Genomic DNA, 88,258 nt, shown 5'->3' with positions numbered 1-88,258 from the left:
GCCGACGCTGCAAGCGGGAAACTCTGGTCGGGCTACGCCCTCCCGACGTTCCCCGCTTGCAGCGCAAAGTGGACTACTTTTGCGCCGCCCAATGGCCGACTTTTACTCCGCCGTTGACACTCTGGTCAGTGGCCCTACCTTGGTCTCGCTTCTAGCGACACTCATCAGCCCTGTGACCGTCTTCGTGGGCGTAGCCGGCCTTGCATGGCTTGGAATGGGGCGTGGGTCACGGGTAGTCCGCAGCCAGTTGGCCGCCCGTCTTGGGGTACTTATGGCAGCACAAGGCGCGCAGCGACGAGAAACCGGTCTGGATCAATTCCTCACCGACATGCGCAAGTTGGACCGGGAACCGACCGGTTCTTTCGATTGGATGCCCGCGAAGGATCGCGCAGACATGCGCCAATGCGTTGCCGAGATCACCGGTCGTTTAGCAGGGCCACTTCCGGCACCAGCGGGACGGCCTCCGGAGCCTTGGTCTTCGAAGAAGATGATCACTGATTTCCCGGATGCGGTCGTCACATTGGGTCTGACCGCCGGCGAAATGCTCTGGCATGCCGCAGCGCTCGACCCCAACGTCATGGAAGCAGCCGATTTCTCTCGCTCCGAGGATATCGGCGACCCTATGGCCTTCGCCTGCAATGCCGCTGACTTCATTACTGCGGGTGCTGGATGGTCGCTGCGAGGCTACACGGCCGAGCGACTGGTCATGGACAAGCTGATCGCCGACGGCCACAACGTCCGCCTTGCCGAGGCGAGCAATACACCCGGTCTTGACCTCATCGTCGACGGGATGCCGGTCCAAGTCAAATGCGGGACGGCGCTATCGAACCTGACCGAGCATTTCGAGAAATACCCGGACATCCCGGTGATCGCCAATGCCGCCCTTGCAGAGGAGGCCATGGCAAGCGGCGCGCCATGGGCGCATCTGGTGACGACCCTTCCCGGTTTCGAAATTACCATGATCGAAGAGCAGATCGCAGAGACACTCGGTCATGCTGCCGATCTGGCTGACCCGGACGTTCTGCAATTCGCACTTTCCGTGGGCGTGCTTCGCGGTGGCATTGAGGTCGCCAGGGGAAGAGTCCCTGTCTCCGACCTGCCAGCCTGGCTCATTCTCGATGGCGCCTCGCGCGGCTTGCTCACCTTCGCAGGCGGCAATGCCGGGACGTGGTTCGGCCTGGTTGCGATCGGTCCCGCCGGTGCGCTCATCCTTGGTCCAGCGATCGGCGCCGCCGCTCTCCTAGGGAACAACACCCTGAAGGGTTACGCCGAGAAAATGCTCATGGCAGATTGGAGCTTGGATCTCCAACTAGCCGCAGACGGCCTCCATGGGAGTATCATTAGGGCCTTGGAGCACCGCATCGCCCGGCTGGAAGAAAGAACTGGGGCATTTGCGAGGAATGCGTTGAGATCTGAAGTCGATGCGTGGATGGTGCGGCGGGCTCAGGATGATTTGATCGCCGCCCTGGAAGACCGCGCGAGTCTCATCATGTCTCGCTCGAAGGGTGAGAGCGATGCTATCGGGTTGCTGTTCAGCGCGCGCGATATTACGCCCGCAGACGCTGCTGTCCTGTCACGGATTCATGATGTCGAACAGATAATTGCCCGGAAGCCAGACCTGACGGCTGCCATGATCGAAACGGGGCGCCCCGCCGGCGACCTACTACGATCACGACTGAATAAGCTTTGGTTCAATCGCCGTCCACCTAAGGAACATGAAGGCGATTAGCGGTCAGCTGTAGCGTGAGATAGCCAATTTCTTCCGCATACGGCCCTTAGCTGCCGATTAGCGGACAACAAATGTATGTCCGCTTTGCGCCCCATTCAAGCCGTTCAACAAACCTTCGCGGTTGCCCATGAGCGGACATTGATGCAGCAGCCGGCAAACGCACTGTTCGGTGAGAAGATACTCAAAATGTACGGTCGCTCGCGATGGGATGAGCGTGGAAGCCCTCAAAGATTTCGCCATTCCTTAGGCAAATCGGGCTGGAAGGCATTTCATGATCTGGTAACGGTACGGTTTACGGCGATAGCGCGTTCTGCGTGACGATTTCACCCATAAAGTCGTACTGTATCAGATCGCCGATGGTCCTGTCTTCCCACATCATCCCGCTTCAATTCGTTGTTGCTGGTACTTCCAATGTACGTCGATGCTTCAGGAGGTCCTAGTCAGGCTGGTCAAATTCACGGAGCTTGACCGCGTTGCACTGTCTGCTGGGCATCTGCTTGCGGCGATCGCTCTACCTGTGACCCCTGGCCCAAACTGACCGACCGTTTACAATAACAGGACCCTGCCGCGCGCATGGGACCTGCATTCAAGGGGGTATTTTCCGGTAAGATCAAGGATTCCAAACTGGTTGCATTTTATACGGTCGTCTGCAATCTTCAATCGGAGAAGAATGGGCGGGAGGGGCGAAGTGCAAGAATACGACGATTCTCAGGGCGAGTATGAACCGATCATCAGAGAAATAATTACACTTGAACGATCTTATTTCTTTGAAAAGCGCAACGTAAAGACAGAACGTCAGCGAAAAATGCGTGAAATTATTGAGCGCCACACCGCTGCAAAGGGTAGTGGCGATGATACTTGATGAGATAAGATTGCAAGATTTCCGTTGTTTTTACGGCGAATGCAAGATTGAGTTCTCGACTAACAAGGACAAGAACGTCACACTCATATATGCGGAAAATGGGGTCGGCAAAACGACTTTGCTGAACGCACTCCTTTGGTGCTTCTACGGGGAAACGACGAGCAGGTTCGAAAAGAAGGAAGACATCCTTAACTATGATGCCAAGAAGGAGGGGCGGTCCCTCGCCATGGTTGAGGTACTGTTCGAACACAATGGCAGCCACTATATCGCCAAGCGGTTCTTTCGCGGGGGCAACGCTTCCGATGACGGGCGCACCTTTGTCGTAGCGCGGTTCGACCGGGGCGGCCAGGTCGATATCTCTTCGCCCGATACCTTTATCAATACCGTTATTCCGCGTGATATGGCCGCCCATTTCCTGTTCGACGGCGAGCATGCGGAGGTTTTCCTCGGTGAGAAGAACCGCGCATCGATTCGCGGTGCCGTGAGAGACATCCTAGGATGCTCGCTGATCGAGACGGCCATTGATGACCTGCAGGCAATCTCAAGCCAGTTTCGTAAACAAATCCCATCAACGCCTGCGACGAAGAAAATCGAAGAACTCAACAACCGCATGGACGCCCTCGGTTCGCAGATCGATGCGGCCAGGGAGGAAATCGCTCGTCTTGAAAAATCGCGGCGGCTCACGGAAGAGCAAATAGGCGATATCGACACGAAGCTCCGCAACACCGCAGCAGCGAAGGAATTGCAGCGCAGTCGTGAAAGGCTGACCGAGCAAATGCGGCGTGTTGAAAAGAGACAGAAAGAGGCCTCGGACGAGGTCTATAAGTGGCTTGGCGAGAACGGCCGCTTCATCGTGTCCAAAAAGATCACGGAAGAGACTTTCGACTTCCTGAACGACGAATCCCATCGCGGCCGCATCCCGTCTCCCTATAACGAGGAGTTCGTAAAGGATGTTCTCGAAGCCGAGACCTGTATATGCGGTGCTCATCTGACACCTGGTAGCGAAGCCGCAAAGAAGGTTGCAAAATTGCTCGAACGGGCCGCAAATCAGGTTATGCGCGACCGGATAGCCAAGGTTCGCGGCCGCCTGAGCAGTCTCAAGTCAGAGCGCGCGAAAGCACCTAACAGGTTGGTGCGCGCGAAAGGGCGCCTTGCAGAAGCAAACGAAGAATTTGCAAGCATTGAAGCGCAACTTGGCGAGATTCACGACAAGCTGAAAGGCATCAATTTTGGCGATATTGCCGCGCGCGAGGAACGGCGGGAAGGATTGCGTAAGGAACTTTCCGAAATCGACCGGAGCATAGGCGCCTTTGGCACCGGTATCAGCAATGCTGAACGCGAAAGAGCGCAAATTGATCGCGATATCAATGCGCTTGCACAGCAGGACAACCAAACTGCCATCTACGCCAAGAGGCGCAATCTTTGTGAATCCATAAAGGGCACGTTGGAGCTGCAACTTGTCGAGGAAGAAAACCTTGCCAGGAAGGTGTTGCGCGCGGGCATAAAGAAAATTCTCGAAGCTACGACGCGAAAGGCGCTGAATTTGTGTATGTCGGACGACTACGGCATCAGTTTGGTCAATTCCGATGGAATAACGTTACCCAAATCCAGCGGTGAAAACCAACTTCTCGGATTGGCCTTTACCGCCGCGCTCGTCGAGTTCGCTAAAATCCGAGAAAACGCGCAGGATTACAAGCTGCTGCCCGGAACGATTGCGCCGCTAGTGCTCGACTCACCATTCGGCCAGCTTGACGAATCGTATCGCCACACGACGGCCGAGTTTATCCCCAAAATGTCGCGACAGGTGGTGTTGCTGCTCTCGCGGTCGCAAGGCTCAGAAGAGGTGTTGTCCGCGCTGCAAAACCATATCGGCGCGGAATACCTGCTCGTGCGCCACAATCGTGACCCTATCGGCGAAAGAAAACCGGAAAGCCGGTATTTTAAGGGTGAGGAGTACCGCACTGCTGTGTTCGACTCGGACTATGACGGCACGGAAATCGTAAAGGTGGCAGCAGCATGAGCAGCAGGGCACCGAACATAAATCGAAGCCGGGTCCATGAGGACATGGTCCAGCGCCTAGCTATTACCAAGCTCCCCGGAACCGACAGAACTCTCTTCTCAACGATTCGTGAGCTTTTGTGTTTCGCCGCGCTACTTGGCTATTCGGAGGGGCGCCGATTGCCACTCGATCCCAACACCGGCACAGAAGACGTCTCCTACCAGCAATTTGAAAGAGGGGATGCAGAGGACCTCATCTACCTCATCGCGCTTGCGGAAACGAAAGACCCTGAAATCCTGAAGGATGGCGAGGAAGGCCGCTGTGCGAAAATCTTCGAAGAGTACGCTAACGGCGGCTTTCAAATCGTCCGGGACGCCATGCTACGCAGCGGCGGCGAATATCCAGATCGGGATATTCTGGAGCTACTCAAGAAGAGCGGCTATCTCAATATCGACGAGTCCGAACCTGACATAGAAGGGATCACCTTCTAGATGTTGCGTGATCTGCAATATCAGGGTGTCTACAAGTCCGATCTCGATAACATACTGGAGGACTTCTATTTTCCTGCGCTCTCGGTCGCTAATCATTTTGACCGTGCAGTCGGGTATTTTTCGGCATCGACCATAAGTTACGCCGCCCAGGCTTTGTCGGTCTTTGTCAAGAACGGCGGGCAGATACGTCTGATCCTCGGCGCGTTCTCCGATGCGCAGGACATCGAGGCCATTAAGGAAGGCCACAGGCAGAAAGACATATCGGAGAAGATTGGCGCGGAACTGCTCGGTCACATTGTCAATGTCAGCGACGACCTTTTCCAGAACCGCTTTGAAACGCTGGCGTGGCTAGTGGCGCACGGGAGGCTAGAAGTCAAAATCGCACTTCGCGAGCGCGGCATGTTTCACGACAAGATCGGCATTATTGGTGATACGGCCGGTGACAAACTCGTATTCGCGGGATCGGCCAACGAAAGCACGCATGCGCTGCTGCCGACATTCAACTACGAGTCGATCAATGTTTTTCCAAACTGGCGGCCTGAGCTAGAGGCCTACTACAAACCGCATATCGAGAGCTTCGAGCGGCTTTGGCGCAATGAAAGTCGGGCAACTGCCGTCATCGACATACCGACTGCCGTCAACGAAAAGCTGATCTCGACGGCAAGGTCGCTGACCTATACGCCCGATCCTGAGATCGAGGCTGCGATTGCAGCGCGTGTGCGCGACAGGATCCAAGGTACAACCAGCACGACATCTTCGAAACCGAAAGAGCCTACCACCATCAACGGGCGGCCCTTCAAGATGCTACCGCACCAGATCGCGGCACTTGATGCATGGAAGGCCAAGGGCGATTTTCAGGGAACGTTCGATCTGGCCACCGGCGCCGGCAAGACGATCACCTCCATCCATGCAATCGTGAAGCTGTCAGAGCGTGTTGACGGCCTCGCCTGCGTCATCGCCGTGCCGTATCAGAACCTCGCCGACCAGTGGGGCGATATTCTCTCATCGTTCAATATCTATCCGGTCCGCTGCTATGTTTCGCGGGCGAACTGGCTGGAAAAGCTTCGGAACGTCGTTCACGAGTTAGTTATGGGCAGCCGAAAATTCGCAGCAATCGTCGTTGTGAATCGGACTCTCAAAGGCCCGGAGTTTCAGGAGTGCATCAAGCAGATCAACGGAAATCGCCTTCTATGGATCGGTGATGAGTGCCATCACCACACCTCGAAAGCCTATGAAGGATTTTTGCCCGAGCATGCACGCTTTCGGATTGGCTTGTCTGCGACGCCCGAACACTATCTTGACGAAGAACGCAATGAGCGACTCGCCGACTACTATGGTGAAATCGTATCGCGCTACACACTGAAACAAGCGATCACCGACAAGGTGCTTACGCCTTATATGTACTACCCGCGTCTAGTCGAACTGACGGAAGCCGAGGCAGACGAGTTTGTCGATGTGTCAGAGCAGATCGGGCGCATCATGGCGCGGCAGGACGGCGCGAAAGGTATCGCATCCAATCCACAACTGACCGCCATGCTGATGAGACGGGCAAGATTGGTGGGATCGGCCGCGAACAAAATGGCTGCGCTCGACAAGGCAATCGAAGCCGTCAAGCCGTGTCCGCACACACTCTTCTATTGCGGCGACGGCACGGTCGAATTCGACGAAGAACTCGACAACGAATCCGAATCCGAAAGCGTCGCGCAAGGTCAAAGACAGGTTGAAGCAGTCAGTACGTTACTTCACCGTCGAGGTTGGGATGTGTCGCGCTTTACCTCGCGCGAATCCCGAAAAGAGAGAGACTCCATTCTGGAGAATTTCCGGATCGGCATCATTGACGCGATGGTGGCAATCCGCTGCCTCGACGAGGGCATCGATGTGCCGGCCTGTAGCACGGCCTATATCCTGGCCAGCTCGCGCGATCCGCGCCAGTTCGTCCAGCGCCGCGGCAGGATTTTGCGGCGTTCTCCGGGAAAGGAATTGGCCACGATACACGACTTTGTTGTCGTGCTCCCGCAAGATTACGAGACCGATTCCGAATATGCCAAGCGGCTGATAAAATCGGAGCTTGGGCGCGTGGCAGAATTCTCCTCACTATCCGAGAACAGGTCAGAGGCCTATGAAGTTCTGTCGCCGGCTCTTAGAAATTATGATCTTGAACATATGATATAATAACTGATGATGAAGAGTATTAAAAATCTATTTGAAGCAAAAGCTGCAAGCCCATCCGAAACTGCCATGCTGTACAATGGCGGCATTGGATTTAGAATTCCCGAGTACCAGCGTCAGTATGACTGGTCGCAGGACAACATTAACCGCCTGCTTTGCGATTGCCTGAGCGGGTTTTTCCGGCTTGGGACAAGCCCGAATGCCGACGCATTTACATTCTTGGGCACGTTGATCCTTGTCGAAGAGGGCACAAATGAGCCGGACTTCGCCGGGACGTCGGTTGCTGTCGTAGATGGACAACAGCGACTAACGACTCTGACTCTTCTTGCATGCGCACTGACAGAGAGCATCCGGCAGCATGCCGAGAAGCTCCAAACTTTGCCGTTAGATCAGCAGGTGAAAAGCTGGCTTGAGGCAGAAGTGGATGCGCGCCTCGAAGAGCTGTTCGTCAGCGCGATCGGCCTGCAAAACATCCGCGGTAGAAAGACATTCCCCTTTCCCCGGATCATACGGGCGGAAGACAGCCGTGGCCGTTCGAAAACCACCTCTGAATTTCGCTCTCCGCTTGCCAGGTTTTTGGACGCGTTTTCCGACTACGTCGATCGAGACGATGTCGAATTCGTCCCACCGGCGCTAGGGAGCGGCGTGCACGCAAAAAAGCTCGCGCTAAACTATCAGCACATAAAAGGTCTCGTTGCGGGCTTGAATGATGCCGAATGGTATGAAGATACTGAGTGTGAGCAGGTGTCTATCGATGATGTCGCACGGGAAGGCTATAAAGGCCTGTTTCAGCGGCTCGACGACTTAATCGCTGATATGTCCACGCGGGACAAGGCGCTAGCGCAGGTCGGAAAGACAGAGGACTGCCATCCGTTAGTGAGGACGCTTCTGTTCGGATCTTACTTTTCGAACTGTATTGTCCTAACGCGCGTAAAGACCGCCGATGAGAGCGCTGCTTTTGATATATTCGATGCGCTGAATACGACCGGCGAGCCTTTGACGGCGCTGGAAACCCTCAAGCCACGGGTCATAGCATATGAGAAGGCGCGAAGTGGGTTTAGCGGCTCTGCATCCGAAGCAGCCATCGAGCGGATAACGGCGGCTATAGACAACAAGTACGTCGAAACCTCCAGGAAACAATCCGAAACGAAGGACCTGGTCGTTAGTTTCGCCCTGCTTCTCGATGGCACGAAGCTGCCTGAGAACCTGGCAGCACAGCGAAATTTTCTACGGACAAGATACGACAAGGCGACGGCAATATCGGGACAGCGAGCGGAGAGCTTCGTGGCTTCACTGGCCGATATGGCGGAGTTTAGAAGCTATTACTGGACTCACGAAGGCATTGAAGAACTGGCCCGCTTCCATTCACCGTCGACGCTCGATCAGGCCCAGCTCCTCATGTCGGTAATCAGGGACATGAAGACGAAGTTGGCGTTGCCGATACTAGCGCGGTACTGGCGCGCCGATCTAAAGACGAACGGCGAGGCGGACTTTGTGAACGTCCTCAAGGCGTTAACAGCATTTCTCATGATACGCCGCGCGGCATCAGGCGGGACGTCAGGTATCGATTCTGACTTCCGTGCAATCATGGCGCCTGCGGTAGGCTCGGGATCGAGCAAGAAGTTTGGCCTTTACGCCGGCGTTGATCACGCCAACAAGCTTCTCACCATAGATGAACTGAAAACTGCGTTCAGGACACTGCTATCGAGCGGGAAATACAAGATCACTGGCAAGGACGGATGGGTAGGGCAGGTGGTCGATAACCCGCTCTACCAACAATCCCGCGAACTGGTCCGCTTTATGATGCTCGTAGCGGCGCATCAGGCGGCGCCTTCTACAGCCGGACCAGGTTGCTGGGACAAGGCGGGCATAAAAATCAGCTCCCACACGAACGACTTTCTCAATTTCAAGACGTGGCGCAGCGAGCTATACGAGACCGTCGAGCATGTCGCCCCGGACAGCGATCGCAAGAGCGGCTGGGACAGCGACATATACAAGAACAACATTTTACGTCACTCCATCGGCAATCTATGCCTGCTGCCGAAGAAGGAAAACTCGGCGATCGGCAATGATAGCTGGAGCAAGAAGCGGGCGTTCTATCTCGCTCTGACAGAAACGACGCCGTCCGATCAGCAAAAACGGATCGACGAGGCAACGGCGCTCGGTATCAGTTTTTCAAAGAAGACGGCCGAGCTGCTGAAGAGCGGCGAGCGCCTTTCCCTGCTTGATCCGCTTCGGGACGTCGATAAATGGACCAAGGATGTGATCGAGGCCCGCGGCAAGAATATCGGAAATCTGAACTGGGACTATCTTTGGCCGTGGCTTAATTGACTACTTGTGGCACGCGAGACATGCCTTGGCCTGTCCATAGAGGTCGTCGATGTCGAGCGGATCATCGTCGGGCCGAAGCGGATTGACGATGACTCCGGCCTTCGATCTTCTAACACGCTCGGCGTGATCGGCCTTGATTTGCTTTATGCGCTCCGGCTGTTCCAAGTCGTCAAGTGACTCCCCTTGGCTCCAAGTGAACGGAGACCCGCCGTCGAGCGCGGTCTTCTCATATCGTTTGGCTTCTTCAAATGCTTCGGGATGCTGCTCGCGCAATCTGACCCACTCGATCTTCTGCTGGAAAAAGCAGAACGTGCAGCCGCTGCGCGTGCGCCAGCTATAATATTTCGGAAGCCCTAGCCCCGACGAGTCAAGCAGTTCAAGAACGCCTGCCTTGTCGATACCCGCTTCCTTGAAGGGGAGGCGCACGGTGAGATTCTCGTGCTTTGACGTATAGCCTTCGCGGTACTCCTCGTCACTGCGAATGGCGACGTAGGAGTAAACTTTCGTTCCTTCCGCCAGCATCGGCTTGATCCACATCTCAAACGGGCGGAGCTTGAGCTGCCTCGTGCACCAGCGCGTCTGCGCGGAGGGCAGGAAGGAATTGTACTGCTTGAGCCAGAAATCAAAATCCCTGTCGGGATTTAGCCTTTTAATCGGCTTTCCGAGCGCCCCCTCAAGCCGGCCCAAGAACTCATAGACTTCGGGTAACTCCTTGCCCGTGTCGGTGAAGAAATACTCAACTTCGATTTCGGGATGATAGTGGCGCATATAGACGGCCAATGCCGCGCTGTCGCGCCCCCCGGAAAGTCCGAGTACATGCCTTTCCTGCCCCGTCATTGCGCTACCGCCTTTTCGTGCCCTGTCTTTTCGGTGCCCTCGTCGCGGATGATTTCTGCGGAAATTTCTGCCAATGCGGCCAGGACTACCGATTTCCGTGCGCCTTGTTGCTTCTCCAGGGCCTTTCGTAGATCGGTCACGACCGCCCAGACGCTTTCAAGGTCGGCATCACTAACATCGAACTCGTCAACGAGCGGAGCGGGACGGCCCCCGATACCGACAACGACTGCCATGGCATGACGCTTGTCGGGCCGGCCCTTAACACGCGCAAAGGCCTCCGATTTATTGAAACGCTGGGCGAATTCGGCAAGCCGGACCGATGCCTTGTCCAGATCACTGTCGATCCAGCTCCTAGATGGCTTGCTTACAACAAAGCCCGCCAGGCCTTCGATGTCGGTGATGGTGCCCTGATATTCCGATAGCCGGTTGACGAATGCATTGAGATCAAAGTCGCCGCCAAGGTCCCGGACGTTCTCGGCGCGTGCCCTTAGGTCGGCCAGCGCTTGGGAGGATCTGTTAGGGACTTGAAGTTCGGTGAGTGTGGTGTCCGCCAACCGCTCAAGCATCTGCGGATAGGCCCGCACCATTTCTTCGAGCGCGTCGCGGACGCGGCCGATAATGCGCTCAAAGCCGTCATCAGATTCCAGGTCGTGGCCTGAACCTGCGAGTTGTGGCAGGTCGTTGAAAATGAACTGGTTGGGGTCCCTTGCCCGTTTGAACAAGTCCCGGATTTTTATGGCGTTCGCAGACAGCCGCATGGTTCGTTGCGTCCAGTGCGGCAGGCTTGTGTAGATCGATATTAAGCCACGACCCACATCGATAGGTTCCAGATTTTGAAGACTGTTGGCATCATCAAGGTCTCGGACGATCGTGGCGAGGCCGGACAGCAGGCGCCGTGCGACATCACTGAGATTCATCCAGCGGAGCTGGATATCGCGTGCGTCCTTCGCCAGATAGTCCACATCAAGATCGGTAAAGCGTGCCTGAAAAACACCTTGCCTGTAGAGCGCTACGTCATTGCGGTTTGAAAGGATAAACGAGACCGCCAAGACGGGCATCATGCCGTCCTTGACCCCGAATGGCGCAGAACGCCAAAGGTCGTACACTTCCGCTAGCGATATCGGCCGTTCTTCCCGCTCAAGCAGATAGGCAGATGTAGCGTCCCAAAGAGGGCAGAGCCGCGCCTTGTCTGACTCCGGATGCGGCGGGACAAACCGCCAACCATCCTCGATCTTAGCGTAAAGACCGGAGTCGCTGAGAATGGACTCGAACATGCCGCCTTCGGCAGGGTAGCCGGCAATTCCAAGCCTTTCCTGGCCTTCATTGTCCACCATTCTGCGAAGAAGTGCGTTCTGGCCAGCGACCGCGTTGGTTGAGGGCTTGATACGGTTTAGCAATTCGTTGTTCAGCACCGGGCAAAGCGGATATTGCTTGTCGGCAAGATCAGAGGCGAGGCCGTTCAGCTCGTCCTGCATGAGCGGCTTGGGGCTGTGCTGCTTCTGAAACCATTGCGCGCCGTCAAAGGCACGCTGGAGTTCTTGCTCAAGCTGGGCTTGCAGGCTCACGATCCGAGCGTTGATCTCACGCCGTGCTACAGCGTCTCCTTGCAGCTCGGTGTGGGCGTTTCGGACATGCTCAAGCGCGAGTAGTTCATGGGAGAGGTTGTTGATCGACCATGACCGTGAAGACAGCCCGACGATTATATCGTGCTTTCCCGAAAGTCGCGCTGCGCGTTTGCACAACTCTTTCGCGGCATCTTCGCTCTCGCCAAGGGTAGGTATAGCAAGGAGGAACAGGCCAATCGTGCTTGGCCCCGGTTCAAACTCCGTAGCAGTCCGTATTACATCGGCGAGCGGTGCGATCTCGACATCGAACCAGCGCAGCGCGCCGGTCTCGTGATAGTGGCGCTTTGCCATGACCGGCTGAAGACTCGCCAGAGTACGGAGCTGCTCGAAATCGACGCCATCAATGTCACCAAGAGCGCGGTCCGTCGCGGTTTCGATATCAAAGTCGCTGCCGGCATAGACCGCGTACCCGCCGAGGAATTTGCGGTAGGCGACAAGGGACCAGTTCGATAGCTGTTTGAGCATTGAGCGCAGGTCGGTCTTGGACAGGCGCGGGAACGCTGCCGACAGCAGCTCCTCACTCGCGACAAGGCCGGAACGGTCCTTGAAGAGATCGACAAGTGAAATGACTTTCAGAAGACCAATATGGGATGCGTCCCCGCCGATAGCTTCGCATCGTTCGATTGCCTCTACCGCTATGGACCAGCGGTGACCGTCAGGAGAAGCAAGAATGGAAGGCTCCAGATTAAGCTGGAGGTAGTCCCAAAGGCGGTCCGGCGTATAGAGATCGCGGTCATTCGCGCGCCGGAGAAAGTCCTGGAAGCCATGCGGTTCAGCCGAATTGAGAAAGCCAAAGATACTGCGCTGGTTCTGCCCGAACCGGCGCCTTGAAATCGGCCCAAGCAACGCAGCCGTGATCGGGTGGAGAGGCCAGCAATCGGACAGCGCCGCATCGAGAAATTCCGAAACCCCGGACTTTCGGGACTGGACCTCTTTGGCGACCCTCGCGGCAAGCGCAACGTGGGGCTTCGGCGGGGCTTCTGACGAAATTGCCCGTGAGATAAGATCAATCTGCTCTTCACCGGCAGCGTTCACAACAAGGTCGACAAAGCGGCCCTGAACTTTAGACCACTCGTCCCGGAAATCTCTCGACAGGCGGTTCGCGTATTCTTCAAATGCCTGATGCAAAACCCCGACGACGATCAGGCGCCCTTCGCTGCGCGATGCGGCTTCAGCGAGCTGCTGGAACAGATAGACATCGCCTTCGCCCTGTGAAGCGCCTTCAAGGAGCTTGCCCATCTCGTCGATAAACAGGATTACGCCGCCGCGGCTTTTGTCGGCGGCAGCCTCGACCAAGGTATCGATAATGGATTGTCCGTCCCACGTATTCTTGCGGCGCCCTGGCGCAAGCCCTGCAGAAACCAGCGCCTCTCCGATAACACGGGAGGCATCATCGCGGCGGCCGACCGCAGCTACCGTCTGCCAGCCCTTCTCTCCAGCGCCGAACCTGGTCCGTATTTCGCTTGCGGCAGGCTCCCTGATCCCGGAAAGCGCCAATGCGCGCAAGGTTTTGTCTGCGCCCAACAGGGCGCTTAGCGCCACAGCAAGGCTGGACTTGCCGCTGCCATAGGGGCCAGTCCAGGTGAACGCGCCCTGATTCGTCTCGTCCACGTGCCTTGCCATTGCCGACAGAACATCCACGGACGACTGCGGACAAATAAAACCATCAAGCGACTCCGGCTGGCCAAGGTCTACGTCAATTCGGATGGCGCGCTGGAAACGAGGGGCTATATAGGCCTGCTCGATAAGACTCATTACGCTGCCCTCCTTCGGTCGCGCACGCGGAAGTCAGCGTCCACCAGGCCCAGGGCCGCTTCGACATCCAGTTCCGATGAGCGAATTACTTGTTTCAATCCGGCGGTTTCCGACCACCGCAAAAGACCGTCTGTCGCATCCTCGATCTCCGCAAGCCGGTCTGCGAGGTCGCCTTCATCCAAGGCAAATACACGCCCCGGAGAGCCGGGCGCATGCGCGATTGCTTCAAACGACAAGGTCTTTGAGTTCGCGTATCGCTGCCAAAAATCAATCAGCGCATATGCGAACACGCCATCGCCAAGCGTGGCCTTGGGGCCGCGCACAAACCGAAATCCGTCCTTCTTTCCTGTGGCGCGGACCAGCCCGAGTTCGGTCAGCGGCGATTCAAGGGCGTCTTCATGGGAGAGGTGGGTTGACCCTGCCTTGGCGGCATAGGTGCGCACGAAACACTCGACGTCTCGCTTGACAGTAGCCGGCGATACCCGCGGCCACCCCCTGTCGTTGGCGATCGAAAGCAGCCCTTTGGCCAATGTTTCACGCTCGAAGGTCAGGTGAGAGAAATGGCTGAACGCCCAAAACCATGTCGTCCTGTCCGCGCGCCCGCAAAGCCACCAATGAAGTGTCCACAGCGTCGCCGGCGACTCCATATAGGGGTCAAGCCCGTCCTTCCCGAATAACTTATGCCCGAGCGGCCTGATGCAAACCTGATTGGCGGAAGCATCACCAATGATGCCGCAGGCAGCAGCCCAATAGCGCATCGAAGCGACCATATTTTTGCCGACGCCGAAACGAGCAATAGAGTTAGCATCCGAAAAGATGTTCTTACTTGCGATATCTTTGCCGTCTTCGGTGACAGCATCATATACTTTCTTGAGCCATCCATATCGCAGTGGAAATGTCTCATGGCCGGAAAATAGCGGCTTGTAGTCGTCCTCGAAAAATGGCCCCTTAGACATCGTCCCTCACTGGATGGTTCGTCCAGCTCGACTTTAGCCTCTTTGCCGTGCTACGGTCAAATGGAAAGCTGGAACGACCCGCCAGATTTTCGTTTGCTGCTGAGAATTGGCGCTGATTAACGGTTGTCGCGATTAACTTATTGAAAAGAAATGAAAACTGAACGGACGATCTATTTCGACTATCAAGCCTCGACGCCGGTCGATCCGGTCGTTCTGCAGGAAATGTTGCCGTTTTTTCACGAATCGTTTGCGAATCCGCATGCGGCCAATCACGCAGCTGGATGGGAAGCAGATGCTGCCTTTCGCGAGGCGCAGGACAGGCTGGCGAAACTGATTGGCTGCGATGCGGACGAGATCATCTTTACATCTGGAGCGACAGAGTCAAACAATCTGGCGATACTCGGTTTGCGCGGCAATGTTGCGACGACTAAACGAAATATAATAGTTACGACAAGTATTGAGCATAAGAGCGTCTTAGATCCGTGCCGAGTGATGAAGGAAGAATATGATTCTAAATTTACAATATGCCAGGTCGATCGTTGCGGAAGATTGGATTTAGATCATCTGGAGAGCTTGCTATCCGACCAAGTTATGCTTTTGACGATTGGGGCTGTGAACGGCGAAATCGGGACTATCCAGTATTTTAAAGAGATCTACAGTCTCGCATCGCGCTTTGGCGTCTTGGTCCATCTGGACGGCGCACAGATGCCTTTGGCCAGTGATATGTCCGATGCGTGCCGGCATGCTGATATGATCAGCCTGTCAGGGCACAAGATGTATGGTCCAAAAGGAATTGGTTGCCTTTTCATCCGGCGTGATTTGCAGCGCCAGATCGTACCGCTGGTGTTCGGGGGGGGGCAGCAGAACGGTCTGCGGTCCGGCACCTTGCCGGTCCCTCTTTGTGTTGGAATGGGCGCTGCCGCGGATCTGCTTGGACGCGTGCCGGATGAACGGGCGTCGGTTCGCTCCTTAACCCGGAAACTGTGGCAAGAGCTGCGGAAATTAGGCCATGAGATCGTTTTGAATGGCGCTCCCATTGATGAACGGCATCCGGGCAACATGAATGTACGATTTCCCGGTTTCGAGGCCGAGGAAATACTGAGCGCGCTTCAACCTGATTTGGCCATCTCGACAGGTTCAGCGTGTACATCCGGTACCATGGAACCCTCCCACGTATTGCGCGGCATCGGTCTGACCGAAGACCAGGCGCGATCTGCACTGCGGTTTAGTTTAGGGCGCCTGACCACCGAGGACGAAATTGCGCGAGCGGCGGAACTTGTCGATAAGACGCTAAAGCGCCTTGAGTTCGCGGGTTTGAAGCAAAACGCCTGAGGCGTCCTCCCTCTGAGCGTCCCTCGATCTTGGTCTTTCCTGCCTGAGCGCTTCTGGACGCTGGAGCTAAGGGTGCAGCCGTTCGACAAGGGGCCGCTCACTCGGCTGCAATGCGCTTCCAACTCTCCAGCTCCGTCAAACACCTCATCCTGGTGTCCACGAAACCGGCGGCAGGCCAGTTCACCGTCCGGTTCGGGAGACTGACGAAGCAGGGCGGTCTCCGCCATTGCCAGCATGGTTCGAGAGCGACACCAGATACGCGCAGAACATATCCGCCATCGCGTCCGCATACGCCGCGATCTCCTCGTCCGTTCGTTCGATCTCGGGGAAGCTGCTGCCCACCTGAGTCAGCGTCGCCTTCGGGCGCATCGCGGTAGAGCGGGGCCGCGTCCCACAGCGCCGTCCGGCTTTTATTCTTCAGGATGCTGCGCAGCAACTTGCTCGTACGGTGCCATTCGTCACTCTGAAGGCGGAACAGGATTGCCGCCTTGTTCGGGAAGTACTGATAGAGCGAACCCACGCTCACGCCCGCCCGTTCCGCCACTCGGGCAGTGGTGAACCGGGCAGCTCCTTCCGTCCGCAAAACTTGAACAGCCGCGACGAGGTTGTTGGCGCGCGCCTGGTCCGCAGCCGCACCGAATACGCCGAATACGGCCGCATGAAGTATGTGCCGCTCGCAGTCTCGCGCCGAACCGGTGACTGCTCTACATGCTGGCGCGGTCGTCGCGCGCCATGTCGATTGTCGAGTTTGGCACCTCGTTCGACCTGTCTGCGATCTGCCTGGCATCCGCATTGCGCGACAATGGCGGCGGCCGGCTCGTGACCAGCGAGGTCGAGCCTTCTAAGATCGCGCGCGCCAGGATCAATCTCACTGATGCAGGCCTCGCTGATCTCGTCGAGTTCCGGGACGGCGACGCGCTCGATACGCTGTCGCGCGACCTGCCTTACAGTGTGGACCTACTGCTGCTCGATGGCGCCAAGGCGCTCTATCCCAACATTCTCGACCTCGTCGCCCCGCGGCTGCACGCCGGTGCGCTGATCGTCGCAGACAATTCCGATTTCTGCCCGCACTATCTGGAGCGCGTTCGATCGCCAGATAGCGGCTACCTCTCGGTGTCGTTCGCCAACGATGTCGAACTCTCGATCCGCCTCTACGGAGAATCGTCATGATCGTCGTCACCGCTCCCACGAGCCACATCGGAAGTAAGGTCGTGAATAACCTTCTCGACGTGAGCATATCCTTGCGTCTTGTAGTGCGGGGCGTCACCAAGCCGTCCGCCGCCATTCGAGATCGTACGGAAGTCGTCGAGGGATCTCATGGCGACGCTTCGGTCGTCGGGCACGCATTCGAAGGGGCCGACGCCGTGTTCTGGCTCGCTCCGCCCGACCCTGCAAAGACGCTGGAGGAAGCCTTTATCGAATTCACGCGTCCTGCCGCGGAAGCGATCCGCCACCATGGAGTGCTGCGGGTTGTTTCCATCACCGCGCTCGGGCGCGGCACCCACTGGCAGGATCGGGCCGGCCCGGTCACAGCTTCGATCCGGATGGACGATATGCTGATGGCCAGCGGCGCCGCATTTCGCGGGCTGGCTATGCCTTCCTTCATGGAGAACACTGCCCGGCAGGCCGTGTCTATCGGGAAGGAGGGCTTGTTCTTCGGTCCGATCGGGCCCGACCGGAAGCTGCCCCTCACCGCGACCCGCGACATGGCTGCTGTCGCCGCACGCCTGCTCGGCAACGCCTTATGGCATGGTCAGGAGGAAGTGCCGGTGCTGGGGCCGAAAGACCTGTCGTTCGATGACCAGGCCGCAATTGTTTCGGACGTTATCGGGCGCGAGGTGCGCTACCAGCAGATTTCGTTCGATCGGTTCAAGCAGCAGTTTCTCGATCGCGGCGCAAGCGAGTCGTTCGCTCAAGGCTATGTCGACATGTATCGCGCCAAGGACGAAGGCATCGATAACGCCACGCTCCGCACTTCGGAGAATACCGTGCCGACAAGCTTCCGGATGTTCTGCGAGCAGGTTCTGAAGCCGGCCGTCGCTTCCTCATGATCCTGTTCCGGGTCGAGTGTTCCTAAGACGACCGGTCCATCACGGAGAAACAGGAACAATGTCCCTTGTCCGAAGGATGATCGGCTCACCGCGATAATCCCTGTTAACGCGCGTCCATCTTTTCATCGCGAGGCATCGCATTTCTGGACCGCCGGGCACATCCCGCGCAAGGGCGGCTAGCGGATGTCCTAAGGTAGCTCAGCTATGGCTTAGTTGAGGTCGCTTGCTGAACGGCAGTTATCTGCCGAGCACGCCAGGGCCGGACTGTCTGGATACGGCCCCTCTACGGTCATTCGTGCCGACCGCAGCAAATGTTCGCTCTCCGCCCGTTCCAGACTTTTGCGTTGTCGAGATGGCCGACAGCTTTCAGCGCGCGGGAATGGAGACGCGAACGACCGAGGTGAAGGCGCGCTCCGTCAGAGTTGAGCGGCTATCTAATGGCTGCGTTTCCAGTTCCTCCAACCAGAAGTGAATAGGCAGCTTCCCAACATAGTTCAGAAATCGGGTCGATTACTTCACACCGCACCCGCCGCTCGTTTCTGTGCAAGCGGGTCACTTTAATTCGCTCAACCGTTCTTGATAATATGCCGACCAGTTCTGCTGCTGTAACCAAGGTTTCAGCACCACCAGATCACCGCAATTCACACGTTCCTTGGCGGCCAGAAGAATGGGCGTTATCGCATCAAGTGCGGGGGACGCTGCCTGCTCGAAATGCTGTAAGTCTCGGGTCGTTAGGCGATGCTTCATGCCATAGCGAGCAGGGGTGTCCGACTTCGGTGAGTGTCCCATCAAGCGCTTTCGCGTGACGTCCTTGATTTTGGTGTTGTCGATCAGATCAGCGAACCAGTGCCGCGTGGAATAGAGTGTCACTTCCTTGCGGGCGATGCCTGTTTTCTTCTTCAGATACTGCCAGCTCTTTGTGATCGGCTGCCCCCAGCGCATTTCGCCATTTGGCTTGGGATAGGGCTCCCATTCCGGGAAGAGATAGGGGCATCCAAGCTGCTTCAACTCGTCCACCCGTTCAAGGAGACCCAGATCAAGGATCAGTGGGTGAAGGGGGACGACGCGCTGCGACGACGGGGTCTTGAAACGCTTCACATCTTTCTTGGCCACGCGGCCTTTGGAGGGGTCAAAACCTCTGAGGTAGAGGTAGTGAATTCCGTCTCGCTCCGCGATGTCGTTCAGTTCCAGCTGTCCCAGCTCGCCTGGCCGCAGGCCTGTCAAAAGCAACAGAAGGTAGGCCCAGTAAAGGTGCGACTGGATGAAATATTTTCCTGGTTGCCATATCCGCTTGTCGCTTTGGCATCCCGTGAAGAGCGGTTGCGAAAAGATTTTCGCGATTTCGCTGTCATCGAACGAGTCCCGGGGCAGGGAGGTGAGATTGTTTTCACTGACATGGCTGAACACGGGCTTGGGGTGAGGGTAGTGTCCCCGTTCAATCAGCCAGTCAAAGAATTTCGACAGGGCGTTATGATAGCCGTTGCGCAGCCGTGTTTCGGTCAACCGATCAAGGCGCGACCATCCATGCTTCTTTGCATAGAGGTACCTCTCTGCCAGTGTTTGTGCATGCTCTTTGGGAACGTTGCGCCTGTTTGGAATGTCGGGGAGCATCTGATCGAGCTCGAGCACCTTGCGCTTGTCAAACCTGGCGACGACCGGATCATCCATGATGTCGATCAGGAACTGTACGACCAGTTGGATAGCTGAGCGGGCATCCGCGTTGCCGCCATTCGTCACATCCTCTTCAACGTATTCCTGCAGCGCCTGAGAGAAGGTGAGCGGATCGGCCTCTGGCGCAGGGGGATGTGCAACAGGCTCCTCGAGAACGTCGATGGGGACTTCCGGCTCGCTCGCTGACGGAGTGATGCGGGCTTCACGGGCCATTGGATCATGCCATGCGGCGATTGTATCAGGCTGAGAGGGAATGGCGGGAGAATGATGTGCAGATGCCTGAAAGCTGGCGGGTACTGCGCCCATTTGGATGGCTGCCTGCATGTCGGCCCTGCCGCGTTCATAAGCTTGAACCCTGTCGCGCTGACGCAGGAACGTCTCGGCATCCAGATTCTGGTTCACGAAACGGTTCAGCAGGGCGGTGAAGTCAGGCTCGATCATGTCGGGATCGCACTGGGCGGCCAGCGCCCGACGCTTCAGGTTCTTCAGCATCTCCTCGTAGTTGCGCCGTGCCTGAAGCCGTTCTTCAGAAAGAGGCCATGGATCCAGCAGATATTTTCGCAGTTCGCCCACGTTCTTCTGAAAGAGCGATACGTAGTTCGCGCTGTCGTTCATTCTGTGAATCCAGCCCAGGTGCTCTGAAAGTCGAATACGCGCCTGACGATAGTCGCTGGTTCTTAACGAGACTCTATAGAGCTGCTTGCCCAGGAGGAGGGATGTGACGGGATTCAACCGAACCTGAAGGTAATAGCGTCCTTCACGGCGAGAAAGGTAGGAAGCGCAAGCCATGGCATCTCCGCGTACATTTGTGCGAGATGTCTCACAGTTTCTGGAACCTCTGTTCCTTGTAACTGGTTGATATTGCTTGCGTAATCAAAATGGTAGCGGAGGAGGGATTCGAACCCCCGACACAAGGATTATGATTCCTCTGCTCTAACCGACTGAGCTACTCCGCCAACCGAGGACAAAAACAGCTGCGTCGGCTGCGAGTCCGTTGCCTCAAGAAGACGCGCGGATATAAGGTGGCTGTGTCTGCCCTGTCAAGCGGGGTTCTTCGTTTCTTGGGGGAATTTGTCGTGGCTGTCGAATTCCCTTAAGAAAGGGCCGGGTTTTCCCTGGCAGGGTTGAGTCGCGGGTGCGGCGTCTGTATGTGTTTTCAGCGCCAAAATCTCGGGCGAAGGATTTGATGAAACCGCGTATTGCAGTACTCGGATGTGGCTATTGGGGCTCAAACCACATTCGCACGCTTAAGTCTCTTGGAGTGCTGGCAGCCGTCTCCGACGCCAATGAGGCGCGGGCCGAGGGCTTCGCCAGTGAGCATGATTGCGTCGCAATCTCCCCGGAGGCGCTCTTCGAGCACGACGATATCGATGCAATCGTTCTGGCCCTGCCGCCGCAGTACCACGCCGAATATGCCATCCGCGCCATGCAGGCCGGCAAGGACGTTCTTGTGGAAAAGCCGATCGCGCTGACCGTCGACGACGCCAAGCGCGCGGTCGCCGTTGCGCGCGAGACCGGGCGCATCATCATGGTGGGTCATGTGCTGCGCTTCCACCCGGCTTTCGAGAAGCTCAAGGAGCTGATCGACAAGGGCGATCTCGGCGAAATCCGCTATATTCATTCGCATCGTCTCGGCCTTGGCAAGTTTCACACCGAGAATGACGCCCTGTGGGATCTGGCGCCGCACGATCTCTCGATGATTCTCGCGCTGACCGGCGTTGCGCCGGAAGAGGTGCGCGGCGAGGGCGCGGCGCTGCTCGACCACCTGAGCGACTTCGCGCATCTGCACATGCGCTTTCCCGGCGGTCTGCGCAGCCATTTGTTCACCTCGCGCCTCAACCCCTATCGCGAACGCCGCCTGACGGTGGTTGGCGACAAGGCGATGGCCGTGTTCGACGATGTCGAGCCATGGGGGCGCAAGCTTGCCGTCTATCGGCATGCGGTCTGGCATGACAGCGGTCACTGGGCGTTCACGACCAATGAACCGACCTATGTGGATGTGGAAGAGGGAATGCCGCTCACGCGTGAGCTGCAGCATTTCATCGACTGTATTGAGACCCGCAAGGAGCCTCGCACCACCGGTGAAGAGGCAATCGAGGTTCTGCGCATTCTCACGGCAGGCTCCGTCACCCACGGCTGACGGGCGCTGCCTTTCAGGCGCGATCGTGATCAATCACGCGCCCGTGCGGGCGCGTGTGCGCTGCTGATTTCAGAAAAATGCAGGCTGGTTTGGCGTGAAGTGCGGCGCAGGGCGCTCTACGCGCCCTGACCAGCCATGGTTGAAAGGCGCGTGAGCTGCGCTTCGGCTTCGGTGCCGCGCTCGGAGCGCTCGATGAAGCCGCCGCCATAGACGCGGGCCTCATTGCCGTCGTCGGAGTAGAGCACGCAGGCCTGGCCCGGTGCGACGCCGGCTTCGCCTTCCGTCAGTTCGACCCAGGTGACGCCGTCTTCATGGTGAAGCACCGCAGGGCGGGGCGGCCGCGTGGAGCGAACCTTCGCAAACACTTCCATGCCGCCCCTGGGAAGCTCGCCAAGCGGTCCGTCGCCCAGCCAGTTCACCTGGCGCAGGAAAACCTTGTGCGTCTCGAGCGCCTCGCGCGGGCCGACAATCACGCGCGCATTCTCTGCGTCCAGATGCACCACATAGAGCGGCTCGCCGGTCGCGACGCCGATGCCGCGGCGCTGGCCGATCGTGTAATGCATCACGCCGTCATGGCGGCCGAGCCTGCGCCCGTCCAGATGCACGATCTCGCCCGGTGTGGCGGCTTCCGGCTTCAGCTTGCTGATGATGTCGGAATATTTGCCGCGTGGCACGAAGCAGATGTCCTGGCTGTCCTGCTTGGTGGCGACGCTCAGGCCCATCTCTTCGGCGATGGCGCGAACCTCGGGCTTGGAGAGCCCGCCCAGCGGGAAGCGCAGATAGTCGATCTGCTCCTGCGTGGTGGCGAACAGGAAATAGCTCTGATCGCGCTCGGCATCCACGGGGCGCGTGAGCGCACGGTGAGCGCCATTGGCGCGGCTGCGGATATAGTGGCCGGTGGCCAGCGCATCCGCGCCAAGCTCGCGGGCGGTTTCCAGAAGATCGGCGAACTTGACGGTCTGGTTGCACGAAACGCAGGGGATCGGTGTTTCACCGGCCACATAGCTCTGCGCAAACGGATCGATCACGGCCTCGCGGAAGCGCTGCTCGTAATTCAGCACGTAATGCGGAATGCCAAGCGTCTCGGAAACGCGGCGCGCATCATCGATGTCTTGACCCGCGCAGCATGATCCGGGGCGGTGAGCCGCCTCGCCATGATCGTAGAGCTGAAGGGTGACGCCAACCACGTCGTAGCCTTGTTTCGCAAGAATGCCGGCAACAACGGAGGAGTCTACGCCGCCCGACATCGCCACCACGATTCGGCAGTCCTGCGGGCGTCCGGGCAGGTCGAGGCTGTTCATTCGCTAGGTCTTCTTTGTCTTTATCGTGGCCGATTACATGCCAATGCGGCGAATATAGGTCAAGGATCGGGCCACCGCCACCCTGATAGGTTAACGCCCCTTTTGCCTGCAAACCCCAGCTTTTCCAAGGGGTCCGGAGCGTTTCCGGCGCAATTTGAAACAAATCTCAGGCAAATCCCTAACGCGGGATTCATGTCCGTTACCGTATGCTTACCATGTGCTTAGGCAAATTTTAAAGCCGGCGCACTAGCTTGTGAAACGGGTCTTGAGTTCAGGTAGAGAGTACTATGACCGAAATGGTTCGACCACGCGTAAAATATGTCATCGGCCCGGATGGCAGCCCGCTGACTGTTGCGGACTTGCCTCCGAGCAATACGCGCAGGTGGGTTATCCGTCGCAAGGCGGAAGTGGTTGCCGCAGTACGCGGCGGGCTTTTGAGCCTTGAGGAAGCTTGTCAGCGCTATCGTCTGACGGTGGAGGAGTTCCTCTCATGGCAGGCTTCTATCGAGGATCATGGCCTTGCAGGTCTGCGCACGACGCGGATCCAGCAATACAGGCATTGATCGGCTTTCGGAGCGCTTCTCTTCGCTAGAAGGGGCGGGCCGACTTCCAGTCAAAACCGTAAAAAAGGCCGGCGCTCGTCGCCGGCCTTTTTGCGTTCCGGGTTTCAGTCTGTGGATTCCTGAACGCTGAACGCAAAAAAAAACGGCAGGGGATAACCCTGCCGCCTCGTGCAGAATGCGGTGTGGCGTGAGCGTAAAGGTCTAGCCGGTCATCGCGCGCGAGGGCGCGGCATCCGGGCGGGTGCGGTTTTCAAGCGCTTCGGCCTTGGCGAGCTCGGCTTCAGCCTCGTTCAGCTCTGCTTCGGCGCTCTTGCGCTGCTCGACCAGTTCAGCCTGGGAGGTGCGCAGATTGTCGCGGCGCAGGCGAGCGGCCTTTGCGAAGGTCGGGTAGGCGAAGTGATTGAGGTCGGTAATGCCCGCCTTCGTTTCTTCGGAGACGATCTGCGCTTCCAGTTCCGCCGCCATGCGGTCGAATTCTGCGATCATCGTATCCAGCTGCGCCATCCGGCGCCGCTTCTCATTGACCTGAAACTGCTTCAGACGGACGAGATTTTCACGCGGCTTCATGCTCGTTACTCCCACAATACGCACACACCAGCGCCTCGCGGCGGCTGTCCGTCCCTTTTACGCCGGGTCGGAATACAAATGCTAAACGCACTTAGGAAACAAAATCCTAAGATTTAGCTTTCCCGGTAACCATTCGTTTACGGGCATTGTTAATCATATGGGTGATGGCTTAAGGCGCGGTAAAGATTGTGCGTGAGGAGCCGTAATTTGATTGCGTGGAGAGTCGGTTAGCGTAAATTTCTAATGCAATTTGCGTTGTCCAGGAGCGGAAATTTCACCATTGGAATCAAACCGGTGCCTTCAAAAGCTAAAAGGGGATTCTGGCGCTTGCCAGAACGAATTAGATTTTGTTAACCATTAACTGGCAGCCTCCGATTCAGGCAATCATTGCTTCGGTGCCGGGTGCCTGCCAGGCCGGGTCGGCGGCGAGAAGGGGATAAAGATGCGCGTTCTGCTGATTGAAGACGACAGTGCCACGGCACAGAGCATTGAGTTGATGCTCAAGTCTGAGAGCTTCAATGTCTATACGACGGACCTCGGTGAAGAGGGCGTCGATCTCGGCAAGCTCTATGACTACGATATTATTCTGCTCGACCTTAATCTGCCGGACATGTCCGGTTATGAGGTCCTGCGGACGTTGCGCCTTTCCAAGGTCAAGACGCCTATTCTCATTCTGTCCGGCATGGCCGGCATTGAGGACAAGGTGCGCGGCCTGGGCTTCGGCGCGGACGATTACATGACCAAGCCGTTCCACAAGGACGAGCTGGTTGCGCGTATTCACGCAATTGTGCGTCGCTCCAAGGGGCATGCGCAGTCGGTCATCACCACGGGCGATCTCATCGTCAATCTCGACGCCAAGACGGTCGAGGTTGGTGGTCAGCGCGTTCACCTGACCGGCAAGGAATACCAGATGCTGGAGCTGCTTTCGCTCCGCAAGGGAACGACGCTCACCAAGGAAATGTTCCTGAACCACCTCTATGGTGGCATGGATGAGCCGGAACTGAAGATCATCGACGTGTTCATCTGCAAGCTTCGCAAGAAGCTGGATGCAGCGTCCGGCGGGCAGAACTTCATCGAGACGGTCTGGGGCCGTGGCTATGTGCTGCGTGAACCCGAGGAAGTCCGCGAAAGCGCCTGATCCGCTTCAAATCCCCTTGGAACGCGCAAAACCCGGCCGCGAGGCCGGGTTTTTCTTGTTGCGTACTCGTTTTCGGAAATTCCGGGCAGGGGCGTCGCCCGCAGGGCGCCAGAACATGCCTCGCAAGAACACGCCTCATCTGCCGGAGAGCGCTCTCAGGCGGCCGACTGGAATTCGCGGAACTGCTCCAGAAGCTGGGTGCGGGTGAAGGGCTTGAGCATGTAGCCCTTTGCGCCGGCGCGCTTGGCGCGCATGATCGCGCCCAGATCGAGCTCGGCAAGGCACAGAAGGATGTAGGGCTTGAATTCGGCTGGCAGCGCCATCAGCTGTCTGACCAGTTCGCTGGAAGCCATGTCCGGCAGTGAGCTGTCGACGATGATGATGTCGGCCATGTCGTGTGCAGACAGGTTGATCGCTTCCTGGCCGGTCGCGGCTTCGGTCACCATCATGTCCGCACTCGTCAGAATGCGCTTGGCGACTTTCCGGATCACACTGGAATCGTCAACGATCAGGCAGCGAGCCATTTTCATGTCCTTTCATGCAAAGCCGGTGCCGCTGATTAGACGACAGAAAGAACTATGGCCCGCTGCAGGTAAAGCTGCGGCAAAGAGGTATGGTTAATCTTCTCTATTTCGCCGCAGAGAGAATGATCTCATCCGCCGTGGCGCGAATGTTCACGTTCATGCCGGTCTCTTTGGCCAGAAGCAGCGTGTAATAGAACTGCACGCTGTGGGCGTCGACGGGCTCGTCCGGCTTCGATCCGGAGTGCAGTTCGAGGAATTTCGGCGGGACGCGCAGCATCGGGCCTTCGGCCTTGATCACGAAATGCGCATTGGTGTCGGTGTCTTCCAGATAGACCCGCAGCCTGCCGCCGCGCGGGATCGCCGCATTGGCGACCAGAAGCAGGTTGAGCAGCAGCTTGACCTGGTTCTTGGGCAGAAGGGCGCGCACGCCGTGCCATTCGAGTTCGGGCTTTTCATTGTTGATGAAGGCAGCCGCGACCGTCTGGGCGTCGCCCGTGTCGATCTGCATGCCGGCCGAACCGGCTGCGCCGAAAGCGATGCGGGCGAACTGGAGACGCGCCGATGCGTTGACCGCGCTTGCGCGGATCAGGTTCATCGCGTCTTCGTCAGCGCCGCCTTCATCCAGTAATTCGAGGCCATTGTTGATGGCGCCCACCGGAGAAATGATGTCGTGGCAAACGCGGCTGCACAGAAGAGCTGCCAGATCGGGGGCGCTCAGCGAGAAAAGTTCGGACACGGGCATCTGTCCTCCAGACGTTGTTGCCAATCGGGCCTTTTCCGTCTGCTTTCGCCACGGGGCTGGCCGGTCTCTGCTCCAGAGCATCGGTCCGAAAAGTGGAAACCGGTTTTCGGGCTATTCCGATGCTTCGTTAATGGTTCGGACTGTCCTTTGTGCGCCCGAACGGCCGCACGGCAATCCATTGGTTCTGACTTTGCGCAGGCTCCAGTCCCTGACCGAATCAGATCATGAAACGCACGATTTCTGGTTACACAGGCCCGTTAAAACCGGCAACAGTTTGGCTCTGATCGCAAACAGATCCGGCTGCCGTGGCTGGTTTTTCGGGGTCTGAAGAACCTTTGCCAAGCATCTTTGATGTGAGGTTAACAATTAGAAAAGATTCGGAGCCTAGTTTTAAGCAGTTGTGGCTCTGTGCGGGGCGATGACGGGGCGGTCTCTGACAGCCACTCATTGATGGAGAATGAACAATGCCTGCAAGGCTTTTTGACTGGACGCGGCTCATCCAGGCCGCGTTGATTGTTTGTGCGGTCGGCCTTGGCGCCTTGTCTTTGACGACGAACGCGGCGCGCGCCAACAATACCTACTCGGCAGGAGAGATCGTTGAGGCCGGTCACGGCTTCTTCGGCGCGACGACCGGCGGTCTTGCCGCCGTGGTCGAGCGGATCTTTTCCAATTACGGCCTGCCGAACGGCTATGTTCTCGGCGAAGAAGGGTCTGGCGCTTTCATTGGCGGCCTCACCTATGGCGAGGGCATGCTCTACACCAAGAATGCCGGTGACCATAAGGTCTTCTGGCAGGGGCCTTCCATCGGCTGGGACTATGGCGGCCAGGGATCGCGCGTGATGATCCTGGTCTACAATCTCAACTCGGTGAACGATCTTTACCGTCGTTTCGGCGGCGTTGCGGGCTCGGCCTATCTGGTTGCGGGTCTCGGTTTCAACGCGCTGACCAACGACAATATGGTTCTGGTTCCGATCCGTACCGGTGTCGGCGCGCGTCTGGGCGTCAATCTCGGCTATCTGAAGCTGACCCCGCGTCCGACCTGGAATCCCTTCTGATCCAGACCAGACGTCAGACCATTCGGGAGCGGCGCCGCGCAGATGCGATGCGCCGCTCTTTCCGTCTTTGGGCCGTGCAGGCGCGCCTATCAGCTTGACGTGGACGCCTTTTTGCGTGACCCAAGGAACCGGCTGCAAGCGGCAAATCGCTGTGGCTTTCACGACGACATGGGTTTCATGCGGTGATCAAGACCATACTGCTCCTTCTTCTGGGCTTCTTCATAGCGGGGTTTGTGGCTCTTCTGCTGGCGCCGATCCTCTGGCGTCGTGCTGTGCGTCTCACGACCAAGCGCATTGAAGCCAGCATGCCGCTTTCGGCCAATGAGCTGGAGGCGGAGAAGGACAGGCTGCGCGCAAGCCACGCCATGGCTGCGCGCCGGCTCGAGATGAACATCGAAAATCTCAACCACAAGACGTCCGCGCAACTGGTCGAACTCTCCCGCATGAGTGAAGAGGCGCGCCGGCTTTCCGAAGAGCGGGCTGCCCAGGAACGGCTGATCGCCCGGCTCAAGGGGGAGGTTGAGCGGCAGGCCAAGGCGCTTGATGAGAAGGCCGAAGCGATTGCCTCGCTGGAAGCAAGGCTCGATGAGACGCTTGCCGAGCTCGAGACGCGCAGTGCGGGGCTGCTTCAGCTCAACGACACCTATGAGGAAGAGCGGCTGCTTGCCAGCAGCCGGCAGATCGAACTCGTTGCGCGCGAAACCGAGCTGCGCAAGGTCGAGGGCGATCTGGCCTTGCTTCGCCGGGAACGCAAGGAAGCGATCCGCGAAGCGCGCGACGCGGAGACGGCGCGTGATCAGGCCGAGGCCGGGCTCAAGGTGGCCGAGAAGCGCAACGCCGATCTGCAGAAGAAGCTCGAGGGCCAGATGCGGGTTCTCTACGAGCTTGAGGAAAAGCTGGAGCGCCGCGAGGGTGAAATCGCGCGGCTGCGTCAGGACATTACGAACGCCAGCACGGAAAGCCTCTCCACGCAGGCCGCCCGGCGGCTTCGCGAAGCAGAAGAAGAGCGCGACCGGCTCGCGCGTGAACTGGCCGACAAATCGCTGCAGCTTGGAACGGTTCTGAGCGAAGGCGGCGTGCGCAGAAGCACGCCGGCGCAAGACTTCCGGGCGCAAGGCTTCCCAGCGCAAGACTTTAATGACGAGCGAGAGACATTGCAGACACGCATTTCGCGCCTCATGCAGGAAAACAAGAAACTTCGCGCAGACCTTTCAGCCCAAAAGGCGAAGACCGCTGGCGGTGCGAAGCAGAAGGCTCCAGCCGATACCGCGCGCGCAGACGATGCGCTGCGCGAGCAGATCCACAGCCTCGCAGCCGAGGTTGTGAGCCTCACGGCGGCGCTGGAAGGCACGGACACGCCGATTACCAGGCTGCTTGAAAAGGCGGAGCCCGAAGGCGCCGAGGGTCGCCCGCTCAGCCTTGCCGAGCGGGTGCGTGCGCTGCGCGCGCAGACGAAGGGCTAAATCGCCAAACGCCGCGTTCAGCCGCGCCAGAGCCGATGAAGCGCGATGGCCGACGCCGCAGCCACATTGAGGCTGTCGAAATCATCCGCCATGGAAATCCGTGCAGTCGGCAGCCGGTCCATCACATCCTGTGAAAGCCCGTGCCCCTCGCTGCCCAGAAGCAGCGCGTGTCGCGGTGTGCGCTCCACATCGGCAATGTCGATCCCGCCACGCGGGCTGAGCGCAAGAATGGAGAAGCCACGGCTCTCCAGTGCTCCGGCAAGGGCGTCGGGATTGCTGATCCGCGCGAACGGCACTTTGAGCGTTGCACCGACCGAAACCCGGATGGCCTTGCGATAGAGCGGGTCGCAGCAATCGTCGGTCAACAGGATTGCGGCTGCGCCAAATGACGCCGCGTTGCGGAAGATCGAGCCCATATTGTCATGATTGGAGATACCGGAGAGCGCCACGACCAGCGCCTGCGCCGGCAGTGTGTCGAGCAGCTCGTTGCCGGTCGTCCCCGGTTTTCTGCCAATGGCCAGAATCCCGCGATGGATTTCAAATCCGGCAATCTGGTCCATCACCGCGCCGCTGGCCACATAGACGGGCACGTCTTCCGGGATGTGTTCGATCAGATCGGCGAGGCCGTCGACCCGGTTTTCCCGCAAAAAGACGCTTTCTGCCGAAAAGCGGCTGGTGGAGAAGAGTACGTTCAGCACCACGCGGCCTTCGGCCACGAAGCGGCCCTGCCGGCCCACCAGATCGCGCTCGCGAATATCCCGATAGGCCGCAATGCGCGGATCGTCAGCCTCTTCGATGCGGATCAGCGTGCGTTTCATGCGGCCAGCGCGGCGCGCGCTTCCCTGGCCATCTCAACGAGGGCGGGGCGCATCTGTGCGGCGTCGCTCAACGGTTCTGCGAAAAACACGCGGCGCGTATCGTCGCCAAGCGCCAGGTCCACGCCGTCGGGGTCGATGCCGGTGAGCTGCCATTTTCCGGCCTGCGCGCGGCCGAAATGCCGGGCATAGTTCTCCACCGCATCGGCATGGTCGCTGTTCATATGCGCGATCGCGCCAGCCTCGGCCGCGGCCAGTCCCGCAAGGGCCGGGCTGTCGCTCAGAAGGTCGCTTCGGGTGAGCCTGTAGGCGCGGGCAAAGCCGCCATTGAGGAGCGCGGTTTCAGGCTCCAGCCGATAGATCGCGAAGTCGGGGAAATCGACATAGAGTTTCGCCTTGGGATGGCGCGCCAGATAGCGGCGCTTGGCAAGCGCGTGGGCGTCGCTGTCGCGCTCCAGCCTGTGCGCCGTGGCCTTTACGGTGAGGCGCGGATGGGCAAGGGGATCGCCCTTGCCGGGCTCGCCGATCAGCAGCGAGCAGCGCGGATCGGCTTCAAGCCCCCTTGTATGGGCGGAGAGGCCGGAGACGAGAATGAGCGGCGCGCCATCAAGATCGGTGGCGGTGGCGACGCGCGTTGCAAACGGAGCGCCGTCTTCCGGATCGACCGTGGCGAGCGCGCCGTAACGCGACACCCTTAACAGCGTGCGCCCGAGGCGGATCGCGTCTGCGTCTGTTTCAAGGATAACGTCTTTTATCTTTTCGTCGCTCATTGCCGCCTCGTCTGTTTTAATATGCTTCTTTCGCTCAAGAAATAGGCGGCTTCAAGTCCCCGGCGGGGATATCCGGACCTGCCTATCGCGGCGCCATGCGGATTGCGCCATCGAGCCGGATCGTCTCGCCATTCAGCATCTGGTTTTCCACGATGTGGCAGGCGAGCGCCGCATATTCCGACGGTTCGCCAAGACGCGGCGGGAAGGGCACCTGCTGGCCAAGCGAGGCCTGTGCGTCTTCCGGCAGCCCGGCCATCATCGGCGTCTTGAAGATGCCCGGCGCAATGGTGCAGACGCGAATGCCCGAGCGCGACAGATCACGCGCGATCGGCAGCGTCATGCCCACCACGCCGCCCTTGGAGGCGGAATAGGCAACCTGGCCGACCTGCCCGTCAAAGGCGGCGACCGAGGCCGTGTTGACGATCACGCCGCGCTCGCCACCGTCGAGCGGTTCCAGCTCCTGCGCCTGTGCGGCAAACAGCCGGATCATGTTGAACGTGCCGAGAAGGTTGATTTCGATCACCCGGCGGTAGAGGTCGAGCGGGTGCGGACCATCCTTGCCGACGGTCTTCATCGCAATGGCGATGCCGGCGCAATTGACGAGGATGCGTGGAGCCCCGAGCTTTTCGGTCGCGGTGCGGAGCGCTTCCTGAACGTCCTCCTCGCTCCTCACGTCACATTTGACGGCGATGCCCTGAAGGTCGGCGGCAACGTCTTCCGCCCGCTCCATGCCGATATCGGCGATGGCCACCCTGGCCCCCCTGGCGGCAAGCGCGCGTGCGGTGGCTTCGCCAAGTCCCGAGCCGCCGCCCGAAACGAGTGCAACAACGCCGGATGGATTCATGAAAAGACCTCCCTTTGATTTGGGGAGGCAGAGTAGAGCATCGGACCGAAAAGTGGAAACCGGTTTTCGGGTTATTCCGATGCTCCATCAATAGGTTAGATCGTCCTTTGTGCGTCCGGATGGACGCACGGCGATCTAGACCGGTTCACGGGCGCTGGAAACGGCGAACTGGTTTCGGTTCGTTCGTCCGGGATCAAACGCCCCGCCCTTCATTCGGGCGAGGCGTTTCAAGCTGCATCAGCGCCGGATGATGGAGCCCAGAACGTCGCGGATGCCGATGGCGCCGACGAAGCGGGAGGCATCGTCGAACAGCGCTACGGGCGCAGTCTGCGACTGCTGCATGGCGCGCATCACTGTTTTCAGTGATGTGCCGGCCGTCGCCCAGAAGACCTTTGGCCTGTCTTCCGGCAGATCCTCGATATTGTCGCAGGAAACCCAGATGGCCGGCTTCTTGTTGCGCTCGGCATCGATGACCAGCATGTTTTCATCGAACTTGAAGCGGGTGGTGCGGCGGCGGTCGAGCCAGAGCCAGCCTTCGCCGGCAGGCTCCAGATCGCGCACATCGCGCATCACGTTCCAAGCGGTCAGCACCGAGAGCGGGTTCACATTGGAGATGAACTCGCGCACATAATCGTTCTCCGGGGCCAGAATGATGTCTTCCGGCGCGCCGGTCTGGACGATCCTGCCGCCTTCCATGATGGAGATGCGGTTGCCGATCTTCAGCGCTTCCTCAAGGTCGTGGCTCACGAACAGAATGGTCTTCTTGAGCCGTTCCTGCAGTTCGATCAGCTCATCCTGAAGCTTGGTGCGGATCAGCGGATCGAGTGCGGAGAACGGCTCATCCATCAGCAGGATGGGCGCTTCCGTCGCGAAGGCGCGGGCAAGGCCCACGCGCTGCTGCATGCCGCCCGAAAGCTCATGGGCATATTTGTCGGCCCATTCGGTCAGGTGAACCAGTTCGAGCTGCGCCATGACGCGCTCCTTGCGTTCGGCGGCGGGCACGCCGGCAAGCTCAAGGCCGAAGCCGACATTCTCCGCCACCGTGCGCCACGGCAGGAGTGCGAATTGCTGAAAGACCATCGCCACGCATTCGCGGCGGATCTTGCGCAGTTCGGCCTGCGAGCAGTTGACCACATCGGCCTGCCACTCGCCGTCATGCACGATGACATTGCCGCGCGCCACCGTGTTCAGCCGGTTGACCGCGCGCAGAAGCGTGGATTTGCCGGAGCCCGAAAGCCCCATGAGAACGGAGATCTCGCCGCGCTCCACGGTGAGGTCACAGCCCGCGCAGCCAAGCACCGCGCCCGTTTCGGCAAGGATTTCCTCACGGTTCCTGCCCGCATCCACCAGCGGCAGGGCGTCGGCCTTCTGTTTGTCGGTGCCGAACAGGATGTCGACATTCTGGAATTCGACGGCCACGCTCATTTGTCGCTCCTGCGTTCGATCCGCGCGATGCGGTCGAGAATGATCGCCAGCACGACGATGGCGAGACCGGCTTCAAGGCCGAGCGGAATGTTGACCGAGTTGAGCGCGCGCACCACCGGCTTGCCGAGGCCGTCAGCGCCGATCAGGGCGGCAATCACCACCATGGATAGCGACAGCATGATGCACTGCGTCAGCCCCGCCATGATGGAGGGCAGGGCAGCCGGCAGCTCCACCTTCCACAGAAGCTGGCGCTTGGTTGCGCCAAAGGCCTGGCCCGCTTCGAGCATGGGCTGTGGAACGGAGGTGATGCCCAGATAGGTGAGGCGGATCGGTGCGGGCGATGCGAAAATGACGGTCACGATGAGACCGGGGGCCGCGCCGAGGCCAAACAGGATGAGCACCGGGATCAGGTAGACGAAGGTTGGCAGCGTCTGCATCAGGTCGAGGACCGGACGCAGGAACTGGTAGACGCGCGCATTGTGCGCGGCCCAGATGCCGACCGGCACGCCGATGGCCATGGACACGGCGGCAGCGGCCACGACGAGCACCAGTGTTTCGACCGTTTCTTCCCAGAGCCCCTGATTGATGATGAAGGCAAGACCGAGCGCCACGGCAAGCGCGAGCTTCCACGAGCGCTGAAGACCGTAGGCAAGGGCGGCTATGGCCAGCACCAGCCCGATGGGCGGGATGGCGAGCAGGAGGTCGACCATGCCGTCGAGGATGTCGGCCAGCACCTCTGCAAGGGTGTCGAACAGCCAGGCAAAATTGGTGGTCAGGAAATCGAAAAAGTCACGGCCCCACCGGCCGATGGGAATTTTCCAGTCTGCGATCCATTCTGAAACAGGGTCCATGAGCCCGGGGAGTTCCTTTCTGCGGATTTCTTCTTCTTGCGTGTGCAGGTGCCGGGTGAAGAACCGGCAGTCTCCGTTCCCGGTCGGGAAGGAGGAGAAGCCGGCGCGAAGCTGCACTCATGCGGGCCTGCGCGCCGGCTGTCGGACTACATGTCCAGATGCGCCTTAACGGCGTCGAGACCGGCCTCTCCGCTGAAGGTGGTCACACCCTCAAGCCACGGGCCGAGCGCGTCCGGATTGGCTTTCAGCCATTCTGCGGCGGCCTTCTGCGGCTCCTGATTGTCATCGAGAATCTTGCCCATGATCTCGTTCTCCATCTGGAGCGAGAAGACCATGTTCTTCAGAAGCTTGCCGAGGTTCGGGCACTCTTCGGAAAGGCCGGCGCGGGTGTTGGTGTGCACGGTTGCGCCACCGTAATTTGGGCCAAACACGTCGTCGCCGCCTTCAAGATAGGTCATGTCGACATTGGCGTTCATCGGGTGCGGTTCCCAGCCGAGGAAGACGATGGGCTTCTTGGAGCCGACGGCGCGGCGAACCTGCGAGAGCATGCCGGCTTCGGAGCTTTCCACGAGCTCGAAATCCTTCAGGCCGAACGTGTCGTTCTCGATCATGTCGAGGATCAGGCGGTTGCCGTCATTGCCGGGCTCGATGCCGTAGATCTCGCCATCCAGTTCGTCTGCGAACTTGGCGATGTCGGCGAAGCTCTTGAGGCCCGCATCATAGGTGTATTTCGGAACGGCCAGCGTGTATTTCGCGCCTTCCAGATTGGTGACCAGCGTTTCCACCGTGCCGTCTTCGCGGTAGGGCGCGATATCGGCTTCCATGGTCGGCATCCAGTTGCCGAGGAACACATCGACGTCGTTGTTCTTCAGCGAGGCATAGGTCACCGGCACCGAAAGCACCTGGGTTTCGGGCTCATAGCCGAGGCCTTCCAGCACCACGGACGCGGTTGCGGTGGTTGCGGTGATGTCGGTCCAGCCGACGTCGGAGAATGTGATGGCCTTGCAGGAACCGGCTTCTGCGGCGAACGCTGCGCCCGAGAACAGGCTTGCGGCGAGCCCGAGTACCAGTGTCTTCTTTCGGCTGGGTAACATGACAGCTCTCCTTTTATGATTGTTGTCCGGCAAAGGGCGGGTCTTAACCGGCTTTGCCAATTTATTCAAAGGCAACCACCAATTCGGGGGCGCTGCAAGTGCAAACGAGTGTCTGTTTGCGCCATGCAACGTGCCGTTGGCGACGGTATTCCGGTGGAAGAAAAACAATGCGGCGTTTTCTAAAGAGCGCTGGTGGTGTTTAAGAGCGCGAAAGATACAGGCAGCGCGATGGCAAAGCTCTATTTTCACTATGCGACGATGAACGCCGGCAAGTCGACCATGCTCTTGCAGGCGTCCTACAATTATCGTGAGCGCGGCATGAGCGCGATGTTGTTTGTGGCCGGTCATTATCGCAAGGAAGACGGCGGCTATATCTCTTCACGCATCGGGCTTGAAAGCGATGCCGAGATGTTCCGCGACGGAGACGATCTCTACGCCCGCGTTGCAGAGCATCACGGCCACACGAATGTTCACTGCGTCTTTGTCGATGAAGCGCAGTTCCTTCAGGAAGAGCAGGTCTGGCAGCTTGCCCGCGTCGCCGACAGGCTGGGCATCCCGGTCATGTGCTACGGGCTGAGGACCGATTTCCAGGGCAATCTCTTCACCGGATCGCAGGCGCTTCTGGCGCTGGCGGATGAATTGCGCGAGGTGCGCACGATCTGCCGCTGTGGCCGCAAGGCCACCATGGTGGTGCGGCTGGGGCCGGACGGCAAGGTTGCCAGGAAGGGCGCACAGGTCGCCATCGGCAAGGATGTCTATGTCTCGCTTTGCAGAAAGCACTGGGAAGAAGAGATGGGCCGCTGGAAGGCGGAAGATCTCGTGGGCTTTGCCGGCAGCGCCGCCGGGTAGAGCGCCCCGTCAGGCGACGCCCAGAAACCGGATCAGCGCATAGCTGACAATGCCCAGAACGGTGAGCGACAGAAGCGCTGCGACGATCACCCGGCCGCCGCTTTTCATCACGCTGCGAATATCCACCGTCAGGCCGAGCGCTGCCATGGCTACCACGGTCAGAAGCCCGGATGCCTCGTGCATGGGAGCAAGTGCGGCGGCGGGGATGAGCTCAGCCGAGCGCAGCGCCATCATGGCCAGAAAGCCGATGATGAACCACGGCACCATTTGCAGGAAGGTGAGTTTCGCGCCGGTCTTGCGGCCATGGGCAAGGCCGAGAAGAAAGATGACCGGCCCGAGCATGAGCACGCGCACCAGCTTGACCAGTGTTCCCACCTGAATGCCGATGGCCCCGGCTGGCGCAGCTGCCGCCAGAACCTGCGGCACCGCATAGACGGTGAGGCCCGCAAACACGCCGGACTGCACCGGGCTCATGCCGATGGCGACATAGAGGACCGGCAGGAGCAGCACGACAAGAATGCTCAGGAATGCCGTGAAGGAAAGGGACGCCGCGACTTCCGAGGCTTCGGCGCGGATCACGGGTGCGGCTGCGGCGATGGCCGAGTTGCCGCAGATGGAATTGCCGCAGGCAACGAGCGTCGAAAGTCCGGGTGAGAGGCCCAGCGCGCGGCTGATCGCATAGCCCGCAAGGAGCGACAGCGCGACCACGCCCACAATGCCGCCCACCAGTCCGAGACCGGCTTCCCCCAGCGCGCTTATGCTGATCGATGCGCCGAGAAGAACGATCGCCACTTCCAGAACCGCCTTGGCGCAGAAGTCTATGCCGGGCCGGAAGGCGGGGCTTAATCGGGCAAGGGAACTGATGGCCGCGCCGAACAGGATGGCGAGCACAAGCCCTTCAAGCCACGCCTCGCCGAACCACGCCTGTTCCGCCCATGCGGCCGCCAGCGCCAGCCCCGCGACGAGCACGGAGAGAAGAAGGCCCGGCAAAAGCCGGAGTGGGTGGCGAAGTGCGGACATGAATGCGACCTGATGCAATGACGCATTCTTGGTCGCATGGCGCTTTATCGACTTCTATCGAATAGTTTGCCATATATCGTTCGGGAAAACCGAATGATGCCATGACCTTCGAACAATTGCTGATCTTTGTAGCCGTCGCCGAGCGGGAGCACCTGACCCAGGCAGCCGCCGCCGTGGGGCGTACGCCTTCCGCCGTCAGCGCCTCCATCAAAGCGCTCGAAAGCTATTACGGCGTGGAGCTTTTTCACCGGGTTGGCCGCCGCATCGAGCTGACCCGTGTCGGCAGGGTGTTTCTGGGAGAGGCGCAGGCGACGCTTGCGCGTGTGCGTTCGGCGGAAACCATGCTGTCCGAGCTTGGCGGGCTTCGCCGCGGCACGCTCAACGTTCATGCCAGCCAGACCGTTGCGAGCTATTGGCTGCCGCCGGTTCTGATGCGCTTTCACAAGCTCTATCCGGGCATTTCCCTGAAGCTGACCGTCGGCAACACGCGCATGGTGGCCGATGCGATGCTGGAGGGGGTGGCTGAGGTCGGGCTGGTGGAGGGCAGGGTGGACGAACCGGCCCTTTCCGTCCGGCGGGTGGACCGCGACGTGATGGCGATTGTCGTTGCGCCAGACCATGTCTGGGCGTCGGGCGCCGCCCTGCAACCTGCCGATCTCGTGACGGGGGCGGCGTGGATCATGCGCGAGGAGGGATCTGGCACGCGCACGGCGTTTGAAAGCACGCTTGTGGAGATGGGCATCGACCCGGCTGCGCTCGATCTGGTGATGGATTTTCCTTCCAATGAGGCGGTTCTCTCGGCCGTGCGCGAAGGCGGGTGCGCGGCTGCCGTTTCCATGGCCGCTGCCGGGCCGCTGGTGGAGCGCGGCCTGCTGAAACTGGCCAATATCGACCTCGGCGCGCGTGATTTCAGCCTGTTGCGCCACAGGGAAAGACGCCAGAGCGGGGCTGCCACGGCGCTGGAGGAATTGTGTGTTGAGGCCGGCAACGTCTTTCAATCGTCAATCGACACACATATATTTCCGCAACCCTGACATTTGCGGAGCGCACCAGCATGGCCACCTTGCAGAATTTCGACACCGAGATCGCCAAGACCCGCGAGGTGGTGGATGACATGCGTTCCAGGATCGAGCAGTCGGGAACCGTTCTCGACAAGCTCGCGCGCACCGACGAAAAGATCGGCCAGGCCGATTTCGACATCGAGAACGCCCGCATTCAGGATGTGCTTTCGCAGCAGAAGGTGATGGAGGCGAACATCGCCGACCTGATCATCGGGCTCGAGGACGCCACCAATGTGTTCGGCTCCGAATTCGAAAGCATGAAGAGCTATACCGGCTGGGAGAACTTCATCGGCATCTTCTCCAAGCAGAAGAAGCAGCGCATGCGCACCGAGCGCGTGCGCAACATGTCGCTGTCGGGCAATCTGCAGGAACTGCTTGCCAAGTCCGACACCATCACCGGCATTCTTCAGGACCAGAAGCAGGTGCTTCAGGACCGCTACAAGACGTCCGAGACAAGCCTTGGGCAGGTGATCGAGCGCCGCAAATCCACGATGACCAATCTGGAAACGACGCAGAAGCGCATCGAGGAGCTGAACCCGATGCTGCTCGACATCGAGAACCGCATTGCCGCTTCCACGAACCAGAAGGATCGTACGGAGCTTGAGGGCGAACGCTCGAAGCTTGCCACCGAATACAATGAGGCGCAGGCCAAAGAGCAGGAATTGCTCGCCGAGAGCCAGACGCTTGAGCGCTACACGTCCATGTTCCAGACCTTCGTGGATTCGCTCAACAACCAGATCGCTGCCCAATCGACGCTGATCAACAAGCTGACCATCGACACCGAGCAGCGCATCGTTCTCTACAAGGCGCTTGAAGACTCGCTGAAGACCGCCGCCCAGCAGGATGTGGCTCACCGCATCAACACGCTTGGGTCGCAGGTCGACAACACGGCCGAGGAAACCATGGCCGGCATCGGCGCCGCCGCGCAGCGCCACATTGGCGATCTGCTTGAGCTGCACGAAAAGAACATGGTCACCACCGCCGACATTCAGCGCCGCAAGAAGCTCGCCGACGATGCCTTCGCCCGCCGCTTCGAAGACGTCATGAAGAAGCACGACGCGGCCAATTACGTCCGGGCGTGACGACATACAGTGCGCGGACCTTCAATGTGGAGCCTCGCCCCTCACCCTTACCCTCTCCCCGCTCGCGGGGAGAGGGGGACGTTTACGTGGCGACCCTCTTCCTTCTCGTCGCATGAGGGGAGAAGGTTCAGGCAGGCGGATGAGGGGCGTGCGCCAAGGTCCCAGAACAGGTCTTTTGCATGAACACCGCTCCTGACGCCGCAGCGCGTTATTTCGATGCCATTGCGTCCGCGCTCGAAGGGCTCGGCGTCTATTTCGGCGACCGCACGGCCTCGCCGTTTCAGTCGCACGGCCTCGTGGCCGAAGTGGTCGCGCCCTATATCGGCCGGCTGGAGCGGTCCTTCGACTGCTGGCGCAACCGGCTCGGTTTCATGGAAAAGTTCCGCATCCAGCGGGCCGAAAGCGGATATCCGGTGTTTCAGAGCGTTCTGGAACTGGAGAACGACCGGCGGCAGGCGGAACAGCGGCTTGCCGGCATTTCCGGTCCGGACGAGCTGCGCGCCGAAATGGTCGATTTCATCCTGCGTCACCGCGCGTTCCCTGCGGATCTCCAGCAGTCCATGGCCGAGCGCCTCTATCTGGAGGAGGTGAAGGAGGGAAAGATCTTCTCGCCCTTCATTTTGCCGGAAACTGTGCGCGTTTCGGTGAATCCGAAGACAAAACGGCCCTATTATCTGGTGCATTGGGGCGCTTTTGACGGAAATTCGAGCCTGCCCATGGTCTACATGGCGGCGGTCGAGGATTCCTCGCCCGGCATGCTCAAGGCGCTGGTTTCCGACGAAGGAAAGCTCAGGGAGGACGTCGATATCGGGTTTCCGGTCGGCGGTCTGCTCAACCCGGAGCTTGCGCATCAATTTGACGATTTCGCGGAAAAAAACTCCGCCTATTCCCTGTCTCCGGCCACGATTGCCGGAAATCTCGACAAGGATTTCGACCATCTCCACCCCAAGCAATTGCGCCGGGTGGTGCTCGGGCCGTTCTACACGGCGGGTATCACGGAGAATAACTCCACCGTGTCTGACGTGCTCGGCAGGGTGCGCCGGCGCGAAAACGCGTGGCTTCTCACCTGGACGGTGCAGGAGGTCTATTCCAAGACCGAGCGCCCGGCTCGCAAGGGGCTGTGGTCCAGCCAGCCGGCGCGCGAGGAGTTCTTCATCGACACGGATGATCTGGACGCCGCCCGCATGGGCGTGAGCGCCTATGAGCAGCACGCGCTCGTGCCGCATGAGGCCTATCAGGCGCTCTATGCCGCAGGCGAAGCACAGAAGATTTTCGATGGCTACGACGTGCACGTCATTTCGGGCGGGCGGGTGATTACGGATGTGTAGCAGCTTCGCTCCGGCAGAAGACCATACGCCAGCCCCTCATCCGCCTGCCGGCACCTTCTCCCCGCAGGCGGGGAGAAGGGCGATGGCGGCAGGCGTTGCGCATCAGGGGCAGTCCCACTGCCCGACAGATCAGGAGTTTCCATGGACACCGGCCTGACGACCATCGACGAGAAAGACATCGAGAAGCACCGGGCGACGGCGCAGAGCCTTGTGACGCGCTTTGTGGTTCTGCAGGCCGATGGCGGCGGCTCCGGCACCGGGCTTGCCGGCACCGGGCGGCGTTTCGTTTCGACCGTTTCCACCGGCGCATTGCGCAGGACGCGTGAGGTGGAGCTGGCGAAAACCATCGCCGCCATCCGCCAGGGCGACCCCATGCTCTCCATTGCGCAGCACACGCTTCTTTTCCGCGCCCGGCGCGGGGCGGCGGTGGCGCTTGCGGTGGCCGATGTCTTCGCGCGGTCAACCGAGCTTGAAAGCCTTCAGGAGCGGAACGCCCGCAGCCCGCTTGAGGGCGATGCGGCGCAGACCTATCACGCGCTTTTGCAGGCTTCGGCCTATGTCGCGGCCTTCACGCTCTCATCCTATCTCCTGCAGATGCTCGACGCCGACAGCGAGCCGGTAAATGACACGGATGAGCCGGACTTTCAGTTCGACACGCCGCAGGATGCGCTGAAGAGCGTTCTTGCCGCGCTTGATGGGGCGATCACGGGTGCTGCCGACGACACGGCAATGACGGCGCGCGCCCGCGCGCTTGCCCGCGTCGCAATCGAGGGGCTGTTGCAGCGGCGCAGCCGTTTCACCGGTCTCGGTGCGTTTGAAGACACGCATATGCGGCTCGAGGCCGACGATTTCACGCTGGACGGGTTCGACATTGCGCCGGGAAGCCGGCGCAAGCCGCTTGTCATGACGTTCAAGAAGCCCAACGAGATCATCGGCAACCACATTGCCAAATATCAGGCCATGAAGCTCGCCAAGATGCTGATGGCGTATGATTTCGACCGCCAGCTCAACCCCTTCGTGGAGCTGGGGGGCTTTCTGTTCACCTTCATTGGTGATGGCGCACCGGGCACCGGCAAGACCATCCTTATCCAGATGACCGCCGGGCTGTTGAACGATTACTGCCAGGTGGCGGGTGTGCCGTTCCACTACGAGAATTTCGGCGTCGACCAGATTTCCTCCTATCAGGGCAAGTCGGGCCAGAACTGCAAGCAGTTCGTGGAAAATGTGCTGAGCCCGCGCGCCATCGGCTTCGGCACCATTGACGACATCGACCAGGTGGCGGCCAAGCGCTCCGACGACCGGGCGTCTGCCGGTCAACAGGAGGTGACGGGCGTTCTGATGGAGAGTTTTGCGGGCGCGGGCACCGTGGTGCGCGGCAACTGCTCCTTTGGCATGTTCTCCAACTATCCGGAGAATGTGGACGACGCGTTGCGCCAGCGCGCCGGCGCGCGCTGGCTTGTCGACGGGCCGCAGACTTTTGAGGATTATGTCGACATTTTCGTGCTTCTGGCCGGCAAGAACCATTCGATCCCGCTTGGCGAGCACGCGCTTTACGCCACGCAGGAGATCAAGCGCGCGGTCGAGACTGCCTATGAGGCACATTCCAGACCGCAGGAAGACGGGCTTGCGAAGGTCTATGAGCGCTTCCTGAACGATCGCGGCGAGCCGAAGACGCTGACGGATATTGGCGCCTATCTGCATGAGATCAAGCTGGCGGAGCCGCGCTTCACCGGCCGCGCCATCAAGAACATCACCGACGCCATCAAGATGCGCGCCATGGACATCGAGCTTCCCGACGAATGGTTCGAGACGCCGGACGCGTTCATGCGCCGGGGTTATGACGACAAGAAAGCGATGATCGCCGAGCTGCGCCGGCCATTCACGATGGACATGGTGATGCAGGAGATCAATCGCTATGCGGATTCGGAATTCCGCTACTCGGACCGCTCCGACGATGCCGCCGTTTCGGGCATCGTCCGCGACCAGCGCCTGCGCGAACGCGCGCTGCGCGAGATCGAGGAGATGAAGGCGAGGGGTGTGTGGTGAACCTCCTGCGCGACAACGACCTCATTTTTGGCCGCCTGCTCAGGATCGAAGAGCCGCATCTGATTGCGCGTTACAACAAGGCGCTGGATGCCTTTGGTGTGCCGCAGACGAAGCTTGCTTCCTTCGAGATCGATCGCACCGGCTTCTCGCCGCAGATCGCGGAGGAACTGGAAGATATCCAGTATCTCGATCCCAATGGCGTCAATCGGCGCTTCATCATTCTGACACCGGCGCAGATCGAATTGCCGGTGGTTCACACGGCCTTCTCCAACACCTCGCAGCTCGTCTACGAGTTCATGATGGCCAATGCGCGCGCCATCAACGCCATCACGATCAAGGATGTGGTCTATGGCGAGATCGAGGAGCAGGTGAACCAGGTGCGCGACATAGAGGATCTGCTCTCCATCGTGCAGGTGGAGTTCAAGGTTCTCTCGGCGGAAGACCTGCTCGGCAAGGCGGCGGAACTGGGGCGGCTGGCCGACCGGGTGAAGCACGAGCCGGATGCCTGGCGTGACGATGCGCTGCTCAACCGCATGGTGGCGCTTGCACGCGAGACCGGTGACATTCGCGAAAACAGCCTCGTGCCGGAGCAGGTGGTGTTCCGGCATGACGCCTACTGGACCAGCCATTTCGGCGGCGTCTACATCTTCATTGACCGCGACACGACAACGGTGATCGCCGATCCGGCAACGCCGGGCTTTCGCCGCTCGCGGCCATGGCAGGTGAGCTATCTGTCGAAGGACGATCCGGCGCGCATCTTCCGCTTTCTGGCGGAGACGGGCCGCATTCAGTTGCCGCGCGCCTCGTGGATCGAACGGTCGAACTATCTTGCCCATCGCGGCGAGATGGTGCTGCTTGATCTGGTGCGCCGCGAAGACCCGGATACGGATTTTGCGCGCGTCGACCCGGTCTGGCTGCAGACCTGGACACACCGCAATGCCGGGCTGGTGGCGGGCGAGGGGAGCATTCCCTTCCTCAATGCCGCCGTGCGTGAGATCAGCCAGACGGGCAGGCTCAAGATCGAGGAAATCCCGCCGCGCCTGCGCTTTCTCGTTACGCGGGCCGATCCTGAACATCCGGATGCATGGCTCACCAACAGGTTGATTTCCGACTTCGTGCCGTCCGATTTCATCGCCCGCTATGTGTTCAACAAGCAGGGTTTCTACAAGGATTACGAGCGCTATTCCGACGCCTGGCGCGAATATGTTGTGGCGCAGCTCAAAACCGCTTATCTCAGGGATAAACCGGCGCTGAGAAAGCGCCTCTATGGCCTGGATTAAAAACGCCTGAGGGAGGCGCTTCGTGCTCGATCCGATCGTTGAATTTTTCACCCGTGTGTTTCACTGGATCGGCCGGGGCATCGGGCTCGTGATCGCCTGGATCCTGTGGCCGTTCATGGCGGTCGGGCGCTGGTACACGCGCCGCGGCTGGATCGTGCGCGGCTCGGTCGGCCTCGTTGTTCTCGTGATCGTGGGCTTCTACGGATACTTCTTCTGGCAGACGCAGGTCTGGACCGGCTTCAATCCGGACTATGTGGAAGAGTACAAGCTGGAAGAGCGCAGCGTTTCCGCTGGCGAGCAGACCGCGGCCACACAGGGCGGCGAGACGCGCACCTGCGGACGCTCGGCCATTGTCGACGTGACGGCGGATCTGACCGATTTCAACGTCAATGAGAATGCATGGATTTCCTCCATGCTGCTCTACAAGCTCGGCTTTTTCTTTGCGCTCGACTGGGATGACACGCCCTTCTTCGACAACAAGGCGTCGTTCCAGCGCGGCATCAACCAGGCGGCCCGCCGCAGCGCCATCGAACTGGTGGATGCGCTTGGGCGCGTGCGCGGCACGTCGCAGATCGACCGTGATCTGCAGAATGCGCGCGGTGCGCTGACCTTCGATGAGGAAACCTGGTATTTCGGCCTGAGCCCGTTTGGTCCCAAGACGCCGACGCCCAGCTTCTACCGGTCCGCCATCCGCGACCTGCGCAAGTTCAACGACCGGCTTGAAAGCTGCGAGGCGGTTTTTGACGCCCGCGCCGACAATCTGATCCAGTTTCTCGACCGCATCGCCAGCGATCTGGGGTCGACCTCGGACCTGCTGCGCCAGCGTTCGGAGAACTACAATTCGGGCTGGTTCGACACGCGTGCGGATGACCGCTTCTGGTTCGCCTATGGCCAGCTCTATGCCTATTACGGCCTCCTGACGGCAGCGGGCGCGGACTTCGAGGACGTTATCAAGCAGCGTTCGCTCGGCTCGCTGTGGGATACGACGGAAGAGCAGTTCCGCGCGGCGCTCAACGTGCAGCCCTTCATCATTTCCAATGGGCGTGAGGATGGGTGGATCATGCCCACGCATCTGGCCACGATGGGCTTCTACATCCTGCGGGTGCGCTCCAACCTGGTTGAACTGCGCCTCGTTCTCGACCGCTAATCCGGTTCGCCACTGTGTGGCAGGCGCGGCTTTTCGCGCGCCTGTCGTTTCACCACCACCATCGAATGCAGCCTGTCGCATTTCACGCATTGTGCGCCTCTTTTGCGACGGTGGACGTTTTCAATTCGCGGCTTTATGCCAATCGGCAAACGTTGCGGACCATCGGGAGAGGGAATCATCGTCATGGCCGAAATCAAATCCGGGGCCGAAATGAAATCCGGCGCCGAAGTGAAGTCCGACATCGAAATCGCCCGGGCGGCGAAGAAAAAGCCGATTCAGGAGATCGGTGCGCGGCTGGACATTCCCTCCGAGCATCTTCTGCCCTACGGCCATGACAAGGCGAAGGTTTCGGCCGAGTTCATCGCCGAGACGCGCAACAACACGGACGGCAAGCTGATCCTTGTCACGGCGATCAATCCGACGCCGGCTGGCGAAGGCAAGACCACGACGACGGTGGGGCTTGGCGATGGACTGAACCGCATCGGCAAGAAGGCGGCGATCTGCATTCGCGAAGCCTCGCTCGGCCCGTGCTTCGGCGTGAAGGGCGGGGCCGCCGGCGGCGGCTATGCCCAGGTGGTGCCGATGGAGGACATGAACCTTCATTTCACCGGTGATTTTCACGCCATCACCTCGGCTCACAACCTGCTCTCGGCGCTGATCGACAACCACATCTACTGGGGCAATGCCGAAGAGATCGACACGCGCCGTGTGACCTGGCGGCGTGTGATGGACATGAACGACCGGGCGCTGCGTGAGATCGTCTGCTCGCTGGGCGGCGTGGCAAACGGCTTTCCGCGCGAGGCGGGCTTCGACATCACCGTGGCCTCCGAGGTCATGGCCATTCTGTGCCTTGCGACCGATCTGAAAGATCTGGAAAAGCGTCTGGGTGACATCATCGTCGGCTACCGCCGCGACAAGAGCCCGGTCTTTGCGCGCGACATCAAGGCCGATGGCGCGATGACGGTGCTGTTAAAGGACGCGCTGCAGCCCAATCTGGTGCAGACGCTGGAGAACAATCCCGCCTTTGTTCATGGCGGCCCCTTCGCCAACATTGCCCATGGCTGCAACTCGGTAATGGCGACCACGACGGCGCTCAAGATCGCCGACTATGTGGTCACCGAGGCCGGGTTTGGTGCGGATCTGGGTGCGGAGAAGTTCTTCGATATCAAGTGCCGCAAGGCGGGCCTTAAGCCGGCTGCTGCCGTCATCGTTGCGACCGTGCGGGCGCTCAAGATGAATGGCGGTGTGAAGAAGGAAGATCTGGGCGCGGAGAATGTCGAGGCGGTGAAGGCCGGTTGCGCCAATCTCGGACGCCATATCGAGAATGTGAAGCAGTTCGGCGTGCCGGCCATTGTCGCCATCAACCATTTCCACACCGATACGGATGCCGAGATCGAGGCGGTGAAGGCCTATGTGGCCGAGCAGGGCGAAGAGGCCATTCTGTGCCGGCACTGGGCGGAAGGCTCCGCCGGCATCGAGGAGCTGGCGCACAAGGTGGTGGCGCTGGCCGAGAGCGGCGTCTCGCAGTTTGCCCCGCTTTATGCCGACGAGATCTCGCTGTTCGAGAAGATCGAAACGGTGGTGAAGCGCATCTATCGCGGTTCCGAGGCGGTTGCCGACAAATCCGTGCGCAACCAGCTCAAGCAGTGGGAAGAGCAGGGCTATGGCCATCTTCCCGTCTGCATGGCGAAAACGCAGTACTCCTTCTCCACCGACCCAAATCTGCGTGGCGCGCCGACGGGGCATGTGGTGCCGATCCGCGAGGTGCGGCTTTCCGCCGGCGCCGGTTTCGTGGTGGCGATCTGCGGTGAGATCATGACCATGCCGGGCCTGCCCAAAGTGCCGTCATCCGAGCATATTTTCCTCAACGATGACGGGCAGATCGAAGGACTTTCCTGATAAGTTGAGTCGGAAAGCAGGAGGCGGGCCGCAAGCCCGCCTTTTTGTTGGCCGGTACTGGCGTGGTGCTTTCGCCGGTGGGGCGCGAGCGGCAGGGTGTGTTGGTGGTGCTCGGGGGGCGCAGGCTGGTGCGCGCTGGCCCGGCTCATCGCAGGGAGATGCCGGATTGTCCGCTGCATCTGATGCCGGGCCTGCGACCCTGGACCTGCGCCCCCGGACCTGCGACCCCGGATTTGCGCCCCCGGATTTGTCATGCCGCGCCGGCAATAACGCGTTTCCTAAAAAGCTTTGTGCCGTATAAAAATTAAGTTCAATTGAGCTCGAGTTTGGAAGCCGGCCTGTGAGAGCTTCTTGGCTGGAGCTGGAGCTGGAGCTGGAGCTGGTGCTGGAGTTGGAGGAAACCGTCTTGGCATCGATGCTCACCATTAATCAGGTATCGCGGCGCAGTGGCGTCGCGGCTTCCGCGCTGCGCTATTATGAAGAGCGGGGGCTGATCGTCTCCGAACGCGCAGGCTCCGGGCACCGGCGCTATCAGCGCGCTGTGCTGCGCCGTGTGGCGTTCATCGTCTTTGCGCAGCGGGTGGGGCTCTCGCTTGATGAGATCCGCGCCGAGCTCGACAAGCTGCCCACCGATCATGTGCCCAAGGGCGATGACTGGGCGCGTCTTTCAGAAAGCTGGACGCAGCGCATTGACGAGCGCATTGCAGAGATGGAGCGTCTGAAGCGCGGGCTCACCGAATGCATCTCCTGCGGCTGCCTCTCGCTGGAGACATGCGCGCTCACGAACCCGGCCGACCGGGCAAGCCGGGCCGGGCCGGGGCCGCGATACTGGGTGGGAAGCAGGGGGTAGGTCCTGCGTTGGAGCATCTCCGCTTTTCGGGGACTTGCGTTAGGCTTCCGGCATGCGCCTTGCGCCGGCGCACATGGCCGCGGGGAGCCATCTGGAAAAGCCCTTGCCCAGCGTCTGATAGCGCTGGGCGAAGTCGGGGTGGCTCTCGTAGATATCGGCAAGACCTGCATAGGCGGTCGGCGTGCAGGGCCTGTTCCACATGTCTGAAACCCACGCCCGGTGCCGCTCGAGCGCGGTGTCGAGAGCGCGTGCCTCGGGAACCGTGCCGTCCTGCATTGCCTTGACGAGGCTGGCTTCGATCCCGGCCAGATCCCGCATGCGGGTTGCTATCTGCCGGTCATCGATCCTGTTTCCCGACGAATTCCTTGCAAGCGCCGTCAGGCCATCGAATTGGGGATCGTCGAGAATGGCGCCGATCTTATCGAGCGGCAGTCCAAGCGCGCGGTAAAGGAGGATGTGCTGCGGGCGCAGCAGCTCCTCCTCACCGTAATGGCGATAGCGGTTTTCGCCGACGCGTGCGGGGACAAGAAGGCCGATCTCGTCATAATGGTGAAGCGTCCGCACCGAGATGCCGGCAAGCCTCGCCAGTTCACTGACCGTCCATTCTTTCATCACACGCGCCTCCGCAGGACAGGAGGGACAATCTCTCACGCTGCGTGAGGGTCAAGCAGCGCTCGGACCGGGATCGTCATCACCGCCCGGTGCGATGAATGTGGGTTGCGCCATCGCCGGCGCATCTGCGCTGTGAACGAGCCGCAGGGCAGGCCGTGGCTGCGATGAAGCACCCATCTTTCGCCGTGCGGATTCGGGCTGATAGACCACCTCTTCCAGCGTGATGCGATCGGGCGTGTCCGCGCCTTCGTGGGGCAGGACGAGCGTATCGCCCGCTGAAAGGCCGAGCAGCGCCAGACCGCGCAGGGTGGTGAGGGGCAGCGTCAGGCCGACAAAGCCCTGCAGCTCCTCGTGGCTGATGATGCGGGACTGCGGTGCTTCGTCGTTGATGCGGTAGCGCACGCGGCTGTTGAGCGTGGTCACATTCGCCGGCACGTCTTCGCGAAAGATGACCGTTGCCCCGTCAAGCTTGGCGCGCAGAAGCGTGGCATAGGCTTCGCTGAACCTGTGCCTGCGCTCCTGCAGGAATTCGAGGATGGTGAAATCCTTGGTGGTGAGGATGCAACCCTGTCTGGTCCACATGGCGATCTCCAACGCGGTTCCCGCGCTTCGTGACGGGAGACCGCGAACAAACAAACCCGCGCGGCCTCACTGCGGCTGCGCAGACTGAATATCGGTCGAGCGGCCCCCCTGCGCCGAAAGGCTGTGGCGCAGGGGCTAGGCTCCCGTCAGGAGATGTCCCGTGAAGAAACGGTGATGTGGACCAGTCATTTTTCCAACCAGGGGTCGCCAACTCGGGGCTGGTGGCTCAGGCGGTTTTTTCTTCCTGCGTCACGCGCACCACCGTCAGCTTGTGGGTCTGGCCGGTGCGTGCGGACCAGTTGATCGACTGGCCTTCCTTGAGGCCGATAAGCGCAGTGCCCACCGGCGTGGTGATGGAAATGCGGCCCTTCTCGATGTCGGCATCGCCGGGATAGACCAGCGTCACGGTCTTTTCGGGGCCTTCGTCGGCTGTGTAGACGACGGTGGAACCCATGCGCACGACGGTGGCGGCGAGCGATCCGTCGCGCACGACGCGCGCCCGGTCGAGTTCGGCCATCATGGTTTCCGACACCTCGGGATTGCGATCTTCCAGCGCTTCGGCGAGGCCGGTGAGGCGATCATAGTCGGTCTGGGAAATCGTGATGCTCGGCTTGCGCCCTGTCTTCTGCTGCATTGGCTTGTCCATGCGAATAGTGCGGTCACGCAACTCCTGTGCGTGCCGGTCAGGCTTCGACTGTAGTTCGAATTTTTAAGTGATGCGCCCTGAGTTTCGTTCCGCCGTTCAAACTCGATCTATCGATCGGAAGACGGAAACGCGCCCCTCGGTTCGGAGGCGCACAGCACCGAACCGGGGGTCAATATCCCGCAATGGGACATACCCGGAAAAGAACGGAGATGTGCTTTCGGTTCGTGCTCATGCGTTAAACGTGGTGCGCAGACGGGGCGATGTCAAGGCAGTTTCGGTAAATGCATCATGCGGTGACATGTTATGCCCGGTCTTGCATGTTGCGCCTGTTTCGCTTCCGCAGGGCGGCAAAGCGAAAGCCCTCGGGCATTGCCGCGCGCACCATGATCATCTCGCCGATGGTTTCATGGGTGATGAGGCCTGCAAGCCTTTCATGACTGTCCAGAACGGCCACGGCGGGGGCCTGTGTTTCCTGCATCAGGCGCACGCCCTCGGTCAGGCTCTGCTGTTTGTGGATGGTGGGAAGGCCGGCCCGCATGGCGCTTGCGGCTGGGGCGTCCGGCCCCGCATCCCGTAGCACGCGGATCATGTCGTTACGGGTGATCAGCCCTTCCAGATGGCCCTGTGCATCCACCACGGGGAACTCGTTCTGTGTGGTGGCGAGCAGAAGGTCGATGGCTTCGCCGATGCTGGCCGAGCGGCTCAGCGTGGCGAATTTCGTGACCATCACGTCACCCGCCAGAACGCTGTTGGCCACGCTCTTGATCTGGGCGTTCTGGGCCTCTGCCGAGGCCGCCAGATAGACGAAGATGGCGATAAAGATGAGGAGCGGGTTGTAGAGCAGCCCCAGAAAACCGAACAGGAAGGCAAGGCCCTGTCCGATATTGGCGGCGATCTGTGTCGCTTTGGCCCAGCTCAGTCGGGTTGCCAGAAGCGCGCGCAGCACGCGACCGCCATCCATGGGGAAGGCGGGAATGAGGTTGAACAGGACGAGAAAGATGTTCACGCCGGCCAGCCGTACGAGAAAATCGGCGCGCGGATCTTCCACCTGAAGCATCTGCTCGATGCCGGCTGTGCCGCCAAGTGCAAAGATGATGAGCGCGGCAATGACCACATTCACCATCGGGCCGGCGATGGCGATCACGAGCTCCTGCCGGGGTTCTTCCGGCATGCGCTCCAGCCGCGCCAGCCCGCCAATGGGCAGAAGCGTTATGTCCGGTGTCTTGATGCCGTAATGGCGCGCGGCAAGCGCATGGCCGAATTCGTGCAGGACCACACAGGCGAACACCGCGACGATGAAGGCAACGCCTTCCCATGCGGCTGCCGTTCCACCGATCTGGTAGTGCATGAACCAGATCCAGACCAGCAGCAGGAAGAAGGTGACATGCACCCTGAGCACTGTGCCACCGATTTTTCCGATGTTGAAAGACCAGCCCATGAACGTCGCTCCAGTTGGCAACAACCGTATATACCTTATTTAGGTGACAATCATCGTGTTGGCATCGGGCATCGTGTTGGCATCGGGCATCGTGTTGGCATCCGGCATCGTGTTGGCATCCGGCATTGTGTTGGCATCGAGCCATTGCAGGATCATCTGTTTGAGAGAGTTGAGTGGGTATGACGGTTGAGACGGAAGGCTTCCTTCAGCGGGTTTCGCGCAGGCGCAGGGCACTGGCTCCCGCGCTGCTCCTTCTGGTTCTGACGGTCGGTTCCTTTGTGTTTCTCGCCATCGCCGATGAAGTGGCCGAGGGCGAGATAAAGGCGTTCGATGAGCGGGTGCTGCTTTCGATGCGCACTGCCGCAGATCCGGGCGATCCAATCGGGCCGCCATGGCTCGAGGAGACCGCGCTGGAGATCACCGCCATCGGCGGCTATCCGGTCATCATCATTTCGCTTCTCGTGGTGACGGGGCTTCTGGTGGTGACGCGGCGCTATGGCGCGGCATTCTACGCCCTCTTTTCCGTGGGCTCCGGTGCGCTCGTCTCTTACCTGCTCAAGCACTATTACGAGCGGCCGCGACCTGACATCGTGGAGCATCTGGATGTGATCCACACGGCAAGTTTTCCAAGCGGTCACGCCACGGTCACCACGGTGGCCTATCTGACGCTTGCGGCCCTCGTTATCCGCTTCTTCCCCGACTGGCGCGTCAGGCTCTATGTGCTGGCGGTTGCGGTGTTCGTTTCGTTCATCGTCGGCGTCAGCCGCGTCTATCTTGGCGTTCACTGGCCAAGCGACGTTGCGGCGGGTTGGGCGCTTGGTGCTGCCTGGGCGAGCTTCACCTGGCTTTGCCTCAGCCTGCTGGCGGTTTATCGCGGCAAAAGGCTTGCGAATGGCGCGGGAAACCAGTTGCGCGAGAGCCCGGCGGACGCTATGGAAAAGCCATGACAACGATTTCTTGCGCAAATCTCTGGTGGTGGGTTCGCTAACAGCGGCCAACCGTGCAGTGTGCGCGTAAAGAAAGACCATGGCCGCAGGTGAAAACCGGGCGGCCATTTTTGTCTGCGCTTCCCGGCGATGCCTGAAAAAGGGAGCATATGATGAGCCTGGAAGTTCTGGAAAATGGCGCCGAGCGTTTTGCGACGGCGGGCGGCGTCACCATCACGCGAAGCCGTGTGGAGACCGCCTATGCGGGCGCCATCGATGCCTATATCGATGCGCTGGACGAGCGTCGTGGCGCGGTCTTTTCCTCGAATTACGAATATCCGGGCCGCTACACGCGCTGGGATACGGCCATCATCGACCCGCCGCTGGTGATCTCGGCGCGTGGGCGCGCGATGAAGATCGAGGCGCTGAACGCGCGCGGCAAGGCGCTGCTGTCGATCATCGCCGATGTGGTTGCCGCACTGGATACGGTGACTGTGCGCGAGCGTGACGAGACGCGCCTTGCTCTGACGGTGGCCGAGCCTGACCGCGTGTTTTCCGAGGAAGAGCGTTCGCGCGCGCCGACGGTTTTCACCGTCCTGCGGGCGATTACCGCACTCTTCCATTCCGATCAGGATTCCAATCTCGGCCTTTATGGCGCGTTCGGCTATGACCTCGCCTTCCAGTTCGACCCGATCAAGCAGACCCTGAACCGGCCGGAGAGCCAGCGCGATCTGGTGCTTTACCTGCCGGACGAAATTCTCGTGGTCGACCATCATGCGGCAAAAGCCTGGCATGATCGCTACGACTATGCGGGCGAAGGGTTTTCGACTGAAGGTCTGCCGCGTGAGGGCGCGCGCGAGACATTCAAACCAGCAGCGGAAGCGCCGCCGCGTGGCGATCATACGCCCGGCGAATATGCGCGTCTTGTCGAGAAGGCCAAGCACAGCTTCCATCGCGGCGACCTCTTCGAGGTGGTGCCCGGCCAGATGTTCATGGAGCGCGTCGAGCGCCGTCCTTCAGAGATTTCGCGCCGGCTGAAGCAGATCAACCCGTCGCCCTATTCCTTCTTCATCAATCTGGGGGAGCAGGAATTTCTGATCGGCGCATCGCCGGAGATGTTCGTTCGGGTCAATGGCCGGCGGGTCGAGACCTGCCCGATCTCCGGCACCATCAAGCGTGGCGATGACGCCATTGCCGATGCCGAACAGATCATCAAGCTTCTGAACTCCAAGAAGGACGAGTCCGAACTGACCATGTGTTCGGATGTCGACCGCAACGACAAGAGCCGTGTCTGCGAGCCGGGTTCGGTGCGTGTCATCGGTCGCCGTCAGATCGAGATGTATTCACGCCTCATCCACACGGTCGATCACATTGAGGGCAGGCTGCGCGAGGGCATGGATGCGTTCGATGCGTTTCTGAGCCATGCCTGGGCCGTGACCGTGACCGGCGCGCCGAAACTGTGGGCGATGCGCTTCATCGAGGAAAACGAGAAGAGCCCGCGCGCCTGGTATGGCGGGGCCATCGGCATGGTGCATTTCAATGGCGACATGAACACCGGCCTGACGCTGCGCACGATCCGCATCAAGGATGGTGTGGCGGAGGTGCGGGCGGGGGCCACGCTTTTGTTCGATTCCGATCCGCAGGAGGAAGAGGCCGAAACGGAACTCAAGGCGTCGGCCATGCTGTCGGCGATCCGCGATGCCGGGAAGACCAATATGGAAAACGAGATGCGCACGACCGCCCGTGTGGGTGAGGGCGTGAAGATCCTGCTTGTCGATCACGAGGACTCCTTCGTGCATACGCTTGCCAACTATTTCCGCCAGACGGGCGCGGATGTGGTGACGGTGCGCTCGCCCGTTGCCGATGATGTGTTCGACCGGGTGGAGCCGGATCTGGTCGTGCTCTCGCCGGGGCCGGGACGGCCGGAGGACTTCAACTGTAGCGCCACCATCGCCAAATGCCGTGCGCGCGGGTTGCCGGTCTTTGGCGTCTGTCTTGGCCTGCAGGCGCTGGTGGAAGCTTATGGCGGCGAGCTGCGACAGCTTGCCGAACCGATGCATGGCAAGCCTTCGCGCATCCGTGTCAGCGGCAACAGCCTGGTCTTCTCGGGCCTGCCTGCGGAAGTGACAGTCGGGCGTTATCACTCGATCTTTGCCGATCCGGCGCGTCTGCCTGCCAGCTTCACGATCACGGCCGAAACGGATGACGGTGTCGTGATGGGCATCGAACATGAGGATGAGCCGGTTGCAGCCGTGCAATTCCATCCCGAATCGATCATGACGCTCGGACAGAATGCCGGCATGCGCATGATCGAGAATGTGGTGGCGCATCTGCCGCGAAAGGCGCGGGTGAAAGCAGCCTGACACATTCGGCATGTAATGCCCTGTGAAGGTCCTGCCCGGTGGGGCAGGACGTCGATTGAAAGGAACCACCATGCCGTCCAACGGTGATCTTCAGCGTATTGCCCTATGGTCCATCGTGGTGGCGTTCGGCATTTTCGGGCTGAAACTGTCGGCGTGGTGGCTGACCGATTCCGTGGCGTTGTTTTCCGACGCGATGGAATCGGTGGTCAATGTGGTGGCCTCCTTCGTCGCCTGGTATGCGCTGCGCATCGCGCACCGCCCCGCAGACGACAATCACCCCTTCGGGCACCACAAGGCGGAGTATTTCTCCGCCGTTCTCGAAGGCGTTCTGATCGTTGTTGCAGCGCTTCTGATCATCCACGAGGCATGGACCGCACTGTTTGCGCCGCGTGCGCTGGAAGCGCCGGTGGCCGGTCTTCTGGTGAATGCGCTGGCAGCGGTGGGCAACGGTCTCTGGGCGTGGCTCCTCATTTCGACCGGGCGCAAGGCCCGTTCGCCTGCCATGGTTGCCGATGGCAAGCATCTGTGGACGGACGTCGTCACCTCGGCGGGTGTCATCTTCGGTCTGGTTCTGGCGGTGGTGACCGGGTGGCTGTGGCTCGATCCGGTGATGGCGCTGATCGTTGCAGTCAACATTCTGTGGCACGGCTGGCATCTGGTGGGGGATTCCGTGCAGGGGCTCATGGATGTGTCTGTCGAGCCCGAGGAACTGGCCGAAATTCACCGGGTCGTTGAAGAAAACAGTGTCGGTGCGCTTGAATTTCACGACCTGAAAACCCGCGAGGCAGGCCGCGCCCGCTTCATCGAGTTCCATCTCGTCGTGCCGTCCGACATGACGGTTGAAGTCGCGCACCACATTTGTGACCGCATCGAGGGCGCGCTTGAAAAATCGCAGCCGGGCGCTGAAGTCACCATCCATGTGGAGCCCGCGCACAAGGCGAAATTCGCCTGATCCCAAAAGGGTAAATGGGGCGGCCATCCGCGTGTCCGCGTCTGGCTCATTTCCCTGAGCCCGGCAATCCTGTATGCCGTGATGGCAAGAATTCAGGACGCATGGTTTGATGGACACCGCACCGCAGGCAACTTTCCAGGGCCCTCTTACCCGGCTGACGCCTGCTCTGCAGTGGCTCTTTCTGGTGTGCCTCACGGCGGTGTTTGCCGGCGTGATGCTCTATGGAACCATGCCAGCGGCGCTGCTCATCGGGCCGATGCTGGCGGCGGTGACAACGGGCGCGCTCGGCGCGGGCATTCGCGTTCCGGGGCTGGTTTTCGCTGCCGCGCAGACGCTGGTCGGGCTTCTGATCGGTGGTTCGTTGGAGCCGGCCATTCTCGCTTCCTTCGTTGATATCTGGCCGATCCTTCTGATCGCCGTCGTGGCGACGGTGGGGGCAAGCAGCTTTCTGGGTTTCATCGTCAGCCGCTGGAAGATCCTGCCCGGCACCACGGCGGTCTGGGGCTCCGCGCCCGGTGCGGCCACGGCGATGGTGCTGATGGCTGGCGCGTTTGGCGCGGATGCGCGGCTTGTGGCCTTCATGCAGTATCTCCGGGTGATTTTCGTCACCGTGGCCGCCGCCGTCATCGCCAGACTGTGGGTGGACACGTCGGGCGTTGAGGTTCCCGCGACCGTCTGGTTCCCGTCCATCGACTTCAATGCCTTTGCCATCACGCTGGCAACCGCCATGGTGGGCGGGGCGTTCGGGCGATTGGTGCGCCTGCCTGCACCGTTCTTTCTCGGTGGCATGCTGGCCGGTGCCGTTGTGCATCTGGGCGGCGGGCTGACGCTGGAGCTTCCGCCATGGCTGATGGGGGGCGCTTACATGATGGTCGGCTGGACCATCGGCCTGAAATTCGACCGGGCGCTTCTGCGCACCGCCTTCAAGGCGCTGCCGCAGGTGGTGATATCGATCGTGGCGCTGATGGCCTTCTGCGGCGCGCTCGCCTGGTTCCTGCATGTGGAATGGGGCATCGACCCGCTGACCGCCTATCTGGCGACGAGCCCCGGTGGCATGGATTCGGTCGCCATCATCGCGGCTGCCGCCTCCCAGAACGTCAATCTGTCCTTCATCATGGCTGTGCAGATGGCGCGTTTTCTCTTTGTGCTTCTGGCCGGTCCACCCATCAGCCGTATGGTGGCGCGCTGGGCCGGTGGTTAGGGCACCGCACCGTCAGGCAGCAATGGCCTGACGGGCCTTTGTCCAGAAATCCATATAGGTCCGGGGTGGCTCGGGCGATGTCATCATGTTCTGGCTCAAGAATACGCCCACCAGCCCGTTCTGCGGATCGGTATAGGCGGTGGTGCCGAACCCGCCATTCCAGCCGAAACTGCCCGGTGTGAGCCAGGGACGCGTTCTCCTTAGGCCGACGGACATGCCAAGCCCCCATCCTGCGCCGCCTTCATCCATGAACATCGTCGCGTGCGGGGCCGTCTTTTGCCCGGGCGTCAGTTGATCGCGCGTCATTTCGGCCACGGTGTCGGCCTTAAGATAGCGTCTGCCGTCCAGCGTCCCGCCATGAAGCATCATGCGGCAGAAGGCGGCGTAATCATCCACCGTCGTCACCAGACCGCCTGCGCCGGAATCCATGGGCGGCGGATTGGTGAAGTCCACGCCCTGTTCCGGCCCGAAGACGATAAGCTCCGCTCCTCCAATGGTAAAATCCGGGCCATACTGGTTCGGCAGCCGGTCCTGCTTTTCTGCGGGGACATGAAAACCCGTGTCCTTCATGCCAAGCGGATCGAGCAGGCGCTCGCGCATGACAGCGCCGAGCCGCTGCCCCGTTGCGCGCTCGATCAGGATGCCGGCCACATCGAGCCCGTTGTTGTAGAAGAAATCCTCGCCGGGGTGCGCTGCCAGCGGCAGGGCTCCCAGCTTCTCCATGTAGTCGTCGGACGACATTTTCGGCAGCACCCAGCTCGGCGCGATGCCGGCTTCGCGCATGGCTTTCTGGATCGGGTATGCGTCCGGAAACACCATGATCGCGCCAAGCCCGAAGGTCATGGTCAAAAGCTGGCGCAGCGTCACGGGGCCGTTTGCGGGAACCGTGTCATCCAGTGGTCCATCAAGGCGTTTCAGAACCCGGCGGTCGGCAAGCTCCGGCAAGAGGTCATCGACGGGACCATCAAGCGTCAGCACGCCGTCCTCCACCAGCATCATCGCCAGCGCCGCCGTGACCGGCTTCGTGATCGAGGCAACGCGGAAGATCGTGTCGCGGGCCATGGGTGCGCCTTTGCCGTTCAGTGCAAACGTGCCGGCAGTGCCGACATGATCCACACCATCGTGATGGATCAGCCATGTCGCGCCGGCCATGCGGCCTTCGGCGACATGCGCTTCCATGGTGTCTTTCAGCGTTTCCAGTGCCTTTGGGGAAAGCGTGTTCATGGCGGTCGCCCTGTTGCTGATGGCGGAAGAAAAGGCCAGTGCCGCACCGCCGGTCATCAGCCGGCGGCGGGAAAGCGAGGGGGCTTCGGTCATCTCGTCGTCTCCGCATCATATTCATCGTGCAGCCGCCACCATTGATAGGGTGCCGTCTGGGAGATGCCTTCGGGCGCGTCTTCCCAGCTTTCCTGACGTCCGAGGGGCGTGAGGTCGAGAAATGTCCAGTTGCTGCCCAGCGCCTCGACACCGCGCCCACTGGTGAAATAGGTGTGAAACACCGTGTCGCCTTCGTGGATGAAGACGTTGAGCCCGAAGCCGCCGGTAACGCCGAAATCCTCGTTGAAGGTCGAGTCTTCCACGGAATACCAGCGCTGCGGCCAGCCCATGCGCCTGCGAAAGGCTTCGATCTCGCCAACTGGAGCGCTGGAGACCAGCGCCAGTGTCGTGTCACGGGCGTTCAGATGGGCGGCGTGGCCGAGATTGTCGACGAACATGCAGCAGCCGGCGCATGGCGAAGGATCAGCCGGCCTGAGCATGTGGTGATAGACGATCAGTTGGCGGCGTCCCTCGAAGAGATCGTTGAGCGTCAGCGTGCCTTCCGGGCTTTTGAAGGCATAGTCCTTATCGACACGGAGCCATGGCAGGCGACGCCGCTCGGCAGCCAGGGCATCATGGGCGCGGGTGAGCGCCTTTTCCTTTTCAAGCAGCGCTGCGCGCGCTTTCTGCCAGTCTTCCCGGGATGCGATTTCTGGGGCGGTCATTGTGGTTTCCTCCTCGCTTCCTTGCATGTTCGAGCGCGGTATCGCGCTCGCGGTCAGGGATAAGACGCAGACGGGTTCCTCCGATCCGACATGCGGTGGCAGAAAATCCGGGCGATTTTCCTCCGGGCTGCCAATCCCTCTCGATGCTCAAATACTGATTAAGTTTTGCAACTGGTTGCGAATGAGTCAACCCGGTGGCATCTTGCAATCAGATTCTGGAGGCGCAGATTGAACGAGACCCGGAAGACCGCCGCACCGCATCGCTCGGGCTGCCCCATCAACCTCACGCTTGAGGTGCTGGGTGACAAATGGAGCCTGATCGTGGTGCGCGACATGATGTTCGGCGACCGCCGTCATTTCCGCGAGCTGCTGACCGGTTCGGAGGAGGGGATTGCCTCCAACATTCTCGCCGACAGGCTGCGCAGGCTTCTGGCGGAGGGCCTTGTCTCGAAGGCGGATGATCCGAGCCACAAGCAGAAGTCGATTTACAGCCTGACCGAGAAGGGCATCGAACTGGTTCCGGTCTTCGCCATGATTGGCGCATGGGGCAGCAAATGGCTGCCGGTGAGCGAGGAGCTGTCGATCCGCGCGAAGCTTTTGGCGGAAGGCGGGCCATCGCTTTGGGATGCGTTCATGGAGGAATTGCGCGAAACGCACCTGGGCTTGGCTTCCGCGCAAAATGCCGGCGAACCGGGGGTGCGCATGCGTTTGCAGGCGGCTTATGAAGAGGTGCTGGCGCGCAAGGCGTCCACCGCACTTGCAAGCCGCGCCGGCGTCGTTTAATGAAGCTCCCATGATCACGCGTCAGACAGATACCTTGTCCAGTCGCGCCGCTTTCGTCGGCGAGACCGTTCGCGCGCTATTTTCCAGCCTCCTTCTTCTTGGCCTTATCGGCGATCGCCGGGTCCGTTGAAGGAGCGCCCGGCGATCGATGTCGCCGCCTGGCATCAGCTCTTTCTCCAAAACCGCGATTTGTTGTTGACAGGCCCGCCGTGCCGAGCGCACGCAACCGGTGCCGGGAGAAAATGGAATGGACGCGCATACAATGACTGACATGGCAGAAAACCGAGTACAGGGTGAAGCAACCGCACAGGGCCGCAAGGGCATGGCGGATGCTTCGATAAAATATCAGCCCTATCCGCAGATCGACCTCGCAGACCGCACCTGGCCCTCCAGGCGCATTGAGAAGGCTCCGATCTGGTGCTCCGTCGATCTGCGTGACGGCAATCAGGCCCTGGTCGACCCGATGGGGCATGACCGCAAGGCGCGCATGTTCAAGCTGCTGGTGGACATGGGCTTCAAGGAAATCGAGGTGGGCTTTCCATCCGCCTCGCAGACCGATTTCGACTTCGCCCGCTGGTGCATCGAGGAAGCCGGCGTGCCGGACGATGTTTCGCTGCAGGTGCTGGTGCAGTGCCGTCCCGAACTGATCACGCGCACCTTCGAGGCGTTGCAGGGCGCGAAGCACCCGATCGTCCATTTCTACAACTCCACCAGTGAGTTGCAGCGCCGTGTCGTGTTCGGCAAGGATGTTGCCGGCATCAAGCAGATCGCCACGGACGCCGCCAAGATGGTCATGGACATGGCCGCCAAGGCCGGCGGTGGATACCGCTTCCAGTATTCGCCGGAGAGCTTTACCGGCACCGAGCTGGATGTGGCTCTGGAGATCTGTAACGCTGTCATCGAGATCATTGATCCGACGCCCGACAACAAGCTGATCGTCAATCTGCCGTCGACCGTCGAAATGTCGACGCCGAACATCTATGCCGACCAGATCGAATGGATGTGCCGCAATCTCGACCGGCGCGACAGCCTGCTGATTTCGCTGCACCCGCACAATGACCGTGGCACGGGCATTGCAGCCACGGAGCTGGGCCTGATGGCCGGCGCGGATCGCGTCGAGGGCACGCTGTTCGGCAATGGCGAGCGCACCGGCAATGTGGATGTCGTGACGCTGGCGCTGAACATGTACACGCAGGGCGTCGATCCCGAGCTGGACTGCACGGACATCAACCGCATGAAGGATGTCTACGAATACTGCAACCAGCTGGTCATTCCCGAACGTCACCCCTATGTCGGCGAGTTGGTCTACACCGCCTTCTCCGGCTCGCATCAGGACGCGATCAACAAGGGCATGAAGGCCATCAAGACGGCCAACAAGCCGCTGTGGGAAGTGCCTTACCTGCCCATCGATCCGCAGGATGTTGGCCGCTCCTACGAGGCGATCATCCGCATCAACTCGCAGTCGGGCAAGGGCGGCATCGCCTATGTTCTGCAGGCCGATTACGGCCTGAACCTGCCGCGCAATCTGCAGGTCGAGTTCCGTGGCGACATTCAGGACATTACCGACCGTGAAGGCAAGGAACTGCCGGTCAAGCAGATCTATGAGCGCTTCATGGAGCTCTATGTCGATCAGCCGGACGCGCGCATCAAATTTGTCGATCACCAGACCTTCCCGGACACTTCGGTCAAGGGACAGCGCATTGTCGAGGCGACGATCACCGATGGCGGCAAGGAAACCGTGATCAAGGGCGTGGGCACCGGCCCGGTCGATGGTTTCATCGACGCGCTCTCCAAGCATCTCGGCGTGGACATGTCGGTCATCGACTATTCCGAGCATTCCATGCAACAGGGCTCCAATGCGGCGGCCATCTGCTACATGGAAGTCCAGCATCCGGGCGGCAAACTGTTTGGCGTGGGCGTGAACACCAACATCGTCGCGGCATCGCTCGAAGCGGTGGTTTCGGCGGCCAACCGGATCATCGGTTGACGGGCGCGCTTTACGCTGACGATACGGGCGAGGGCGAATGCGCCCTCGTTCTGCTGCATGGCTTTGCCGGCAGCCACCGGGTCTGGGAGGGCGTGCGCAAGGCGCTGCCCAACGCGCTTCCCAAGGGCCTTCGCATCATCGCTTATGATCTGCCGGGCCACGCCCGTTCCCTTGACCTGCCGGGCGCGGGCAAGGCCAAGTCCGTGGCGCAGATGGTTGTCGACGATCTCGCTGCGCGGGGCATTGCCCGATATCACCTGGCCGGACACTCCTTCGGCGGTGCGGTTGCAGTGCTCGCCGCTCATCTTGCGCCCCGGTCCGTCGCCTCGCTGGCGCTGATTGCACCGGGTGGCTTTGGTTCCGGGATTGCCGGCGATCTGATGGCGGCGCGCGCCCATGCTCGCACCGACGATGAGATCGCTTCTGCCGTTCAGGCAATGTTCGGAGCGCAGGCGCAGGTTGAGAGCGGCGTCGTGGACGCTGCGGTTGAACTCAATTCTGTTCCGGGGCAACGTGAGAAGCTCATCGAGATCAGTTCTCTCATCGTGCGCAATGGGGAGCAGGGAGCCTTCCCGCGCGCCATGCTGGAGGCGCTTGCCATGCCCGTTCACGTGGCGTGGGGTTCGCGCGATGCGGTGCTGCCGCCGCATCAGGCGGACGGGTTGCCGGAGAGCTTCATCGTGCATCGGTTGCCGGGGCTTGGCCACATGCTGCCGGAGGAGGCACCGTTCGAGATTGCGCGCATCATCGCTGAAAGCACTGGCGCAGTCTGATCCGGATATTCGGCTTTCCCCTCGTGTTTTCCTTAAAATCGTTTTGTTTACGCCGCTTTCAGGAGCGGAACAAAACGTGATGATTTTCTGTTTTAGCCATGTTAACGATGGGTTAACGCTTCCTTGTCGTCAGGAGTACCGCCCATGAGTGAGGCTGGTCAGTCCGCAGTTTCGGTTACCAATGTGCGCAGGCTTTCCGATGCAATGCGCGAGATGAAGAATGCGGCTGCCGACAGGGCGGATGTGGTCGTGGAGATGCGTGAGGCGAGCCGCACGCGGCTTGAGCTTCTGGCGCAGGAACTCCAGCCCGTTTTCGACGACGTTCCGGCGGACGATCCGACCTTCGATTTCGCCATCTCTTCCGGTGAGCAGCCCCGGTTATGGATCGATGCCGTTGCCCATGTGGCGATGGGCCGTGACCGCCGCACTTATCGGTTTGTCCGCGATACACGTCTTGGCCGCGTGGTGCTTGCCGAAAGCGCGGAGATCGCTCCCGTCGCCAATCAGGTAACGCGCTACATTGCCGAGCGGCTCGTGGAGCGTCAGCGGGCCGTGGAAGGTGATGTGGAGCCGCTGCCGCGCGGCGATACACAGGAGCAGGAAACTGTTGCTCCCACGCCCTACAGGAGCGCCTGGAGCAGCTTCTTCAGCGGGGTTGCCTTCGTCATCCTGGGCGGCATTGTCGGTGTCGCCACGGTTGTCGTCGCCATGTGGGACCGCTTCCCCGAACTGGATGCGCTCCTCTCCCGCTTCTGAGGAGAAATCAAAGTCTCGCCCGCTTTATGTGGTTTCCTGCGTGATGAAGGGACCTGTTTGCGAGCGATTTTGATGAAGTTTCTGTTCTTTTGCGCCGTTTTTCTGGTTGTGGCCGGTGGCGCTTGTCTGTTTGCAGCCAATTGGATTGGCAGCAGTGTTGATGCCGAAGGTTTTCTGCATGAGCCGTTTGCGCTGATTGCGCTCGGTTCCCTGTCCGTGGCCCTTGGCGCGGCGAGCGGCACATTCGGCCTTGGCATTGCTGCATGGCGGTGCGTGCGCGCCTCCTGATCCTCAGCCGGCCTGCGCGTCTCCGGTAAGGAGCGCGCCCGAAACCTCGCCTATCGTGCCATTGCCATCGGTCACGCCGCGGCGGGAAAAGCGGATCTCCCACGCGCCCGGCTTTCCGTCGATTTCGAAGAGATTGTAGTGACCGGGCGGTTTGGCGCTGCCATGGGACTGGCCGGCTGCAGCGACGCCGACGACCGGCACGGAAGCTCCGCTTGGCCCGTCGATGCGGTGGACGGTCGGCTTGTGTGTGTGGCCGTGCAGAATGAGTTCCGCGCCATGCTTGCGGATCAGTTTCTGGAACCGGCCGATGCCGTAAAGGCGCTTGCTCGCATTGGTCGCGCCACGCACGGGGGGATGATGGATCATCACGACCCGGAACAGCCCGGCCTCCCGGGTGGCGTCGAGCATCTTCGCCAGCCGCTTGGCCTGCGCCTTCGAGAAATGGCCCGACGCCATGAAGGGCGCGGTTGCGCGAGCCGAGGAAACGCCGATGATGGCGACCTGGTCGCGCACCCGCAGATAGGGGAACGCGTCTTTGCCTTTTGGGGGTGTCCCGTCGTCGCCGGTCATGTAGGCGGCCCAGGCGCGGCAGCAGCGCGCAAGCGCGCCCGGCACATAGGCGTCATGATTGCCCGGCACCACCGAGACCCTGTCCGCAGGTCCGAGGCTCTCCAGCCAGAGCCGCGCCATCTCGATTTCCTTGTCGAGCGCGAGGTTGACCAGATCGCCCGTAAGCGCAATGTGGTCGGGCGCGGCTTCGAGCATGTCGTCGGTGATGCGGTCGATCAGGCCGTGGTCGAGATTGAGCCTTCGGTTGCGCCGCCAGTTGATGTAGCCGGTGATGCGCTTGGAAGCGAGCTCACGATAGGTAACAGCGGGGAGAGGCCCCAGATGGATGTCGGAAAAATGCGCAAGGCGAAACATGTTTCGTGTGTAGAACACGCAAACCGCGCTGACCAGCCCGCCAGAGCACCGGAGCGAAAAGTGTCATCCGGTTTTCGGTCTGGCCGCTTCTCTGTCGAAGGCCGATCCGGGGGTAACCGATGAACGCACCCGCTTCACCGCCCCGAAAGGCGGCGCTCAGCGCCCGTCTTTTTCATTTCTGGCTGCGGTTGAGCAGGCCCATGACGCTGGGCATGCGCGGTGTGGTCTATGACGCGGAAAACCATGCGGTCTTCCTCGTGCGGCACACCTATGTGAAGGGCTGGCACTTTCCCGGTGGCGGTGTGGAGCCGGGCGAGAGCACCGAGGCGGCGCTTTCGCGCGAGCTTGTCGAGGAAGGCAATATCGAGATCCTCGAACGGCCGGTTCTGCGGTCGTTTCATTTCAACCGCATGGCCAGCAATCGTGACCATGTGGCGGTCTATCTCATCACCGGCTTTCGCCAGACGCATCCGCATGTGCCTGACCGTGAGATTGCCGAGGCGCGTTTCTTCCCGCTGGACGCGCTGCCGGATGGCACCAGCGACGGCACCCGCCGCCGCATCGCGGAAATTTTCGACAACGCACCCGTTTCCGACGAGTGGTAGTGCGGCGGGACTGGTGTTCGTCCTTCTCCCCGCATGCGGGGAGAAGGTGCCGGCAGGCGGATGAGGGGCGGGCGCTGCCACGAACAATGTTCGCGCCTTCACTTAGTGCCATGCGCTGGTCGTCACCGCAGGCACTCGCCCCTCATCCTCACCTTCTCCCCGTGAGCGGGGAGAAGGGGGCTTTGGCGTTGGCGCACGTTCCTTAGAGGATGAAAAACTCAGGCGGCCTTTGCCCATTCGCCGCGATTGTGCGGTGCGTCCAGATTGAGTTCCGGTCCGAGCGGCACCACGCCGGTCGGGTTGATGGTCTTGTGGCTGCCGTAGTAGTGGGCCTTGATGTGCAGCATGTCGACGGTCTCGGCCACGCCCGGCGCCTGATAGAGTTCGCGCAGATAGTTCGAGAGGTTCGGATAGTCGTCGATCCGGCGCAGGTTGCATTTGAAGTGACCGACATAGACCGGGTCGAACCGCACCAGCGTGGTGAACAGCCGCCAGTCGGCTTCCGTCAGCTGTGAGCCGGTGAGGTAGCGCTGGCGTGAGAGGCGGTCCTCCACCTGATCCAGCGTATCGAAGAGCGCTTTGAACGCCTCTTCATAGGCGGCCTGCGTGGTGGCGAAACCGGCCTTGTAAACACCATTGTTGATGTTGTCGTAGACAAGATCATTGGTGGCGTCGATCTCGGCGCGCAGGTCTTGCGGATAGAAATTCAGCGAGGCGTCGCCCCACTCATCGAACGCTTCGTTCAGCATGCGGATGATCTCCGCCGACTCGTTGGAGACGATGGTTTCCGTCTTCTTGTCCCACAGCACCGGCACGGTGACGCGGCCGGAATAATCCGGGTCGGCCTTGGTGTAGATCTGGTGCATGAAGTCGAAACCGTAGAGGTCGTCGCCCGTCGCACCGTCTTCCCTGAGGAAGGTCCAGCCATTTTCGCCCATGAAGTGATGGACGACCGAAACGGAGATCACGTCTTCCAGCTTCTTCAGCTTGCGGAAGATGAGCGTGCGGTGCGCCCACGGGCAGGCGAGCGATACGTAGAGGTGGTAGCGCCCGGGCTCGGCCCTGAAGCCGCGCTCGCGGCCTTCAGCCGGTGCGCCGTCCTTCGTGACGAAATCCCTGAACTGCGATTTGGACCGCTCGAAGCGGCCGCCGGTCTTGGAAGTGTCGTACCACTGATCGCGCCAGACACCGTCAACGAGCAAACCCATTCTCGAAACTCCTTTGTTCCAGCCGCATGTAGGTTATTGCCGGGGTGAACCCAACCGTTCTGGTTGTAAACACTGCGTCAACAATTTTGGTTCCGCGGTAAAGTTCCAGTGGACGAGGCAGGGAATTGCTGGTAGCGGGAAAACCATTCAGCGAGGAAAACGCACGACATGATCCTGTTTCTGGTGGAGCGACGACGAAAGGACTAAAGGCCCCTGGCATGGGGCGGGCGGGCCTATGGCCGCTTCCACCTTTCGAGACCACCGGACTAGACGATCATGGCTTCTGCCGAAATTCATTACCTGCCGGAACAGCCGGCCCACGACGCTGAAATCGAACTCATCAACGAAGAAGCCTTCGGCCCCGGCCGCTTCACCCGCGCGGCCTACAAGATCCGCGAAGGCGGCCTGCATGATCGTGCGCTCTCTTTTGTCGCCATTCATCAGGATGTGGTGATCGCCTCGGTGCGGATGACGTGGATCGCCGCCGGCGAGGGCAGGGCGCTTCTGCTCGGGCCGCTGGCGGTGCGGCCTGCCTTCAAGAGCATCGGCATCGGCCGCAAGCTGGTGCACATCGCCATTGAGGCCGCGCGTGAGGCCGGAGCGGGCGCTGTCGTGCTCGTGGGAGATGCGCCTTACTACGGGCCGCTGGGGTTTGAGAAAATCCCCTATGGCCAGATCGAGATGCCGCGCCCGGTTGATCCAAACCGGCTTCTGGCAGTGGAACTGCAGGAAGGCGCGGTCGCCTGCCTTCAGGGTGATGTCACCCACGCGGCGCTGGCGCGATAGCGCAGTCCAGAAAAACTGCGGAAAATCGCTCCGCCCCCGTGGTTCGACAGGCTCACCATGAGGGCTCGGGTGGCGCCTGTGTTCCAGGCTGATGCCCCCGCTGCACAACCACAGCCCTCATGGTGAGCCTGTCGAACCACGAGGGCGGGAAGCCGCTTCCCTCAGCGTCCCTCGCGATACCACATCGCCCCGAAGGCAAAGAGCAGGAGAGCGAGCGCCAGAAGACCGGTGAAGACGGGCACCCGGCGCACGGCCTTCAGCACGCTGTCATCCGTTGTTCTGAACCCGATCCAGTCATTGCCCGAAGCGGTGCCGGTGCGGCGGACGGGAACGATGTTGGGCAGATTGCCATCGGCAATGCGGCGCACCGAGCCACCCGTTGCATCCGCTGCCGGGGTGAGCCTCTCCAGCGTCGAAACCATGTCGCCGAATTCCGGCGCGTTAACCGGGCCGACATGGGCGAGCGTCGTCAGTTCGCCATTGGCGATGCTGTAGATGCCGATCTCGTTGGTTTCCAGACTGGTGGAGAAGCGGCCGGGGCCAGCCGGGCCAAGCTCTGCGGAAAGCAGATTGCCGGACGGCGTGGTGATTTCGGCGGGCGGTGCGCCTTCCTCCATCGTCTGGCGGGTGATTTCGAGCCGCATGCCGCGACCTGCCGCTGAAAGGCGCTCCTCTTCCAGCTCCGGTTCCTTCATCAGCCAATGGGCGATGCGCCGATAAAGCGCCACATGCGGGCCGCCGCCTTCGAACCCGCGTGCCCACAGCCAGCCCTGATCGGACAGAAACATGCCGACGCGGCCTTCGCCCTTGCGGTTGAGGATGAGAAGCGGCTGGTCGTTCGCGCCCTGCATCACCACCTGACCGTCAGGCCGGTCGATGCCGATCAGACGGAACCAGCGGCTCCATTCCGGCGGTTCGGATGCCGAGCCCTCAAGGCCGCGCGTGACCGGATGGCGTTCGCCGGTTTCGGTCAGGCGCGGGTAAAACCCCTGTTCGAGCACGTCGCCGGTTGGCAGACCCGGCAGAGCGGAGATGAGCGGGGTGCGCGCGATGGACTGGTTGCCGGCGAATTCCGGTCCGGCTGCAATCAGAAGCGCGCCGCCATTCTCCACATATTCGGCGATGTAGTCGTAATAGAGGATCGGCAGCACGTCGCGGTGCTGGTAGCGATCGAAGATGATGAGATCGAAATCGTCGATCTTCTCCACGAAGAGCTCGCGGGTGGGAAAGGCGATCAGCGACAATTCGTTGATGGGCGTCCCGTCCTGCTTTTCCGGCGGACGCAGAATGGTGAAGTGAACCAGATCCACGGAAGCGTCGGATTTCAGAAGGTTGCGCCAGGTGCGTTCGCCCGAATGCGGCTCTCCCGAAACCAGCAGAACCCGCAGGTTCTCGCGAATGCCATCGACCAGCGCGACCGCACGGTTGTTCACATCGGTCAGCTCGCCCTCAACGGGGTCGATGGCCAGTTCGATGATGTTGCGCCCGGCGCTCGGCACGTCGATCTCGAGCCGTGTTTCGCGGCCGATCAGGGCGTCTTCGATGAACAGTTCCTCGCCATTGATGATGACGCGCACTTCCACCGGTCCGCGCTGCTCGTCCGTGGTGATCACCCGGTAGGTCATCTCCAGCGGTTTGCCGACAATGCCGAAGCGCGGCGCGCGTTCGAAACGGATGCGGCGGTCCATCTCGTCTGCCTCGCCGGTGATCAGCCCATGAACCGGCGCGCCAAGGGCTGCCGCATTTTCAGGAATGTCATGCACCTGCCCGTCGGTGATCAGCACCGCCCCGCCGACGCGGGAGGGCGGCACGTCGCGCAGCGCGCCGTCCAGCGCCTCGAAGAGATGTGTCTGTGCGTTTTCCGTTGCCGAAGACGCGCGGCCCGTGCGCACCACGCGGGTTTCGAATTCCTTGAAACGCGCCAGCCGCGCTTCCAGTTCGGCAGCGGCCTGGTCGGTCATCTCGCTACGACCGTCGATGGTGGTCTGGCTCTGGCTTTCGTCCACCACCACGGCCACGATGCTCTTGAGCGGTTCGCGTTCCTCATCGAGCAGGACGGGATTTGCAAGTGCTGCACCCAGTGCGGCAAGGGCTGCAAGCCGCAGCCACGCCCCGCGCTGCCGGGTCCACAGACCGGCAAGCGCCAGAAGCGCGACGGGCGCGAGAAGGGCGGCCAGCACAGGCCAGGAGAAGAAGGGTTCGAAACTGAGCGACCAGTTCATGCTACTGCCCCAGTCGTTCAAGCAGGACCGGCACATGCACCTGGTCCGATTTGTAGTTGCCGGTGAGCATGTACATCATGATGTTCACGCCCGCGCGGTAGGCATAAAGGCGCTGCAGCGGATCGTTGGGCACGGTCGGCAGAAGCGGCTCGCCATTGGCGTCGAGCGCCCAGGCTCCGGCCAGATCGTTGCCGGTGATCATGATCGGCGTCACCCCGTCGCCCACCCGCACCGGGCGGTCGGTGCGTGAGGGGGCGTTGAACGAGGCTTCCACCCAGAGCGGGCTTCCGCGATAGCGGCCGGGAAACTCCGGCAGGATGAAGAAGGCCTTGGTCAATACGTGATCTTCCGGCACCGGTTCCAGCGGCGGAACGTTGAGGCCGGAAAGGATGTCGCGCAGGCGCTGCGTTGCTGGCGTCACCGCATCCGAGCCAAAGCCGGTGGAATACTGGTCGCGCGTGTCGAACAGCACCGTGCCGCCCGACTGCATGTAGGCGTCGATGCGGGCGATCGCTTCTTCGCCGGGCATCGGCGCGTCGGGATCGATGGGCCAGTAGATGAGCGGGTAGAAGGAGAGCTCGTCGGTTGCGATGTCGACGCCTGCCGGCTCCCCGGGTTCGAGCGCGGTCTTGGCGGCGAGGAAGGTGGAAAGCCCCTGAAGGCCTGCGCGGCTCGTGGCGTCGAGCGAGGAAAGCCCGGTCAGCACATAGGCAATGCGTGTCTGCGAGATGGCGGCGATGGCGTCGGCCTCGCCGGTGCGCTCGTCCTGCGCGCGGGCTGTATCCGGCGACATGATTGCAAGCGCCAGTCCCATGGCGAGCATGGCGGCCGCGCCCCTGGCCAGTTGCGGTTTGCGGCGCAGTCGTCCGCCAAGCCACAGAACGGCCAGCGTATCGAGCGCAAGCAGTGCGAGGGCGGCGGCAAAGAGCGGCCCCTTCAGCGGCTGCTGCTCATCGAAGCCATAGCTGATCGCGGTCATCGGGGCAGGGGCCTCCGGGCGGGTGATCGGTGTGAGTTCCGCATCGGGTGCGAGCAGATTGTGCGCCACGACGCCTTCTTCGCTGCCATAGAGACCGGGCGGGTTCTTGAGCGTGACGGCGGTTGCGCCTGCGGCAAGCGGTTCGGCATCGCCCGATGGCGGGACGAGGCGTCCGTCGGCGGAAATCATGCGGTAGGGGGCAAGCGCCCGACCGCCTTCGGCGCCCGGCTCATTGAGGGCGCCCTGATTGCGCGAGAGCTGGACGATCCGGCGCAGCATTTCAACGAAGCTGCCGGAAATCGGCAGGTTCGACCATGTGGCCTCCGGCGTGACGTGAAAGAGCACGATCTGCCCTTCGCCGCGCGCAATGCCGGTTACCAGCGGTGTGCCGTCGGCCAGATTGGCCCAGCTGCGTTCCACGATGTCGGGCGAAGGTTCGGCGAGAACCTGCCGGTTCACCGTCACGTCGCGGGGCGGGGCGAGATCGGAGAAGGGGCCATTGGGCGGGAACTCCGCCACGGGCTGCGGCTCGGTCCAGGAGAGCGCGCCACCCAGTGAGCGTTCCCCCAGCCTCAGCCGCACCGGCAGCAGGTCTTCGTCATTCTCGGCTGCGGCGAGCCTTGGGCCGGCAAAGCGCACCAGCGTGCCGCCGGCGTTGACCCAGTCGATCAGCGCCTGACGGGGTGATGCGGGAAGCGTGCCCACATCGGCCATGACGATCACGGCGGGGTTTTGCTCCAGAAGCTCCGGCAGCGCTTCCGTCAGTTCCGCGCTTGAGGGTTGCAACAGGTCGGCAAAGGGCGAGAGCGCGCGCTCGATATAGTAGAGCGGCGAAAGGAGCGGCTGCGCCTGATCCGCCTCACTCTGGGAGATCAGGCCGATCCGCCGGCGCTTGCTGTTTTCGTCGAGAACCCGAAGGGCGGCGGCCTGGTTTTCGCCCTCAAGCCCCACGGAAACGAAATCGTTGCGCAGCTCAAACGGCAGGCGCATCGCGCCCACGGCGCGGGTTTCGCCGACGCCGAACGTGATCGTGGTTTCGGCGATGCGCCGGCCCCTGTCGTCGCTCGCAAAGGCGACCGCCTGACGTGGCCCGGTGTCGCCTGCAGCGCGTGTCGCCGTCACTTCGAAGGCTTCCGCCGTGTTCTGCGCATCCGTTGCTGCGAGAAGGCCGAGCCGCTCGGGCGATGCCCAGAGAACTTCGCCCGGTGCGCTGGCGAACAGTTCGCCGAACGCCGCCTCATCGCCCGTTGCCGCGAGCCCGTCGGAGAGCACGGCAATGGCCGCACCCGGAAAGTCTTCCAGCGCGCCTGCCACCCGGCCATAGATTGCAGGCCGGTTGCCCGGCACGGGGCGGGGCTGCGCGGCGTTCAGCCGTTCAAGCGCGGTGTCGGCGTCGAAGGGGCCGATCTCCTGGTTCTGTTCTTCAGCCGTGAGCGCCAGAACGACCGGCTGTTCATTGGCGCGGGCATCTTCGATCAGGCGTGCGGCGGTGGCCACGCGTTCATCCCAGTCGGGCGCGGAAGCCCAGCCATTGTCGAGCACGATGGCGAGCGCAGCGCCGTCGCCGGCCGCCTTCTCGCGCGGGTTCAGCACGGGATCGGCAAGCGCCAGGATCACCAGCGCGGCAAGCAGCAGCCTGAGCAGCGTCAGCCACCACGGACTTTTGTGGGGCGTCTCCTCCCGCTTTGCCACGCGGGCCAGAATTCTCAGGGGCGGAAATGTTTCGGTCTGCGGGCGTGGCGGGGTGAGACGTAAGAGCCACCAGATCACCGGCAGGGCGATCAGACCCCAGAGCAGAAACGGTTGTGCGAAAGAGAGGGAAAGCCAGTTCAAAGCCCGCCCTCCATGCCGAAGCCTGCCTCAACGCTCATGGCGTTGTGGACGGTAACGAGCGCCTGTGCGGCTGGCCGGTCTGTGTGGTGCACGGTGTAGCTCCAGCCAAGCCGCTTGCACCAGCCGGCAAGTTCTTCGCGCCGCGCGAGATAAAGCCGGCGATAATCGTCGGCCAGCGTTTCGGCGCGGCCTGCCGTCAGCTTGTCGCCTGTTTCCGGGTCGGCAAACTCGGTGCGGCCGGAATAGGGGAAGCTTTCCTCCGCCGGGTCGGCAATCTCGATCAGATGGGCGCGTGCGCCACGGCCCGCCAGCTGGTCGAGCCAGGCGATGGTTTCTTCCACCGGATCGAGGAAATCACTCGCCAGCACCACATCTGAGAAGCGGCGCACCTGCAGGAGGTCTGGTCGCGCGGGAAGGCTCGGGGCATGCATGAGCTGCGTCGCCAGCCGCTCCGCGCCGTTGCGGGCGGAAAACGGGTCGGTGACACCCGGCCAGGCAATGCGTTCGCCACTGCGTGACAGGAGCTCGGCCAGCGCAAGGGTGAGGACCAGCGCGCGCGATTCCTTGGCGGTTGGCGCAAGCGAGGATTTGAAGAGCATGGACGGCGACGGGTCGGCCCAGAGCCACACCGTGTGGGCAGCCTCCCACTCGCGGTCGCGGACATAAAGATGATCGTCGCGCGCCGAACGCCGCCAGTCGATGCGCGAGATGGCCTCGCCATCCACATAGGGCCGGAACTGCCAGAAATTCTCGCCGATGCCGCGCTTGCGGCGGCCATGCCAGCCGGCGATCACATTGTTGGCCACGCGCCGGGCGTCCACCAGCAGGTCAGGCATCAGCGCGGCCCGCGCGCGAGCGCGAACCAGCGCATCGTTCGATGCAACCGGTGTGGAAACTTCGCCGATCTTTGCCATCAAGATCCTATCTGGGGCAGGCCGCCCATTAGTCGAGCGTTTTCACGAGACGCCGGATCACGTCGCGCACGGTCATGCCTTCTGCACGGGCCGCGAAAGTTAGCGCCATGCGGTGCTGGAGAACGGGTTCGGCGAGTGCGCGCACATCGTCCACCGAGGGCGCGAGCCGTCCGTCATAAAGCGCGCGGGCGCGGGCGCACAGGGTCAGCGCCTGGCTGGCGCGCGGGCCGGGGCCCCACGCCACATGGCGGTCGGTGTCGGGATTGCCAACGCCCGGCCTTGCCGTGCGCACGAGCTGCAGAATGGCGTCGACCACGCTTTCGGGCACCGGCATGCGGCGGATCAGCATCTGGATCTCCTTGAGCCGCTCGGCGGTGAGCACATTGGCGGCTTCCGCTTCGCCCACACCGGTGGTTTCCAGAAGGATGCGCCGCTCGGCTTCGAGTTCGGGATAGAGAATGTCCACCTGCATCAGAAAGCGGTCGAGCTGCGCTTCCGGCAGCGGATAGGTGCCTTCCTGCTCCAGCGGGTTCTGCGTCGCGAGCACATGGAAGGGCGCGGGCAGGTCGTGCCGGTGGCCGGCAACGGTGACGTGATATTCCTGCATCGACTGGAGAAGGGCCGACTGGGTGCGCGGGCTGGCGCGGTTGATCTCGTCGGCCATCAGAAGCTGCGAGAAGATCGGACCGGGTAGAAAACGGAAGGAGCGCTTGCCCTTCTCATCCTGTTCCATCACTTCCGAGCCCAGAATGTCGGAGGGCATGAGGTCCGGCGTGAACTGGATGCGTCGCGCATCGAGGCCGAGCACGACGCCCAGCGTTTCCACCAGCTTGGTCTTGGCCAGCCCCGGAACGCCGACGAGAAGCGCATGGCCGCCGGCCAGCAGCGCCACCAGCGTGCGCTCCACCACCGCTTCCTGGCCGAAGATCACCTGTCCGACGCCATCGCGCACCCGGGCGATGTCCGCGAGCGCACCTTCGGCCTCGGCGATCATCTCCTTGTCGCTCATGGGCTTTTCGCCGGGGACTTCGTTCTTGGAAACAATGCTCATGCCGTCTCGATCCTTGTTGAGGCCCGCGGGTACAGTGCGGGGCGGGAGGAACGGACCAGGCCGGCACGTGTCTGAAGCGATTCGTACCGTCACGTCCCTTTGGGAAATTTAAAACACTGAACAAGGCTGACAAGCGAAACAACAGTGACTATTTCGTGACCATGGACGATGAAACGACTAAGAGCACATCAAGTCTCGCTGAAGCTGGCGACGCCGTCAGTCTTGAGGCAATGATAGCGCGCGCGGCCCGCTCCGGAAAAGGCGCGCCGCCCGTCGAACGCTGGAACCCCGCCTTTTGTGGCGATCTCGACATGGAGATCAAAGCCGATGGCACCTGGTTCTACATGGGAACGCCGATTGGCCGCCCGGCGCTGGTACAGCTTTTCTCCTCCGTTCTGCGCAAGGATGAGGACGGCAAAACCTATCTCGTAACTCCGGTGGAAAAAGTCGGCATCCGCGTCGAGGATGCGCCTTTCCTCGCCGTGGAGATGGTCGTGACAGGCGCGGGCGAAGACCAGGCGCTCACTTTCCGCACCAATGTCGGCGATGTGGTCGAGGCCGGGCCAGAGCATGAACTGCGCTTCGTGGACCAGCCGGAGACCGGCGGGCTAAAACCCTATCTCCATGTGCGCGGGCGTCTCGAGGCGCTGGTGGCCCGTTCTGTCATGTATGATCTGGTGGAGGCGGGCGAGGAGATCGAGATCGACGGGCAGCTCATGTTTGCCATCCGCTCGTGCGGATCGATTTTTCCCGTGATGCCCGTCGCCGAACTGCATAGACTTTCGGAATGACCATGACGACCGCGCCCAAAAGCCTGTTCTCGGCAGAGGAGTTTCGCCGCCGCGCTGCAAGACAACAGGGGCCGGCAGGGGCGGAAGACTATGGCGATCACAGCCTGAACCCGGACCTGCGCGAAATGATCGTCCGGCCCGGCCTGCGCGATGCGGCGGTGCTCATTCCGGTTGTCGATCATGCCGATGGCGCGTCGGTCATCCTGACCCAGCGCACGCTGGCACTGCGCAACCATTCCGGCCAGATTGCCTTTCCCGGCGGCCGCATCGACCCGGAGGACGTGTCGCCCGAGGCGGCGGCGCTCCGCGAGGCGGATGAGGAAATCGGCCTTCGGCCCCGCATCGTGGATGTGGTCGGACGCATGCCCGATTACTCGACCGGCAGCGGTTATCGCATCGCGCCGGTGCTTGGTATCGTCCGTCCGGGCTTCCGGTTGCACCTCAATCCCGACGAAGTGGATGCCGCCTTTGAGGTGCCGCTTGCCTTTCTCATGGATCCCGCCAACCATCGGCGCGAAAGCCGTTTGTGGCAGGAGAAGGAACGGTTCTATTACACCATGCCATTCGGCGAGCGCTTCATCTGGGGCGTGACCGCCGGCATTATCCGCACCCTTTACGAAAGACTTTATGCTTGATGGACAAGCGACTGATTTCAGAATCGCAATGGCTGGCCGACGAAAAGCTTCAGAAACTGCTCGCAGCCCTTTCCACCGAGGGCGATGAGGCGCGCGTCGTCGGCGGCGCGGTGCGCAACACGCTGCTTGGCCAGCCTGTCACCGACATCGATATCGCCACCACCACGACGCCGGATGAGACCGTGCGCCGCGCGCGCAAGGCAGGTTTCCGCACCGCGCCGACGGGCATCGATCACGGCACCGTGACGGTGATCGCCGATGGTCACGCCTATGAGGTGACGACGCTGCGCGCCGACGTGGAAACCGATGGCCGCCGCGCCAGCGTCACCTTCGGGCGCGACTGGCAGAACGATGCCGAGCGCCGCGACTTCACGATCAACGCGCTCTATGCCCGCGCCGATGGCGACATCATCGATCTGGTCGGCGGGCTTGCGGATCTCGACAGCCGCACCCTGCGCTTCATCGGCGATGCGGACACCCGCATCACCGAGGATTATCTGCGCATTCTGCGTTTCTTTCGCTTTTTCGCCTGGTATGGCGCTGGCCGTCCGGATGCCGCCGGGCTGAAGGCCTGCACGCGTCACCGCGACGGGCTGGAGCGTCTTTCCGCCGAGCGTGTCTGGGCGGAGCTCAAGAAGCTTCTGTCCGCGCCCGATCCCTCGCGTGCGCTTCTGTGGATGCGCCAGACCGGTGTGCTGACGAAGATCCTGCCGGAATCGGAGAAATGGGGCATTGACACGATCGGCCCGCTGATGGAGGCGGAACGCACGCTTGGCTGGGAGCCGGAGCCGCTTCTGCGTCTTGCGGCGATCATCCCGCCCCATGAGCCGCGCATATCGGAACTGGGCAAGCGGCTGCGCCTTTCCAACGCGGAAAAGGCGACGCTCCTGGGCTGGGCGAGGGCGCCTGTTCCGCAGCCGGATCTCGATGAGGCCGGATTCAGAAAACTTGCCTACAGGTCTGATGAAAAAGGCCTTTTGTGGCGGCTGAAGCTTGCGCTTGTGAGCGCGCGGGCGCGCGCCGCCGAGGATGACAAGGCGCTGATGGAGGCTGCCGGCTTCACCCGTCTGATGAAGCTCGCCGCCGCATGGCAGAAGCCGGTGCTTCCGGTTGATGGCGGCGATCTGGCAAAGCTCGGGCTGGAAAAGGGGCGCGCGGTCGGTGAGGTCCTGTCGCGGCTTCAGGACGAGTGGATCGAGTCTGATTTCTCGTTGAAGCGCGACGCGCTGCTTGAGCGCGCCGCAGAGATGATTTCGACCGGATGATTTCGACCGCAGGCTGACCCTTTCGGGGCCCGCAGTCTTTCGGGGCAGGGCGCGGCTCAGGCCGCGTTCTTGGCCTGTCCGATGCGTGAGCGGATGGCTTCCACCATGCTCTCGCGGATCACCGTTTCGCCGTGGGCATCGCGCATATGTTCGGCTGCACGGCGGATCACCTCCGCTTCTTCCTCATGGCGTGTGTGCCAGTCGCAGCCTGGAACGAGCGAGCCGCAATGAAATTCCTTCATGAGACTGTCCTCCTGTTCTCGGTTGATGCGTGCCTTAAACTATAACACGGAATGCGGCGAGAGGTTGCCAGCGGAAACAAACGTGATTGAAGCCGGGCGGTGGCCGCCGTGCCGTCATATCTCCAGCATTTCCTCGATCTCGCCGCGCAGCCATGCCTTGAATTCACGCACCTTTGCCGGTTCCTGCCGGTTCTCCGAGGTGATCAGCCAATAGCTGTAGCGTGTTCTGGCCCGCTCCTGAAACGGCGCGACCAGCCGCCCGCATTGAAGCGCATCATGAGCGAGTGTGTGCCAGGCAAGCATGACGCCCTGTCCGGCGATGGCTGCATCAAGGCAGAGCGCGGCGTCGGTGAAGCTGTCGCCCTCAACGAGGTCGCGCTGGTCAAGACCAAGCGGTTTCAGCCACACATCCCATGCAATGTTCGAGTTGGCGTCGCGGATGATCGGCGCTGTGAGTATGTCTTCAGGCGTCTCGAGCGCGTCGGCCAGCGCCGGGGCGCACACCGGAAACACTTCCTGTGGCAGAAGATATTCGCTCTTCACGCCCGGCCAGTCGCCTTCGCCCACACGGATCGCCAGATCGATGTCGCTGCTGTCGGGATTGATGAGGTCGGTCGAGGCCTCCAGCCGCAGCTTGGTTTCCGGATGCGCTCTCGTATAGCGCGCCAGCCGCGGCACAAGCCATTTGGATGCGAAGACGGGCGCGACCGAGATGGTCAGGACCGAATCCGTATGGTGACGCGTCATCGCCACCGCCGCATCGAGTGTCTGGAAGCCGAGGCTTAGCCGGTCGACGAACTGCTGGCCGAGCCCGGTTGGCCGGATGCCGCGTCCCGTCCGCTCGAAGATTGCCGCGCCGAGCTGTGCCTCGGTCTTGATGATCTGCTGGCTGACGGCTCCCACCGAAACGCCGAGTTCATCGGCAGCCGCACTGAGCGAGCCGCACCGGCCCGCCGCTTCGACGGCGCGCAATCCGTTCAGGTGAACGCGTGGCAGGTGTTTCATATAGTTTTTCTAAAACAAAGCGCAGGCAATCTCCATTGAAAATAATGCCAAACGCCGGGATTTTGGCTCTCGTAGAGAAATCTCACAGATGGAGAAGGCGCCATGTTTCAGTTTTTCTGGATAATGGTTCAAACCTTCAGGGACAATCACCGGCGAGCGGTGCAGGATGCCTGGGATGATAATTGGTGGCGTGATCCGCTGGCGCATCCGGCTCTTCGCGGCATGTCGGAGCGCGAGCTGGCGGATTTGCCGCTGCGTCGCTCCAGCTTTGAAGACCATGAGGAAGAAGAGCCGATGGCCGCACCATCAGTGCAGCCACCGGCATTCGTGTCCAGGCTTACTCAGCAGCCATCCGTTCGCCCAGAAAGCCACCCGACTGGCGTTTCCACAGCTGGGCGTAAAGCCCGTCCTGTTCCACCAGCGCGTCGTGCGAGCCCTCTTCGACAACGCGGCCCCGGTCCAGCACGATGATCCTGTCGAGAGCGGCAATGGTGGAGAGCCGGTGCGCCACGGCGATAACCGTCTTGTTCTCCATCAGCCGCTCAAGATTTTCCTGAATCACCGCCTCGATTTCCGAATCCAGCGCCGATGTTGCCTCATCAAGGATGAGGATCGGCGCATTCTTCAGCATCATCCGGGCGATGGCGATGCGCTGGCGCTGGCCGCCGGAGAGCTTTACGCCCCGCTCGCCCACCACCGCGTCATAGCCGGTCCGGCCTTTCGGGTCGGTCACATCGAGGATGAACTCATGCGCCGAGGCGCGCTTGGCCGCCGCGATGATTTCCTCTTCGGTGACGTCGCCCCGCCCATAGGCGATGTTGTCGCGGATCGAGCGGTGCATCAGCATCGGCTCCTGGCTCACCACGCCGAACTGCGCGCGCAGCGAGGCCTGCGTTACCTGCGTGATGTCCTGATCATCGAGCAGGATGCGCCCGTGCTCGGCCTCGAAAAGCCGCAGCATCAGGCTGACAATGGTGGTCTTGCCGGCGCCCGAAGGGCCGACCAGCGCCACGCGCTCGCCCGGCTTGATGTGCAGGTTGAGCCCCTCGATGATGCCGCTTTCCTTGCCGTAATTGAAGGTCACGTCGTCGAAGCGGATGTCGCCTTTGGCGCGCGGCATGACCTTTGCGCCCTCGGCGTCGCGGATGGACGGTTCCACCGAAACGACGGTGGTTGAGTCCTGCACGGTCGCGTAGTTGCGGATCAGCCCGTTGATGTTGAACATCATCCAGCCCGACATCTGGTTCAGCCGGAAGACGAGGCCCATGGCCGCCGCGATCTCGCCTGTGGTGATGGCGCTGTCGAGCCAGCGCGACACCGCCAGCACGAAAATTGCCGCCATCATGAAGCCGTTGACGATGGCCACCGTCACCCGCACACGGGTGATGGCGCGCGTCAGCTTCTGCACTGCGCTCAGGAAATGCGCCATGCCCTCGCGCACATAGGAATGCTCGCGCTGGCCGCTGTCGAACAGCTTCACCGCCAGAATGTTGGTGAAGGCGTCGACCATGCGTCCGTTGAGGATCGAGCGCTGGTCCGCCGTGCGCCGGCCTGCCCGCCGCAGGGGCGGCAGCAGGAAGCGCGCGATGGCCATGTAGGTCGCGAGCCAGAGCACGATGACCACGCCCATCCACGGGTCGAGCACCGTCAGAATGGAGAGCGCCAGCACCACGAAGGTGAGGAAGCTCCACATGGTCTGCAGCACGTTGATGATGAAGTCGCCCGTGGCTTCGCCGCCCTGCAGTATCTTTGTGGCGATGCGGCCGGCGAAGTCGTTCTGGTAGAATTCATAGGGCTGTTCGATCACCCGCCGGAACGACTGCCAGCGCACACGCTGGTAGAAGGCAGGCGCGATGACCTGCTCTTCCAGCACCGTGTTGACGATGATGACCACGGCGCGGATCACCAGAAGCAGGGCCAGAAAACCGGCCAGCTTCGTCCAGTGATCGGCGATCAGCGTCGCCGGCGAGGAGGAGTCCAGCAGGTCGATCAGCCAGCCAAGCGCCCAGTAAAGCCCCGCATCGACGGCCCCCATCAGGCCGCCGGCGATCAGCAGCAGGATGAACGGCCATTTGGCCTGCCGGGCGAAGAAGAGAATGAACTCATGCGCCTTGACCGGCAGGACCGCCCGTGGCGTGTCGCCGAAGGGGTCTATGACCTCTTCGAGACTGCGCCACAGGCTGTCGGGTTGGTGGGGCTCCGTCTTTTCGCTGTCTTCCTTCATTCCGCAGCCTCGTTTGCTTCGAGATCGAGAAACCCGCCGGACTGGCGCTGCCAGAGGCTTGCATAGAGCCCGCCGGCGGCAACCAGATCGTCATGCGTGCCTTCCTCGACGATCCGGCCCTTGTCCATCACCACCAGGCGGTCCATGGCGGCAATGGTGGAGAGCCGGTGGGCGATGGCGATCACCGTCTTGCCCTGCATCAGGCGGTAGAGGTTTTCCTGGATCGCCGCTTCGACTTCGGAATCGAGTGCGGAGGTCGCCTCGTCGAGGATGAGGATCGGCGCATCCTTGAGCATGACGCGGGCAATGGCAATGCGCTGGCGCTGGCCACCTGACAGTTTGACGCCCCGTTCGCCCACATGGGCGTCAAAGCCCACGCGGCCCTTCGGGTCCGTCAGTCCGCCGATGAAGCTCATCGCCTCGGCGCGCCGGGCCGCTTCAAGCATCATCTCTTCGGTCGCGTCGGGGCGGCCATAGAGGATGTTGTCGCGTACCGAACGGTGCAGCAGGGACGTGTCCTGCGTGACCATGCCGATCGCGGCGCGCAGCGTGTCCTGCGACACGTCGGCGATGTCCTGGCCATCGATGACGATGCGCCCGCGCTCCAGATCGTAGAAGCGTAAGAGCAGGTTCACGAGCGTCGACTTGCCCGCGCCCGAACGGCCCACGAGGCCGACCTTCTCGCCGGGCTTCACGGTCAGCGACAGCTCTTCGATGACGCCGCCCTTCTTGCCGTAGTGGAAGCCGATCCCGTCGAATTCGATCTTGCCTTCCGGCACTGCAAGGGCCTTTGCGTCCGGCTTGTCATCGACAAGTCGGGGCATGGAGATCGAGCTGATGCCGTCCTGCACGGTGCCGACATTCTCGAACAGCGCCGTCAGCTCCCACATGATCCACTGCGACATGCCCCACAGGCGAAGCACGAGGCCGAGCACCACGGCCACGGCGCCGACGCTTACCGCACCGGCCACCCACAGGGTGACGGAGAGATACCCGACCACGACGAGGCACAGGGCGTTGAGCAGGTAGAGAAGGCCATAGAGACCGGTGATGTTGCGGAACTGCTCATGCACCGTGTCGAGGAAGCCGCCCATGCCCTCGCGGGCGTAAGACGCTTCGCGTCGGCCATGCGAGAAGAGTTTTACCGTCTGAATGTTGGTGTAGCTGTCGACCACGCGGCCGGTCATCACCGAGCGGGCGTCTGCCTGTCGCTGCGCGATCTTGCCGAGCCTGGGCACGTAATGGCGCATGAGCAGGATGTACCCCACCAGCCAGCCCACCAGCGGTGCTGCCAGCTTCCAGTCGGCCGAGGCCGCGAGAACCAGCATGCCGGTGAAGTACACCGTCACATAGTTCATCACGTCGGTCATCTTGATCACGCATTCGCGCACGGCAAGCGCCGTCTGCATCAGCTTGGTGGCGATGCGGCCGGCAAACTCGTCCTGATAGAAGCTCATCGACTGTTTGAGCAGATAGCGATGCACCTGCCAGCGGATGCGCATGGGATAGTTGCCCATCAGCACCTGATGCGTGACCAGGCCATAAAGGAACACCACCGCCGGCAGGGCGATGCCGACAATTGCGGCCATGCCGATCAGCTTTGCGCCTTCCTCATCCAGAAAGGTTGCGCGATCCTTCTCGGCCAGCCAGTCGACGATGTTGCCGAGGAAGGAAAACATCCAGACCTCTGCAATGGCGATGATCATCATCAGGACCGCCGAAATGGCGATATAGGGCCATGCCCCTTTGGTGAAGTGCAGGCAGAAGGCGAAGAAGGTGCGCGGCGGCTCCTGCGGTTCTTCGGCGGGGAAGGGCTCAAGTCGTCGTTCGAACCATTGATACATTGTCTTTGGCGTCTTTCATTCTCGTGCCCGCAAACGCGACGCGTCGAGTCGCGTTTGCGGTGTAAACGTCTGTTTTCGTGCTCTTTTCCGCGGGCGGCGGCTGGCGGAAAAGCAAATGCGTTCGACTAGATGTGGCCCTTGCGCGGCATGGATGCCGCAGGCCGGTTTGCGCGTTTATTGCCTGGCTCCTTCATGGAGCCGGTATTCAGGATGGGCGGAGGCGTGCCGCCGCTTTGGTCGTGCGGTTTTGTGCGCGGTGGCTGCGCCTGGGTTCCGAGAGCGGCCCTGAAGGCTCCTGAAAGAGACGTGGCAGGAGCGCTGTCATGTCCGCGCAAAAGCGCGGTGGCGGCCGGATCGGTGCCTGAAATCTTGTTATCTTGAGACGCGGTGCGTCCGTTTGGAAAGCGTGCAGTCATGATGCAAATCCCATGTGTCAACCGGAAGAAACGGTCGGCGGATTCGCTCGTGAACTGCTTTGGTAATCTTAGAAAAGCTGAAGAACGAAAGCCGCCGTCAGGCCTGGTATGGCGCCGCGATGTACGGGCGCAGACCAGCGAAGGAGGTAAGCATCTTGTTGTCCATTGCCGCCTCCAGCGGTTTTCGTTGATGGGATGCACCTTATAACCGTGTTGTTCGGGCTTGACCAGAGGATGCGTTTTCTCTGCTGCCATCTGCGGTTGTGTCGGCGCATGCGTGATCGTGCCCGCTCCGCAGGCGTGCGAAGCGGGAAATGAGGGGTGCGAAGAGGGGCAGGCGCTCTTCATCGCAACAGCCGTTTCAGTTTCGCCATCAGGCCGATACGCGCTGCCGGCGCGACCTGTCCGAGGTCGATATCCGGCAATTGGCCGCGATGCGGCCGTTGCGTCCGGTCCTCATGGATGAGGGGCGTTTTCACACCAAGGGTCAGCGCCCATGCTTCAAGCCTGCGGTCCTGCAGGGTAAGGCGTGTGGGGTCTAGTTGTGGAACGAAAAAATCGTCATTGCGGCCGTTTGGCCGCCGGGGGAAGCGGTTGTGCATCGCGAACGTCCTTGGGGAGCGGGAGGAAATCCCGACGGACTGCGATGGGTAGCTGCCTTGAAATGGTGCAGGAGCGTGCCGGACCGAGTCCGCCGTCAGGCCTTGTGGCCACCGGCGAGGAGCCAGATCATGTGATGTCGTCGCATTGTCATGCCTTTCTCCTTCGGTTCGCGTTGACAATGGCGGGCTTATACCCACAGTTGCAGCGACCCGCCACCCGTAATTACGCCTTTCGGTCGACACGTCCTCAGCTGTGTCCGGAAGGCAACACTCAGCCATGTCGAGAGACACAGCCGCATGCGTATCGCGCTTTACCAGCCAGACATTCCCGGAAACACCGGCGCCATTCTCCGTCTCGCCGCCTGCCTCGGCTTCACGGTCGATCTGATCGAGCCTGCCGGCTTTGATCTCTCCGACCGGAATCTGAAGCGCGCGGGGATGGATTATCTTGAGCGCGCCGCGCTCGCCCGCCATCCGTCCTGGGAAACGTTCGAGCTCTGGCGCAAGCGCGAGGGCCGGCGTCTTATCCTGTTCACCACCCGGGCCGAGGCGGGTTACACGGACTTTTCCTATGCCGATGGCGACATTCTTCTGTTCGGTCGGGAATCTTCCGGTGCGCCGGAAGCCGTCCACGCCGCCGCCGATGCGCGGCTGACCATTCCCATGAAAGAGGGCGCGCGCAGCCTCAACCTTGCGATGACGGCGGCGATGGCCGCCGGCGAGGCGCTCAGGCAGTTGCGATAGGTCATCATCCTGGGGCGTTTCACGCTGCATCGGGCTCTTTCCTTGGCTTCGAAAGAGCTGCCTACAGGTTCAAGCCGACTTTAAGTCAACAGCCGCGAGGCGCGCATATGTTGTTCAGAAACGCAGTCTGAAACAGGCCGTCACGTATATCTGAAATCTTGGATGGAAGAGGCGGGAGGTCAGTCGGCGCTTGGTAATCGGCGCATCGTGAACTCGATCATGTCGCCGGGGCGTTCACACCAGCTTTCGATCTCTGTCCAGTAAGCCTGCTTGGGCCAGCGCTCCAGCCATTCGCGCGCTTTGTCGCGGGCCTGCGCGCGCGGCAGTGCAAAACTCTCCCGTAGAAATCCGTCGCGTGGCAGACGACCCGTCCTTGCGCGATGTTTGTCGAGGCTGCGTTTCAGCCCTTCCAGGGGTGGTTTTGCGGGCACACGCACGAAAGAACTCCTTGACCCGATTGATAAGAAGCTTAGGCAACGCTGTTGAAAAATGCGAGTCATTTGTGGGGCTGTCCGTTTCCTGCGGCGTTGCGTAGGATCGGGCGAAAGGAATGATGATGGAAAGACCAGAACTCCCTACCGGATTGCCGGACGATATCGAAGAAAAAAAAGCGGCCGCGCGCGCCTGGTTCGAGGAACTGCGCGACAAGCTGTGTTCAGCCTTCGAAAATCTTGAAGATGAGCTGACCGGGCCTTTGTCCACGCGCACGCCGGGCCGCTTCGAGCGTACGCCCTGGGAGCGCGACGGCGGTGAAGGCGGCGGGGGCGTCATGTCGATGATGCATGGCCGCGTTTTCGAGAAGGTCGGTATTCATGTCTCGACGGTTCATGGCGAGTTCTCTCCCGAGTTCCGCAAGCAGATACCGGGCGCGGAGCAGGATCCCCGCTTCTGGGCCTCCGGCATTTCGCTGATCGCCCATCCCCAGAACCCCCATGTGCCGGCCGTTCACATGAACACCCGCATGGTGGTGACCACCAGCCAGTGGTTTGGCGGCGGTGCAGATCTGACCCCGGTGCTTGACCGTCGTCGTTCGCAGGAGGACCCCGACACCGTGGCCTTTCACAAGGCCATGCGGTTCGTGTGTGAACGTCATGCCGGGATTGTCGACTACGAGAAATACAAGGCCTGGTGCGACGAGTATTTCTACCTGCCGCATCGCAAGGAGCCACGCGGCGTGGGCGGCATCTTCTATGACTGGCTCAAAACGCCGGACGAGAAGGGCGGCTGGCAGGCCGACTTTGATTTCACCCGCGATGTGGGGCGCGCCTTTGCCGTCGCCTATCCGCATCTGGTGCGCAAGAACTTCAACACCAACTGGACCGAGGCCGACCGCGAAGAGCAGCTCGTGCGCCGGGGCCGTTATGTCGAGTTCAACCTGCTTTATGACCGCGGCACGATCTTCGGACTGAAGACCGGCGGCAATGTGAACTCCATCCTGTCCAGCATGCCGCCAGAGGTGAAGTGGCCCTAGCCGCAGCTGGCCGCTCAGTCATGCGATGCGGGCTGGCCTGATCTTTCGCTAAGAATGTATGGGCGGGCCGGGTTTCCTGACGGGAGCCGGCCTGCCCGTTTTCTTCAGGGGCGCATGGTGGCGAGTTTCAGCCCGAACCCGACGAACACCGTTCCGGTCACGGCTTTCAGCCAGCGCTGCATGCTGGCGCTGCCGCCAAGCGACTTCATGCTCGAGAACAGGAGCACGAGCGCCGAGAACCAGAGCACGTTCAGCAGCGAATGGATCGCCACCAGCGCAAACGCCCAGGACGTTGCATCCGCGCTTGCCGGAATGAACTGCGGAAACGCAGCGAGATAGAACATTGAAACCTTGGGGTTCAGCGCGTTGGTCAGGAACCCTTCGAGCCCCGCCTTGGCGAGCGTGCGCCGCCTCTTGGCCGGTGTGATGGAGTGCGGCGCTGCAAGACCGCGCCATGCCTGCCACAGGGCCTTGACCCCGATATAGCAGAGATAGGCCGCGCCCAGCATTTTTACGATGAAGAAGAGCTGGGCTGACTGCACCAGAATGATCGATATGCCCAGAATGGAAAGAAGGCCGTGCACATAGAACGCGGCGAAGAAGCCCGCGACATTGGCAAAGCCCGCCGCCTTGCCGGAAGTCGGCACGGTTTTGGCGATCAGCACCCCGTTGGGGCCGGGTGACACGACGAGAAGCGCTGCGACGAGAGTGAAGGTTCCAAGCTCAAGCAGTGTCATCAAGGTCACCTTGTCGGTTCATGCGGGACTGGGTGTGATGCTATATAGAAGGCAGTCTTTCGTTTTGTCCATCAACGGTGGAGCCGCGCTGCCCCATGCTGAAGATGCCCAGTTCCATCACCGGCCTCGTGTCTCACCCCTTGAGTGGCGACACGGTTTTGCAGCACGAGATTGCCGCAGAGCAGGCGTCGTCTCTGGGGCATGCAGGCCGGCGGGTCGAGAAGGCGCTGGCGCGGCTTGCCGAAGCGGATGAAAGCGATGTGGAAGCGCGCGACCGCCTGCTTCACGCCGCTGCTGATGCGGTCCATGGCTATTTCATTCAGCGCGAGCTGTGCGGAATGCGCAGGCATGACGATGTCATCAAGGACATGGCCATCCCGGGCAGGGTTCTGGCCCGATTGGGCGCAACCTGACAACCAGGCCGCATCCGCCTCTGGTCTGGCGAATCCCGCATTCTGGCCCGCTTGCCGTTGCCGCGTTGCGATGGCAGTCCCGGTTTGCAAACAGATGCAGGCAGAAGAGATTGCACGATGGAAAACCGGTACGGTACGCTGGCCTCCTGGGTCTATCACCTCGACAAGCCCATAGGCCGCTCCTTCGGCGATATCGGGTTTTATCGTGATCGTCTGGCAGGCTGCAGCGGTCCCGTCCTTGAGCCTGCGGCTGGCAATGGCCGGGTGCTGATTCCGCTTCTTGAAGCTGGCTTCGATATTCGTGGTTTCGACGCGTCGGACGAGATGGTCGCCCATTGCCGGGCGGAGTGCGCGAAGAGGGGGCTGTCGGCGCCGGTCGATATCCAGCGCTTCGAGACGTTCTCCTACCCTGAGCGATTTGAGGCCATCATCATTCCCGCCGGCTCTTTCCAGCTTGTCACGGAGCCGGAGGCAGCGCTTGGCGTCCTTCGGCGATTCCATGACGCTCTTTGTCCGGGCGGACGCCTGCTGCTTGATCTCGATCCGCTGGCCTCACTCGCCGATACGTCCCGCACCGCGCGTCACTGGCGCGACGGGGACAGTCTTCTGACACTGTCAGAGCAGCGTGTGGAAACCTGCTTCCAGCGCCAGACCATGCTTTCCCACCTGCGTTACGAGCAGTGGCGCGATGATGTTCTTGTGGCGAGTGAGCTGCAGCTCTTCCATCTGCGTCTATGGGGCGTTCTGGAGATGGAACTCGCCCTGAAAGCCGCGGGTTTCAAGGAAATTCGCGTCCATGGCGACTATTGCGCCGATGAGAAGCCGGGGCCTGAGGCAGTCAGCTTCACCTTCGAGGCGGTCGCCGGCGCGTGATCTGGACGGCAGGTGTCAGGATGGTGGGAGGCGCGTTCGTTGAAAAATAAGAGTTTTTCACTCATCTTTATTCGCTGTGTTTTACCCGCGACAATCTGCCATCTAAAGCCGCCCCCGTCTGGACAAGTTCCTGCGTGGCGCATAGAAACCATCGAAAAATGCCGGGGGTAGAACCGGGCAGTTTTGCCATGCGTGGTAAAATGCCCGTGTTTGAGGTGCAATGAGGCTTCCCGACCGGCCGAACTGAGGTGAAAGGATCGCAGTCCCGTGAGCGCTACCGATTCGACCGAACATACAAGGCGTGACTTTCTTTATGTCGCCACAGGCGTTGCCGGTGCCGTTGGCATCGCCGGCGTTGCATGGCCGTTCATCGACCAGATGCGGCCAGATGCGTCCACCCGGGCGCTGGCGTCTATTCAGGTAGACGTGTCCGGCGTTGAGCCCGGCATGTCCCTGACCGTGAAATGGCGCGGCCGGCCTGTGTTCATCCGCAACCGGACTGAGAAGGAAATTGAGGAAGCCAAGGCTGTTGCTCTGGCCGACCTCAAGGACCCGATCGCACGCAATGCCAACATTGCTGCCGATGCACCGGCGACGGACATCGACCGCTCGGCGGGCGAGGGCAAGGAAAACTGGCTCGTCATGGTTGGCGTCTGCACCCATCTGGGCTGCGTGCCGCTCGGCCAGGCCGGTGATTTCGGCGGCTGGTTCTGCCCGTGCCATGGTTCGCACTACGACACCGCTGGCCGCATCCGCAAAGGTCCGGCTCCAGAAAACCTGGCGGTTCCGACTTTTGAATTCGTGTCCGACACCGTCATCCAGGTCGGCTAAGGCTTGGCGAGAGGGGATTTTCAATGAGCGCTGGACATTCGACCTATACGCCCAAGACCGGCCTCGGCCGCTGGATGGATGCGCGTTTGCCGCTTCCGCGTCTGGTCTATGATTCTTTCGTGGCCTATCCGGTGCCACGCAACCTCAACTATGCATACACCTTCGGCGGCATCCTTTCGCTGATGCTGGTGGCGCAGATCGTGACCGGTATCGTGCTGGCCATGCATTATGCGGCCAACACCGAAGTTGCCTTTGTTTCCGTCGAGAAGATCATGCGCGACGTTAACTCCGGTTGGCTGCTGCGCTACCTGCACTCCAACGGCGCGTCGATGTTCTTCATCGCCGTCTATGTGCACATCTTCCGCGGCCTCTACTACGGTTCCTACAAGGCGCCGCGTGAGATGCTGTGGATCCTCGGCTGCATCATCTACCTGCTGATGATGGCGACCGCCTTCATGGGCTACGTGCTTCCGTGGGGCCAGATGAGCTTCTGGGGCGCAACGGTTATCACCGGCTTCTTCACCGCCATTCCATTGGTGGGCGAGTGGATCCAGCAGCTGCTTCTGGGTGGCTTCGCCGTCGACAACCCGACGCTGAACCGCTTCTTCTCGCTGCACTACCTGCTGCCCTTCATGATCGCCGGCGTTGTCGTCCTGCACGTCTGGGCGCTGCATGTGACCGGTCAGACCAAC

At 61.1% G+C, this 88,258-nt stretch carries 79 protein-coding genes, 1 tRNA gene and 2 pseudogenes (1 of these 82 cut by a window edge); 43 read left to right on the top strand and 39 right to left on the bottom strand.

All coding sequences use genetic code 11. The features are described 5' to 3' along the window. Window positions 1–271 precede the first annotated feature (271 nt). The 6 genes from JYP46_RS12770 (at window position 272) to JYP46_RS12745 (ending at window position 9,581) form a co-directional block, all read left to right on the top strand. The gene (locus JYP46_RS12770; RefSeq protein WP_206548297.1) at window positions 272–1,729 is read left to right on the top strand and encodes a hypothetical protein; all 1,458 of its coding nucleotides are present in this window, start codon (window positions 272–274) and stop codon (window positions 1,727–1,729) included. Between the two features lie 688 nt (window positions 1,730–2,417). Then, window positions 2,418–2,591, top strand: a complete 174-nt coding sequence (locus tag JYP46_RS12765) for a hypothetical protein (RefSeq protein ID WP_206548296.1) — start codon at window positions 2,418–2,420, stop codon at window positions 2,589–2,591. Beyond that, window positions 2,581–4,611 (top strand): AAA family ATPase, encoded by a 2,031-nt coding sequence (locus JYP46_RS12760; protein WP_206548295.1) that lies wholly within the window; start codon window positions 2,581–2,583, stop codon window positions 4,609–4,611. Before JYP46_RS12765 ends, JYP46_RS12760 begins: the two co-directional genes overlap by 11 nt. Continuing rightward, window positions 4,608–5,081: a DNA phosphorothioation-associated protein 4 gene (locus tag JYP46_RS12755; RefSeq protein WP_206548294.1), complete on the top strand. Its 474-nt coding sequence runs from the start codon at window positions 4,608–4,610 to the stop codon at window positions 5,079–5,081. Before JYP46_RS12760 ends, JYP46_RS12755 begins: the two co-directional genes overlap by 4 nt. Further along, the gene (locus JYP46_RS12750) at window positions 5,082–7,253 is read left to right on the top strand and encodes a DEAD/DEAH box helicase family protein (protein ID WP_206548293.1); all 2,172 of its coding nucleotides are present in this window, start codon (window positions 5,082–5,084) and stop codon (window positions 7,251–7,253) included. A gap of 6 nt (window positions 7,254–7,259) precedes the next feature. Continuing rightward, window positions 7,260–9,581 carry a GmrSD restriction endonuclease domain-containing protein gene (locus tag JYP46_RS12745; protein WP_206548292.1) on the top strand — a complete coding sequence of 774 codons (2,322 nt, stop codon included), beginning with the start codon at window positions 7,260–7,262 and terminating at the stop codon, window positions 9,579–9,581. Here the strand turns inward: JYP46_RS12745 and JYP46_RS12740 are convergent, their stop codons facing one another. Genes JYP46_RS12740 through JYP46_RS12730 form a run of 3 tightly spaced genes read right to left on the bottom strand, consistent with a single transcriptional unit; the run spans window position 9,582 to window position 14,754 of the window. Continuing rightward, a complete protein-coding gene (locus tag JYP46_RS12740) occupies window positions 9,582–10,418 on the bottom strand; it encodes a phosphoadenosine phosphosulfate reductase family protein (RefSeq protein ID WP_206548291.1) in 837 nt (278 codons plus the stop codon). Continuing rightward, a complete protein-coding gene (locus tag JYP46_RS12735) occupies window positions 10,415–13,798 on the bottom strand; it encodes an ATP-binding protein (protein ID WP_206548290.1) in 3,384 nt (1,127 codons plus the stop codon). The genes JYP46_RS12740 and JYP46_RS12735 overlap by 4 nt, the downstream gene beginning before the upstream one ends. Beyond that, window positions 13,798–14,754 (bottom strand): DUF4007 family protein, encoded by a 957-nt coding sequence (locus JYP46_RS12730; RefSeq protein WP_206548289.1) that lies wholly within the window; start codon window positions 14,752–14,754, stop codon window positions 13,798–13,800. The genes JYP46_RS12735 and JYP46_RS12730 overlap by 1 nt, the downstream gene beginning before the upstream one ends. Window positions 14,755–14,904: 150 nt before the next feature. Here JYP46_RS12730 and JYP46_RS12725 point away from each other — a divergent pair, with 150 nt between their 5' ends. Then, a complete protein-coding gene (locus JYP46_RS12725) occupies window positions 14,905–16,086 on the top strand; it encodes a cysteine desulfurase family protein (RefSeq protein ID WP_206548288.1) in 1,182 nt (393 codons plus the stop codon). Between the two features lie 180 nt (window positions 16,087–16,266). Here the strand turns inward: JYP46_RS12725 and JYP46_RS12720 are convergent. Beyond that, window positions 16,267–16,753 (bottom strand): annotated as a pseudogene (locus JYP46_RS12720) (TetR/AcrR family transcriptional regulator). On the opposite strand from JYP46_RS12720, the pseudogene JYP46_RS12715 reads away from it, so the two are divergent. Further along, window positions 16,673–17,256 (top strand): annotated as a pseudogene (locus JYP46_RS12715) (O-methyltransferase). The pseudogenes JYP46_RS12720 and JYP46_RS12715 overlap by 81 nt on opposite strands. After that, on the top strand, window positions 17,253–18,137 hold the full coding sequence (locus JYP46_RS12710; protein WP_206548287.1) for an NAD(P)H-binding protein: 885 nt from the start codon (window positions 17,253–17,255) through the stop codon (window positions 18,135–18,137). Before JYP46_RS12715 ends, JYP46_RS12710 begins: the two are co-directional and overlap by 4 nt. Window positions 18,138–18,689: 552 nt before the next feature. Here the strand turns inward: JYP46_RS12710 and JYP46_RS12705 are convergent. Continuing rightward, window positions 18,690–20,423: a site-specific integrase gene (locus tag JYP46_RS12705; protein WP_206548286.1), complete on the bottom strand. Its 1,734-nt coding sequence runs from the start codon at window positions 20,421–20,423 to the stop codon at window positions 18,690–18,692. Between the two features lie 264 nt (window positions 20,424–20,687). Continuing rightward, a tRNA-Met gene (locus JYP46_RS12700) sits at window positions 20,688–20,764 on the bottom strand. Between the two features lie 230 nt (window positions 20,765–20,994). Here JYP46_RS12700 and JYP46_RS12695 point away from each other — a divergent pair. After that, window positions 20,995–21,948: a Gfo/Idh/MocA family protein gene (locus JYP46_RS12695; RefSeq protein ID WP_206544073.1), complete on the top strand. Its 954-nt coding sequence runs from the start codon at window positions 20,995–20,997 to the stop codon at window positions 21,946–21,948. Window positions 21,949–22,064: 116 nt separating this feature from the next. On the opposite strand, the gene mnmA is transcribed toward JYP46_RS12695, so the two are convergent. After that, a complete protein-coding gene (gene mnmA, locus JYP46_RS12690; protein ID WP_206548285.1) occupies window positions 22,065–23,249 on the bottom strand; it encodes a tRNA 2-thiouridine(34) synthase MnmA in 1,185 nt (394 codons plus the stop codon). A 287-nt stretch (window positions 23,250–23,536) separates the two neighbouring features. Here mnmA and sciP point away from each other — a divergent pair, with 287 nt between their 5' ends. Beyond that, on the top strand, window positions 23,537–23,812 hold the full coding sequence (gene sciP / locus JYP46_RS12685; RefSeq protein WP_113155879.1) for a CtrA inhibitor SciP: 276 nt from the start codon (window positions 23,537–23,539) through the stop codon (window positions 23,810–23,812). 201 nt (window positions 23,813–24,013) lie between these two features. Here the strand turns inward: sciP and JYP46_RS12680 are convergent, their stop codons facing one another. Next, window positions 24,014–24,379, bottom strand: a complete 366-nt coding sequence (locus JYP46_RS12680) for a flagellar export protein FliJ (RefSeq protein ID WP_206548284.1) — start codon at window positions 24,377–24,379, stop codon at window positions 24,014–24,016. Window positions 24,380–24,821: 442 nt separating this feature from the next. Here JYP46_RS12680 and ctrA point away from each other — a divergent pair, with 442 nt between their 5' ends. Continuing rightward, the gene (gene ctrA, locus JYP46_RS12675) at window positions 24,822–25,517 is read left to right on the top strand and encodes a response regulator transcription factor CtrA (RefSeq protein ID WP_113155877.1); all 696 of its coding nucleotides are present in this window, start codon (window positions 24,822–24,824) and stop codon (window positions 25,515–25,517) included. A gap of 155 nt (window positions 25,518–25,672) precedes the next feature. On the opposite strand, the gene JYP46_RS12670 is transcribed toward ctrA, so the two are convergent. Next, window positions 25,673–26,041: a response regulator gene (locus JYP46_RS12670; RefSeq protein ID WP_204360832.1), complete on the bottom strand. Its 369-nt coding sequence runs from the start codon at window positions 26,039–26,041 to the stop codon at window positions 25,673–25,675. A gap of 103 nt (window positions 26,042–26,144) precedes the next feature. Next, window positions 26,145–26,777 (bottom strand): histidine phosphotransferase ChpT, encoded by a 633-nt coding sequence (chpT, locus tag JYP46_RS12665; protein ID WP_113156398.1) that lies wholly within the window; start codon window positions 26,775–26,777, stop codon window positions 26,145–26,147. A 470-nt stretch (window positions 26,778–27,247) separates the two neighbouring features. Here chpT and JYP46_RS12660 point away from each other — a divergent pair, with 470 nt between their 5' ends. Beyond that, the gene (locus JYP46_RS12660; protein ID WP_113155875.1) at window positions 27,248–27,838 is read left to right on the top strand and encodes a DUF1134 domain-containing protein; all 591 of its coding nucleotides are present in this window, start codon (window positions 27,248–27,250) and stop codon (window positions 27,836–27,838) included. A gap of 182 nt (window positions 27,839–28,020) precedes the next feature. Further along, complete coding sequence (locus JYP46_RS12655) at window positions 28,021–29,301, top strand: coiled-coil domain-containing protein (protein ID WP_206548283.1); 1,281 nt, start codon at window positions 28,021–28,023, stop codon at window positions 29,299–29,301. A 17-nt stretch (window positions 29,302–29,318) separates the two neighbouring features. On the opposite strand, the gene JYP46_RS12650 is transcribed toward JYP46_RS12655, so the two are convergent. From JYP46_RS12650 to JYP46_RS12625, 6 genes are all read right to left on the bottom strand, one after another. Next, window positions 29,319–30,119, bottom strand: a complete 801-nt coding sequence (locus JYP46_RS12650) for a TrmH family RNA methyltransferase (RefSeq protein WP_206548282.1) — start codon at window positions 30,117–30,119, stop codon at window positions 29,319–29,321. Then, entirely contained in the window at window positions 30,116–30,886 is a 771-nt protein-coding gene (locus JYP46_RS12645) for a HugZ family pyridoxamine 5'-phosphate oxidase (RefSeq protein WP_206548281.1), read from the bottom strand. The genes JYP46_RS12650 and JYP46_RS12645 overlap by 4 nt, the downstream gene beginning before the upstream one ends. 82 nt (window positions 30,887–30,968) lie before the next feature. Further along, the gene (locus JYP46_RS12640) at window positions 30,969–31,730 is read right to left on the bottom strand and encodes an SDR family NAD(P)-dependent oxidoreductase (RefSeq protein ID WP_206548280.1); all 762 of its coding nucleotides are present in this window, start codon (window positions 31,728–31,730) and stop codon (window positions 30,969–30,971) included. Window positions 31,731–31,967: 237 nt separating this feature from the next. Continuing rightward, a complete protein-coding gene (choV, locus tag JYP46_RS12635; protein WP_206544067.1) occupies window positions 31,968–33,155 on the bottom strand; it encodes a choline ABC transporter ATP-binding protein in 1,188 nt (395 codons plus the stop codon). Beyond that, on the bottom strand, window positions 33,152–34,006 hold the full coding sequence (gene choW / locus JYP46_RS12630) for a choline ABC transporter permease subunit (protein ID WP_113155869.1): 855 nt from the start codon (window positions 34,004–34,006) through the stop codon (window positions 33,152–33,154). The genes choV and choW overlap by 4 nt, the downstream gene beginning before the upstream one ends. Window positions 34,007–34,152: 146 nt before the next feature. Continuing rightward, a complete protein-coding gene (locus tag JYP46_RS12625) occupies window positions 34,153–35,100 on the bottom strand; it encodes a choline ABC transporter substrate-binding protein (protein WP_206548279.1) in 948 nt (315 codons plus the stop codon). Between the two features lie 228 nt (window positions 35,101–35,328). Between JYP46_RS12625 and JYP46_RS12620 the strand changes: the two genes are divergently transcribed. Continuing rightward, a complete protein-coding gene (locus JYP46_RS12620) occupies window positions 35,329–35,949 on the top strand; it encodes a thymidine kinase (RefSeq protein WP_206548278.1) in 621 nt (206 codons plus the stop codon). Window positions 35,950–35,958: 9 nt separating this feature from the next. Here JYP46_RS12620 and JYP46_RS12615 read toward each other — a convergent pair whose 3' ends face one another. Further along, window positions 35,959–36,969, bottom strand: coding sequence for a YeiH family protein (locus tag JYP46_RS12615; protein ID WP_206548277.1), 1,011 nt, complete (start codon window positions 36,967–36,969; stop codon window positions 35,959–35,961). A gap of 101 nt (window positions 36,970–37,070) precedes the next feature. Here JYP46_RS12615 and JYP46_RS12610 point away from each other — a divergent pair, with 101 nt between their 5' ends. The 8 genes from JYP46_RS12610 (at window position 37,071) to soxR (ending at window position 47,662) form a co-directional block, all read left to right on the top strand. Next, a complete protein-coding gene (locus JYP46_RS12610) occupies window positions 37,071–38,003 on the top strand; it encodes a LysR substrate-binding domain-containing protein (RefSeq protein WP_113155866.1) in 933 nt (310 codons plus the stop codon). A gap of 20 nt (window positions 38,004–38,023) precedes the next feature. Continuing rightward, complete coding sequence (locus tag JYP46_RS12605) at window positions 38,024–39,112, top strand: coiled-coil domain-containing protein (protein ID WP_206548276.1); 1,089 nt, start codon at window positions 38,024–38,026, stop codon at window positions 39,110–39,112. Between the two features lie 179 nt (window positions 39,113–39,291). Then, window positions 39,292–40,440, top strand: coding sequence for a hypothetical protein (locus tag JYP46_RS12600; protein ID WP_113155864.1), 1,149 nt, complete (start codon window positions 39,292–39,294; stop codon window positions 40,438–40,440). 141 nt (window positions 40,441–40,581) lie between these two features. Beyond that, a complete protein-coding gene (locus tag JYP46_RS12595; protein ID WP_206548275.1) occupies window positions 40,582–42,486 on the top strand; it encodes an AAA family ATPase in 1,905 nt (634 codons plus the stop codon). After that, window positions 42,483–43,766, top strand: a complete 1,284-nt coding sequence (locus JYP46_RS12590; RefSeq protein ID WP_206548274.1) for a DUF6638 family protein — start codon at window positions 42,483–42,485, stop codon at window positions 43,764–43,766. The genes JYP46_RS12595 and JYP46_RS12590 overlap by 4 nt, the downstream gene beginning before the upstream one ends. 22 nt (window positions 43,767–43,788) lie before the next feature. Continuing rightward, window positions 43,789–44,913 carry a DUF2333 family protein gene (locus JYP46_RS12585; RefSeq protein ID WP_206544059.1) on the top strand — a complete coding sequence of 375 codons (1,125 nt, stop codon included), beginning with the start codon at window positions 43,789–43,791 and terminating at the stop codon, window positions 44,911–44,913. A gap of 210 nt (window positions 44,914–45,123) precedes the next feature. Beyond that, window positions 45,124–46,812: a formate--tetrahydrofolate ligase gene (locus JYP46_RS12580; RefSeq protein WP_206548308.1), complete on the top strand. Its 1,689-nt coding sequence runs from the start codon at window positions 45,124–45,126 to the stop codon at window positions 46,810–46,812. A gap of 340 nt (window positions 46,813–47,152) precedes the next feature. Then, the gene (soxR, locus tag JYP46_RS12575; protein WP_328850482.1) at window positions 47,153–47,662 is read left to right on the top strand and encodes a redox-sensitive transcriptional activator SoxR; all 510 of its coding nucleotides are present in this window, start codon (window positions 47,153–47,155) and stop codon (window positions 47,660–47,662) included. Between the two features lie 39 nt (window positions 47,663–47,701). On the opposite strand, the gene JYP46_RS12570 is transcribed toward soxR, so the two are convergent. The 4 genes from JYP46_RS12570 to JYP46_RS12555 form a co-directional block, all read right to left on the bottom strand. After that, window positions 47,702–48,274 carry a MerR family transcriptional regulator gene (locus tag JYP46_RS12570; protein ID WP_206548273.1) on the bottom strand — a complete coding sequence of 191 codons (573 nt, stop codon included), beginning with the start codon at window positions 48,272–48,274 and terminating at the stop codon, window positions 47,702–47,704. Window positions 48,275–48,325: 51 nt separating this feature from the next. Then, window positions 48,326–48,856 carry a GreA/GreB family elongation factor gene (locus JYP46_RS12565; RefSeq protein ID WP_206548272.1) on the bottom strand — a complete coding sequence of 177 codons (531 nt, stop codon included), beginning with the start codon at window positions 48,854–48,856 and terminating at the stop codon, window positions 48,326–48,328. A gap of 226 nt (window positions 48,857–49,082) precedes the next feature. Then, window positions 49,083–49,490, bottom strand: a complete 408-nt coding sequence (rnk, locus tag JYP46_RS12560; RefSeq protein WP_113155855.1) for a nucleoside diphosphate kinase regulator — start codon at window positions 49,488–49,490, stop codon at window positions 49,083–49,085. Between the two features lie 313 nt (window positions 49,491–49,803). Continuing rightward, a complete protein-coding gene (locus JYP46_RS12555; RefSeq protein ID WP_113155854.1) occupies window positions 49,804–50,940 on the bottom strand; it encodes a site-2 protease family protein in 1,137 nt (378 codons plus the stop codon). 179 nt (window positions 50,941–51,119) lie between these two features. Here JYP46_RS12555 and JYP46_RS12550 point away from each other — a divergent pair, with 179 nt between their 5' ends. From JYP46_RS12550 to JYP46_RS12535, 4 genes are all read left to right on the top strand, one after another. Further along, on the top strand, window positions 51,120–51,887 hold the full coding sequence (locus JYP46_RS12550) for a phosphatase PAP2 family protein (RefSeq protein ID WP_206544323.1): 768 nt from the start codon (window positions 51,120–51,122) through the stop codon (window positions 51,885–51,887). Between the two features lie 152 nt (window positions 51,888–52,039). Then, the gene (locus JYP46_RS12545) at window positions 52,040–54,229 is read left to right on the top strand and encodes an anthranilate synthase (protein WP_206548271.1); all 2,190 of its coding nucleotides are present in this window, start codon (window positions 52,040–52,042) and stop codon (window positions 54,227–54,229) included. A 70-nt stretch (window positions 54,230–54,299) separates the two neighbouring features. Beyond that, window positions 54,300–55,181 (top strand): cation diffusion facilitator family transporter, encoded by an 882-nt coding sequence (locus tag JYP46_RS12540; RefSeq protein ID WP_113155852.1) that lies wholly within the window; start codon window positions 54,300–54,302, stop codon window positions 55,179–55,181. A gap of 109 nt (window positions 55,182–55,290) precedes the next feature. Beyond that, the gene (locus JYP46_RS12535; protein ID WP_206548270.1) at window positions 55,291–56,382 is read left to right on the top strand and encodes an AbrB family transcriptional regulator; all 1,092 of its coding nucleotides are present in this window, start codon (window positions 55,291–55,293) and stop codon (window positions 56,380–56,382) included. Window positions 56,383–56,394: 12 nt separating this feature from the next. On the opposite strand, the gene JYP46_RS12530 is transcribed toward JYP46_RS12535, so the two are convergent. Together JYP46_RS12530 and JYP46_RS12525 are read right to left on the bottom strand one after the other, a co-directional pair. Then, the gene (locus JYP46_RS12530) at window positions 56,395–57,699 is read right to left on the bottom strand and encodes a serine hydrolase domain-containing protein (RefSeq protein WP_206548269.1); all 1,305 of its coding nucleotides are present in this window, start codon (window positions 57,697–57,699) and stop codon (window positions 56,395–56,397) included. Beyond that, the gene (locus JYP46_RS12525; RefSeq protein ID WP_206548268.1) at window positions 57,696–58,364 is read right to left on the bottom strand and encodes a DUF899 domain-containing protein; all 669 of its coding nucleotides are present in this window, start codon (window positions 58,362–58,364) and stop codon (window positions 57,696–57,698) included. Before JYP46_RS12525 ends, JYP46_RS12530 begins: the two co-directional genes overlap by 4 nt. Window positions 58,365–58,592: 228 nt before the next feature. Here JYP46_RS12525 and JYP46_RS12520 point away from each other — a divergent pair, with 228 nt between their 5' ends. From JYP46_RS12520 to JYP46_RS12505, 4 genes are all read left to right on the top strand, one after another. Continuing rightward, the gene (locus JYP46_RS12520) at window positions 58,593–59,147 is read left to right on the top strand and encodes a winged helix-turn-helix transcriptional regulator (RefSeq protein WP_206548267.1); all 555 of its coding nucleotides are present in this window, start codon (window positions 58,593–58,595) and stop codon (window positions 59,145–59,147) included. Window positions 59,148–59,394: 247 nt separating this feature from the next. Then, window positions 59,395–61,134, top strand: coding sequence for a 2-isopropylmalate synthase (leuA, locus tag JYP46_RS12515; RefSeq protein ID WP_113155847.1), 1,740 nt, complete (start codon window positions 59,395–59,397; stop codon window positions 61,132–61,134). Then, on the top strand, window positions 61,131–61,907 hold the full coding sequence (locus tag JYP46_RS12510; protein WP_206548266.1) for an alpha/beta fold hydrolase: 777 nt from the start codon (window positions 61,131–61,133) through the stop codon (window positions 61,905–61,907). Before leuA ends, JYP46_RS12510 begins: the two co-directional genes overlap by 4 nt. A gap of 144 nt (window positions 61,908–62,051) precedes the next feature. Further along, complete coding sequence (locus JYP46_RS12505) at window positions 62,052–62,663, top strand: hypothetical protein (protein ID WP_206544048.1); 612 nt, start codon at window positions 62,052–62,054, stop codon at window positions 62,661–62,663. A gap of 24 nt (window positions 62,664–62,687) precedes the next feature. Here JYP46_RS12505 and JYP46_RS22095 read toward each other — a convergent pair whose 3' ends face one another. Next, window positions 62,688–62,843, bottom strand: a complete 156-nt coding sequence (locus JYP46_RS22095; RefSeq protein ID WP_224873384.1) for a hypothetical protein — start codon at window positions 62,841–62,843, stop codon at window positions 62,688–62,690. On the opposite strand from JYP46_RS22095, the gene JYP46_RS12500 reads away from it, so the two are divergent. Next, window positions 62,772–62,951: a DUF3955 domain-containing protein gene (locus JYP46_RS12500; RefSeq protein ID WP_224873383.1), complete on the top strand. Its 180-nt coding sequence runs from the start codon at window positions 62,772–62,774 to the stop codon at window positions 62,949–62,951. The two genes, JYP46_RS22095 and JYP46_RS12500, sit on opposite strands and share 72 nt — an antisense overlap. Before the next feature lie 3 nt (window positions 62,952–62,954). Here the strand turns inward: JYP46_RS12500 and JYP46_RS12495 are convergent, their stop codons facing one another. After that, window positions 62,955–63,875: a metallophosphoesterase family protein gene (locus JYP46_RS12495; RefSeq protein ID WP_206544322.1), complete on the bottom strand. Its 921-nt coding sequence runs from the start codon at window positions 63,873–63,875 to the stop codon at window positions 62,955–62,957. A gap of 119 nt (window positions 63,876–63,994) precedes the next feature. Here JYP46_RS12495 and JYP46_RS12490 point away from each other — a divergent pair, with 119 nt between their 5' ends. Further along, window positions 63,995–64,480 (top strand): NUDIX domain-containing protein, encoded by a 486-nt coding sequence (locus tag JYP46_RS12490; RefSeq protein ID WP_206544047.1) that lies wholly within the window; start codon window positions 63,995–63,997, stop codon window positions 64,478–64,480. A gap of 218 nt (window positions 64,481–64,698) precedes the next feature. Here the strand turns inward: JYP46_RS12490 and JYP46_RS12485 are convergent, their stop codons facing one another. Next, window positions 64,699–65,688: a glutathione S-transferase family protein gene (locus JYP46_RS12485; protein ID WP_206548265.1), complete on the bottom strand. Its 990-nt coding sequence runs from the start codon at window positions 65,686–65,688 to the stop codon at window positions 64,699–64,701. Window positions 65,689–65,964: 276 nt separating this feature from the next. Here JYP46_RS12485 and JYP46_RS12480 point away from each other — a divergent pair, with 276 nt between their 5' ends. Next, a complete protein-coding gene (locus tag JYP46_RS12480) occupies window positions 65,965–66,474 on the top strand; it encodes a GNAT family N-acetyltransferase (protein WP_206544045.1) in 510 nt (169 codons plus the stop codon). A gap of 161 nt (window positions 66,475–66,635) precedes the next feature. On the opposite strand, the gene JYP46_RS12475 is transcribed toward JYP46_RS12480, so the two are convergent. From JYP46_RS12475 to JYP46_RS12460, 4 genes are read right to left on the bottom strand one after another with little or no spacing between them, the layout of a single operon-like run. Beyond that, entirely contained in the window at window positions 66,636–68,696 is a 2,061-nt protein-coding gene (locus JYP46_RS12475) for a glutamine amidotransferase (RefSeq protein ID WP_206548264.1), read from the bottom strand. A gap of 1 nt (window position 68,697) precedes the next feature. After that, a complete protein-coding gene (locus JYP46_RS12470; RefSeq protein WP_206548263.1) occupies window positions 68,698–71,508 on the bottom strand; it encodes a DUF4159 domain-containing protein in 2,811 nt (936 codons plus the stop codon). Continuing rightward, complete coding sequence (locus JYP46_RS12465; protein WP_206548262.1) at window positions 71,505–72,422, bottom strand: DUF58 domain-containing protein; 918 nt, start codon at window positions 72,420–72,422, stop codon at window positions 71,505–71,507. The genes JYP46_RS12470 and JYP46_RS12465 overlap by 4 nt, the downstream gene beginning before the upstream one ends. 28 nt (window positions 72,423–72,450) lie before the next feature. Beyond that, entirely contained in the window at window positions 72,451–73,473 is a 1,023-nt protein-coding gene (locus JYP46_RS12460; RefSeq protein ID WP_206548261.1) for an AAA family ATPase, read from the bottom strand. A 161-nt stretch (window positions 73,474–73,634) separates the two neighbouring features. On the opposite strand from JYP46_RS12460, the gene JYP46_RS12455 reads away from it, so the two are divergent. From JYP46_RS12455 to JYP46_RS12445, 3 genes are read left to right on the top strand one after another with little or no spacing between them, the layout of a single operon-like run. Beyond that, on the top strand, window positions 73,635–74,264 hold the full coding sequence (locus JYP46_RS12455) for a DUF1285 domain-containing protein (protein WP_206548306.1): 630 nt from the start codon (window positions 73,635–73,637) through the stop codon (window positions 74,262–74,264). Continuing rightward, window positions 74,261–74,899: a CoA pyrophosphatase gene (locus JYP46_RS12450; RefSeq protein WP_113155835.1), complete on the top strand. Its 639-nt coding sequence runs from the start codon at window positions 74,261–74,263 to the stop codon at window positions 74,897–74,899. Before JYP46_RS12455 ends, JYP46_RS12450 begins: the two co-directional genes overlap by 4 nt. Next, window positions 74,899–76,164: a CCA tRNA nucleotidyltransferase gene (locus JYP46_RS12445; protein WP_206548260.1), complete on the top strand. Its 1,266-nt coding sequence runs from the start codon at window positions 74,899–74,901 to the stop codon at window positions 76,162–76,164. Before JYP46_RS12450 ends, JYP46_RS12445 begins: the two co-directional genes overlap by 1 nt. A 56-nt stretch (window positions 76,165–76,220) precedes the next feature. On the opposite strand, the gene JYP46_RS12440 is transcribed toward JYP46_RS12445, so the two are convergent. The 7 genes from JYP46_RS12440 to JYP46_RS12410 all read right to left on the bottom strand — a co-directional run bounded on the left by JYP46_RS12440 (window position 76,221) and on the right by JYP46_RS12410 (window position 82,497). Then, window positions 76,221–76,406, bottom strand: coding sequence for a DUF1059 domain-containing protein (locus JYP46_RS12440; protein ID WP_113155833.1), 186 nt, complete (start codon window positions 76,404–76,406; stop codon window positions 76,221–76,223). A 114-nt stretch (window positions 76,407–76,520) separates the two neighbouring features. Then, window positions 76,521–77,411: a LysR substrate-binding domain-containing protein gene (locus JYP46_RS12435; protein ID WP_206548259.1), complete on the bottom strand. Its 891-nt coding sequence runs from the start codon at window positions 77,409–77,411 to the stop codon at window positions 76,521–76,523. 9 nt (window positions 77,412–77,420) lie between these two features. Then, window positions 77,421–77,690, bottom strand: a complete 270-nt coding sequence (locus tag JYP46_RS12430) for a hypothetical protein (protein ID WP_206548258.1) — start codon at window positions 77,688–77,690, stop codon at window positions 77,421–77,423. A gap of 58 nt (window positions 77,691–77,748) precedes the next feature. After that, window positions 77,749–79,635, bottom strand: a complete 1,887-nt coding sequence (locus JYP46_RS12425; protein WP_206548257.1) for an ABC transporter ATP-binding protein — start codon at window positions 79,633–79,635, stop codon at window positions 77,749–77,751. Beyond that, window positions 79,632–81,479, bottom strand: coding sequence for an ABC transporter ATP-binding protein (locus JYP46_RS12420; RefSeq protein ID WP_206548256.1), 1,848 nt, complete (start codon window positions 81,477–81,479; stop codon window positions 79,632–79,634). Before JYP46_RS12420 ends, JYP46_RS12425 begins: the two co-directional genes overlap by 4 nt. A gap of 125 nt (window positions 81,480–81,604) precedes the next feature. Continuing rightward, window positions 81,605–82,150: a hypothetical protein gene (locus JYP46_RS12415; protein ID WP_206548255.1), complete on the bottom strand. Its 546-nt coding sequence runs from the start codon at window positions 82,148–82,150 to the stop codon at window positions 81,605–81,607. 89 nt (window positions 82,151–82,239) lie between these two features. Further along, on the bottom strand, window positions 82,240–82,497 hold the full coding sequence (locus JYP46_RS12410) for a hypothetical protein (protein WP_206548254.1): 258 nt from the start codon (window positions 82,495–82,497) through the stop codon (window positions 82,240–82,242). 297 nt (window positions 82,498–82,794) lie between these two features. On the opposite strand from JYP46_RS12410, the gene JYP46_RS12405 reads away from it, so the two are divergent. Continuing rightward, window positions 82,795–83,241 (top strand): tRNA (cytidine(34)-2'-O)-methyltransferase, encoded by a 447-nt coding sequence (locus JYP46_RS12405; RefSeq protein ID WP_206544035.1) that lies wholly within the window; start codon window positions 82,795–82,797, stop codon window positions 83,239–83,241. A gap of 179 nt (window positions 83,242–83,420) precedes the next feature. On the opposite strand, the gene JYP46_RS12400 is transcribed toward JYP46_RS12405, so the two are convergent. Beyond that, window positions 83,421–83,678 carry a hypothetical protein gene (locus JYP46_RS12400; protein WP_113155827.1) on the bottom strand — a complete coding sequence of 86 codons (258 nt, stop codon included), beginning with the start codon at window positions 83,676–83,678 and terminating at the stop codon, window positions 83,421–83,423. 119 nt (window positions 83,679–83,797) lie between these two features. Between JYP46_RS12400 and hemF the strand changes: the two genes are divergently transcribed. Next, window positions 83,798–84,712 (top strand): oxygen-dependent coproporphyrinogen oxidase, encoded by a 915-nt coding sequence (gene hemF, locus JYP46_RS12395; protein WP_206544320.1) that lies wholly within the window; start codon window positions 83,798–83,800, stop codon window positions 84,710–84,712. Window positions 84,713–84,816: 104 nt separating this feature from the next. Here the strand turns inward: hemF and JYP46_RS12390 are convergent, their stop codons facing one another. After that, window positions 84,817–85,449 (bottom strand): LysE family translocator, encoded by a 633-nt coding sequence (locus JYP46_RS12390; RefSeq protein ID WP_206548253.1) that lies wholly within the window; start codon window positions 85,447–85,449, stop codon window positions 84,817–84,819. A 95-nt stretch (window positions 85,450–85,544) separates the two neighbouring features. On the opposite strand from JYP46_RS12390, the gene JYP46_RS12385 reads away from it, so the two are divergent. From JYP46_RS12385 to JYP46_RS12370, 4 genes are all read left to right on the top strand, one after another. Further along, window positions 85,545–85,862 carry a DUF6665 family protein gene (locus JYP46_RS12385; RefSeq protein WP_206548252.1) on the top strand — a complete coding sequence of 106 codons (318 nt, stop codon included), beginning with the start codon at window positions 85,545–85,547 and terminating at the stop codon, window positions 85,860–85,862. A 117-nt stretch (window positions 85,863–85,979) separates the two neighbouring features. Beyond that, window positions 85,980–86,735 (top strand): class I SAM-dependent methyltransferase, encoded by a 756-nt coding sequence (locus JYP46_RS12380; RefSeq protein WP_206548251.1) that lies wholly within the window; start codon window positions 85,980–85,982, stop codon window positions 86,733–86,735. 267 nt (window positions 86,736–87,002) lie between these two features. Then, on the top strand, window positions 87,003–87,566 hold the full coding sequence (petA, locus tag JYP46_RS12375; RefSeq protein ID WP_113155823.1) for a ubiquinol-cytochrome c reductase iron-sulfur subunit: 564 nt from the start codon (window positions 87,003–87,005) through the stop codon (window positions 87,564–87,566). A gap of 23 nt (window positions 87,567–87,589) precedes the next feature. Then, on the top strand, window positions 87,590–88,258 hold the 5' portion of the coding sequence (locus tag JYP46_RS12370) for a cytochrome b (protein WP_113155822.1). The gene runs 618 nt beyond the window's last position; the window shows 669 of its 1,287 coding nt (coding positions 1–669); it begins with the start codon at window positions 87,590–87,592; its stop codon lies off the right edge, out of view.

It is taken from the genome of Nitratireductor aquimarinus (assembly GCF_017255295.1).
In the GTDB taxonomy this organism is placed as follows: Bacteria; Pseudomonadota; Alphaproteobacteria; order Rhizobiales; family Rhizobiaceae; genus Nitratireductor; species Nitratireductor aquimarinus.
This window is presented reverse-complemented; position numbering and strand designations above follow the sequence as displayed.

Excerpts from the sequence above, each read along its gene's own strand:
- JYP46_RS12410 (WP_206548254.1), bottom strand. The coding sequence starts at position 82,497 with ATGCACAACCGCTTCCCCCGGCGGCCAAACGGCCGCAATGACGATTTT.
- JYP46_RS12650 (WP_206548282.1), bottom strand. The coding sequence starts at position 30,119 with ATGAAACGCACGCTGATCCGCATCGAAGAGGCTGACGATCCGCGCATT.
- JYP46_RS12380 (WP_206548251.1), top strand. The coding sequence starts at position 85,980 with ATGGAAAACCGGTACGGTACGCTGGCCTCCTGGGTCTATCACCTCGAC.
- JYP46_RS12705 (WP_206548286.1), bottom strand. The coding sequence starts at position 20,423 with ATGAACGACAGCGCGAACTACGTATCGCTCTTTCAGAAGAACGTGGGC.
- JYP46_RS12680 (WP_206548284.1), bottom strand. The coding sequence starts at position 24,379 with ATGAAGCCGCGTGAAAATCTCGTCCGTCTGAAGCAGTTTCAGGTCAAT.
- JYP46_RS12640 (WP_206548280.1), bottom strand. The coding sequence starts at position 31,730 with ATGAATCCATCCGGCGTTGTTGCACTCGTTTCGGGCGGCGGCTCGGGA.
- JYP46_RS12455 (WP_206548306.1), top strand. The coding sequence starts at position 73,635 with ATGGACGATGAAACGACTAAGAGCACATCAAGTCTCGCTGAAGCTGGC.
- JYP46_RS12600 (WP_113155864.1), top strand. The coding sequence starts at position 39,292 with ATGAACACCGCTCCTGACGCCGCAGCGCGTTATTTCGATGCCATTGCG.
- JYP46_RS12390 (WP_206548253.1), bottom strand. The coding sequence starts at position 85,449 with ATGACACTGCTTGAGCTTGGAACCTTCACTCTCGTCGCAGCGCTTCTC.
- JYP46_RS12450 (WP_113155835.1), top strand. The coding sequence starts at position 74,261 with ATGACCATGACGACCGCGCCCAAAAGCCTGTTCTCGGCAGAGGAGTTT.
- JYP46_RS12405 (WP_206544035.1), top strand. The coding sequence starts at position 82,795 with ATGCGTATCGCGCTTTACCAGCCAGACATTCCCGGAAACACCGGCGCC.
- JYP46_RS12415 (WP_206548255.1), bottom strand. The coding sequence starts at position 82,150 with ATGGCAGCAGAGAAAACGCATCCTCTGGTCAAGCCCGAACAACACGGT.
- JYP46_RS12535 (WP_206548270.1), top strand. The coding sequence starts at position 55,291 with ATGGACACCGCACCGCAGGCAACTTTCCAGGGCCCTCTTACCCGGCTG.
- JYP46_RS12760 (WP_206548295.1), top strand. The coding sequence starts at position 2,581 with ATGATACTTGATGAGATAAGATTGCAAGATTTCCGTTGTTTTTACGGC.
- JYP46_RS12755 (WP_206548294.1), top strand. The coding sequence starts at position 4,608 with ATGAGCAGCAGGGCACCGAACATAAATCGAAGCCGGGTCCATGAGGAC.
- JYP46_RS12645 (WP_206548281.1), bottom strand. The coding sequence starts at position 30,886 with ATGAGCGACGAAAAGATAAAAGACGTTATCCTTGAAACAGACGCAGAC.
- JYP46_RS12670 (WP_204360832.1), bottom strand. The coding sequence starts at position 26,041 with ATGGCTCGCTGCCTGATCGTTGACGATTCCAGTGTGATCCGGAAAGTC.
- JYP46_RS12730 (WP_206548289.1), bottom strand. The coding sequence starts at position 14,754 with ATGTCTAAGGGGCCATTTTTCGAGGACGACTACAAGCCGCTATTTTCC.
- JYP46_RS12495 (WP_206544322.1), bottom strand. The coding sequence starts at position 63,875 with ATGTTTCGCCTTGCGCATTTTTCCGACATCCATCTGGGGCCTCTCCCC.
- JYP46_RS12540 (WP_113155852.1), top strand. The coding sequence starts at position 54,300 with ATGCCGTCCAACGGTGATCTTCAGCGTATTGCCCTATGGTCCATCGTG.
- JYP46_RS12465 (WP_206548262.1), bottom strand. The coding sequence starts at position 72,422 with ATGGCAAAGATCGGCGAAGTTTCCACACCGGTTGCATCGAACGATGCG.
- JYP46_RS12615 (WP_206548277.1), bottom strand. The coding sequence starts at position 36,969 with ATGTCCGCACTTCGCCACCCACTCCGGCTTTTGCCGGGCCTTCTTCTC.
- JYP46_RS12555 (WP_113155854.1), bottom strand. The coding sequence starts at position 50,940 with ATGGGCTGGTCTTTCAACATCGGAAAAATCGGTGGCACAGTGCTCAGG.
- JYP46_RS12460 (WP_206548261.1), bottom strand. The coding sequence starts at position 73,473 with ATGAGCATTGTTTCCAAGAACGAAGTCCCCGGCGAAAAGCCCATGAGC.
- sciP (WP_113155879.1), top strand. The coding sequence starts at position 23,537 with ATGACCGAAATGGTTCGACCACGCGTAAAATATGTCATCGGCCCGGAT.
- JYP46_RS12550 (WP_206544323.1), top strand. The coding sequence starts at position 51,120 with ATGACGGTTGAGACGGAAGGCTTCCTTCAGCGGGTTTCGCGCAGGCGC.
- JYP46_RS12480 (WP_206544045.1), top strand. The coding sequence starts at position 65,965 with ATGGCTTCTGCCGAAATTCATTACCTGCCGGAACAGCCGGCCCACGAC.
- JYP46_RS12425 (WP_206548257.1), bottom strand. The coding sequence starts at position 79,635 with ATGAAGGAAGACAGCGAAAAGACGGAGCCCCACCAACCCGACAGCCTG.
- JYP46_RS12695 (WP_206544073.1), top strand. The coding sequence starts at position 20,995 with ATGAAACCGCGTATTGCAGTACTCGGATGTGGCTATTGGGGCTCAAAC.
- JYP46_RS12770 (WP_206548297.1), top strand. The coding sequence starts at position 272 with ATGGCAGCACAAGGCGCGCAGCGACGAGAAACCGGTCTGGATCAATTC.
- choW (WP_113155869.1), bottom strand. The coding sequence starts at position 34,006 with ATGGACCCTGTTTCAGAATGGATCGCAGACTGGAAAATTCCCATCGGC.
- JYP46_RS22095 (WP_224873384.1), bottom strand. The coding sequence starts at position 62,843 with ATGCAGAAAACCTTCGGCATCAACACTGCTGCCAATCCAATTGGCTGC.
- hemF (WP_206544320.1), top strand. The coding sequence starts at position 83,798 with ATGGAAAGACCAGAACTCCCTACCGGATTGCCGGACGATATCGAAGAA.
- JYP46_RS12440 (WP_113155833.1), bottom strand. The coding sequence starts at position 76,406 with ATGAAGGAATTTCATTGCGGCTCGCTCGTTCCAGGCTGCGACTGGCAC.
- JYP46_RS12505 (WP_206544048.1), top strand. The coding sequence starts at position 62,052 with ATGAGTGAGGCTGGTCAGTCCGCAGTTTCGGTTACCAATGTGCGCAGG.
- JYP46_RS12595 (WP_206548275.1), top strand. The coding sequence starts at position 40,582 with ATGGACACCGGCCTGACGACCATCGACGAGAAAGACATCGAGAAGCAC.
- JYP46_RS12580 (WP_206548308.1), top strand. The coding sequence starts at position 45,124 with ATGAAATCCGGCGCCGAAGTGAAGTCCGACATCGAAATCGCCCGGGCG.
- JYP46_RS12605 (WP_206548276.1), top strand. The coding sequence starts at position 38,024 with ATGGCCACCTTGCAGAATTTCGACACCGAGATCGCCAAGACCCGCGAG.
- JYP46_RS12735 (WP_206548290.1), bottom strand. The coding sequence starts at position 13,798 with ATGAGTCTTATCGAGCAGGCCTATATAGCCCCTCGTTTCCAGCGCGCC.
- JYP46_RS12420 (WP_206548256.1), bottom strand. The coding sequence starts at position 81,479 with ATGTATCAATGGTTCGAACGACGACTTGAGCCCTTCCCCGCCGAAGAA.
- JYP46_RS12740 (WP_206548291.1), bottom strand. The coding sequence starts at position 10,418 with ATGACGGGGCAGGAAAGGCATGTACTCGGACTTTCCGGGGGGCGCGAC.
- JYP46_RS12625 (WP_206548279.1), bottom strand. The coding sequence starts at position 35,100 with ATGTTACCCAGCCGAAAGAAGACACTGGTACTCGGGCTCGCCGCAAGC.
- leuA (WP_113155847.1), top strand. The coding sequence starts at position 59,395 with ATGGACGCGCATACAATGACTGACATGGCAGAAAACCGAGTACAGGGT.
- JYP46_RS12565 (WP_206548272.1), bottom strand. The coding sequence starts at position 48,856 with ATGTGGACCAGACAGGGTTGCATCCTCACCACCAAGGATTTCACCATC.
- JYP46_RS12490 (WP_206544047.1), top strand. The coding sequence starts at position 63,995 with ATGAACGCACCCGCTTCACCGCCCCGAAAGGCGGCGCTCAGCGCCCGT.
- mnmA (WP_206548285.1), bottom strand. The coding sequence starts at position 23,249 with ATGAACAGCCTCGACCTGCCCGGACGCCCGCAGGACTGCCGAATCGTG.
- JYP46_RS12710 (WP_206548287.1), top strand. The coding sequence starts at position 17,253 with ATGATCGTCGTCACCGCTCCCACGAGCCACATCGGAAGTAAGGTCGTG.
- rnk (WP_113155855.1), bottom strand. The coding sequence starts at position 49,490 with ATGCAGCAGAAGACAGGGCGCAAGCCGAGCATCACGATTTCCCAGACC.
- JYP46_RS12445 (WP_206548260.1), top strand. The coding sequence starts at position 74,899 with ATGGACAAGCGACTGATTTCAGAATCGCAATGGCTGGCCGACGAAAAG.
- JYP46_RS12725 (WP_206548288.1), top strand. The coding sequence starts at position 14,905 with ATGAAAACTGAACGGACGATCTATTTCGACTATCAAGCCTCGACGCCG.
- JYP46_RS12750 (WP_206548293.1), top strand. The coding sequence starts at position 5,082 with ATGTTGCGTGATCTGCAATATCAGGGTGTCTACAAGTCCGATCTCGAT.
- JYP46_RS12610 (WP_113155866.1), top strand. The coding sequence starts at position 37,071 with ATGACCTTCGAACAATTGCTGATCTTTGTAGCCGTCGCCGAGCGGGAG.
- JYP46_RS12570 (WP_206548273.1), bottom strand. The coding sequence starts at position 48,274 with ATGAAAGAATGGACGGTCAGTGAACTGGCGAGGCTTGCCGGCATCTCG.
- JYP46_RS12530 (WP_206548269.1), bottom strand. The coding sequence starts at position 57,699 with ATGACCGAAGCCCCCTCGCTTTCCCGCCGCCGGCTGATGACCGGCGGT.
- JYP46_RS12430 (WP_206548258.1), bottom strand. The coding sequence starts at position 77,690 with ATGGTCTTCAAAGCTGGAGCGACGCAGCGGCAAATCCGCCAGCTCGCG.
- JYP46_RS12660 (WP_113155875.1), top strand. The coding sequence starts at position 27,248 with ATGCCTGCAAGGCTTTTTGACTGGACGCGGCTCATCCAGGCCGCGTTG.
- JYP46_RS12545 (WP_206548271.1), top strand. The coding sequence starts at position 52,040 with ATGAGCCTGGAAGTTCTGGAAAATGGCGCCGAGCGTTTTGCGACGGCG.
- JYP46_RS12385 (WP_206548252.1), top strand. The coding sequence starts at position 85,545 with ATGCTGAAGATGCCCAGTTCCATCACCGGCCTCGTGTCTCACCCCTTG.
- ctrA (WP_113155877.1), top strand. The coding sequence starts at position 24,822 with ATGCGCGTTCTGCTGATTGAAGACGACAGTGCCACGGCACAGAGCATT.
- JYP46_RS12475 (WP_206548264.1), bottom strand. The coding sequence starts at position 68,696 with ATGAACTGGTCGCTCAGTTTCGAACCCTTCTTCTCCTGGCCTGTGCTG.
- JYP46_RS12485 (WP_206548265.1), bottom strand. The coding sequence starts at position 65,688 with ATGGGTTTGCTCGTTGACGGTGTCTGGCGCGATCAGTGGTACGACACT.
- JYP46_RS12620 (WP_206548278.1), top strand. The coding sequence starts at position 35,329 with ATGGCAAAGCTCTATTTTCACTATGCGACGATGAACGCCGGCAAGTCG.
- JYP46_RS12525 (WP_206548268.1), bottom strand. The coding sequence starts at position 58,364 with ATGACCGCCCCAGAAATCGCATCCCGGGAAGACTGGCAGAAAGCGCGC.
- choV (WP_206544067.1), bottom strand. The coding sequence starts at position 33,155 with ATGAGCGTGGCCGTCGAATTCCAGAATGTCGACATCCTGTTCGGCACC.
- JYP46_RS12435 (WP_206548259.1), bottom strand. The coding sequence starts at position 77,411 with ATGAAACACCTGCCACGCGTTCACCTGAACGGATTGCGCGCCGTCGAA.
- JYP46_RS12745 (WP_206548292.1), top strand. The coding sequence starts at position 7,260 with ATGATGAAGAGTATTAAAAATCTATTTGAAGCAAAAGCTGCAAGCCCA.